The sequence below is a fragment of the Longivirga aurantiaca genome, from assembly GCF_042660085.1.
In the GTDB taxonomy this organism is placed as follows: domain Bacteria; phylum Actinomycetota; class Actinomycetes; order S36-B12; family CAIYMF01; genus Longivirga; species Longivirga aurantiaca.
Genome location: NZ_JBHSTI010000008.1, coordinates 895677 through 1008206 on the forward strand (window position 1 = coordinate 895677; position 112530 = coordinate 1008206).

Sequence of the window (112530 nt, forward strand, 5' to 3'; positions counted from 1 at the left end):
CGGGCGTTGCTGTCGCGGGTGGCCGAGCCGGGCGACCCGAAGGTGTGCCGGCTCGTCGCAGCCCACGGTGCGCCCGAGGCACTGGAGATCCTGCGGTCCGGTGACGACGCCGACCGTTACCGCGCGCGGCTCGAGGCGGCCGACCCGGAGGCCGACCTCGCGCGCGCGGCCGAGGTGGGCGGGCGGCTGCTCGTGCCGGGCGACCTGGAGTGGCCGAGCCAGCTCGGCGACCTCGGCGACCTCGTGCCCTGGGCGCTCTGGGTCCGGGGCACCGTCGACCTCCGGATGTCGGCCCTGCGCTCGGTGGCGGTGGTCGGAGCCCGCGCCGCGACGAACTACGGCACCCACGTCGCATCGACCCTCGGCAGCGATCTCGCCGCCACGGGGTGGACCGTCGTGTCCGGCGGCGCGTTCGGTGTCGACGCCGCGGCCCATGCCGGCGCCCTCGCCGTCCACGGCGTCACGGTCGCCGTGCTCGCGTGCGGTGTCGACGTCGCCTACCCGCCGCGGCACGACGCGCTCTTCGCCCGCATCGCCGCCGACGGCCTGCTGGTCTCGGAGGTGCCGCCGGGCGCCGCCCCGCACCGCACCCGGTTCCTCGTCCGCAACCGCCTCATCGCCGCGCTGACCCGCGGCACCGTCGTGGTCGAGGCGGCGGTGCGGTCCGGGTCGCTCTCGACGGCGCGCGAGGCGGAGCGGCTGGGCCGCCCGGTTCTCGGTGTGCCGGGGCCCGTCACGTCCGAGATGTCGGCCGGCGTCCACCGCGAGCTGCGCCGCGGTGCGGTCCTCGTCCAGAACGCCGCGGAGGTGGTGGAGGCAGTCGGCGAGCTGGGCACCGACCTCGCGCCGGAGCCGACCGGTGCGACCGATCCGCGCGACCGGCTCGATCCGCTCGCCCGTCGCGTGCTCGACGCCGTGCCCGTACGGCGCCCGGCCACGCTCGACTCCGTGGCGCGCACGGCGGGCGTGGCCCCGGCGGAGGCGCAGGCCTCGCTCGGCCTGCTCGAGCTCGACGGGTGGGTCGAGTCGGGCCCTGGCGGCTGGAGGCTGCGTCCCGCCCGGCGGGCTCCGGACGGGTGAGGACCGCGGCAGGCGGACGGCGCGCCGCATTGACTCCGGGCCGGTGCCCGCAGACGGTGGTGACGTGGGTGCAGCGGCGGTGGAGCGTGCGGCGGGGCAGGAGCCCCTGCCCGCCTCGTTCCAGGACGTGCTCGACGCGTTCGCCGTCCACCTGTCCGACGGTCTCGGGCGCAGCCCCCACACCGTGCGCGCCTACCTCGGCGACATCGAGCGCCTGCTGCGACACGCCCGGGCGCAGGGTGCGACCGACGTCGCCGACCTCGACCTCACCGACCTGCGCGGCTGGCTGGCGGCCGAGGCCGCGGGCGGCCACGCGCGGGCCACCCTCGCGCGCCGTGCGGCCGCCGCCCGCACCTTCACCTCCTGGGCCTCGCGGCGGGGCTGGCTGGCCTCCGACCCGGGCGACAGGCTCGCCACACCGGCGGCGCACCGGCCCCTCCCGGGGGTGCTCAAGCAGTCCGAGGCGGCGGCTCTGCTGGAGGTCGTCACGACCCGCGCCGACGACGGCGACCCCGTGCACCTGCGCGACCGCCTGATCCTCGAGCTCCTGTACGCCACAGGGATGCGCGTGGGCGAGCTGGTCGGCCTCGACCTCGACGACGTCGACCCCCGTCGCCGCACGCTGCGGGTGCTCGGCAAGGGCGCCAAGGAGCGGGTCGTGCCGTACGGCGCTCCCGCGCAGGACTCCCTCGACACCTGGCTCGCCGACGGCCGCCCGGCCCTGCTCACCGCGGCCTCCGGGCCGGCGCTGCTGCTCGGTGCACGGGGCGGCCGCCTCGACCCGCGGACCGCGCGCGACGTCGTCCACCGCATGCTCCGGCACGTGCCGGACGCCCCGGATCTCGGTCCGCACGGCCTGCGGCACTCGGCCGCCACGCACCTTCTCGAGGGTGGCGCGGACCTGCGCTCCGTCCAGGAGATCCTGGGGCACGCTACGCTCGCGACGACACAGATCTACACGCACGTCAGCGTCGAACGGTTGAGGTCAACGTATGAGCAGGCGCACCCCCGGGCCTGAGGGAGTCGGCGACTCCCTCGAGGTCGAGGACGACGCTGTCGACGCCCTCGACACCGTCGACGACTCCGCCCCGGTCGACCCCGACCTCGAGGCCGAGGTGCTGGAGATCGGCAGCGACGACATCGTCGACATCGCGGTGCTCGACGCCATCGACCTCACGCCGACCGAGGACGAGAAGGTCGCGGCGAAGGCAGACGGCGACGCGCGGCTGCGCGAGCTCTGGGAGGACTTCAAGGCCTCGGGCGAGCAGGCTCTGCGCGAGCGGCTGATCATCCACTACTCGCCGCTGGTGAAGTACGTCGCCGGCCGCGTCGGCGTGGGCCTTCCGCCCAACATCGAGCAGTCGGACCTCGTGTCGTACGGCATCTTCGGCCTGATCGACGCGATCGAGAAGTTCGACCTCGACCGTGCGATCAAGTTCGAGACGTACGCCATCAACCGCATCCGCGGCGCGATCATCGACGAGCTGCGCTCGATCGACTGGATCCCGCGCTCGGTCCGCTACAAGGCCCGCGAGGTCGAGAAGGCGTACCAGGCCCTCGAGGCCAAGCTCCAGCGCACGCCCACCGAGACCGAGGTCGCGGACCAGATGGGCATCCGCCTCGAGGACCTGCACGCGATCTTCAGCCAGGTCTCCTACGTCAACGTCGTGGCGCTCGACGAGCTGCTGCACGCGGGCGGCGGCGAGCGCGGCGACAAGATGACGCTCGGCGACACCCTCGAGGACCCGAAGGCCCCGGACCCGATCAACCTGTTCGAGGGCGAGGAGACGAAGTACATCCTCGCGAAGGCGATCAACCTCCTGCCCGAGCGGGAGAAGGTCGTCGTCACCCTCTACTACTACGAGGGGCTCACCCTCGCCGAGATCGGCCAGGTGCTCGGGGTCACCGAGTCGCGCATCTGCCAGATGCACACCAAGGCGGTCCTGCAGCTGCGGTCGCGCCTGTCGGAGTCGCACGACCTCGATTAGCCGCCGACGGTCACCGAGACGACCCGGTCGTCGCCTGCGCGGACGTCGCCTCGCCCGTCCCGGTTGGACGTCGTGAGCCACAGGGTGCCGTCGGGTGCGGCCGCCACGGTGCGGATGCGTCCGAGGGATCCTTCGAGCGCGGCCACGGGCTCGCCGGCGCTCGACCCGTCCAGAGGCACCTGCCAGACGCGCTGGCCGCGCAGGCCCCCGACGTAGGCGACGTCGGCCAGGATCGCGAGGCCGCTGGGAGAGGCGTTCTCGGTGCGCCAGGTGACCACCGGGTCGACGTAGTCGGCGCCGCCTCCGCGCCCCTCCACGACCGGCCAGCCGTGGTTGCCGCCGCGCTCGATCCGGTTGAGCTCGTCGTACGAGTTCTGCCCGAACTCGGTCGCCCACAGCTGCCCGGACGAGTCGAACGCGAGGCCCTGAACGTTGCGGTGGCCGTACGACCACACCGGCGAGCCGGGGAAGGGGTTGTCGGCGGGGATCGAGCCGTCGGGAGCGATCCGCAGGATCTTGCCCGCCCGCGTGCCGAGGTCCTGCGCGCGCTCGCGGTCGCCGGCATCGCCGGTGCCGATCCAGAGCATGCCGTCCGGCCCGACGGCGAGCCGGCCGCCGTTGTGGGTGGCGCCGGACGGGATGCCGTCGAGGAGCACCGTGGGCTCGCCCAGTGCGGTGCCGTCGAACGGGAACGACACGACGCGGTTGTCGCCCGCGGTCGAGGTCAGGTAGGCGACGAGCCGCGCACCGTCGTCGAGCAGCGCGAGGCCGAGCAGCCCGCCCTCGCCCTGGTCGGCCACACCGGGTACGACGCCGACGGCGGTCGTGCCGCCGGACGCATCGACCCGCACCACCCGTCCGCTGCGCCGCTCGGCCACGAGCGCCGCGCCGTCGGGGAGGAAGGCCACGCCCCACGGCACCTCGAGCCCGCGGGCGAGGTCGGCCGGGGCGGAGAGCCCGGTGACTGACCCAGACACCACGGGGGCGGGCGCGGCCGACGACGAGGTCGGCGAGGCCGAGATCGTGGTGGCGGGCGTCGGGGACGGGGCAGCCGGCGAGCCCGTCGGTGCGCTCGGTGCGCTGCTGCAGCCGGCGAGCACCGCGGCGCTGGCGCCGAGCGCCACGAGGCGGGGGAGGGTGCGCGGGCGACGGGGCTCCATCCGACGACGCTACGTCGTCCGCGCGGATCCGGCAGCACGTCGCCGGGCCGATGGCCGGGAGCGGCCGTCACGGGTTCCAGGGCAGGAGCGAGGGTCGGCCGCGACGCAGCAGCGACATGGGGTCGAGGTAGTCCTCGCCGTCGCGCAGGCCCCAGTGCAGGCAGGACGGGACCTCTCCGCAGTGGCCGGCGCCCTCGTGCACGCGGCCGATGACCTGGCCGCCGGCGACGGACTCGCCGACGCCGACCTCGGGCGCGACCGGCTCGTACGTCGTGGTGCGTCCGTCCAGGTGCAGCAGCGTGACGACGTCGCGGCCGGCGACCGGGCCCGCGAAGACGACCACGCCGTCGCCCGGCGCCCGCACCGCGTCCCCGGCGAAGGCGAGCAGGTCGACGCCCCGGTGGCCGCTCATCCAGTCGGAGAGAGGCGGGTCGAACGGTGCCGTGACGAGCAGCGGGCCTCGGAGGGGCGGCTGCCAGCCGGGGGCCCCGACGGCCACGGCGGGGGTGTCCGTGGCCGTCGGGGTGTCCGGGGCCGACGGCCGGCTCTGGGCCGTGAGCGGCAGCAGCGTCGGCGGGCCGGCAGCAGGGAGCGGCCCGAGGGCGCTCGTGAGCGCCGTGAGGGCCGAGGCGAGGAGCGAGGCGAGGGGCGCGACGGCGGGTTCGAGGAGGATCACGTGCCGACCCTCGACCGGGGGCCGGACCGGTCGGTGCCGGCCGACCCCGGGCTGGGGACGACACGCCGGGCGCCCGGCCTGTGGACGGCGTGCCGGGCGGCCGCTCGGGCCTCCGACCTGCGATTTCAGGTCTCGGGGGGTCTGCCCGTAGACTTCCCGCGCAGCCTGCTCCGGTGGGCTGACATCGCACGCCCGCATCCCGGCCCCAGGGTCGGCGGGGCACCCGCGGTCCGGATCCGTCCGGTGGGGTGCGCCCGGCGGGAGTCAGGCGCCCCGGCGACCGTCGGGGCGGACAACCGAGTGGCGCTGCCGCGTCGCGGGCCTGCCCGCGCGCCTCGGCGCCAAAGAAGGAGCGACCCGGCCATGGCCGTCGTCACCATGAAGCAGCTGCTCGAGAGCGGCGTGCACTTCGGGCACCAGACCCGCCGTTGGAACCCGAAGATGAAGCGGTTCATCTTCAACGAGCGCAACGGCATCTACATCATCGACCTGCAGCAGTCGCTGACGTACATCGACCGCGCCTACGAGTTCGTGCGCGAGACCGTGTCGCACGGCGGCTCGATCATGTTCATCGGCACCAAGCGCCAGGCGCAGGAGCCGGTAGCCCAGCAGGCGACCCGCGTGGGCATGCCCTACGTCAACCAGCGCTGGCTCGGCGGCATGCTCACCAACTTCTCGACCGTCTTCAAGCGCATCCAGCGCCTGAAGGAGCTCGAGCTCATCGACTACGACGACGTCGCCGGCTCCGGTCTCACCAAGAAGGAGCTCCTCGTCCTGCGTCGCGAGAAGGACAAGCTGGAGAAGACCCTCGGCGGCATCCGCGACATGACGAAGGTCCCCTCCGCGGTGTGGATCGTCGACACCAACAAGGAGCACATCGCCGTCGCCGAGGCCAAGAAGCTCGGCATCCCGGTCGTGGCGATCCTCGACTCGAACTGCGACCCCGACGTCGTCGACTTCCCGATCCCCGGCAACGACGACGCCATCCGCGCCGTCGCGCTGCTCACCCGCGTGATCGCCGACGCCGTCGCCGACGGCCTCATGGCCCGCGCCGGCCGTGGCGGTGCCGTGGCTGAGGCTGCGGCCGCCGAGGGCGTCGTCGCCGTCGACGAGCCGCTGGCCGACTGGGAGACCGCGCTGCTCACGGGCGCCGACGCCGAGGCTGCCGCCCCGGCTGAGGCTGCTGCCGAGGCTCCCGCCGAGGTCGTCGCCGAGGTCGTCGCCGAGGCTCCGGCCGAGGTTGCCGCCGAGGCTCCCGCCGAGGTTGCTGCCGAGGTCGTGGCCGAGACCACCGAGGCCCCGGCCGAGCAGGCCTGACGAGCGCGCGGCCGACGCCGCGCGCCCCGCACGATCCGGCCTGCGGCCTGGGTCCGCCTCACCGGCGGACCCGGGCCGCAGCCGTGAGACTCACCGATTCGACTTCTCCAGGAAGAGAGAGCCAGTCATGGCTGACGTCACTGCTGCCGACGTGAAGAAGCTCCGCGACCTCACCGGCGCGGGCATGATGGAGTGCAAGAAGGCGCTCGTCGAGAACGACGGCGACTTCGAGAAGGCCGCCGAGGCCCTGCGCGTGAAGGGTGCGGCCAAGGCCGCCGCCCGCGGCGCCGAGCGCGACGCGAGCAACGGCCTCGTCGTGACCAAGGACGGCGCCCTCGTCGAGCTCCGTGCCGAGACCGACTTCGTCGCCAAGAACGCCGACTTCCAGGCCCTCGCCGAGAAGGTCGTCGCCAAGGCCGCCGAGGTCAAGGCCGACAGCACCGAGGTCCTCGCGGCCGCCGAGCTCGACGGCAGGACCGTGGCCGAGGCCATCACCGAGCTCGCCGCCACGATCGGCGAGAAGCTCGAGCTCGGCCGCGTCGCGTTCCTGGACGGCACCGTCGCGACCTACATGCACAAGCGTGCCGCCGACCTGCCCGCGCAGGTGGGCGTCCTCGTGGCCTACGAGGGCTCGGAGGAGGCCGCCCGCTCCGCCGCGATGCAGATCGCCGCGATGCGCGCGTCGTACCTCACCCGCGACGAGGTCCCGGCCGACGTGGTCGAGACCGAGCGCCGCGTGGCCGAGGCCAAGGCCAAGGAGGAGGGCAAGCCCGAGGCTGCGCTCCCGAGGATCATCGAGGGCCGCGTCAACTCGTACTTCAAGGACAACGTCCTGCTCGAGCAGGAGTCGGTCGTCGAGGCCAAGAAGAGCGTCCAGCAGGTCCTCGACGCCGCCGGCACCTCGATCAGCCGCTTCGTGCGGTTCGAGATCGGCGCCTGACCCTCCTTCACGGTCTGCACTTGGCAGACTGACGCCGGAGAAACCGTAGAGCCGTTGGAGGCCGCTGTCGTGGACGGAACCACTGCCGAAGCAGGATCCACCCCGATGGCGGGCTCCAGCGTCTCCGGAGCCGTGCAGCCGTCGCTCGACGGCACGCTCGACACCTGGCCCGGCGTGCCCGAGGGCGGCTACAGCCGCGTGCTGCTCAAGCTCTCGGGCGAGGCGTTCGCCGGCGGTGGCGCGCTCGGCGTCGACCCCGACGTCGTCCAGGCGATCGCCCGGCAGATCGCGGCCGTGGTACGCAGCGGCACCCAGGTGGCCGTGGTCATCGGCGGCGGCAACTTCTTCCGCGGCGCCCAGCTGAACGAGCGCGGCATGGACCGCTCCCGCGCCGACTACATGGGCATGCTCGGCACGGTCATGAACTGCCTCGCGCTGCAGGACTTCTGCGACCGCCAGGGCGTCGAGACCCGCGTGCAGACCTCCATCTCGATGGGCCAGGTCGCCGAGCCGTACGTGCCGCGCCGCGCCATCCGCCACCTCGAGAAGGGCCGCGTCGTCATCTTCGGCGCGGGCCTCGGGGCGCCCTACTTCTCCACCGACACCGCTGCCGCGCAGCGGGCGCTCGAGATCGGGTGCGAGGTCGTGCTCATGGCCAAGGGCGTCGACGGCGTGTACGACGACGACCCGCGCACCAACCCCGACGCGAAGCGCTTCGAGACGCTCACCCATGCGGAGGTGCTCGCCCGCGGACTGAAGGTCGCCGACGCCACCGCCATCAGCCTGACCCAGGACAACGACCTGCCGATCATCGTGTTCAACCTGCTCGTCGAGGGCAACATCGCCCGCGCCGTGCGGGGTGAGAGGATCGGCACGCTCGTCGCCAGCTGACCCCAGCGCCCGCGACGACCGCCCAGGAACGAAGACGACGAGGAGCCACCCGTGATCGACGAGACCATGCTCGAGGCCGAGGAGAAGCTGGAGAAGGCCGTCGGGGTCGCGAAGGAGGACTTCGCGGGGATCCGCACGGGCCGTGCCACGGCCAAGATGTTCGACAAGATCACCGCCGAGTACTACGGCTCGCAGACGCCGGTCACGCAGATGGCCGGCTTCGCCGTCCCGGAGGCGCGCCTCGTCGTCATCACGCCCTACGACAAGGGCTCGATGACCGCGATCGAGAAGGCCATCCGCGACTCCGACCTCGGCGTCAACCCCACCAACGACGGCATCGTCATCCGCGTGGCCTTCCCGCAGCTCACCGAGGAGCGCCGCCGCGACTACATCAAGGTGGCGCGCACCAAGGCAGAGGACGCCCGCATCTCGATGCGCAACATCCGTCGCCACGCCAAGGACACCCTCGACAAGCTCATGAAGGACGGCGAGGTCGGCGAGGACGAGGTCCGTCGCGCGGAGAAGTCCCTCGACGAGATCACCCACAAGTACGTCGCCCAGATCGACGAGCTCCTGAAGCACAAGGAGGCCGAGCTGCTCGAGGTCTGAGACCTCGACCACCTCGACCACCCATGACCGACGCGACCACGTCACCGCAGCCGGCCCCGCACGGGCGCGCCGGCCGCAACCTGGTCTCCGCGATCGGCATGGGGCTCGTGCTCGGCATCGGCCTGGTGCTGCTGCCGGTGCTCTACCTGCCGTGGCTGTTCGTCGTCATCGTCTCGGTCGCGATGGCCGTCGCGTCGTGGGAGCTCGCGGGTGCGCTGGAGCAGCGCGGAATCCGGGTCGAGCGAGCTGTGCTGTACGCCGGTGCGCTCGCGATGCCACTGGTCGCCTACCTGTGGGGCGTGCAGCCCCTCGTCGGCGTCTTCGGGGCCACCGTGCTCCTCGCGATGGGCGCCCGGCTGCTGCGAGGCCCGGAGGGCTACGTGGCGGACGTCGCCGGGACGGCCCTCGTCGCGGCCTACACCGGCCTCATGGGCGGTCTCGCCGGGCTCGTGCTGGCCTCCACGCAGGGCGGCGACCGCGTCATCGTGATCGTCGTGCTGACGATCTGCAGCGACATCGGCGGCTACATCTTCGGGGTGCTGATGGGCCGGCACCCGATGGCGCCGAAGATCTCCCCGAAGAAGTCCTGGGAGGGCTTCGCGGGGTCGCTCATCTTCCAGGCCGTCGCGGGCGTCCTGCTGTTCGTGTACCTGCTCGAGGCGCCGTGGTGGCAGGGCCTGGTCACGGGTCTCGTGCTCACGTTCACCGCGACCGCGGGCGACTTCGTCGAGTCGGCCATCAAGCGCGACCTCGGCGTCAAGGACATGAGCAACCTGATCCCGGGCCACGGCGGCCTCATGGACCGCCTCGACTCGCTCCTGCCCAACATCTTCGTGGGCTGGCTCCTGCTGCTCGTCTTCCTCGGCGCCTGATCGTCCCGCCGTTTCCCCGCACGCCACGCCGCGTGCGACCATGGACGTCGTCATGACCCAGGACCTCGAGACCCCGCGCACGCCGAAGCCGGGCGAGCTGACGTTCGAGGCGCCGCGCCGAGGCAAGCCGCCGCGCCACCTCGCCGACATGACTGCGGCCGAGCGGCGCGAGGCCGTCACCGCGCTCGGCCTCCCGGCGTTCCGCGCCGACCAGGTGAGCCGTCACTACTTCTCCCGCCTCTCGGCCGACGCCGAGGGCTGGACCGACATCCCGGCCGCCCAGCGCGCCGACATCGCGAAGGTGCTGACACCCACGCTCATGACGCCGGTGCGCGAGATGACCGCGGACGCCGGCACCACGCGCAAGACGCTGTGGCGCCTGCACGACGGCGCGCTCGTCGAGAGCGTCCTCATGCGCTACACCGACCGCGTCACCATGTGCGTCTCGAGCCAGGCCGGCTGCGGCATGAACTGCCCGTTCTGCGCCACGGGGCAGGCCGGGCTCACCCGCAACATGAGCACCGCCGAGATCGTCGAGCAGGTCGTCTCGGGCGCCCGCCAGCTCGCTGCCGGCGAGGTGCCCGGCGGCGAGGGCCGCGTGAGCAACGTCGTCTTCATGGGCATGGGCGAGCCGCTGGCGAACTACAACGCCGTCGTCGGCGCGCTGCACCGGCTCACCGACGACGCCCCCGCGGGCCTCGGCATGTCGGCGCGCGGCATCACCGTGTCGACCGTAGGACTGGTGCCGCGCATCCAGCAGCTCGCGCAGGAAGGCCTGCCCGTCACGTTGGCGCTCTCGCTGCACGCACCCGACGATGAGCTGCGCGACACCCTCGTGCCGGTCAACACGCGCTGGAAGGTCGACGAGGTGCTCGCGGCCGCGTGGGACTACGCGCGCATCACCAAGCGCCGTGTCTCCATCGAGTACGCGCTCATCAAGGACGTGAACGACCAGGCCTGGCGGGCGGAGCTGCTCGCCAAGCGCCTGCGCAACAAGCTGGTCCACGTCAACCTGATCCCGCTCAACCCCACGCCGGGGTCGAAGTGGACGGCATCGCGCCCGGAGGACGAGCGCGAGTTCGTCCGGCGGCTCGAGGCCGGCGGCGTGGCGGTCACCGTGCGCGACACCCGCGGCCGCGAGATCGACGGCGCCTGCGGCCAGCTCGCCGCCGCCGAGTAGCGCGCCTCCGACCGCTCGGCGCAGGCGTCCTCGCCCTCGGCGCACGGCCCGGGACACCTCCTGACACGCTGCAGGCACGTCCGCGATGCTGGCCGTGTCTGCCCTGGGCTCCGGCTGCCCGCGGCGTACGAGGAGGTAGGTCGAGGATGAGCCAGGCTGTCGACACGGGTGCGTACCAGCGCGAGCGCGACCGCAGCATCGAGGACCCGGAGGGCTTCTGGCGCGACGCCGCCGCTGCGATCGACTGGGACGTCGAGCCGCCGATCGTGCTCGACAGGTCCGATGCGCCGTACTACCGCTGGTTCACCGGCGGTCGCCTCAACACCTGCTTCAACGCGCTCGACCGGCACGTCCTCGCCGGTCATGGCGAGCGCCTCGCGCTCGTCTACGACAGCCCCGTCACCGGCACGGCCGACACGTACTCGTACTCGCGCCTGCTCGACGAGGTCGCCACCTTCGCCGGGGTGCTGCGCGGGCTCGGCGTGGAGAAGGGCGACCGCGTCCTGCTCTACATGCCGATGGTGCCGGAGGCCGTGATCGCGATGCTCGCGACCGCGCGCCTGGGCGCCGTCCACTCGGTGGTCTTCGGCGGTTTCGCGCCGCACGAGCTCGCGATCCGCATCGACGACGCGACGCCCAAGGTGGTCGTGTCGGCATCGTGCGGGATCGAGCCGGGTCGTGTCGTCGAGTACAAGCCGATGCTCGACCGCGCGCTCGAGGCCGCCGACCACACGGTCGACGCCACCGTGATCCTCCAGCGGCCGCAGGCCGTGGCCGAGATGGGGGAGCGCGACCACGACTGGCGCGCGCTCGCGGCTGCGGCCGAGCCCGCCGGCTGCGTGAGCGTCGAGGCCACCGACCCGCTCTACGTGCTCTACACGTCGGGCACGACCGGCAAGCCCAAGGGCATCGTGCGCGACAACGGCGGCCACGCCGTCGCGCTCGCCTGGAGCATGCGCAACGTCTACGACATCGGCGCTGGCGACGTGTTCTGGGCCGCCAGCGATGTCGGCTGGGTCGTCGGCCACTCGTACATCGTCTACGCGCCGCTCATCGCCGGCGCCACGACCGTGGTCTACGAGGGCAAGCCCGTGGGGACACCGGATGCCAGCGCCTTCTGGCGCGTGATCGCGACGTACGGCGTGAAGGCGCTCTTCACCGCGCCGACGGCGTTCCGCGCGATCAAGAAGGAGGACCCCGACGCGTCGCTGCGCGCGGGTCACGACCTGTCGTCGCTGCAGACGCTGTTCCTCGCCGGCGAGCGGCTCGACCCGGACACCTACCACTGGGCCAGCGACATCCTCGGCATCCCGGTGGTCGACAACTGGTGGCAGACCGAGACGGGCTGGCCGATCGCGGCCAACCCGCGCGGCCTCGAGCCGCTGCCGATCAAGCCCGGCTCGCCGAGCGTGATCATGCCGGGGTACGACGTGCGCGTGCTCGACGAGCGCGGGCTCCCGGTCGAGCCCGGCCAGGAGGGCAACATCTCCATCCGCCTACCGCTGCCGCCCGGCACGCTGCCGACGCTGTGGAACGACGACAAGCGGTACGTCGACTCCTACCTCGCGGTGTTCAGCGGCTACTACGCGACCGGCGACGGCGGCTACATCGACGAGGACGGCTACATCTTCGTGATGGGCCGCACCGACGACGTCATCAACGTCGCAGGGCACCGCCTCTCGACCGGCTCGATGGAGGCGGTCGTCGCCACCCACCCGATGGTGGCGGAGTGCGCGGTCATCGGCGTCCACGACCAGCTCAAGGGCCAGATCCCGCGCGCGTTCGTGGTGCTGAAGGCTGGCGCAGACATCGACCCGAAGCAGCTCGAGAAGGAGATCGTCGCGTCGGTGCGCGACGAGATCGGGCCGGTCGCCGCGTTCAAGAGCGTCGTGATCGTGCCGGGCCTGCCCAAGACCCGCTCGGGCAAGATCCTGCGCCGCACGATGCGCGGCATCGCCGACGGCCGGCCCGAGGCGCCGCCGTCGACGATCGACGACATCAGCGTGCTCGACGTCCTGCGCCCCCTGCTCCAGGGCGACTGACCCGAGCAGGATCGGAGAAGCGCCGCTGCCATACGCCCTGTGAGACTCGGGCGCGTCGGATCGGTAGGTTCTGCCCGTCATCTCGCCCCGGAGGTCTCCGTGCCGTACGTCGTCGACTTCGTCACCGTCTCGACCGAGGGGCTCGAGTCCTCACCCGTCGCGGAGGCGCTCGCCGGCCTCCGGGCGAACGAGGCCCGCTACTTCCGGAACAAGTACGACGTCGTGTTCGCGACCGAGAAGGCGACGTCGGCCACGGGCAAGAAGCTCGTCGCGTACGTCGCGAAGGTGCTGAAGGACGAGCGCGACATCGTGCTCGCGTCCACGCCTCTCGAGGCCACCGAGATGCTCATCGACGGCGTGCGCTGGACCTATGTGTTCTACGAATCGGGCCTGTCGGTCAACGTGCTCTACACGCTCGAGGACGGCGGCAAGCGCGCCGTGGGCTTCAAGCTCTCCGACGGCATGGAGGTGCCCGAGGAGCTCGAGACGACGTTCAAGTTCGTGCGCCAGAAGTCCAAGCTCGCCGGCACGATCCGCGGCAGCTACTTCGTCATCAGGGGCGAGTACTGAGGCATGGCCCCGCCGACTTGGTAGTGGTAAGTCGCTGTCGGCTGCGACTTTCCACTACCAAGTCGGGGTGCGGCCGGAATCGCATGTGGTTGCTGTGGATATCGCCTGTCGGTGATCGGCGCGCTGTCGGAGGTGGTGGCCATGATGGGGTCATGTCCCAGGCCACCTCCGTCGATCCGGCGGTGGAGCTCGCGCGCCTGGTCGCGGGTGCGCGGGGTCTGCTGACGGAGGCGTCGGTGCTGGCCGGTTCGGGTGCGGTCGCGGGTGTCGGTCTGGCGGGTCTGCCGGAGCTGACGGCGGAGCTGTTCGCGGTCCGCGACGCCGCCCACGCCCTGGGCGTGGTCGCGGTGGACCGTCTGGACGCGTCGGGGGTGCTGGCGTCGGCGGGGTTCGGGTCGACGACGGCGTTCCTGACCCAGCGCACCGGCATGGCCCCGGGCAGGGCCGGCTCGGTGGTCTCCGGCGCCCGCACGCTGCGGTCGTACGCCGCGACCCGGGTCGCGCTGGTCGCCGGCCGGGTCACCCCGGACCTGGCCGCTGCCCTGGTGCGCGGGTCGGAGGCGGCGATCGCGGACAGGACCGCCGACGACCGGGTGGCGTGGCGGGCGTTCTGCGAGGACTACCTCCTCCCGATCGCCGAGCAGGGCTCGGTGGAGGAGGTCGCGGGCGCTGCCGCGATCTTGAAGGAGATCCTGGACCCGGAGGCGGCGGCCCGCCGCAAGGAAGAAGCCATGGCCGGCCAGTTCCTGACCGTGACCCGGGTGGGGGACCAGTTCGTCCTCAAGGGTGCCCTGACCCTGGAGGACGGCGCCGCGCTCAAGGTGCTGCTGGACCGGATGCGCGACGCGAAGTACCGGTCGGGATCCCTGACCCCGGACGAGCAGCCCACCGGCGACGCGGCCACAGATGAGCGGCGGCGCCGGATCGCGGCCGCGCATCAGGACGCCCTGTCGTTGAAGCACCTCGTGCAGCTGTGGCTGGCCAACGGCATGGTCGGGCGCGCCCACGGGGTCCGACCGCACGTCACCATCAGCACCAGCGTCGACGACCTCGACGCCGGGTTCCCCGGCGAGATCACCGTCCCCGGGATGTCGTCCCCGGTGCTGGTCAACGCCGACACCGTGCGCCGGATGCTCTGCGACGCCTCAGTCACCGAGATCGCCACCGCCGGATCCGTCCCGGACCGCCACGCCCACCACCACGACGGCATCCCCTGCCACGGACCCGCCCACCGGGGACGACACGGGCACGTCCACGGCGTCGCCGGCTGCGAGCTCGACGCCGAGTCGGCGCGGCTCCTGCGGCGTCGCCACCACGTCTGGGACGAGGGACGCCGCTACCGCACCGTGCCGCCTCGCCTGCGTCGGGCGCTGGACCTGCGGGACCGGCACTGCGCGTTCCCCGGCTGCCGGATCGCGGTCGGGTGGTGCGAGGCCCACCACATCACCGAGTGGGAGCACGGCGGCGCCACCGACCTCGACAACCTCACGCTCCTGTGCGCGAAGCACCACCACGCGGTGCACGAGGGCGGATGGACCATCACGAGGGTTCCCGGGATCGACCCGGGATGCCCGACCTGGCTCGCCGTCGAACCGCCCGACCCCGCCCCCGTCCGAACCCGGCCCTGAAGAGGGGCCGGCCGCACTCGGGACCGATCAGCACCACCGGCAGACCGCACCACCCGACAGGGAGCGGTCCCATCGCCATGCCCGGACACTCGCGGCACTGAGCGAGGTGTCCGGCGATATCGCTTGCGGGTCCGAGCCCAACGTCGGCAGGTCACGCTTCGGACCTGGAAGGGTGGCCCCCGTGAGCATCGAGGACGGGCCTGCCGGTCGGGCTCTGACCCCGGAGGCGGAAGGGCTGACCCGGCGTGGTCTACGGCTGGCTCAGTTCACCGTCACGTACAACGTGATTGAAGGGATCCTGGCCGTTGCCGCCGGCGTCGCGGCGGGTCTGGTGTCGCTGGTCGGGTTCGGCCTGGACTCCGGCATCGAGTCCATCTCGGCAGTGATCGTCACGGTGCGGCTCAGCGCCCGGCTGCGTAACGGTTCGACCGACGAGGCAATGGAGCGTCGAGCCCTCCGGGGTGTGGCGCTCACGTTCTTCGTGCTTGCTGCATATGTAGTCATCGTCGGGACCCGTGATCTGTTGACCGGAGAACTGCCGGATCAGTCGCCGGTCGGTATCGCGATCCTGGTTCTCTCGCTGATCGTCATGCCGTGGCTGGCCTGGGCGAAGACTCGGGTCGGCAAGGCACTGGACGATGATCGGCTGATCCTGGCTGACGCTGCCGAGACCAGGGTGTGTGTGTTGCTGAGCGCCTCGACCCTGATCGGGATCGGTCTGTTCACCGTGACGGGGCAAGCCTGGCTGGACCCCGTCGCGGGCTACGTCATCGCAGCGTTCGCCGTGCGTGAAGGCATGGAGGCTTGGGAAGGCGAACTCGTCGAGGACGACTGAGGCCGGTCTCGGAGCCGTGCCGCGAGCGCTCGGCAGGGGTCGTCGAGCAGGTGCGGCGGCTGAGCGGCGGCCGCTGGGACCCGGGCGTCAGCGGGCGGTGATGGCGGCGGTGACGGCCGCGACGCTGTGGTCGCGGTGCTCGGCCTGGACGGCGACGGCTGCCTCGGCGTCGCGGCGGGCCACGGCGTCGATGAGGGCGTCGTGCTCGTGGTGCACGCGCTCGCGGTTGGCCTCGCCGGCGAAGTACACCGAGCGGTAGACGTCGGTCGCGTCCCACAGCTGGCGCAGCGTGCGCACGAGGCGCGGCATGCCGGATGCGTCGAACAGCAGGAAGTGCAGGCGCCGGTTGGCGGTGGTGATCTCCGCGACGTCGTCCGCGCGGCCGGCGGCGTCGACGTCGGCGGCCGCGGCACGCATGGCCGCGACGAGGCCGTCGGTCACGTGCAGCGCCGCCGCCCGGATCGCCTCGGCCTCGAGCAGCTCGCGCATGCGGTAGACCTCGACGAGGTCGTCGACCGAGAGCTCGGCGACGACGTAGCCGCGGTGGGCGGCGTACCCGACCTGGCCCTCGCCCTCGAGCACCTTGAGCGCCTCGCGCAGCGGCACCCGCGACACCCCGAGCCGCTCGGCGAGCGCCTCCTGCCGGATCGGTGTGCCGGGTGCGAGCTCGCCGGTCACCATCATGCGGCGCAGCTCGGCGAGCACCGCCTCCTGCGCGGTCGGCGGCTTCTCGAACGTCGCGGCGCTCACGGCGTCGCCCCCGGCATCGACGGCGGGGCGGTGCGGTACGTCGGGGGAGTCGCCGACAGCCGCAGCGGGTTCGCGACCTGCAGCACCGGGCTGCCCGGTACGGCGACGACCGGGTCGAGGCCGAGCGAGGTCGCGAGGCTGAACGCCCCCTCGATGTCGTTGATGGGCCCGCACGGCACGCCGGCAGCGGTGAGGCCGGCGTACCAGTGGTCGGCCCCGTGCGTCCCGAGCGCGACCTCGAGCGCCACGCGGAGCTCGCTGCGGTGGGCGACTCGCGCGGGGTTGGTCGCGAAGCGCTGGTCGGCGGCGAGGTCGACGTCGAGCACCGAGCAGAGCGCGCGGAACTGGCCGTCGTTGCCCACGGCCAGCACGAGCGGACGGTCGGCCGTCGCGTAGACGCCGTACGGCGTGATGGACGGGTGGTCGTTTCCGAGGATGCCGGGCACGACGCCGCCGGCGACGTACGCCGACGCCTGGTTGACCAGGGCCGACAGCAGCGACGACAGCAGGTTGACCTCGACGTGCTGGCCCTGGCCGGTGGCGTCGCGGTGACGCAGCGCGGCGAGGATGCCGTAGACGGCGTGCAGCCCGGTGATCACGTCGACGAGCGCGACACCCACCTTGGTGGGATGGCCGGCCTCGGGCCCGGTCACCGACATCAGGCCGCCCATGGCCTGCACGAGCAGGTCGTAGCCGGGCAGCGACGCGCCCTCGCCCGAGCCGAATCCGCTGATCGAGCAGACGATGACGCCGGGGTTCTCGGACGCGAGCGCGGAGTAGCCGAGCCCCAGCTTGTCCATCGTGCCGGGCTTGAAGTTCTCGACGACGACGTCCGCGCGCAGCGCGAGCTCGCGCGCCTCGGCCATGCCCTCGGGGGAGGACAGGTCGAGGAACAGCGACTGCTTGTTGCGGTTCACCCCGGCGAAGTACGTCGCCGTGCCGTCCACCGCGTAGGGCGGACCCCAGTGGCGGGTGTCGTCACCCGCTCCCGGGCGCTCCACCTTCACCACGTCGGCGCCGAGATCGGCGAGCAGCATGGTGGCGTACGGCCCGGCGAGCACCCGCGAGAAGTCCGCGACGACGACGCCGTCGAGCGCGCCGGTCATCCGCGGTACGCGGCGAGACCGGTGAGCGCCTCGCCGACGACCAGGGTGTGCATCTCGTTGGTGCCCTCGTAGGTGAAGACCGACTCGAGGTTGTTCATGTGCCGGATGATCGGGTACTCGAGCGTGATGCCGTTGCCGCCGAGGATCGAGCGGCATTCGCGGGCGATGGCGAGGGCCTCGCGTGCGTTGTTGAGCTTGCCGACGCTGATCTGCTCGGGGCGGATCACGTGCTTGTCCTTGAGCCGGCCGAGGTGCAGAGCGAGCAGGTAGCCCTTGTCGAGCTCGAGGGCCATGTCGGCGAGCTTCTTCTGGGTGAGCTGGAAGCCGGCGATCGGGCGGTCGAACTGCTCGCGGTCGATCGAGTACGAGATGGCCGTCTCGAGGCAGTCACGGGCGGCGCCGATCGTGCCGAAGGCGATCCCGAAGCGCGCCTCGTTCAGGCACGAGAGCGGGCCGCGCAGGCCCTTCACATCGGGCAGCACCGCGCTGGCCGGAAGGCGGACGTCCTCGAGGATGAGCTCGGCCGTCACCGAGGCGCGCAGCGAGAGCTTCTTGTGGATCTCGCGCGCGGTGAAGCCGGGAGTGGACGTCGGGACGACGAAGCCACGGATGCCGCCGTCGGTCTGCGCCCACACGACCGCGACGTCGGCCACGGTGCCGTTGGTAATCCACATCTTCGTGCCGTTGAGCACCCAGTCGTCGCCGTCGCGCTTGGCGGCGGTGCGCATGCCGCTCGGGTTGGAGCCGAAGTCCGGCTCGGTGAGGCCGAAGCAGCCGATCGCCTCGCCGGCGGCCATGCGGGGGAGCCACTCGGTCTTCTGCTCCTCCGAGCCGAACGCGTGGATCGCGTACATCGCGAGCGACCCCTGCACGCTGACCAGCGAGCGGATGCCGGAGTCGCCGGCCTCGAGCTCGAGGCAGGCGAGGCCGTACGCCGTGGCGCTCGTGCCGGCGCAGCCGTAGCCCTCGAGGTGCATGCCCAGCAGGCCGAGCGCACCCATCTCCTGCGCGAGCTCCTTCGCCGGGATCGACCCGGTCTCGAACCAGTCGCCGACCTCGGGCTTGATCCGGTCGTCCACGTACTGGCGGACGACATCGCGGATCGCCTTCTCCTCGTCGTCGATCAGCGTGTCGAGGTCGAGCAGGGCGAAGGGGTGCTGCGGTGCGGGGGACACGGGTGCTCCTGGGGACGGCGACGGCGTTTCGGAGAACCGTAGCAGATTGGATCCAATATCCAGAAGACCCCCCCCTGTCTTCTTACCGGCCGGTGACGACGAGCCCCGGGCCCTGGCCGCGCGCGGCCGCACAGGGTGTGCTGGACCCGTGACCGAGCCCAGCGACACCACGCCCATGACCGCTCCGCGCCGCGGGTGGTGGCGGCGGCCCGCCGTCGTCCTCCCCGTGGCGGCGGCCCTGCTCGCCGTGGCCGGCGTGGCGCTCGTGGTGTTCCAGCCGTGGAAGCTGTTCGTCGACGACGTCGTCGACGAGGCCCTGCCGACCGCCGTGGCGACCGCACCGGCGAGCCCTGCCGCTCCGACACCGTCCGAGTCGGCACCGCAGGCGTCGCCTTCACCGAGCGCCACCGTTCCCGCAGGCCCGATCGAGACCGCGCGCGGCACGTTCGTGACCCATGAGCACGCGACCACCGGCTCGGTGCGGCTGCTCACCCTCGCGGACGGCACCCAGGTGCTGCGGATCGAGGACCTCGACACCTCGAACGGCCCCGACCTGCGCGTGTGGCTGTCCGACCAGCCTGTGCTCGACGGTCCCGACGGGTGGTTCGTGTTCGACGACGGCGACTATCTCGAGCTCGGGCGGCTCAAGGGCAACGTGGGCGACCAGAACTACGTCGTGCCGCCGGGGACGGACCTCGACTCGCTCACGAGCGTGAGCATCTGGTGCGCCCGGTTCGCCGTCTCCTTCGGCGCGGCAGCTCTCGAGCCGGCCTGACGCCATCGCCGCGCAACGTGCCGATCGCGGGCGTAGCGTCAGCAGGGCAGGGAGGCTGCGACGTCCCCAGCCGAGCGGGCCGCGCCCGGTGCGAGGGGATGCCCCGAACCGCGGTGAGGAGTGCGTCATGAAGGCATCGGTGGGAGACCGCATCATCATCGTCCCGCGCACGGTCGGCGGACCTGTGAGGGACGCCCGCGTGGTCGAGGTCAGGAACCCTGACGGCTCGCCGCCCTACCTCGTCGAGTGGAGCGACTCGGGCCAGCAGGCGCTGTACTTCCCGGGCTCGGACGGGCGGATCGAGCACCTCGAGGACCAGCCCGAGCAGCGCGACACCGGCGGCTACCACGTGAAGACGTGGCGGGTCACGGTGCACGTGTTCGAGCACGACCCCTCGACGGCGGCGCACGCCGTGCTGATCGCGGACTCGGGCATCCCGTTGGAGGCCAAGGGATCCGCACGCCGGGCACCGTCGGACCCCGACGTCCCCGAGATCGGCGACGAGGTGGCCGTGGCCCGGGCGCTGCGCGAGCTCGCGGACTCGCTCATGGCGACGGCGACCAAGGACATGGCCGGCGCCGCGGGCGGCGACCGCGCCTGGTGAGCGACGGCGTCCCGGTCAGCCGCGCGTCGTGGGGGAGAACCGGTCGCGCAGGCCCTCGACCATGCGCTTGCTCCGGTTCTCGGCGAAGCGGGCCTCGGCCCGGGCCATCTTCTTCGGGCCGTACCAGCGCCTGGCCCAGAAGGAGGTCGGCTTGGCGAGCCGGATCGCGCCGACGTACGCGAAGAAGGGCACGGGGAGCCCGATGAGCCCGGTGATGGGTTTCCCCTTGAGCATGCACAGGATGCACAGCCCGATGTGGGTGACGAGGAAGACCATGGTGAAGATGAAGCCCTGCTCCTGCGCCGCCGTGAGGTCGCCGACGGGGGAGACCCCCACGAGCAGCGCCGCGCCCACGACAATCGCGATGAGCACGGCGTCGATGGACTTCTGACCCTGCTCGGACCAGTAGACGTCCTCGAGGTGCAGCCATAGCGCGAACTCGTCGAGCGCGAGGGCCGCGCCGATGCCGAACAGCGCACCCAGCACCTCGGCCCACGGCGACTCGGGCCGGTAGCGGAACTCGATCAGCCCGACGAGGAGCACGAGCAGGATGCCCCACACCTGGTGGTGCACGTGCACCCCGCCGATGTGGATGTCGTTGATGAGCCCCTTCTTCGCCGGCTCGGCGGTCTCGACGACCGGCGTCGGGTTGGCCGCCTCGGCCGCGTTGCGCGCCCGGATCTTCAGCGTGACGCTGGGCGTGAAACGGGGATGCGCCGAGGGTGACCGGGCGTCAGCGGTCCGTGACCGCTGTCAGCCGCCGAGCTCGGTCAGCACCTTGGCGATCCTGCGTTCGCGCGTCTCGGCGGTCTTCGCGCCCTCGACCGAGAGCACATGGCGCTTCTTGTTCGAGTTCGACAGCGCATCGAAGGCCGTCCGGGCAGCGGGGGCCTTCACCAGCGCCGCTGCCAGGTCGTCGGGTACGGCGACCTCGCGCGTCGAGGTGTCGAGCACCACCTCGACGTCCACGACGTCGCCGGCTGAGACACCTGCGCCCGCGCGGATGGCGGCGCTGACGGGCAGCAGGAAGCGGCCGCCCATCGACGCGATCGTGCTGGGGTACGAGAAGCCGTTGATGGTGACGGTCACAGCAGGCTTCTTGCCGGAGCCGAGACCCTCGACGACCTCGGGCGGCACGACGATGCCTGTCGCCGACCTGCCATGCAGGTCGACGGTCGCCTGGAACCTCATGACGGCATCCCATCACGGCCGCGCGCGCACGGTTCGGCGATCACGCGAGCCAGCCGTGCACCGTCCAGGCGATGCCGGCCACCGCGGCGGCGGCGATGACGGCGAGGTAGGCCAGGACGAGGCGGACGTCGCGGAGATAGCACCGGCTGCGGGTCAGCCCCGCGCGGTGCGCCCGCCAGTAGCCGGCGAGCCCGATGCTCGCGAAGACCAGCACGGCCAGGGGTCCGAAGACCCAGGCGAGCAGGGCGACCGTCGTGAAGATGCACAGCCGCAGGGGATCGAACGGGGTCGAGGGTCCGGAGGCAGCGAGGCCGGGGTCCCCGGGCAGCGGGCGTCCCGGGACGCCCGCAGGACTGGTGGTCATGTCGTCCTCCGTCCGGCCGACAGCGACAGCCGCTGGGCCGAGAGCGCCGGCCACGCCTGGACGGCGCAGAACGGGGCGCACTGGTCCCCCTCGTCGCCCCGCGTGCCGACGTGCACGCAGCACTGGGTCAGTCGCTCCTCGATCATCGTGTGGCGGTCCATGAACGGCTTCACGGTGATGCGCACGACCCGCTCGCCGAGCATCCGGCGCAGATCCTGCCGTCGCCCGGGGAGACCGGCGGCGGCCGCCATCCTGAGCAGCGAGGAGATCCCGAGGTCGCACGCCTCGCACACGTCGCGCCAGAGCGCGCCGACGTCGGGGTGGGAGAGGCTGCTCTGCTCGCTGAGCAGGCCGAGCAGCGACTCCTTGACGGCCGCCTGGAGCTCCTGGGGGAGCTCGCGGTCGGCGATGCGGTTGGCCACGAGGCCGAGGTGCTCCTTGAGCCGCTCCTCGCCCACCATCGCGACGAGCGACTTCCACTCGCCACCGTCGGTGCGCAGCAGGTACCCGACGCTGCAGCAGTGCGGGTGCGAGCACGGCAGCGCCGTGAGGTCGTGCCAGGTGACGACGCCACCCGTCTGGGGCCCGAGCCGGGCGAGGACCCCGGTGTGGGTGAGGCGCTCGGTCGGGTCGACGTCGTGCGACCTGCCCGACCCGAACACCGGCTGGATCGAGACGCCGCCGACGAACGGCGTCGCGAGCGCGAGCATCACGACGTCGCCGATCTCGTCGTCGTTCACCCCGAGCGTCGCGGTCATGGTCAGCGTCGTGAACACCTCGGCCGAGGACAGCCGCTGCAGCGCGAGCCTCTTGATCTGGCGCAGGTCGCCACCCCGGTGGTGGCGCGACGACTCCTCGCGCAGCCCGTCGAACTGGAGGTAGACCTCGACGCGCTCCCGGTGCCGCCGGAGCAGCCCGAGCAGGGCGTCGTCGCGGGAGACCTCGACGCCGTTGGTGTTGAGGAGGATGCGCACGACGTTGCGCGACACGAGCTCGTCGAGCAGGCGCGGCAGCTCCGGGTGCAGCGTGGGCTCGCCCCCGCTGATCATCACGACGTCGAGCCGTCCGTTCTCACGCGCCAGCCGCTGGTCGACGTTGGCGAGGACGTCCTCGACGGGGACGACGCCGGAGAGCAGGGGCGAGGCGTCGGTGAAGCAGGTCGGGCAGCGGAGGTTGCAGCCCTCGATGACGTCCTCGAGGAGGATGCACGTGTGCTGCGTCTGCATCTCGCCGAGGCCGCGCAGGTAGGCGCCGGGCACCGCGTCGTAGTTGCCCGGCGAGTCGGGGACGTGCCACTTCGTGGGCGCCGTCCACTGCTCGAGGTAGGTGAGGATCCCGGGATCCTCGTCGTACAGCGTGCGGACGAACCCGTGCACGGGGCAGCCGCGCTCGAGCCACACCCGCCCGTCGCGCTCGGCCAGCCAGCCGGAGAGGCGTCGTACCTCCGCCAGCGGCTGGCCGTCCTGCTCGACGTGGCAGTGCGGGCAGAACGCGACGACGTAGCGGCGCACGCGGTCGCCGCGCAGCGGCATGCCCTCGCCCCACGTCAGCTGCACGCTCGTGGACGTGCTGGTGTCGAGAGCCATCACGCAGTCCCGGCGCTGTTGATGAGCGCGACGCAGACTCCGGCGAACACGATCAGCCCGATGCCGCACCCGATCACGATGCCCATCCAGATGCTGCGCGTGCGCACCTCCGTGGCCCGGGCGGTCATGATCCCGGCGATGATCAGCATGGCCGGCACGGCCACGACGGTAAGGCTCGCGAGAGCTGCGAGCACGGTGGTGATGACCGCGCTCCACGCGACCGTGGCTGTGTCGTAGCGCCGCTCGCCAGGCCCGGCCGAGGGCGCTGGAGGCAGCGGAGGTGCAGGCGGCGGCGGGGACGCCGCTGCCTCGTCGCCCGCCTCGGACGGCGGCGGCACGGCGGCCTCCTCCGGCGGCCGGTCGTCGTCGGGGCTCGTCGGGATCGTGGGGTCGCTCATGTCGTCTCCCTCGTCGGCACGGTCAGGGTGGGCAGGATCCGGTCGTAGGCGCCCGCCCGCCAGCCGCGGTGAAGGCGGAGGGCGAGCAGCGGTGAGAGCACCAGGATGAAGACCTGGGATCGGGTGAGGCCGAGGAGGTCCGGCGGGTTGGCCCGCGTGAACTCGACGCCGAAGCGGAACAGGGCGTACGCCGCGATGAACAGCACGAAGGTCTCGCCGGGCGCCTCGATGCGGTCGCGGACCGCCCGCAGCGCGAGGAAGGCGAGGACCAGGAAGGCGATCTCGTACAGGAACGACGGGTGCATCGGCACCCCGGCGAGGCAGCCCGGGCACTCCGGGATGCTCGCCGCGACGGCCGGGTCGACGGTGATCCCCCAGGGGAGCGACGTCGGTCGGCCCGGAGCCTCGGCGAGCAGGCAGCCGATGCGGCCCACGGCCAGGCCGACCGCCACGGCCGGTGCGAAGAGGTCGCCGGTGCGACCGGAGTAGCCGCCCACCCGTTTGCCGACCAGTGCCCCGACGTAGGCGCCGGTGAGGCCGCCGAGGATGCTGCGCCCGCCCTCGCTCCACGCCCACGCGAGCACGCCGCCGCCGTCCTGCGTCGCGGCGTCGAGGATGCCGGCGAGGCGCGCTCCGAGCGCGCCTCCGACGACGATGCCGGCCACGACCGGGATGAGCCGCTCGTCCCACATGCGGCGACGGCGTGTCTCGAGCAGGAAGACGGCCAGGCCCGCGAGGAAGCCGAGGCCGACGAAGAACTCGTGGCTGGGCACGGACAGCCCGCCGAGAGTGAAGAGCGTAGGGTGCACGTCCTCCCCCTCCCGCGGGCGTCCCCGGTGCACTACGTCGTACGGTAGCCAAAGGGGCGGCCCGAAGAGCGCCCTCCGGGTAGGTCGCCATGGTCGTCGTCGGCATCGTCGTCATGATCTGGTGCGCCCTGCGCATCGCCGAGCACGTCCTGTCCGTCCTCGACACGGTCGTCCTGCGCGAGGAGGGCGCGGTCGAGGCGTGCTCCCGCCAGCACGTGCCCCTGCTGCTGGCCAACCTCGCCGTGCCCGCCCTGGTGCTCGCCGCCTGCTGGCTGGCCGTGCGCAGGGGGGAGCCGGTCACGGTCGGTCCCGCAACCTGGGCCTGGCTCGCCGTGCTCGTCGTTGCCGAGTGCGTGCACTGGTGGGCCATCGCCACGCTCGGCCGCCGGTGGACCACGGGGGTGCTGGTGCTGCCCGGAGAGGCGCCGGTGGTCCGAGGGCCCTACCGGTGGCTGCGGCACCCCGGCTACGCCGCCGGCGTGACGTCAGCCGTGGCGCTGCCCCTCGTGGCAGGAGCCTGGGTCGTGGCGGCACCGGTCGCGGTGATGTTCGCGGTCGTCGTCGTACTGCGCGTGCGGTGCGAGGACCGCGCCTGGCTCGACGTGGGCGCCGCGGCCTGACGCTCGGCCTGCGCCGTCCCCGGTCCGTCCCCGCGAGCCCATGCGTCCGTGGGGGTCGGTGGGGCTCAGTGGCCGCCGAGCAGCGGCGCGAGGATCTCGGCGCGGCGTGCGGGCTTCCCGGTGCGTGCCTCGACCCCGTCGGCCGATCCCATCACGCGCAGGCCGAGGTTGACCCCGAGCCAGCGGAACGGCTCGGGCTCCCAGCGCCGCTGGCGCCGGTTGACCCACGGAAGCCCGGTGCGGTCGGTGGCCTCGCCGCGCAGCAGGTCGGCGAGCGTGCGACCTGCGAGGTTGCTCGACGCGACGCCGTCCCCGACGTAGCCGCCCGCCGAGCCGAGCCCCGTCGCGGCGTCGAACGCCACGGTCGGGAACCAGTCGCGCGGGATGCCGAGAGGGCCGCCCCAGCGGTGGGTGACGGCGTGCCCGTGCAGCGACGGGAACAGGTCCCTCAGCACCCGCCATAGCTCGTCGTACACGCCGGGGTCGCGATCGAACTCCGGCCGGATCGTCGAGCCGAAGTGGTACGGCGCCCCGCGCCCGCCGAAGGCGAAGCGGTCGTCGGCAGTCCGCTGGCCGTAGATGATCAGATGGCGGTGGTCGTTGAAGGTCTCCCCGCGGCGCAGGCCGATCTCCGACCACAGCTCTGCCGGCAGCGGCTCGGTGGCCAGCATGAGCGAGTACACGGGTGCGATGTCGCGCTGGTGCCCGGGCAGCTGCGAGGTCCACGCCTCCGTGGCGCGCACGATCCGGCGGGCGGCGACGTCGCCGCGCTCCGTGCGCACCAGGCCCGGCTCGATCGCGGTTACGCGCGTGTCCTCGTGGATCGTGACACCGAGCCGCTCGACCGCGAGCGCGAGACCGCGCACGAGGCGTGCGGGGTGGATCGAGGCGCAGTGAGGGGTGCGCGTGGCGCCGAGCACGTCGGTGGCCGAGAGCAGCTGGTACGTCTCGTCGGGCGAGAGCAGGCTGAAGTCGTCGGGGCCGAATCCCCACGCCCGCGCGTCCTCGATCTCTGCCTTCGCACGCTCGAGCTGGAGCGGCGTTCGGGCGAGCGTGATGACGCCGCCCTTGCGGTAGTGGCAGTCGATGCCCTCGGCAGCCGCGACCCTGCCGACCTCGTCGACCGTGTCGAACATCGCCCGCTGCAGGGCGACTGCGTCCTCGCGCGACGACTCCGCGGCGACCTTCGACCACGAGGTGGGGAACAGCGCCGAGGCCCAGCCTCCGTTGCGGCCGCTGGCACCGAAGCCGGCCACCTGGGCCTCGAGCACCACGATGCGCAGGGTCGGATCGGCCTTGGCCAGGTAGTAGGCCGTCCAGAGCCCGGTGTAGCCGCCGCCGACGATCGCGACGTCGGCCTCGGTGGAGCTGGCGAGGGGTGCGCGCTGCGGGCCGACGAGGTCGTCGGGCAGCGTGTCCCACCAGAGCGAGAGGTCGCGCAGCGCGGCCTGGTCGACGCTCACCGGGTCCACGCCTTCACATACTCGGGCACGGGGTACGCCGCGCCGCGCTCGTCCGGACGTGGCTCGCCGAACACTTCGCGGATCGGCACGACGCCGCCCCACACCGGCCGGTCGACATCCTGCGGGTCGTCGTCCGGGTCGCTTGCGCTGATCTTCACGCTGACCTCGTCGAGGGGCAGCGCAAGCATCAGCGTGGCGGCGAGCTCCTTCTTCGACGGCTCGCGGATGTCGTCCCACCGGCCGGGCAGCAGGTGGTCGGAGATGATCCGCAGCGCGTCGTCCTTGTCGTCGCCCTCGAGCACGGTGCACGTGCCCAGCACCATCGCGCCGCGGTAGTGCATCGAGCTCTCGAACGCCGAGCGCGCGAGCACCAGCCCGTCCAGCAGGGTCACGGTGAAGCAGGTGGGGGAGCCCTCGGCGAGCGCCCGGAACAGGCGCGAGCCGGTCGAGCCGTGGAAGAGCACCCGCTCGCCGTCGCGTGCGTACGCGACGGGCACGACGTACGGCTGACCGTCGTCCACGACGGCGACGTGGGCGACCAGGCCCGCGTCGAGCACCGTGTGCAGCACGGAGCGGTCGGTGACGGCCTTCTCCGGGATGCGGCGCACACGCGTGCGCTCGGTCGAACCGGGTGCCGGCAGGTCGGGCGTGCTCACGATGGGTCCTCGTTGGCTCGGGCTGGGTGCGCCGAAGGGCCCCGGACCGTGCCGTGATGCACGTCAGGGACCCTTCGGCGGCAACGGTTCTAGAGGATGTTCATGCCCTCGGTGAGGACCTTGCGCAGGATCTGCTCGATCTCGTCGAACTCGGGCTGGCCGATGGTCAGCGGCGGCGCGAGCTGGACGACGGGGTCGCCACGGTCGTCGGCACGGCAGTAGAGGCCGGCGTCGAAGAGCGCCTTGGACAGGAAGCCGCGCAGCAGACGCTCGGCCTCGTCGTCGTTGAACGTCTCCTTGGTGGCCTTGTCCTTGACGAGCTCGATCCCGTAGAAGTACCCGGCACCGCGGACGTCGCCGACGATCGGCAGGTCGAGCAGCTTGGACAGCGTGGCCTTGAACGCGGCCTCGTTGTCGCGCACGTGCTGGTTGAGGCCCTCGCGCTCGAAGACGTCGAGGTTGGCCAGCGCCACCGCGGCCGAGACCGGGTGACCGCCGAAGGTGTAGCCGTGGGCGAAGTACGTCGAGCCGTGCTTGAAGGGCTCGAACAGGCGGTCGCTCGCGATCATGGCGCCGATGGGCGCGTAGCCGGAGGTCATGCCCTTGGCGCACGTGATGATGTCGGGCGTCACGCCGAAGCGCGACATCGCGAACATCTCGCCGATGCGGCCGAAGGCGCAGATGGTCTCGTCGGCGACCATCAGCACGTCGTACCGGTCGCAGATCTCGCGCACGCGCTCGAGGTAGCCGGGGGGCGGCGGGAAGCAGCCGCCCGAGTTCTGCACCGGCTCGAGGAAGACGGCGGCCACGGTGTCGGGGCCCTCGAACTCGATCGCCTCGGCGATGCGGTCGGCGGCCCAGCGGCCGAACGCCTCGATGTCGTCGCCGTGCTGCTGCGCCCGGTAGAAGTTCGTGTTCGGCACCTTGTGCGTGCCCGGCACCAGCGGCTCGAAGTACTTCTTGGCATCCGGGATGCCGGTGATCGACAGCGCACCCTGCGGCGTGCCGTGGTACGCCACGTTGCGGCTGATCACCTTGTGCTTCATGGGCTTTCCGGTGAGCTTGAAGTACTGCTTCGCGAGCTTCCACGCAGTCTCGACGGCCTCGCCGCCGCCGGTCGTGAAGAACACCCGGTTGAGGTCGCCGGGGGTGTACTGCACGAGGCGCTCGGCCAGCTCGATCGCGGCCGGGTGGGCGTACGACCACAGCGGGAAGAAGGCGAGCTCGGACATCTGCTTCTGCGCGGCGGCCGCGAGCTCGGTGCGTCCGTGGCCGGCCTGCACGGTGAAGAGGCCGGCGAGCCCGTCGATGTAGCGGTTGCCCTGGTCGTCCCAGATGTGGTGGCCCTCGCCGCGGACGATGATCGGGACGTGGCCGCCCTGCTCGTAGACGGAGTGGCGCGTGAAGTGCATCCATAGGTGGTCGCGGGCCTTGTCGGCCAGCTTGTCGTCGCCAGGCTCGCTCACGTACTGCGGTGACGTGGTCATCGGGTACCCCAGGTGTAGATCTGCTTGCGGAGCTTCAGGTAGACGAAGGTCTCCGTGTTTCGCACGCCCGGGATGGCCCGGACGCGGCGGTTGACCACCTCGAGGAGGTGGTCGTCGTCCTCGCACACGACTTCGGCGAGGATGTCGTAGCCGCCGGCGGTGATGACGAGGTAGTCGACCTCGGTCATCGCGGCCATCGCCTCGGCCACGGCTTCGACGTCCCCGTCGCAGCGGACGCCGAGCATGGCCGCGCGCGGGAACCCGACCTGCATCGGGTCGGTCACGGCGACGATCTGCATGACACCGGACTCGATGAGCCGCTGGACGCGCTGGCGCACGGCCGCCTCGGAGAGGCCGACGGCCTTCCCGATGGAGGCGTACGGCCGACGGCCGTCCTCCTGCAACTGCTCGATGATGGCCTTGCTCACGTCGTCCAGGTGGGCGTAGGCCATCCGCTCCCGTGTCACCACGTCAGGCATCGTCCGGGATGCGAGGGGGGCTTGGCAAGCGAATCCGTGGTGAGTTCGGTGTTTTGTTGCGGATTCGGTGGCAAATCGGGTTCAGACCTGTCGAGAATCGAACCTGACGACTAAGGTGTGCGCAGCCGGGCATGCGACCAGCGACCCCCGGTGACCCCGTACGCACCCGCTCCGCCAGCATGGCCGGGCAGACCCATCGTCGCCACCGAACCCGAGAGGAAGACCCATGACCGACTACGCCGTCGTGAACCCTGCGACCGGCTCCGTCCTCAAGGAGTACCCGACGATCGGCGACGCCGATCTCGACAGCGCCGTGGCGCGCGCGCACGCCGCCCGCGGGCCCTGGGGCCGGGACACCACCGTCGCCGAGCGCGCGGCGGTCATCCGCCGCGTGGCCGAGCTGCACGAGGAGCGCAAGCAGGAGCTCGGCGAGATCATCTCCCGCGAGATGGGCAAGCCCGTGGCCCAGGGCGTGGGCGAGGTCGAGTTCAGCGCGGCCATCTACGAGTACTACGCCGACAACGCCGAGAAGTTCCTGGCCGACGAGCCGATCGACCTGCTCGCGGGCGAGGGCACCGCGGTCATCCGCCGCAGCCCCGTGGGCGTGCTGCTCGGGATCATGCCGTGGAACTTCCCCTACTACCAGGTCGCTCGTTTCGCGGGCCCGAACCTCATCATCGGCAACACCGTGCTGCTCAAGCACGCGCCGCAGTGCCCCGAGTCGGCCGCCGCGATGGAGCAGATCTTCCGCGACGCCGGCGTGCCCGCCGACGCGTACATCAACATCTACGCCACCAACGACCAGGTCTCGAAGCTCATCGCCGACCCGCGCGTGCAGGGCATCTCCCTCACCGGCTCGGGCCGCGCCGGTGCCGCCGTCGCCGAGCAGGCCGGACGTCACTTGAAGAAGGTCGTCCTCGAGCTCGGTGGCAGCGACCCGTTCATCGTGCTCGGCACCGACGACATGGACGCCACCGTCGAGGCCGCGACCACCGCGCGCATGGACAACGCCGGCCAGGCCTGCAACGCGGGCAAGCGCTTCATCGTCGTCGAGAACCTCTACGACGAGTTCGTCGAGAAGTTCACCGCCGCCGTGACCGGCATGCAGTACGGCGACCCGTCCGCCGAGGGCACGGCGTATGGCCCGCTGTCCTCCGCGCTCGCGGCGGACCGTCTCGAGGAGCAGGTGAAGCAGGCGACCGCCGACGGCGCGGTGCTCACCGGCGGTGCGCGCAACGGCAACTTCGTGCAGGGCGGTGTGCTCACCAACGTGCTGCCGGGCAACTCGGCGTACGGCCAGGAGCTCTTCGGCCCCATCGCGCAGGTCTACAAGGCCGCCGACGAGGCCGAGGCCGTCCGCCTCGCCAACGACACCGAGTACGGCCTCGGCAGCTACGTCTTCACGAACGACTTGGAGCAGGCGCTGCGCGTCGCCGACCAGATCGAGGCCGGCATGGTGTTCGTCAACTGCGTCGGCGCCGACGGCGTCGAGCTGCCCTTCGGCGGCATCAAGGCCTCGGGCTTCGGTCGCGAGCTCGGCCGGTACGGCATGGAGGAGTTCGTCAACAAGAAGCTCATCCGCGTCAACGCCTGACCCGCATCACGTACGACGGCCCGCACCCCACGGGGGTGCGGGCCGTCGTTCTCGACCGCGCAGGCTCTACTGCTCGGCAGACGGGGAGTGGGCGATGTAGGCGAGCTGGCGCCAGACCAGGGCGAGCGTGATGCCGGCGCCGACGAAGGCGAACCAGAAGGGCGCGGTGAGCCCCCAGGTCTGGGCGATCGCGCCCCCGAGCAGCTGGCCGAGCACGATGCCGCCGAAGACGCACACGCTGTAGACGCTGCCGACCCGGCCCTGCAGCTCCGTGGGGGTCGCGCGCTGGCGCACCGTCGTGGAGACCGCCCCCCAGACGAAGGCGTACGCCCCGAACACCACCATGATCGCGATCGCCACTGCGCCGGACGGCGCCAGCGCGAGGGACAGGTGCGTGACCACCTCGAGCAGCAGGCAGGTGCGCATCACGGTGGCGAGGTCGAACCGCCGTTCGATCCAGTCGTACGAGCCCGTGCTCACGAGCCCGCCGACGGCAGCGGCCGAGGTCAGGAGGCCGTAGCCCACGGGGCCCATGCCCAGGTGGTCGAGGGCGTAGAGGACGAGCACCGACCAGGCGGCACCCCAGGTGATGTTGAACGCCACGATGACGATCGCGAGGGTGCGGACGGCATCGTGGTGCCAGACCCAGCGCAGGCCCTCGCGGATGTCGCGCAGCACGTGCGTCTGCTCGTCGCCCCGTACTCCGCCCTTCGGCAGGGCGATGCGCGCGACGAGGACGACGGAGAACGCCACGAGCACGCCCTGCGTCACGAACGGCCACGCGATGCCCGCGGCGAACAGGAACGCGCCGACGGGCGGCCCGACGATCTGGTTGGCGACGAGGAAGCTGCCCTGGAAGCGGGCGTTGCCGACGCCGAGGTCCTCGGGCGCCACGAGCATCGGCAGCAGCGTCTGGGACGACGTGTCGGCGAATACCTCCGCGACGCCCAGGAGCAGCATCGCCCCGAGGACGACTCCGACGCTCACGTGCCCCGTGACGATGAACGTCGCGAGCACGGCGAGCACCACCGCGCGGGCGGCGTCCGACACCATCACGAGGCGCTTGCGGTCGACGCGGTCCGCGATCGCCCCGGCGTACAGGCCGAGGACGAGCCACGGGAACCGCTGCAGCAGGGCGGCGAGCGCGACGAGGAATGCGTTGCTGGTCAGCGAGGCCACGAGCAGCGGGCCTGCGGCGAGGGCGACACCGTCGCCGATGTTGCTCGTCCAGGACGAGCCGAGCAGCCAGCGGAACCCCGTGCCCATGCGCGGGGGTGCGACACGGTCGAGGAGGCGGCTCACGAGAACGGGAGCCTACGGTCGGGCACGTCCGCGAGTCGCATGCGTTCCGGGCGCCTGCCTGACGCGGCGCGCCACCGTCGTCAAGGTCGTGCGGGTCCGGCGTACCTCTCCTAGCGTTCGCTCATGACCTCGGACGAGCAGCGCACGGTCCACCGCGGATGCAACCTGTGCGAGGCGAGCTGCGGCCTCACGATCGAGGTGCGGGGGAGCGAGGTGCTCTCGATCCGCGGTGACGCCGACGACCCGATGTCCCAGGGCTACGTCTGCCCCAAGGGCATCGCCCTGCAGGACCTGCAGACCGATCCCGACCGGCTGCGGACGCCGGTGCGCCGCCGGGACGACGGGACCTTCGAGCCGATCGGCTGGGACGAGGCGCTCGACCTCGTGGCTGACGGGCTGACGCGGATCCGCGACCGCGACGGCGGCGAGGCGATCTCGTTCTACCTGGGCAACCCGATCACGCACGGCTGGGCGCCCGTGACGCTCGTGCCCCTGCTCATGGATGCGCTGGACGTGAAGGCCCGCTACTCGGCCGCCAGCGTCGATCAGCAGCCGCAGCACCTGCTGTCGTACCTGCTGTACGGGTCACCGCTCCTGCTGCCGGTGCCCGACATCGACCGCACCGACCTGCTGCTCGTCGTCGGCGGCAATCCCGTGGTGTCGAACGGCTCGATCATGACCGCGCCCGACATGCGCCGCCGCATCTCCGACCTGCAGGGCCGCGGCGGTCGCGTGGTCGTCGTCGACCCGCGCCGTTCCGAGACGGCCGACGTCGCCGACGAGCACATCGCCATCCGACCGGGCACCGACGTGTGGCTGCTCGCGGCGATGCTGACGACGCTGCAGGAGGAGGGCCTCGTGCGCCCCGGCCGCGCGTCCGGCTGGGTGGACGGGCTGCAGCAGGTGCTCGACGCCGTACGCCCCGTGACGGCCGAGCGCGCCGCAGCGGTCACCGGTGTGCCCGCCGAGACGATCCGGCGGCTGGCGGTCGAGCTCGGCACGGCTCGACGGGCTGCGGTGTACGGCCGCCTCGGTGTCACGCAGTCGGTCTTCGGCACGCCGGCGTACTGGCTCGTGCACGCCCTCAACATCGCCACCGGCCGCCTCGACGAGGTCGGCGGTGTGATGTTCTCGACGCCGGCGTTCGACCTGCCCGTCATCGGCGCGCGCACGACCGACCTCATCGGCTACGACCGCTGGCGCTCGCGGGTGCGCGGCATCCCGGAGTTCTCGGCCGAGCTGCCGGTGGCCACCCTCGCCGACGAGATCCTCACGCCCGGCACGGGGCAGCTGCGTGCGCTCGTGCTGTACGCCGGCAACCCCGTGCTGTCCGCGCCCGACGGCACGCGGCTCGAGCAGGCGCTGCAGGACCTCGAGCTCTGCGTCGCCGTCGACTACTACGTGACGGAGTCGACGCGCCACGCCCACGTGATCCTCCCGCCGACCTCGCCGCTCGAGCGCGACGAGTTCGACGTCGTCTTCCCCGCCGTGAGCGTGCACAACTGGGTGCGCTGGAGCCCGGCGGCCGTCCCCGCGCCGGAGGGGTCGATGTCCGACGCCGACATCCTGCTCGCCCTGCTCGCGCGCGTCTGGCGTCGTACGCCGAAGACGCGGCGCACTGCCGCGGTGCGCGAGAAGGCGTTCCGCGGGCTCTTCCCGAAGCGGTTCGTCGACCTCGGGCTGCGCGCCGGTCCGCACGGCGCACGGAAGGGACGCTCGGGCCTCACGCTCGCGAAGGTGATGCGCGCCGAGCACGGCCTCGACCTCGGCCCGCTCGTGCGGCAGCTGCCCCAGCGGCTCATGACCGAACGGCACCGCATCCCGCTCGCGCACCCCGCCGTGCTGGCGGACTGGCCGCGCGTGCTCGCCGCCCTCGAGGAGCTCGAGGCCGGGCGTTCGGACGGCCGGGATCTGCTGCTCATCGGTCGACGGCATCTGCGCAGCAACAACTCGTGGATGCACAACAGCGCCCGTCTCACCAAGGGCCGCAACCGATTCACGGTGCAGATGCACCCGGACGACGCCGCTGCGCGCGGCCTGGCGGACGGCGACACAGCCGTCATCAGCACCGATGTCGGCAGCATCGAGGTGCCGGTCGAGGTGACCGACCGCCTGATGCCCGGGGTGGTGAGCGTGCCGCACGGCTACGGCCACGACCGGGCCGGCACCCCGACGGGCTGGCGGCATGCGTCGTCGCTCGGCGGCGCGAGCGTGAACGACATCACGGACACGCAGCGGATCGACCCGCTGTCGGGCAACGCCGCGGTGCAGGCAGTGCCCGTGACCGTCTCGCGCGCCTGATCAGACCGCGACGGCGAGGACCGGGGTCGTGGTCGGCGCGGCCGACCCGCCCTCGGGCTCGACCGTGACGCCGACGCCGGTGGCGCCGGCCAGCTCGCCCTGCAGGACGACGGCGCTGCGCTCGCCCGCCGGTACGAAGCCGGCCGACGTGGCGGCGCCGGAGTCCGAGAGGTACCAGATCTGGTACGTGCTGCCCGCGGGCGCGGGCGCCATGCCGTCGGTGACCAGCACCGACTTCCCGAGCGAGGCCGACGACACGACGGCCGCGCGACCGCCGGTCGTGACGCTCGCCGTGGTCGTCGTGGCGTCCGCCGCCGTCAGCACGGCGGTGACCTCGGCAGCCTGAGCCGACACGGAGTCGAGCTGGTTGTCGAGCTGCACCGCGCGGACGACCGCGCCACCGGCGACGAGCGCGAGAGCGGCGGCGACGCCGACGAGCCACGGCGAGGTACGGCGGGTGCGGCGCTCCCGGGCTGCGGCCAGGTCGTCGACCGGCGCATCGGTGCGAGCAGCCGGCTCGACCACCGGTGCCTCGCCGACCGGCGGCAGGGGCCGCACCTGCGAGATGCCGGCGAGCACGGACGACCGCAGCGACGGCGGGGGAGTCTCGGCGACGTCGAGCGCGAGCGCACCAGCGGCCTCGCGCAGCGAGCGGACCTCGTCGCGGCACGAGGCGCACGACTCGAGGTGCTCCTCGAAGGCAGCCGACTCGGCGGGCTCGAGGGCGTCGAGGGCGTACGCGCCGGACAGCGCGTGGACATCTGCGTTCGTCATGCCTGCACCCCCAACGTGTCGCGGAGCCGGATCAGCCCGTCCCGCATCCTGGTCTTCACTGTCCCGAGCGGCACCCCGAGGAGGTCCGAGACCTCCCGGTGGGTGTAGCCGCCGTAGTAGGCCAGCGTGACAGCCTCTCGCTGCACGTCGGTCAGTGTCTCGAGGGCTCGCCGTACGCGGGCCTGCTCGAGCTTCGCCGTGACCGCCTCGTCGACGACGTCGTACTCCGGGCCGTCGCCGACGGCGGCGTACCGGCGGTCGCGCTCGTGGGCGCTCTCGGCCGACCGCACCCGGTCGACCGAACGGCGGTGCACGATCGTGAGCATCCAGGCCAGCGCCGACCCCCGTGCGGCGTCGAACCGGGCCGACTGCCTCCAGATCTCGAGGTACGCCTCCTGGGCGACCTCCTCGGCCTGCGCCGGGTCGCGGACGACCCTGCGCGCGAGCCCGAAGACCTTGCTGCCGGTGAGGTCGTAGAGCTCGGCGAACGCGGCCTCGTCGCCGCGGCTCGATCTCGTCAGGAGCGAGGCCAGCACGCTGGCGAGCGGGGACGGGTCATCGCCGCCCGACGCATCGGGCGGGTCCGGCACCTCGATCTCCACACGCACAACACTCCCAGACCTCACCTCGTCGCACCTCCGTCCGCCTGCCCGGCTCCGCTCCGTCGCCGGGCGTCGTCGCTCTGTGTTCGGAGCCGGGGGGCGCGCGGATGGGTCAGCGGCGGATCGCGTCGAGCCCGAGCAGGGCGACGTGCAGCGAGAGGCACGACTCCACGGAGTCGAGGTCGACCGCGAGCACCTTCTCGATCTTGTGCAACCTCTCGTAGAAGCTGGGGCGCGACAGGTGCGCGGCATCCGCTGCCGCGGACTTGTTGCGGCCCGCGTTGAGGTATCCCCGGAGCACGCCGACGAGGTCGGTGCCGTGCTGGGCGTCGTGCGCCAGCAGGGGGCCCAGCTCGCGCTCGACGAAGGTCTGCAGCCGGTCGTCGTCGCGCAGCAGGTGCAGGAGTCCGCGCAGCCGCACGTCGGGGAGGCGGTAGTAGGGCCGCGGGGAGGCGTCGTCGTCGGACGGCGCGGCATCGGCCACCTGCGCGGCCTCGAGGAACGCGCGGCGCAGGTCGCGCACGTTCGCCACCACCGAGCCGACCGCGACGACCCACCCCGATGCGGGGAGGACGGCCCGCCCGGCCGTGGCTCGCTTGGCGAGGGACGTCGAGAGGCGCCCGAGCACAGGATCGACGTCCTCCCGGGGCGGGAGCGAGAGCAGCACGCCCACGGTGGCGTCGTCGACGCCGCCCACCAGGCCCGCGGCCCGGCTGTCGCGCAGCGCGTCGGCCACCGTCTCCGCGAGGTCGCGCAGCCGTTCCTGGACCTCGAGCGCAGGCCCGACCGGGCCGCGGGTGAGGCGCACCAGGACGGCGACGAGGGCGTGCCCCTCGAGCGGCACCCCGAGCGCGGAGGCTCGCGCGACGAGCTCGGGGAGCGGCACGGAGCCCGCGATCACGCCGGTGAGGAGCGTGCGGTGGGTCTGGCGCTCGAGCGACTCCCGGTCTCGTTCGACGAGCCGAGCCAGGGCGACCGTGGCCGCGCCCCGCTCGACGAGCATGGTGTCGCGCGGTGTCGGGGGAGCGTCGGTGCGCAGCAGCAGCCGGCCCCAGTCCTGCCCGCGGGCGCCGACCGTGGTCACGAGCCAGCCCGAGGAGTCGTCGTACCCGGTGCGCGCCGCCGTGCGCACCGCGCGGCTGCGGCCCTCCCAGTCGCCGAGCACGGCCGCGAGGTCCTGGCCTGCCGGGTCCACGGCGAGCACCTGGTGGGCGAGGTTCTCCAGCACCACCGGCCGGCCCGCCATCCGCGACACCTGCCGGACCACCTCGGTGGGGGAGGCGCCCTCCACCGTGAGCTCGGTGAAGGTGGCGTGGACGGCGTCCGACGCGCGGAGCTCGGCGATCTGCGCGTCGACGATGCGCGCGTGCACCTGCTCGGTGATCGTGGCGAACCTCGCCTCGCGGGTGAGCTCGACCAGGACCAGCCCGACCTCCTCGGCCGCCTGCACCATCGCGTCGGGCAGCCGGTCGAAGCGCCGTCCGGTCTCCACCATCACGCCGGTGACGCCCACGGCCGCGAGGCCCTGGACGTACGCCGCGAGGCCGGCGTCGTCGGTCGGCAGCAGCACGCCCGTCGTGAGCAGCAGCTCGCCGCCGCGCAGCAGGCGGGCGACGTCCGCGATCTCGGCCGCGTGGGTCCAGCGGACGGGACGGTCGAGGTGGCCGGCCCCGGCGCGCACGGCCGGCAGGCCGTCGCGCACCGCGGGGAGCTCCAGCACCTCGGACACGGCGGGGTACATGCCGGCGAGGGGGTCGACGGGGTCCACGGGCGGCGAGGCTAGTCCGCCGCACCCCCTCGGTGCCATCACTGCGTCAGGCGAGCACGCCTCCGGCTTGCCAGGCTGTCGGTCACGGTTCGGCGGCAGTTGCCCGCCGGCAGGTAACGAACGCGTCATCCCGGTCGTCCGACACGCGGTGGACCGACGCGTGTGATCTGCGGGAAACAGCAGTTCTCGGTCACGATCACGATGCAATTCGTCGCTGGGACGGGATTCGGCCACGGAATCCCTTGTCTCCCCTGGAGTGCCGTGCGAGGATCGCGGCGCCGGTGGCGGGCGTAGCCTCACGCTGCACGCACCCGGTCCGTCAGGGCGCCGTACGCATCCCTGACAGCTCGGCCCGATGGCACGCACGTCTCGATGAGGAGGACGCCGGTGATGGCTGACGGACACCTGTTCGTGGACGGCGCCTACCGCACGGGCGGCTCGGGCGCCTCGCACGACGTCGTGAACCCCGCCGACGGCGCGGTCGTCGCCACCGCGACGCTGGCCTCGCCGCAGGACGTCGACGACGCCGTCGTCGCTGCGGCCCGCGCGCAGCGCGGCTGGGGCGCGGCCACTCCGGGGGAGCGCTCGTCCGCCCTCGCCGCTCTCGCCTCCGTGATGGCCGACCGCGCCGAGGAGTACGCGCAGGTCGAGACGAGCCAGACCGGCAAGCCGATCAAGCTGACGCGTGAGTTCGACGTTCCCGGCTCGATCGACAACGTGTCCTTCTACTCCGGTGCCGCGCGCAACCTCGAGGGCCGCGCGTCGGCCGAGTACGACGGGGCGCACACCTCGGTCGTCCGTCGCGAGCCCGTGGGCGTCATCGGCTCGATCGCGCCGTGGAACTACCCGCTGCAGATGGCGATCTGGAAGGTCATGCCGGCGATCGCTGCGGGCAACGCCATCGTCCTCAAGCCCGCGGAGCTCACGCCGCTGACCGCGCTGATGCTCGCCGAGGACTGCCGCACCGCGGGCATCCCCGACGGCGTCGTCAACGTCGTGACCGGCGCGGGCCGCGTCGCGGGCGAGGCCCTGCTCGCGCACCCCACCGTGCGGATGGTGTCGTTCACCGGCTCCACCCCCGTCGGCCAGCGCGTGATGCAGGTCGCCGCGGGCACGGTGAAGCGGGTGCACCTCGAGCTCGGCGGCAAGGCGCCGTTCGTGGTGTTCGACGACGCCGACCTCGACGCAGCGGTGCAGGGAGCCGTCGCCGGCTCGCTCATCAACAGCGGCCAGGACTGCACCGCGGCCACCCGTGCCTACGTGCAGCGCCCGCTCTACGACGCGTTCGTCCAGGGTGTCGCGGACGTCATGCGCACGGTCCGGCTCGGCCTGCCCACCGACCCGAGCACCGATCTCGGGCCGCTCGTCTCGTTCGCCCAGCGCGACCGCGTCGCCGGCTTCGTCGAGCGCGCCCGCGGGTACGGCGCCAAGGTCGTCACCGGAGGCCAGGTCCCGGGCGGTGCGCTCGCCGCCGGTGCCTACTACGAGCCCACCCTCGTGGTGGATGCCGCACAGGATTCGGAGATCGTGCAGGACGAGATCTTCGGGCCCGTGCTCGTCGTGCTCCCGTTCGACACGGACGAGGAGGGCATCGCGCTCGCCAACGACACGCCCTTCGGCCTCGCCGCCTCGGCGTGGACCCGCGACGTCGTGCGCTCGATGCGCGCGAGCCGCGAGATCCAGGCGGGGTGCGTGTGGATCAACGACCACATCCCGATCGTCTCCGAGATGCCGCACGGCGGGTACAAGTCCTCCGGCTTCGGCAAGGACATGAGCCAGTACTCCTTCGACGAGTACACGCAGGTCAAGCACGTCTCGTTCGACATCACCGGCGACGTCCGCAAGGACTGGCACCGCACGATCTTCGGGGACCGCTGACCGGCACCCGACAGACGGATCACCGCGCAGATCCGTAGCCCAGACCCTCACCGCAGACAGCACGACACCACTGGAGGATCCGCACAGATGGCAGACCAGCCGCTCGACCCCATGACCTCGGCCATCGTGTCGTCGATGTCCCGCCGCCGCTTCCTCCGTGCCGCGGGCATCGGTGGCGCGGCGATGGCCGCTGCCGCGTGCGGTGCGAAGGGCACCGGCGGTGGCTCCACGGCGAGCGCCTCCGGCGCGCCGTCGCCCTCCACCCAGCCCGACAAGTCCGACAGCGAGAAGCTCGTTAACTGGTCGAACTGGGTGTCCTACATCGACACCGACGACGAGAGCGGCGACCGTCCGTCCCTCGCCGAGTTCGAGAAGCAGACCGGCATCAAGGTCACGTACACCGAGGACGTCAACGGCAACCAGGACTTCTACGCGAAGGTCCGCGCCCAGCTCGAGCAGGGTCGCGACATCGGCCGCGACATCGTCGTGCTGACCGACTGGATGGCCGGGCTCTGGGTGAGCAAGGGCTTCGCCCTGCCCCTCGACGACGCCAACATCCCCAACAAGGGCAACATCCTGCCCGCGCTCGCCGACCCGGCCTTCGACCCGAAGCGCGCGCACACGATGCCGTGGCAGAGCGGCTTCGCGGGCCTCGGCTACAACAAGGCGCTCCTCAAGGAGGCCACCGGCAAGGACTCGATGAAGTCCGTGGCCGACCTCTGGGACCCGGCCCTCAAGGGCAAGGTGACCGTCCTCGACGAGATGCGCGACACCATCGGCATCATCATGCTGGCGCAGGGCAAGGACCCGTCGAACTTCACCGACGACGACTTCAACGCCGCCGCCGACGAGCTCCAGAAGCAGCTCGACTCCGGCCAGATCCGCCAGGTCACCGGCAACGACTACCTGACGGCGCTCGAGAACAAGGACGTCGTGGCCGTCATCGGCTGGTCCGGCGACGTCGCCGCCCTCGGTGGCGACTACGAGTTCTCGCTGCCCGAGTCGGGCGGCACCCTGTGGACCGACAACATGCTGATCCCGGCGATGGCGGCGCACCAGAAGAACGCCGAGGCCGTCATGAACTACTACTACGACCCGAAGGTCGCGGCGCAGGTGGCGGCGTACGTCCAGTACATCACCCCGGTCGCCGGCGTCCAGGAGGAGATCGCGAAGATCGACCCGGGCCTCACCGAGAACCAGCTGATCTTCCCGACGGAGGAGACGCTCTCGAAGGTCAAGATCTTCATGCCGCTCACCCCGGCGCAGCAGACCAAGTACGAGCAGCAGTTCCAGCAGCTCATCGGCAACTGATCGTCCTGGCCGCGGGACGGGGCAAACCCCCGTCCCGCGGCCGATCCGTGCGGCATGCTCGTAGGCACTGCCCGTGCCCCTCCCCGACGTCCAGCCCCTCCAGCCCCTCCAGCACCTCCAGCCTCATGAAAGGGCGGTCCCGGTGGCCCGTACCCCCGTCGTGACCGGACAGGTCGAAGACCTGCACCTGGTCGGCCTGACCAAGCGATTCGCGACCATGACGGCGGTCGACGCGCTCGACCTGACCATCCCCGCGGGCTCCTTCTTCGCCCTGCTCGGCCCGTCGGGCTGCGGCAAGACGACGACGCTGCGGATGGTGGCCGGCCTCGAGGACCCGACCGCCGGGGCGATCCTCATCGGCGACCGGGACGTCACCCAGCTGCGCCCCTACCAGCGGCCGGTCAACACCGTCTTCCAGAGCTACGCGCTCTTCCCGCACCTCGACATCTTCGAGAACGTGGCCTTTGGCCTGCGCCGGCGCGGGATCAAGGACGTCAAGAAGCAGGTCGAGGACATGCTCGAGCTGGTCGAGCTCTCCCCGATGGCCCGCCGCAAGCCCGGGCAGCTGTCCGGCGGCCAGCAGCAGCGAGTCGCCGTGGCCCGTGCGCTCATCAACCAGCCCGACGTCCTGCTGCTCGACGAGCCGCTCGGCGCCCTCGACCTCAAGCTGCGCCGCCAGATGCAGATCGAGCTCAAGCGCATCCAGACCGAGGTCGGCATCACCTTCGTGCACGTGACGCACGACCAGGAGGAGGCCATGACCATGGCCGACACGGTCGCCGTCATGAACCAGGGCCGCATCGAGCAGATGGGGTCGCCCGCAGACATCTACGAGAACCCGCGGACCGCCTTCGTCGCGAACTTCCTCGGGCAGTCCAACCTGTTCCCGGGCTCGGTCGTCGGCCGCGAGAGCGACTCGATCCTCGTGAGCTCGCACGGCACGACCTTCCGCATCCCGACCTCGCGCGTGGCCACGAGCGGCGACTCGGTCGTCGTCGGCGTCCGGCCCGAGAAGGTCACCATCCGAGCCACCGAGCGCGCAGGTTCCCCCGACGCCGCGCGCAACATGCTCACCGGTGTCGTCACGGATGCGTCGTTCACGGGTCTGTCCACCCAGTACCTCGTGCGGACGGCGTGGGGCCAGGAGCTGCAGGTGTTCTCGCAGAACCTCTCGGCCGACGACGTCGTCCGCCTCGGCGAGGACGTCGTCGTGTCGTGGGACCCGAGCCACACCTTCGGTCTCGACGGCGCGGAGGACCTCAACGCCGGCGTCGACAAGGAGCTGCTCGAGCTCGGCCACATCGCCGGGTCGGACGGCACCACGGCCTCGGTCGGGGGCTGATCCGTGCCCGCCATCGTCCCCACGACGACCGCCACAGGCAGCGACGAGGCCACGGTCCGTCGCAGCAAGCGGTCGACGCCCTACCTGCTGCTGCTGCCGGGCCTCGGCTGGCTCGCGATCTTCTTCGTCGTCCCGCTGTTCGCCTCGCTCGCCACCTCGCTGCAGGTGCCGGCGGAGCCTGGCAATCCCGATGCCGGCTTCGTCCAGGCCTTCGAGATCTCGAACTACACGAACGCGATCACGGAGTACTACCCGCAGTTCATCCGGTCGTACGTCTTCGCCGGCCTCGCCACGCTGCTCGCGCTCGCCATCGCCTACCCGCTGGCCTACTTCATCGCCTTCAAGGCGGGGAAGTGGCGCAACATCATGCTCGTGCTGGTCGTCGCGCCGTTCTTCTGCAGCTTCCTGATCCGCACCTACGCCTGGAAGACGATCCTCGCCGACCAGAGCCCGGTCACGCAGTTCCTCAACTTCCTGGGCCTGCTTCCTGACGACCGCATCCTCAACACACCTCTTGCGGTCATCACGGGCATCGCCTACAACTTCCTCCCGTTCATGACCCTCCCGCTGTACGCGGCCCTCGAGAAGATCGACTTCCGGCTCATCGAGGCGGGCAACGACCTCTACGGCTCGCCGTGGACGACGTTCCGCAAGGTCACGTTCCCGCTGTCGCTGCCGGGCGTCGTGGCGGGCACGCTGCTCACCTTCATCCCCGCGGTCGGCGACTTCATCAACGCGCAACTGCTCGGATCCATCAAGGACAAGATGATCGGCAACGTCATCGACAGCCAGTTCCGCATCGTGCGCGACTACCCGACCGCGTCGGCGCTGTCCTTCCTGCTGATGACCTCGGTGCTGATCATCGTGTTCCTCTACATCCGCCGAGCCGGGACGGAGGACCTCGTCTGATGTCCACGCCGACCATCGACCGCCGCGGAGCCTCGCAGGAGCCGCGCGACTACGTGAAGAAGCGCCCCGGCGCCCTCTCCCGCGGCCTGCGCTGGGTGCGCGACCACGTCATCGCCATCGCGGCGTTCCTCGCCCTGTTCTATCTGTTCCTTCCGATCGCGATCGTCGTGATCTTCTCGTTCAACAAGCCCGAGGGCCGCCAGAACGTCCAGTGGAACGAGTTCTCGCTCGACGCCTGGACCAACATCTGCCGCGACCCCACGATCTGCGACTCGGTCGGGGTGAGCCTGCAGATCGCGTTCGTGTCGACGATCATCGCCACGCTGCTCGGCACGCTGATCTCGTTCGCGCTCGTCCGTCACCGGTTCCGGGGACGTTCGGCGACGAACCTGCTGATCTTCCTGCCGATGGCCACGCCGGAGGTCGTCCTCGGCGCCTCGCTGCTCGCCCTGTTCCTCAACCTGGGCGCGCCGCTCGGCACGGGCACGATCATCATCGCCCACATCATGTTCTGCATCAGCTTCGTCGTGGTGTCGGTGAAGGCCCGCCTCGCGGGCCTCGACCCACGGCTCGAGCAGGCGGCGTCAGACCTCTACGCCGACGAGCGCGCGACGTTCCGCTACGTCACGCTCCCGCTCGTGATGCCGGGCATCGTGTCGGCGGCGCTGCTCGCGTTCTCGCTGTCGTTCGACGACTTCATCATCACGAACTTCAACAACGGCACCACCGTCACGTTCCCGCTGTACGTGTGGGGCGCCGCCCAGCGCGGCATCCCGCCGCAGGTCAACGTGATCGGGTCGATCATGTTCTTCGCCGCGCTGTTCATCGTGGTGATCGCACAGGTCGTGGGTGCGGCGCGCCGCAAGAAGTAGCCGAGACACCGAACGAGGCCGCGTCCACCCGCACGGGGGGCGCGGCCTCGTCCTCGGAGGAGGCACCTTCCCTCGCGCCGGTTCCGCGGGTCCCAGGAGGCTGCCGCACTTCTGAACGGTCGTTCAGGATGTGCGCTATCCTGGCGGCGCCACGGGAGGACGCTGGCGGAACCCTCCGCCCGCCCGTGACGGCCGCAGCCTCCGGAGGACCCGGGGCGGTCCACCCCGAGGACTCACCGTGCCCTTCGCACGCAGCCCCCGCCCTTCGTCGTACGACGCCGTCCGTGACGCCTCGCCGCTCTCGTTCTGGCTCGACGACGCGCGGCGCCCCGACGCCCTCCCCGCGCACGCCGGAACGACCGACGCCGACCTGCTCGTGGTCGGCGGCGGCTACAGCGGGCTCTGGACCGCGCTGCTCGCCAAGGAGGCCGAGCCCGCCCGGGACGTGCTCCTGCTCGAGGGCTCGCGCATCGGATGGGCGGCGTCCGGCCGCAACGGCGGCTTCTGCTCGCCCTCGATCACCCACGGCCTCGACAACGGCCTCGCCCGCTGGCCCGCCGAGATGACCACGCTGGTGCACCTGGGCAACCAGAACCTCGACGAGCTCGAGGCCACCCTCGTCCGCTACGGCATCGACTGCTCGTTCGAGCGCAACGGCGAGCTCGGGGTCGCCACCGAGCACTACCAGTCCGAGGGGTTCGCCGAGGCCGTCGAGGCGGCGGCCTCCGTCGGCATGAGCGTCGAGGCGCTCGACCGCGACCAGGTCCGCGCGCTCGTCGACTCCCCGCTCTACGTGGGTGCGATCCATGACCCGAACGGCAGCGCTCTCGTCAACCCCGCGCGCCTCGCGTGGGGCCTGCGCGACGCGTGCCTCTCCCTCGGAGTCCGCATCCACGAGGGCACGCGCGCGACCGGCTTCGGCGACACCGCCGGCCCAGCGGTCGAGGTCACGACCGAGTCCGAGGACGGGCCCGGGCTCGTGCGGGCCCGCCGGGTCGCCCTCGGCACCAACGCCTTCCCGCCGCTGCTGCGCCGGCTGAAGCACCTGCTCGTCCCCGTCTACGACTACGTCCTCATGACCGAGCCGCTCACGGCCGACCAGTGGGCGAGCATCGGCTGGGCGGGGCGCCAGGGCATCGGCGACTCGGGCAACCAGTTCCACTACTACCGCCCCACCGACGACGGCCGGATCCTGTTCGGCGGCTACGACGCCATCTACAACCGGGGCAACGGCATGGGCTCCGCGTACGACCAGCGGCCGGAGTCGTTCGCGCTGCTGGCCGAGCACCTCGTCGAGGTGTTCCCCCAGCTCGAAGGGGTCCGCGCGACGCACGCGTGGGGCGGTGCCATCGACACCTGCTCGCGGTTCTCGGCCTTCTACGGCACCGCCCGGGACGGCAGGGTGGCGTACGCCGCGGGGTACACCGGCCTGGGCGTCGGCGCGACCCGCTTCGGCGCTGCCGTGATGCTGGATCTCCTCGACGGGAGGGACACCGAGCGCACGCGTACCGAGATGGTGCGCACGACCCCGCTGCCCTTCCCGCCGGAGCCCCTTCGCCAGGCCGCTATCGAGCTCACCCGGTGGTCGCTCGACCGCGCCGACCGCACCGAGGGCCGCCGCAACCTGTGGCTGCGCACCCTGGACCGGCTCGGGCTCGGCTTCGACTCCTGAGCCGCCGCAGGCGCCTCTCTCGGCATGACTGCGCACCGCGCCCAGGCCTACCGTGGGAGTGGAAGCGAGGCGAGTGCCATGTCCACGACGCCGGGTCGCGCCACCCACACCACCCTCCAGCCCACCACGGCCCCCGACCGGGGCCTCGAGGCGGCGCTCGACCGCCTGCGGACGCGCGGAGTGCTCTCCGCGGAGCAGGCCGGGGCCGTGCTCGAGGAGGTGGGTGCGGCCGGACCCCCGGCCGAGGCCGCGGCCGCCCGCCCCGCCGTCCGTGCCCGCATCGTCGAGGCCGTGGCCTACCTCGGCGCCGTGCTCGTCGCGGCGTCCGCGGTCGCGTTCATCGCCCAGTCGTGGGAGGACCTCGGGGACGGCGCGCGCCTGCTGCTGCTCGGCGCCTCCGCCCTCGCCGCGTACGGCGCGGGCGCGCTCGTCGGCTTGACGGTGGCGGGCGGCCGGGCCGCGCTGCGCGAGCACGTCCACGCGGCTCGGCGCCGGGTGTCGGGCTCGCTCATGGCCCTCGGCTCCGTGCTGGGCGCCCTGCTGGTCACGCAGGTGCTCGACCTCCAGGACCTGCAGGCCATCGTCGCGGGCGGGGCCAGCGCGCTCGTGCTGCTCGTCGGCGCCCAGGTGCTCGCGCCCAGCGCCGTCACCGAGACGGGCCTGCTCGCCGCGACCCTCGCGGTGGTGGGCGCCGGCACGAGCCTGGTGATCCCCGACCGGGTCTCGGAGGAGCAGTACTACTCGTGGGACGAGTACGTGCGCTCGACCGAGGAGGTCGTCATCCCCGTCGTGCTGGCCGTGACCGGGGTCGTGTGGGGTTGGCTGGTGGCACGTGCGCTCACCCTGCCGGTGCTGGCCGCCGCGTTCGGAGCAGCCGTGTCGTTGTTCGCCGGCATGATCCTCATCACGAGCGCCGGGCCGCTGTGGCCGGGGGCGCTGCTGCTGGGCTGCCTCGCGGTGATCGGCTTCGTGCTCAACCTGGCCACCCGCGCCTCTCCCTGGGTGGCCCTGGCCGTGCTCGCGCTGACGCTCGTGGTCTTTGTGGTAGTCGGGCAGCAGTCGGCGCCCGCGCTGGCCTTCCTGCTCGCCGGGCTCGTGCTGCTGGGCGGAGCCCTGGGTGCCTGGTGGCTGGGTCGGCACCGCGCCCGCCTGACACAGTGACAAGGTGATGGGCGCCAAGCCGTCAGGCTGGCGCTGGTGCCGCGGTCCCCCAGCGGCCAGGATGAGCGCATGACCGAGCCCACGCGTATCTCCCACTGGATCGACGGCAAGCCCTTCGGAGGTGTCGCCGAGCGCACCGGAGAGGTGCGCGACCCCGCCACCGGCGCCCTGTCCGGCCGCGTCGACTTCGCCACCAGCGAGGTCATGGACGAGGCCGTCGCCGCGGCCAAGGCCGCCTTCGCGGAGTGGGGCAAGACCTCGCTCACCAAGCGCGCGACCGTGCTCTTCGCCTTCCGCCACCTCCTGAACGAGCGCAAGGAGGAGCTCGCCGCGATCATCACGGCCGAGCACGGCAAGGTCCTGTCCGACGCCCTGGGCGAGGTCACCCGCGGCCTCGAGGTCGTCGAGTTCGCCTGCGGCATCCCGCACCTGCTCAAGGGCGGCTACTCCGAGGGAGTCTCGACCGGCGTCGACGTCTACTCGATCCGGCAGCCGCTCGGCGTCGTCGGCATCATCTCGCCGTTCAACTTCCCGGCCATGGTCCCGATGTGGTTCTTCCCCATCGCGATCGCGGCGGGCAACACCGTCATCGTGAAGCCGTCCGAGAAGGACCCGTCGGCCGCGAACTTCATCGCGCAGCTGTGGGCCGAGGCCGGCCTTCCCGCGGGCGTGTTCAACGTCGTCCACGGCGACAAGGTCGCCGTCGACTCCCTGCTCACGCACAAGGACGTCAAGAGCGTCTCGTTCGTCGGCTCGACCGCGATCGCGAAGTACGTCTACGAGACCGGCACCGCGCACGGCAAGCGGGTGCAGGCCCTCGGCGGCGCCAAGAACCACATGGTCGTCCTCCCCGACGCCGACCTCGACCTCGCTGCGGACGCCGCGGTCAACGCCGGCTTCGGCTCCGCCGGCGAGCGGTGCATGGCCATCTCGGCCCTGGTCTGCGTGGGCGACGTCGCCGACCCGCTGGTCGCCAAGATCAGCGAGCGCATGGCCACGCTGCGCACCGGCGACGGCCGTCGCGGCTCCGACATGGGCCCGCTCGTCACCGAGGTGCACCGCGACAAGGTGAAGTCGTACATCGACGCCGGCGAGGCCGACGGCGCCACGATCGTGGTCGACGGCCGCAACCCCGAGGTCGACGGCGAGCCCGGCGGCTACTGGCTCGGCCCCACGCTCATCGACAACGTCACCACCGACATGTCGGTCTACACCGACGAGATCTTCGGCCCGGTGCTGTCGGTCGTCCGCGTCGACTCGTACGACGTGGCCCTGCAGATGGTCAACGACCACCCGTACGGCAACGGCACCGCGATCTTCACCAACGACGGCGGCGCCGCGCGCCGCTACCAGAACGAGGTCGAGGTCGGCATGGTCGGCATCAACGTGCCGATCCCCGTGCCGATGGCGTACTACTCGTTCGGCGGCTGGAAGAGCTCGCTCTTCGGCGACAGCCACGCGCACGGCACCGAGGGTGTGCACTTCTTCACCCGCGGCAAGGTCGTCACCTCGCGCTGGCTCGACCCCAGCCACGGCGGCATCAACCTGGGCTTCCCGACCCACGGCTGATCCGCGCAGCTCTCGACAGGGCCTCGCCTCCGGGCGGGGCCCTGTCGGCGTCCCGGCACGCCCCCACGCGTCGGCGCGCGACGCCTGACCGTGCTCAGGCCGTGCTGCCCTCGCTGCTGAGCGAGTCCTCGGCAGTGCCCTCGGTGCTCGGCTCCGGGTCCGGGACCGCCCGCCGGCGCGCAGCCTCCTCGTCGGTCGGCAGCACGAGCAGGGTGAGGGGGACGACGAACCCGAACGGCGCGAGGGCGAACAGCTGCCACCAGCCGCTGCGCCCGGTGTCGTGCAGCCGCCGGGCGCCCACCGCAGCCAGCGGGAGGGCGAGAAGCACGGCAAGGGCTGCGCCCACCGCCTCGGACAGCGAGGCCGCCGCGCCGGTGACGAGCGCGAAGGCGAGGAAGAACCACCAGTAGTCGGGGCGGCTCGCCCTGCCCTCGAAGTCGGCGAACCGGCGGAGACCCTCGCGGACGGCGACCACGGCGGGGGTGTCGTCCCATCGCGGCTCGGGCTGCTCGGCTCCTGGGTCGGACGCCGTGATCTCGGCGACGTCCAGCCCGAGCGCCTCGGCCAGCAGCCGGGCCGACGACAGGCCGGGCCGGCCACCGGTCTCGATGCGCTGGATCGTCCGCACGCTGAGCCCCGTCCGCTCGGCGAGCTCCTCCTGGGACCAGCCCCGTGCCTGTCGCGCTTCTCGTACGTCCATGGGGTCGATCCTGCCCGGTCGTTCGGCCGGGGGACACGACGCCAACCCGTCGTCTCCCCGACACGGTGCGGGCGTCGTCGCGCGCAGTGACGGCGTCGGGCGCCGAACGGCCCGGAATGACCGCTTCGTCACCGTCTGTGGCCCTGTTCCGCAGCGCGCACGGCGTGTCGCATAACGGTTCCCGGGACTTCCCCCGCGACCGCGGGGCAGCGCCTACCGTCGAGCCATGAGGCTCACCGTCGTTCTGGACTGCCTCGACCCGGACTCGGCCGTCGAGTTCTGGTCGCTCGCCCTCGGGTACACGCTCTCCGACAAGCTGGACGAGTACCGCGTGCTCGTCCCCTCACCCGGTCGCGACGCGTCGCCGGCCGAGATCCACGGTCCGGTCCTGATCCTCGCCCAGAGCGAGGACCCCAAGGCCGGCAAGAACCGCATGCACATCGACGTCCACCCCGACGACGCCGAGGCGCACATCATGCGGCTGCAGCGCCTCGGCGCGACGATCGTCGGCGAACGGGTCGAGCGCTTCGGGATCTGGTGGCAGGTGATGGCCGACCCCGAGGGCAACGAGCTGTGCGTGGTGTCCGGAGCGCAGGGCCACGACGAGGGCGACGCCAGCTCCGGCTGACCCGCCGGGCGCTCAGGCGCCGCCGCGTCGCTCGAGCTCCTCCTCGAGCACGTCGAGCACGTTCTCGACACTGTCCACGTCGACGTCGGCACCCGCGGGAACGTCATGCGACACGACCACCGCGTGCTCGCCCTCGGGCACGAAGACGAACGTGAGCGCGACCGCGCCGAGCAACGGCAGCAGGCCCGTGAGCACGAACTCGCGCGCCGAGGTCGTGAGGTCGCGGCGGAAGTACCACACGCTCGTGTAGCCGGTGAGCGCGTAGTAGAAGGTGATCGCGAGACCGACGAGAAGATGACGAGCACGCCGCACTGGAAGTAGACGAGGAGGTTCTGCACCCGCGCGCTGATCTCGATGCCTCGGTAGCTGACGTACGTCATGAGCGCGATCGACAGGGCGCCGAGGCTGGTGACCGCTGCAGGATTGTTCGGCAGGTCTGCCGCCTGCTCGATGCCCAGCGAGTACAGCGCGCTGTAGAAGTAGTAGGCGGCCACCTCGGCCGCGTTGGCCAGGAAGATCGTGCCGGCGAGCGCGACGGCCCATCCGCCGATCCAGCCGACCCACGGTCCGAAGGCCTTGGCACCCCAGGTGAAGGTCGTGCCGCAGTCGGGCACGGCGCGGTTGAGCTCGCAGTATGCGAACGCCGTGAACAGCATGGGGATGAACGCCACGAGGACCGCTGCGGCGGTGTACTCGCCCACCTCGAGGACGACGTAGCCGATCGTCGCGGCCAGCGAGTACGCCGGCGCCGTGGACGCGAGCCCGATGATGACGCTGCCCTTGAGCGTCAGTGCGTGGGACGCAAGTCCCTTGTCGCGCAGGTCTCCGGACCTGTCGACCGCGACGAGGTGGCCGTGCTCGCTCCCCGTGGACATGACGTCTCCTCCCCACGGACCGCGGGCCGGCGTGCCGTGATGGCGGGCAGCAGCCTGGGCGTGGGTCCGACGTCCGGGGGAGGGGTCATGCCGTTCCTCTAGGAGGATTCCGTGACTCCGTAGCCCTTCCCGCGCCTGTGCGGGGGCGCGGGCTCGGCGCGCTCGACCGGGCAGCGCGCATCCGGGCAGGCCAGCTCGTCGCACAGCCTGCACATGTGCTCGCTCGTGAGCAGGTCGTCGGTGATCGCCTCGAGCATCGCGCCCGCAGCGTCGGCGAAGGCGAGCACCTGCTCGTCGTCGAGCGCACCGACGGCGCGCTCGAGGACGTCGCGCCGTGCAGCGAGGACGTCGAGGGCGGCTCCTTCGCCGGCGTCGGTCAGCGCGAGCAGCTTCGTGCGTCCGTCCTCCCCGGGGATGCGCTCCACGAGGCCGTCGCGCTCGAGCCTGTCGACCAGCTGCACCGCACCGGGGTGGGTGATGCGCAGGCGCGCGGCCAGGAAGGCGATCGGCCGGTCGGGGTACCAGAGCAGGGTGACGAGGGCTGCGGGCGCGTTGGCGCCGTGCCGAGTCGCCCGCGCCGCGCCGATGTCCACCCGGTCGACGACGGTGAGGGCCAGCGTCCCGAGCACGTTGGCGGCGAACGCGCGGTCGGCGCCGGTACCTCGGCGGGGCGGGCGGGGTGCGTCGGCGGGGACGGCGATGCCGCCCTCGCCCCACGCGCGAGCGGGCGGTTTCGTCGGACGGTGCCTCATATAAGCACCTTATGCCTTACCGTGCGCAGAAGCAGGTCGCGACAGGATGGTCGTGGCCGAACCAGTGAAGGAATCTCCCATGCGGGTCCTCTGCGTCGGCGCCGGCGGCGTCGGCTCGTCCGCCGCCCTGATCGCCGCACGTCGCGACTTCTTCGAGTCGTGGGTCGTGGCCGACTACGACCTCGACCGGGCCGAGGCCCTCGTCGCCCGGCTGGGCGACCCCCGCTTCGTGGCTGCACAGGTGGATGCCTCGGACGCGCACGCGGTGGCCGCGCTCGCGCGCGAGCACGGTGCCACGCACGTGCTCAACGCCGTCGACCCGCGCTTCGTGCTGTCGATCTTCGAGGGTGCCTTCCTCTCCGGCGCCGACTACCTCGACACGGCGATGAGCCTGTCGAGCCCGCACCCGGACAAGCCCTTCGAGCTGCCCGGCGTCAAGCTCGGCGACGGGCAGTTCGCCCACGACGAATCGTGGCGCGCCAGCGGCCGCCTCGCTCTCGTGGGCATCGGCGTGGAGCCCGGCCTCGCCGACGTGTTCGCGCGCTACGCCGAGGACCACCTGTTCTCGGAGATCGACGAGCTCGGAGTCCGCGACGCAGGGAATCTCGTGATCGAGGGCTACGACTTCGCGCCGTCGTTCTCGATCTGGACGACGATCGAGGAGTGCCTCAACCCGCCGGTGATCTGGGAGAAGGACCGCGGGTGGTTCACCACCGCACCGTTCTCCGAGCCCGAGGTCTTCGACTTCCCGGGCGGGATCGGCCCGGTCGAGTGCGTGAACGTCGAGCACGAGGAGGTGCTCCTCATGCCGCGCTGGGTGAAGGCCCGCCGCGTGACGTTCAAGTTCGGCCTGGGCGACGAGTTCATCGACGTCCTCAAGACGCTGCACAAGCTCGGCCTCGACAGGACCGAGCCGGTGACCGTGCGCGGAGTACAGGTCTCGCCGCGCGACGTCGTCGCCGCTGCGCTGCCCGACCCGCTCACCCTGGGCGACAAGATGACCGGCTCCACGTGTGCCGGCCTCTGGGTCACCGGCACCGGCACGGACGGCCAGCCCCGCGAGGTGTACCTGTACCACGTGGCCGACAACGCCTGGACGATGAAGGAGTACGGCGCCCAGGCGGTCGTGTGGCAGACCGCGATGAACCCGGTCGTGGCGCTCGAGCTGCTCGCGGCCGGAGTCTGGTCGGGGGCGGGTGTCCTCGGCCCGGAGGCGTTCGACTCCGTGCCGTTCCTCGACCTGCTGCGCGACGGCTACGGCCAGGCGTGGGGCATCCAGGAGCGCGACCCGCGCACGCACGCCGTGCTGACGGACTCCCTCGCCTGATCCCTGCTCCCGAACGGGCCCCGCACCTGCCGGTGCGGGGCCCGTTCGCACATCCGCCTGACAACCGCTGCCGAGGCGAGCCACTGTTCCTGCCATGGAGGTGGCGCGATGAAGGTCCTTGTCACGGGCGGCACGGGGTTCCTGGGCTCCCACACGGTGGCGGCGCTGAAGGCGGCAGGCCATGACGTGCGCGTGCTGGCGCGCTCGCACGACCGCGTGGGGCCGGCGCTGAGGCTGCACGGGCTCGACGACGGGGCGGTGGAGGTCGCCCTCGGCGGCATGGGCGACGCAGGGCCCGTGCGCGAGGCGGTGCAGGGCTGCGACGCAGTGATCCATGCCGCAGCCGTGTACTCCTACGACCCGCGCGATGCCGAGACGATGCGCCGGGGAAACGCGTCCGGCGCCCGCACGGTGCTCGAGTCGGCCCTCGACGCCGGGGTGCAGAGGGCTGTGCACGTCTCGAGCACGGTTGCGCTCGCCCGGATGACCAAGGATGCCCGCATCACGATCCGTGACGACGTCGGCGATCTCGAGGGTGTCTACGCGCGTAGCAAGCAGGAGAGCGACCGGGTCGTCCGCGCCCTGCAGGCCGCGGGTGCACCGGTCGTGCGCCTGCATCCGCCGGGGATCCTGGGTCCGCTCGACCCGCACCTCAACGAGACCAACAAGTCGCTGCGCAACCTGCTCCGCCGCACGCCGCCGGTGTTCGGCAGGGAGCGCTTCACGTACGCGGACGTGCGCGACTGCGCAGCCACCCTGGTGGCGCTCGCGGAGGGGAGGGGCGATGGCGAACCGGCGTGGTTCCCGCCCCTGAACGACGTCGATCCCGTGGCCGAGGCCGAGGCCGCGACGGGGCGGCAGCTGCGGGTGCTCCGTGTGGGCTCCGGCTTCCTCTACCGGGCCACGGTGCCGGCCAACGCCGTCATCGCCAGGCTGCCGCGCGGCGTCGAGGCGATCCAGGCCGACGGCGTCCTCATGTTCTCGCTGCGCAGCCGCTTCGAGGACGAGGGGGCCTACGAGCGGCTCGGGGTGACGCGGACGCCCGCTCGCACGATGTTCGCCGACACCGTCCGATGGCTGGTGGTGCAGGGCCAGATCACCCCGAAGCAGGCCGGCAGCGCGGCCGTCTGACACGGCGACGGCTCCCCTCCCGATCGGGAGCGGAGCCGTCGAACGTGAGCGGAGCGGTCGTGCGGGCTACAGGGCGGAGACGTCCACGTCGGCGGGCACGAGGACCGCGTCGATCACGTGGATGACGCCGTTGGAGGCGGGGACGTCCGGCGTGACGACGGTGGCGCCGCCGACCTTGATGCCGCCGTCGGTGGTGATGGTGAGCTTGGAGCCCTCGACCGTGTCGACGTCGCCGGCGACGACGTCGCTCGACGGCACGTTCGCCGCGACGACGTGGAACGTCAGGATCTTGGCGAGCACGTCCTTGTTCTCGGGGAGGAGGAGCTTGTCGAGCAGGCCCGCGGGCAGTGCCGCGAAGGCCTCGTTGGTGGGTGCGAACACCGTGAACGGGCCGGTGCCGCTCAGCGTCTCGGCGAGGCCGGCGGCCTGGACCGCGGCGACCAGCGTGGAGAAGTCGGGGTTGCCGGCAGCGACCTCGACGATGGTGCCCGCAGCGGCCGGAGCCGACGCCTCGGCGGACGACGAGGTGGGCGCGGGGGCGCTGGACGTGGTCGCGCTGTCCGAGCTGCTGCCGCAGGCGGCGAGCGTCAGAGCGGCGATGCCGGCGACGGCAATGGTGGCGATCCGGGTGGTGCGCATGATGGTCCTCCGTGGTCGGCGGTGCCCTGAAGGGCTCGTCTACCTGCCCTTCTCGCCACGGGTGCGGCGTGGATGCCGGATCGGCTGAGGCCCATGTCACGTGCCGCGGCGCATCCGGACGGGCGCCGTCCGCGCAGCGGTCGCGGGCGTACGACGAAGGCCCCCGGCCAGCAGAGCGGTCGGGGGCCTTCGCCGTGCGCGGTGGATCAGTGACCGGTGAGGGCCAGGAACTGCTCCTCGAGGACGGTGAGGGCCTCGTCGAGCAGGTGCGCCGGGATGGTGAGCGGCGGCAGGAAGCGCAGGACGTTGCCGTACGTGCCGGCGGTGAGGACCACGACGCCCTGGGCGTGGCAGGCCTTCGCGACGGCGGCGGTGAGCGCGGCGTCGGGCTCGTCGGTGCCCGGCTTCACGATCTCCACGGCGATCATGGCGCCGCGACCGCGGATCTCGCCGATGACGCCGGTCTTGTCGGCGATCGTCGACAGGCGCGGCCTCATGACGGCCTCGATCTCGCGCGCGGCCGCGTTGAGGTCGAGCTCCTCCATCGTCGCGATGGAGCCGAGTGCCGCGGCGCAGGCGACGGGGTTGCCGCCGTACGTGCCGCCGAGGCCGCCGACGTGCACGGAGTCCATGATCTCGGCGCGGCCGGTGACGCCCGCGAGCGGAAGGCCGCCCGCGATGCCCTTCGCCGTCGTGATGATGTCGGGGACGATGCCCTCGTGCTCGCTGGCGAACCACGCGCCGGTGCGGCAGAAGCCGCTCTGCACCTCGTCCGCCACGAACACGATGCCGTTGGCGTTGGAGTACTCGACCAGCGCGGGCAGGAAGCCCTCGGCGGGCACGATGAAGCCGCCCTCGCCCGCGATGGGCTCGATCACGATCGCTGCGACGTTGTCGGCGCCGATCTCCTTGTCGATGCGGCTGATCGCGTCGGCCGCGGCCTTCGCGCCGTCACGGCCGTCGTGGAAGGGGTACGACAGCGGCACGCGGTAGACCTCGGGGGCGAACGGCCCGAACGAGTTCTTGTACGGCATGTTCTTGGCCGTCATCGCCATCGTGAGGTTGGTACGGCCGTGGTAGCCGTGCTCGAACACGACCACGGCGTCGCGCTTGGTGTAGGCGCGCGCGATCTTGACGGCGTTCTCCACGGCCTCGGCACCCGTGTTGAACAGCGCGGAGCGCTTCTCGTGGTCGCCGGGCGTGAGGCGGTTGAGCGCCTCGCACACCTCGACGTAGCCCTCGTAGCTCGTGACCATGAAGCAGGTGTGCGTGAACTTCGCGACCTGCTCCTGGACGGCGGCGACGACCTTCGGCGCGGCGTTGCCGACGCTGGTGACGGCGATGCCTGAGCCGAGGTCGATGAGCGAGTTGCCGTCGATGTCGAGCAGCACGCCGCCGCCGGCGGCCTCGATGTAGATGGGCAGGGTGGCGCCGACGCCGGCGCTGACGGCCGAGACGCGACGGGCCTGGAGCTCGGCCGACTTCGGGCCGGGGATGGCGGTGACCAGGCGGCGCTCCTGGGGGAGGTCCGCGGCAAGAGGGGAGGTGGGGGTCGTCATGGCGGACAGGCTACGGCTCCAGGGCCGGGGAGGGAGGTGGACTTGTTGTCCACTGCTCGCTCTATCCTTGTCCAGCCCGGACAGCGTCGTACGGGCGCCCTGGAGGAACCGTGCCGCCCCGTCTGCGTGACGTCGTCGCCCTGCCCGACCTCGGGCTCACCGTGTTCGCAGGTGCCTCCGCGCTCGACCACTCCGTGCGCTGGGTCGCCGTGAGCGAGCTCGAGGACCCGGGCCCGTTCCTCGAGGGTGGCGAGCTCGTCCTCACGACCGGCATGCGTCTGCCCACCCAGGCCGCCGACTGCTCGGCGTACGTGGCCCGCCTGGTGGCTGCCGACGCCGCGGCGCTCGGGCTCGGGGTCGGGCTCTCGCACGCCGAGGTGCCGGCCGCTCTCGTCGCCGCCGCCGAGGCGCAGGGGCTCCCGCTCGTGCGGGTGCCCGAGCAGACGCCGTTCATCGCGGTCACCAAGGCCATCTCGCGGCTGCTCGCCGCTGAGGAGTACGACGAGGCGGCGCGCGGGTTCACCGCCCAGCGCGAGCTCATCCGGTCCGCGCTCACGGCCGACGACGGCGGGCCCGCCGCCGTGGTGACGCGGCTCGCCAAGCACGTGGGCGGGTTCGCGCTGGTGCTCGACCCCGCGGGCAGCGTGGTCCATGCGAGCCCGGCATCCGCCGTCGCCCGAGCCACCGAGCTCGCCGGCGAGGTGGCCCGGCTGCGGCCGAAGGGCCTGCTCGCGTCGGCCGTGGTGTCGGGCGCGGACGAGTACGTGGTGCTTCAGCCGCTGGGCGTGCGCGGCAGGGCGCGCGGCTTCCTGGCCGTCGGCGCGCCTCGGCCGCTGTCGGCGAACGACCAGGCCGTGGTCAACCTGGCGGTGTCCCTGCTGTCGCTCGCGCTCGCGCGGTCGGAGGGGCGGACGGCGTCCGAGCGCGGTGTTCGTGCGGCCGCCGTACGCCTGCTGCTCGACGGGCACGCGCAGTCGCTGCCCCTCGACCAGCTGGGGTGGACGTCGCTGCGCGCCCGGCCGGTGCGCGTCGTCGTGGTGCGGGCGGCGGATGCGGATCCGGCCGCGCTCGCCGCCGCCGAGGAGCGGCTCGTCGAGGTGCTGCCCGGCAGCGCGGTCGCGGCGGGGCTCCTGCCGGACGACCCTGCGGTGGTGCTCGCGGTCGCGCCCGCCGCGGCGCTCGACGCCGCCGGAGCCGGCGGGCTCGCGGCGCCGGACGACGACCTGGTGCGCGCGGCCGGAGTCGGGGACGCGGCCGACGTCGACGATCCGGCGTCCCTCGGTCGCTCGCTGGCGCGGGCGCGCCGGGCGCTGGCTGCCGGCGCGGACGGCCTGCGCCGGTACGACGACCTCGGTGGCGGGCTCGAGGCGCTGCTCGACCCGGCGGCCGCCGACGCGTGGGCTGCGGCGCTGCTCGCCCCGCTCGACGAGCCGGGGGAGCGCGCCGACCTCGCCGCCACGCTGCACGCCTGGCTCGGCCGGCACGGCCAGGTCGACGCGGCCGCCGCCGACCTCGGCGTCCACCGCCACACCGTCCGGCACCGCCTGCGCCGCGCCGAGGCGCTTCTCGACCGCAGCCTCGACGACCCCGGCGTCCGCGCCGAGCTCTGGCTCGCCCTCACCCGTACGCCCACCTGACCCGCTGTCCGGGACGGCGTGGCGGAGAGCCCTGGCTGTACGCAGTGGAGACCGGCAGCGTGCCGGGGCGCCGTACCGTCGTGACCATGAGCGACGTCCTCTACCCCGCCTGGATCGCCGGCCGCCCCGTCACGACGGGCTCGACCGCCGAGGTGCTCCACCCCTACGACGGCAGCGTCGTCGGCGCCCACGTGGTGCCGACCGCCGAGCAGGTGGAGGAGGCGCTCGCGGCCGCGTGGGCGGTGCGGCACGAGTTCGCCGCGACATCGGCGGCTGTGCGCGCCGACGCCCTGATGCACGTCTCCGCCCGCATCACCGAGCGGGCCGAGGAGATCGCGCGGCTCATCACCGCCGAGAACGGCAAGCCGATCATGTGGGCGCGCGCCGAGGCCGCGCGTGCCGCCTCGACCTTCCGCTTCGCCGCCGAGGAGGCGCGCCGCTGGGGCGGCGAGATGCAGCGCCTCGACACCGACGCCGCCAGCGGCGGCCGGGCCGCGATCATCCGCCGGTTCCCGATCGGGCCGGTGCTCGGCATCTCGCCGTTCAACTTCCCGCTGAACCTCGTCGCGCACAAGGTGGCCCCGGCCCTGGCCGTCGGCGCCCCGATCGTGCTGAAGCCCGCGCCCGCGACGCCGCTCTCGGCGCTGCTGCTCGGTGAGCTGCTGGCCGAGACCGACCTGCCCGCGGGCTCGTGGTCGGTGCTGGCGGTCGGCAACGACATCGCCCCGCTGCTCACCAACGACGAGCGGCTCCCGGTCGTCAGCTTCACCGGCTCGGAGACCGTCGGCTTCGCGATCCAGAAGGCCGTGCCGCACAAGCACGTCACGCTCGAGCTCGGTGGCAACGCCGCAGCCGTCGTATGCCCCGACTGGTCGAGCGACACCGACCTCGACTGGGCCGCCACCCGCGTCGCGACCTTCGCCAACTACCAGGGCGGGCAGGCGTGCGTCTCGGTGCAGCGCGTGCTGGTCGACACCTCGGTGTGGGACCGCTTCGTCCCGCAGCTCGTCGCCAAGGTCGAGGCGCTCCCGACCGGCTCGCCGTGGGACGACACGACCGTCGTCGGCCCGCTCGTCAACGAGGCCGCGGCGATCCGCGTGCAGGCATGGGTCGACGAGGCCGTCACGGCCGGGGCGACGCTGCTCGCCGGCGGCGTGCGCGATGGTGCGTCATACAGCCCGACAGTGCTCACCGACGTCCCGGCCGATGCCAAGGTGTCGTGCGAGGAGGTCTTCGGGCCCGTGCTCGTGGTGCAGCGGGTGGACGGCGTCGACGACGCGTTCGCCGTCGTGAACGACTCGCGCTTCGGCCTGCAGACCGGTGTCTTCACCCACGACCTGCAGGTGGCGTTCCGCGCGCACCGCGATCTCGAGGTGGGCGGCGTGATCGTCGGCGACGTGCCGTCGTACCGCGCCGACCAGATGCCGTACGGCGGGGTCAAGGCCTCGGGCGTCGGTCGCGAGGGCCTGCGCTCCGCCATGGACGACTACACGTACGAGCGCACCCTCGTCCTCACCGACATCGCGCTCTAGTTCTTCCTCTCAGGACAGGACGCGCCCGTCACGGGCGCGTTCTGTCCTCTCCTCCGCCTGCTGTCAGAGGTCGAACGCGTAGCAGAGCGTGCGCTCGTCGTGGGCGAACTGGCCGTAGCGCTCGATCTGGCGCCACCCCAGCCGCTCGTACAGCGCGATCGCCTCGTGCTGCGGCGTGCCCGTGTCGAGCCACAGCGCTCGGTAGCCGGCCGACCGCGCCACCTGCACGAGGTGCGCCATCAGCAGCCGCGAGTGCCCGTGCCCGCGTGCTTCGGGGATCACGTACACGCGCTTGACCTCGCCGATGTGCGGCGGCGCGTCCTTCACGGTGGACGCGAGCGGCTGCACCGCACCGCACCCGACGACCGAGCCCGCGTCGTCCTGCACGATCAGCCATCGCGTGTGCTCGTGCAGCGCGAGGAGCGGTGTCTCGCCCTCGGTCTCGCCGTAGCGCTGCGCCATCTCGGCCCAGTACGCCGACATCAGCGGTGGGATCCGTGGGTCGTCGGCGTCGACGGGCAGGGTGCTCGGCACGGCCCCGATTCTCCCATCGGTCGCACGTCCCGCGCTGCAGGGCGCGCCTCGTGCCGACCGCGACAACGGTCACGCGAAGTGCAGCCGGGCGGACCAGACGGCGGCGACGAGCGCGACGGTGGTGACAACCAGGATGACGGTCGTCAGCGCGACCACGCCGGCCGGGATCCGTGCGTCGAAGCAGAGGAAGGCGCACACGGGGTAGGCCACGGCGATGACGAGCGAGCAGACGAGCAGACCCAGAGTGCCGGCGGCCGAGTCATGCCTGCCGAACAGCAGGACGGTGGCCAGCCAGACGAGCGGCGTCAGAAGGACGACAGCAGAGCCGAGGAGGTAGCGGCCGAGCCCGATGCGTGCTGTGCCGGTGCTGATGGTCCGCGTGCCTGGCGACATACGTCCACCGCCTTACCCCGGCTTCCCGACGGTGTCATTGTCGGACGATCCGGGCTTCGATGCGCGCCCGCCGCCCCCACCGGCCGGCTGCACGTGCAGGCCGAAGCAGACCGAGCGCTCGTCGGCGTAGGGGCCGTAGGCCGCGATCCGGTGCCAGCCGAGGCGTTCGTACAGCGAGACCGCGATCGGCTGCAGGTCGCCTGTCTCGAGCCACAGCTCGGTGTAGCCGAGGGACGGCGCGAGCGCGGTGACCGCGGCCATGAGACGCCGGGAGTGGCCGGCGCCACGGGCCGAGGGCACGACGTACACGCGCTTCACCTCGCCCTGGGCGGTCGGAGCGTCGGGCACGGCGACCGACAGCGGGATCACACCCGCGCAGCCGACCGGCTCGCCGTCGTCGGACCGCAGCACCAGCCAGGCACCGCCCGGGGGCACGAGCTTCCAGGTGCCGACGTCGCCGCCGTACAGGCCGATCATCTCCTCGACCATCGCGGTGACGAGGCCGACGAAGGCGGGGTCGTCCTCGGTGACGCGGTCGATGCGGGGCACCGCGCGACTCTGCCAGACGCGGCTGCGCGCGCCACCTGGCCCCAGGTGCGCGAGAAGGGGGAAGAGCACGCCCCTCACGGGACGGTTCTGGCCTGAGCGGAGGAATGGAACCGGGGGTGAGGCGTGGCGGCGACCCGCGGGCGGATCGGTCACACTGGGGGGATGCGCGACGTCGTGATCCTCGGGAGCACCGGGTCCATCGGGACCCAGGCGCTCGACGTCGTGACGCGCAACCCCGAGGCCTTCCGCGTCGTCGCGATCGCCGCCGGCGGCGCCGACGTCGGGTCGCTCGCCGCCCAGGCAGCTGAGTTCGCCGTGCCGGTGGTCGCCGTCGCCGACGAGAGCCGGCTGCCCGCGCTGCGGGAGGCCCTTGCCGCGCACGGCATCACGCCCACCGTCCTCGCCGGCCCCGACGCGGCCACCGAGGCCGCGGCGCTCTCCGCCGACGTCGTGCTCAACGGCATGACCGGCTCGATCGGCCTGCGCCCCACTCTGGCCGCCCTCGAGGCGGGCACGGTCCTCGCCCTCGCCAACAAGGAGTCGCTCGTCGCGGGCGGCCCGCTGGTGAAGGCCGCGGCCAAGCCGGGTCAGATCGTCCCCGTCGACTCCGAGCACTCCGCCCTCGCGCAGTGCCTGCGCGGCGGCACGGCCGACGAGGTGCGCCGGCTCGTCCTCACCGCGAGCGGCGGACCGTTCCGCGGCAGGCGGCGCAGCGAGCTCACCGCCGTCACGCCCGAGCAGGCGCTCGCGCACCCCACGTGGAGCATGGGCCCGGTCGTCACCACCAACTCCGCCACGATGGTCAACAAGGCCCTCGAGGTGATCGAGGCGCACCTCCTGTTCGACGTCCCCCTCGAGCGCATCGACGTCGTCGTGCACCCGCAGTCGATGGTCCACTCGATGGTCGAGTTCGTCGACGGCTCGACCGTGGCGCAGGTCAGCCCGCCCGACATGCGCCTGCCGATCGCCCTCGGCCTGTCCTGGCCCGACCGCGTCCCGCACCCCGGCTACGGCTGCGACTGGACCACTGCGTCCACCTGGACCTTCGAGCCGCTCGACGACGAGGCCTTCCCGGCGGTCGCCCTCGCCCGGCACGCGGCCACCGAGGGGGGCACCGCGCCCGCAGTGCTCAACGCCGCCAACGAGGAGCTGGTCGCGGCGTTCTTCGACCGGCGCCTGCCGTTCCTCGGCATCGTCGACACCCTCACCACCGTGGTCGCCGAGCACCTCGCCCAGCACCAGGGGAACCCCCGTGACGTCGACGACGTCCTAGCGGCGGAGGACTGGGCCCGTGCGCGCGCCCGCGAGCTGACGGGACGGGCGACGTGATCCTGCTGGAGATGCTGGGCTGGCTCATCTTCCTGATCGGCGTGGGGGTGTCCATCGGCCTGCACGAGGTAGGTCACCTGCTGCCCGCGAAGGCCTTCGGCGTCAAGGTCACGCAGTACATGGTGGGCTTCGGCCCCACCGCCTGGGCCAGGCGCCGGGGCGAGACCGAGTACGGCGTGAAGTGGATCCCGCTCGGCGGCTACATCCGCATGATCGGCATGTACCCGCCCGAGAAGGGCGCCGACCCGACCATGCTCCGCGCGTCGAGCACCGGCCGCTGGTCGACCCTGATCAACGACGCGCGGCAGGCCTCGCTCGAGGAGGTCAAGCCGGAGGACGCCGACCGCGTCTTCTACAAGCTCCCCGTCCGCAAGCGCATCGTCGTGATGCTCGGCGGACCGGTGATGAACCTGCTCCTCGCACTCGTGATGTTCACCATCGTGATCTCGGCGATCGGGCTCCAGGTCGACCTGCAGGGCAACCCCAACCTCACGAACCGCGTGGGCGCCGTCGTCCAGTGCCTGCCGACGAAGGACGACCCGCAGGGCGATGCGGCTGCCAACGGCGAGTGCTCCGGCTCCACCCCGACCCCGGCGTACGCCGGCGGCCTCAAGGTGGCCGACACGATCCTCTCGGTGGCGGGAACCCCCACGGCCACCTGGGAGGAGGTGCAGGCAGCGATCAAGGCCGCGCCGACCGGTGACGTCGTGGTGGTGGTCGACCGCGAGGGCGAGCAGGTCGTGCTCACGGTGCCGCTCGAGGCGATCGACCGGCCTGTCCTCGATGAGGAGGGCAACCCCACGGGTGAGACCGAGGAGCGCAACTTCCTCGGCATCGCGCCCGCCACCGAGCGCGTCACCCAGCCCGTCACGGCCGTCCCCGGCTACGTGTGGGACCTCTCGGTCCGCTCGGTCGCGACCATCGTCACCCTGCCCGTGCGGCTCTGGGAGCTCGCGGTGTCGACGTTCACCGACGCGCCGCGCGACGACCAGGGCATCGTCGGCCCGGTCGGAGTCGGGCGCATCACCGGCGAGATCGTCGCGCTCGACGACACCCCGGTGATCGACAAGACGGCGTACATCCTCAGCCTGCTCGCGGGTCTCAACCTCTTCCTCTTCCTGTTCAACCTCATCCCGCTGCTGCCGCTCGACGGCGGCCACGTCGCGGGAGCGGTCTGGGAGTCGATCAAGCGCGGCTGGGCGAGGCTCCGGCACAAGCCCGACCCGGGCCCTGTCGACATCGCCAAGGCGCTGCCGGTCACCTATGTGATCTCGATCTTCCTGGTCGGGATGGGCGCCCTGGTGCTGCTCGCCGACCTCATCGAGCCGATCTCCCTGCGCGGCTGACGCCGCGTCGGGTGTCGGCCCGGCGCGCTCGGGGTGAGAATGGGGTCATGACGATCGGTCTCGGCATGCCGTCCCTTCCCGCACCCGTGCTCGCGCCGCGCCGCGTGAGCCGCAAGATCACGCTGCGGCACCACTCGCACCCGGTCGAGGTCGGCGGTGACGCCCCCATCTCGGTGCAGTCGATGACGACGACCCGCACCGACGACGTCAACGCCACGCTGCAGCAGATCGCCGAGCTCACCGCCGCGGGCTGCCAGGTCGTGCGCGTCGCCGTCCCGAGCCAGGACGACGCCGACGCGCTGCCGCAGATCGCGAGGAAGTCGGGCATCCCCGTCATCGCCGACATCCACTTCCAGCCGAAGTACGTCTTCGCGGCGATCGACGCCGGCTGCGCGGGTGTGCGCGTGAACCCCGGCAACATCAAGCAGTTCGACGACAAGGTCGGCGAGATCGCCCGCGCCGCCAAGGACGCCGGCATCCCGATCCGCATCGGCGTCAACGCCGGCTCGCTCGACAAGCGCCTCCTCGAGAAGTACGGCAAGGCGACGCCGGAGGCGCTCGTCGAGTCCGCGCTCTGGGAGTGCTCGCTGTTCGAGGAGCACGACTTCCGCGACATCAAGATCTCGGTGAAGCACAACGACCCGGTCGTGATGGTGACGGCGTACCGCCTGCTCGCGGCCCAGTGCGACTACCCGCTGCACCTCGGCGTCACCGAGGCCGGCCCGGCGTTCCAGGGCACGATCAAGTCCTCGGTCGCCTTCGGCGCACTGCTCTCCCAGGGCATCGGCGACACCATCCGCGTCTCCCTCTCGGCCCCGCCGGTCGAGGAGGTCAAGGTGGGCAACCAGATCCTGGAGTCGCTCAACCTGCGCAAGCGCGGCCTCGAGATCGTGTCGTGCCCGTCGTGCGGCCGCGCGCAGGTCGACGTCTACACGCTCGCCGAGCAGGTCACCGCCGGGCTCGAGGGCCTCACGGTGCCGCTGCGCGTCGCCGTCATGGGCTGCGTCGTCAACGGCCCGGGCGAGGCGCGCGAGGCCGACCTCGGGGTCGCGTCGGGCAACGGCAAGGGGCAGATCTTCAAGCGCGGCGAGGTCGTGATGACCGTGCCCGAGTCCCAGATCGTCGAGACCCTCGTGGAGATGGCGCTCGAGATGGCCGAGGAGATGGGCGTCGACCCCGAGAGCGGCGAGGCCACCGGCCCGGTCGTCGTCCCGGTCGGCTGACTCAGCCGCGCAGCAGGTCGGCGAGCGCGCGCAGGCCGGATCCGTCCTCGCGCTCCCATCCGGCCATCAGCTCCGGCAGGGGCGCGGGCAGCCGGCAGACGAGCCGGCGGTGCACGGGCCGGATCCGCAGCAGCCAGTCGCGGAGGTCGCGCAGGTCGGCACCCCTCTCCGGCTCGACGTAGAGGCGTACGCCGTCGACGATCGACGACTCGTCCTCGATCCGCCGCATCGGGCAGGTCTCATGGGCCGCGAGCAGCGCAGCGCGCGCGTCGCGGACCGTGTCGTGCAGCTGCTCCGGGCCCACGCCGTACGGGATCGCGGTGATCACGAGGTGCCCGCCCTCGGCGCGGATCGTGCTGTCGACCGTGAGCGTCACCTCTCGCCCGGCGCGAAGCCCCGCGAGGTCGCCACTGATCTCGCACCCGGTCGGCAGCGCGGGCGGGCCGAGGTCGGCGCGACCTGCCAGCAGCGCACCCACCACCGACGCCGGGTCGTACGGCGGATGCGCTCCTCCGCGGAAGAGCGTGCCCTCCACCAGGCCGAGCGGGACGGGTCCGACCTCCTGCCGCTCGGACGCGAGGGCGAGCGCCCCGACGGGGGAGAGCCGCACGTCGACCTGCTCCGGGTCGGCGGGCCCGGCGTCGCGCGAGCCGGCGTTGCCGAGCAGCTCGACCAGCGGCAGGTGCACCGACCAGGGGACGCCTCGTCGCACGAGGCGGGCGTAGGCGTCGCGCGGGTCGGCCCCGCTCCGCTGCGCCACCACCTGGAGCACGCGCGCGCAGACCACCGGCTCGCCGGCGTCGTCCGCACCGAGCAGGTCGACGGCGTCGAGCAGGGCGGCCTCGACCGAGTCGAGACCGGTGCGCGTGCTGACCACGACGTCCGTCACGGGGAGACGGTACGGCGAGGTGCCCTTCGTCACAGCCGTCGATCGCCCTGCCCGGTCGCCGCGCGCGAGATATTACTAGCGGGTAACATAGGGATCGATCAAGGAGGTCGCCATGACCAGCACCCTGCACCTTCCGCCCGCCGTCGAGCACGCCGCGCACGAGGTCGTCCACCAGGCAGGGGCCGTGACCCACCAGGTTGCCGTCGCCGCGCACGGGATGACCGATGCTGCGCACCACCTCGGCGATGCCGTCGTCGACGTGCTGCTGTCGCCGCTCACCCCCGACCTCGCCGACTTCCACGTCGAGTTCACCGAGGACGACATCCTCTGACCCGTCCGCCCTCCGGCGATTCGCCCCCGATCTGGTTGCCTCTCGCCGCGATTGGTCGTGAAGTAGCGACCAATCCGGGGCCAGATTCATCGGGTTCTCGCGTCCCTGAGCGCCTCGGTCACGCGTGCCACGACGCGTTGTGGCGCGCCCCACGTCTCGTCGGAGGTCCAGCGCACGAAGCGGTAGCCCATGCGTCGGAGCGAGTCCTCGCGCACCTTCTCCGCGCGGAGCGACTCGCGGTCGCGCAGTTTGCCCCATCCGTCTGCCTCGCCGATGACGCGCAGCGTGCGCCACAGGAAGTCCAGGGGGTAGCGTCGGCCGTCGTCGTCGACCACCCACGCCTGCAGCTCGGGACGGGGCAGATCGGCCTCGATGAACAGCCCCCTCGACGCCGACTCGAGCGGTGTCTCGGCAAGGCGGTCGGCCGCCTCGATCGCGCGCCGCAACCCCGCCCGGCCGTAGACGAACCGTGTCCGGTCGAGGGCCCCGTACAGGTCGCGCCGCGGCACGCTCCGGAGTGCCGCGTCGAGCACGACCAACGCCTCGGGGAGGGGCCGGAACCGAGCCAGGTCGATCGCGGTCCTCGCGACCGACGTCACCGGGAGTCCGTACGCCGCATGTCGGTCCTCCTCGGCGACGTCGGCGATCCACAGATGCGCTCCACGCATGATCCGGCCGTGCCGCGCACTGGTGATCTGCACCTCCTCCGGCACCCGCGGACCCGGCCTCATCGTCGGCTGATGCAGCAGCAGCCCGGCGGACTCGCGCGACACCCAGGCTTCGGCGTCCATGGCCGCGAGAATCCGCACCGCGAGGGCGACGTGGAGTTCGCGCTCGGCGAGAGGATCTCCACCGCTCCCGAGGCCCCTGTCGATCGGTACGCCGACCACGCCGTGCCGGAAGCGCACGAGGGTGCCGGCCTCGACCGCGGCGCGGACCTGGCCGCGCGTAAGTCCGGAGGCGAGGACGGCGGCCACGGGGTGCGGGCCCTCACCGAGCAGGGACAGGACCGCGGCGGCGGTCTCCTGGGTGCGATGGATGGGCGGCACGGCGTCATGGTGGGTGGGTCCGTCGTACCCCCGCTGCCGCCGTCCACAGGGCACCGGCCACCGGATCACTGGGGGGCGTGAATCTGCCCCCGGTTGGGTCGTGACTTCACAACACAACGCGCCGAGACACGACGAAATCGGGGGCAAGAGCCCGAGACGGCGCGGGTCCGGCAGGATGTGCGGCGTGACGACGGCGACCGCGGGCGTGCTCCGCGTGCTCGGGCCGCGCGACCTCGCCGAGGTCCGCGCCCTGCTCGCCCGCGACCCGGTCTCGCACTGCTTCGTCGCCTCGCGCGTGCTCACCAGCGGCCTCGACACGTGGCGCATGGGCGGCGAGCTCTGGGGCTGGACCGAGGACGGCGAGCTCACCTCGCTGCTGTACCTCGGCGCCAACCTCGTCCCGGTGGAGACCACTCCCGAGGCCCGCCGCGCCTTCGCCGACCGGTGCCGCCGGATCGGACGCCGCTGCTCCTCGATCGTCGGCCCGTACGACGACGTCGCCGTCCTCTGGTCGATGCTCGCCGACTCCTGGGGCCCGGCCCGCGACATCCGAGCGTCCCAGCCGGTCATGGTGATCGAGCGCGACGCACCCGTCCGCGTGCCTGCCGACCCGCTCGTGCGCCGCGTGCGCGAGGACGAGATCGACATCCTCATGCCCGCGTGCGTGGCGATGTTCACCGAGGAGGTCGGCGTCTCGCCCCTCGCCGGCGGCGGGGCCGACCCCTACCGCGCCCGTATCGCCGAGCTCGTCCGCTCGGGCCGCGCCTTCGCGCGGATCGAGGACGGCCGCGTCATCACCAAGGCCGAGGTCGGGGCGGTCGGCGACGGCGTCTGCCAGGTGCAGGGCGTGTGGACCGCGCCCGAGCTGCGCGGCCGCGGGCTCGGGCTGGCCGCGATGGGCCAGGTGGTGTCGCTGGCTCGCGAGATCACGCCCACGGTGAGCCTCTACGTCAACGACTTCAACGTCGTCGCGCGGCACGTCTACGAGCGCGTCGGCTTCCACCAGACGGCCACCTTCTCGACCGTCCTGTTCTGACCTCCGCGCGGCGGGATCACCGCCGGGCATGGGGGAGGATGGTCGGATGCTGCACCGTCCCGCCTCCGACTCCCTGTGGGCGGACCGGGACTTCCGGCTCTACTGGGTCAGCCGCGTCATCTCGTACGCCGGCGGCACGATCACGTACGTCGCCGCGCCCATCCTGGTGTACGCGCTCACCGGTTCCGCGCTGCTCACCGGCGTCACCGCGGCGACGGAGGGGCTGCCGTACCTCCTGTTCGGCCTGTTCGCCGGCGCCCTGGCCGACCGCGTCGACCGCCGCCGGGTCATGGTCGGCTCCGACCTCATCAACGCGGTCGTCCTCGCGACCGTGCCGATCGCGGCCGCCCTCGGGCGGCTGACCGCGGCGCACGTCATCGTCGTCGGCCTCGTCACGATGACGGTCTTCGTCTTCTGGGACGCCGCCAACTTCGGCGCGGTGCCCACCCTCGTGGGCAGGGACCGCATCCGCGAGGCGAACAACGCCGTCTGGGGCGCGACCCAGGTGTTCGACGTCGTGCTCCCCGGCCTGGTCGGACTGGTCGTCGCCTGGCTGGCGCCGTCGACCCTCTACTGGGTCAACGCGTTCACGTTCCTCGCGAGCGCTTTCCTCGTCCGCGGGATCGTGCGCAACCTGTCGGGCGAGCGCGACCCCGACGCGGGCCGGCTGCGCGAGGACGTGCTCACCGGCCTGCGCTGGCTGTGGGGCCACACCACGCTGCGCACGATGACGTTCATCGGCACGACCGTGTCGTTCAGCATGGGCGCGGTCATGGGTCAGCTGGTGCCGTTCGCCGACCAGGTGCTCGGCATCCGGCAGGGCGACGTACGGCTCGGGGCGGTGTTCGCCGTCTTCAGCCTCGGCGGACTCGTGGGCACGCTCGCGAGCCGGTGGCTGCGGCCCTTCACCGCTGCCCGGGTGAGCCTCGTGAGCACGTCGTTCATGGCGGTGCTGATCGTGCTCATCCCGTGGCCGAGGGACTACCGCGTGACCTTCGTGCTCGTCTTCCTGTTCGGAGTCGCGAACCTCATCAGCGTCGTCAACAACATCACCTTCCGCCAGGAGGAGACGCCCGAGGACATGCAGAGCCGGGTCAACACCACCGGCCGGATGCTCAGCTGGGGCCTGGGCGCCCCGGCGGGCGCCCTCGTCGGCGGCATCGTCGCGCACGCCTACGGCCCGGCGCTCGGGATGGCGTCCGGGAGCATCGTCGTCATCGTCGGCGTCGCGCTCGGATGGACCTCCTCGCTCGCCCGGATCCCCGCCCGGCGAGATCTCGTACGCGACACCGCCTGAGCGGCCGATATCCTCGGGGTCCGCTCGCCCGCCCGTCCTGTCACCTGGAGACCCCTGTGCTGCTCCGCATGTCGTCGCTGTTCCTGCGCACCCTGCGCGAGGACCCCGCGGACGCCGAGGTGCCGAGCCACAAGCTCCTCGTGCGTGCCGGCTACGTGCGCCGTGTCGCGCCGGGCATCTTCACCTGGCTGCCGCTCGGCTACACGGTCTACCGCAACGTCGAGCGCATCATCCGCGCCGAGATGGATGCGGCGGGCTTCCAGGAGGTGCACTTCCCGGCGCTGCTGCCCCGTGAGCCCTACGAGGCCACGAACCGCTGGACCGAGTACGGCGCCGGCCTGTTCCGTCTGCAGGACCGCCGCGGCAACGACTTCCTGCTCGGCCCCACGCACGAGGAGATGTTCACGCTCCTCGTGAAGGGCGAGTACTCGTCGTACAAGGACCTGCCGCTGTCGATCTACCAGATCCAGACGAAGTACCGCGACGAGGCGCGTCCCCGCGCCGGCATCCTGCGCGGCCGCGAGTTCGTGATGAAGGACTCCTACTCCTTCGACGTCGACGACGCCGGCCTGCAGGTGTCGTACGACAAGCACCGCGCTGCCTACCAGTCGACGTTCGAGCGGCTCGGCCTCGACTACGTGATCGTGTCGGCGCAGTCCGGTGCGATGGGCGGCTCGGCGTCGGAGGAGTTCCTCGCGCCCTGCGAGAGCGGCGAGGACACCTATGTGCGCTGCACGTCGTGCGACTACGCGGCCAACGTCGAGGCCGTCGTCACGCCCGTGCCCGACGCGGTCCCGTACGCCGATGCGCCCGCGGCCCACGTGGAGGACACGCCCGACACCCCCACGATCGACACGCTCGTGGCGGCCGCGAACGCCGACCACGCACGCCCCGACCGCGCCTGGACGGCGGCCGACACGCTGAAGAACGTCGCGTTCCTGGTGGCGCTGCCCGACGGCACGTCGTACCCCCTCGTCGTCGGCCTGCCCGGCGACCGCGAGGTCGACATGAAGCGCCTCGAGGCCGTGCTGCAGCCCGGCGAGCCCACGCCGATGGACGACGTCGAGCTGAAGAAGCACCCGCTCATCGTGAAGGGCTACCTCGGCCCCGAGGTGCTCGGCGAGGAGTCCGCGAGCGGCATCCGCTACGTCGTCGACCCGCGCGTGGTCGAGGGCACCCGGTGGATCACCGGCGCCAACGTGCACGGCAAGCACGTGTTCGACCTGGTCGCCGGTCGCGACTTCACGCCCGACGGCACGATCGAGGCCGCCGAGGTGCTGCCCGGCGACGTCTGCCCGCGGTGCGCGTCGGCGCTCGAGCTGGCCCGCGGCATCGAGATCGGCCACATCTTCCAGCTCGGTCGCAAGTACGCCGAGGCGCTCGACCTCAAGGTGCTCGACGAGAACGGCAAGCAGCAGGTCGTCACGATGGGCTCGTACGGCATCGGTGTCTCGCGCGCGGTCGCCGCGATCGCCGAGCAGAGCTTCGACGAGCTCGGCCTGTGCTGGCCGCGCGAGGTCGCGCCCGCCGACGTCCACCTGGTGGCCACCGGCAAGGACCAGGCCGTCTACGAGTATGCCGAGACCCTCGCCGCGGGCCTCGTGGCCCAGGGGCTGCGCGTGATCCTCGACGACCGCAAGCAGGCCTCGCCCGGGGTGAAGTTCAAGGACTCCGAGCTCGTCGGCGTCCCGACCATCGTCGTGGTCGGCAAGGGCCTCGTGGACGGTGTCGTCGAGCTCAAGGACCGCAAGTCCGGCCAGCGTGCCGAGCTCGCCGCCGACGGTGCGCTCGACGCGATCGTCGCGGCCTGCCGCGCATGACCACGGTCGAGGCCGTCGTCTTCGACTGGGGCGGCACCCTCACGCCCTGGCACGAGATCGACCTGGTCGCCCAGTGGTATGCGTACGCCCAGGTCTACGACCCCGTGCACGGTGCTGAGCTCGCGCGTCGGCTGTTCGACGCCGAGGAGTCGTTCTGGCAGCGCCAGCGCGCGTCCTTCGGCGCGGAGGGCACGGGGCACCTCGCGGGCGTGTTCGAGCGGGCCGGCATCGACACCTCGACCTGGCAGCACCGCGACGCGCTCGACGCCTACCTCGACGCGTGGGACCCGCACACCCACACGAGCCCCGAGGTGGTGCCGCTGCTCGAGGGGCTGCGCGCCGACGGTCTGAAGGTCGGCGTGCTGTCGAACACCATGTGGCCCAGGTCCTTCCACGAGCAGGTGTTCACGCGCGACGGCGTCCTGCCCCTGATCGACGGCGCGGTCTACACGAGCGAGACCCCGGTCGGGAAGCCGCATGCCGACGCGTTCGCCCTCGCGCTGGCGGCCGTCGGTGTCGCTGACGCGAGCCGGGTCGTGTTCGTCGGCGACCGCCCGTGGGACGACGTCCACGGCGCGCAGCAGGTCGGCATGCGCGCGATCCTCGTTCCGCACTCGGACATCCCCGACCACCAGCAGGTGCCGGTCGACGTCACGCCCGACGCCGTGGTGCAGAGCATCGGCGACGTGCTCGACGTCGTCCGCGCCTGGAACGCCGAGGCCGTGCGCGCCACCGGCGCCTGACCGCCTCGATGGACACCGTCCTCGGCGTCACGCCGCTCGTGCTGGTGGCGCTGCTGGGCGCGGCCATGCTCGCGGGCTGGGTCGACGCGGTGTCCGGCGGCGGCGGTCTCGTGCAGCTGCCCGCGCTGCTCGTGGCGCTCCCCGGTGCCGAGCCCGCCACGGTGCTCGGCACCAACAAGGCGTCGTCGATCATCGGCACCTCCGCGGCCGCGCTCACCTACCGCCGGGCCGCCGTCACCGATGTCGGCACGGCCGTGCGCATGGCGGCAGCGGCCTTCGTCGGGTCGGCCTGCGGCGCGGCGCTCGCCACGCGGGTGCCCGGCTCGCTGTTCCGCCCGCTCGCGCTGGTGCTGCTCGTCGTCGTCGGGCTGTGGACGTTGCTCCGCCCGAACCTGGGGGACACGCAGGATCTGCGCTGGCACGGCACCGAGTCGCATGCGCGGCACGGCATCGCGGCGCTCGCGCTCGGCGCCGGCATCGGCCTGTACGACGGCGTGTTCGGCCCCGGCACCGGCACGTTCCTGGTGTTCGCGCTGGTCTCGCTGCTCGGCTACTCGTTCCTCAACGCCTCGGCCATCGCCAAGGTCGTCAACGTCTCGACCAACCTCGCCGCGCTCATCGTGTTCGGCCTCGGCGGGCACGTGCTCTGGGCGCTGGGCCTCGCGATGGGCGCGGCCAACCTCGTCGGGGGAGTGGTCGGCGCGCGGACCGCGGTGAAGCGCGGATCGGGCTTCGTGCGGATCGTGTTCCTCGTGGTCGTCGGCGTACTCCTCGTGAAGCTCGGCAGCGACGTCCTGCGCGGCGAGTAGCCCGCCTCACGCACCGAAGCTCCAGAAACCGCAGCCGGTTTGTGGCACCTACGTGCGTGAGGCGCGGGCGGCGACCGCTGCGGCGACCACGTCGGCGTCCGCCGGCGGTGCGGCAGCGAGGAAGACCTCGTGCACCTGCACGGCGAGCACAGCGAGGGCCGTCGGGTGCGGCGGCCGCACGTCCTCGGGCAGCAGCCCGGCGTGCGCGGCCAGCCAGCGCCCCGCGGCGCGCACGGCGTCGTGCGCCGCCACGTCGGCGGCGGACGGATGGTCGAACTCCCACCGTCCGGCGCGCTCGGCCACCGCCGGCTTGTCGGCAGGCACACCCGCGGCGGGGAAGACCCGGCAGTCGTACGTGCGGCACGTCATCGGCCGCTCGGCGTAGATCGTGCAGCCGCGCTCGCCCAGCATCGGGCAGCGTCCGCGCTCGTCGTACGGCAGCAGGTGCGAGCCCGGGAGGAACGGCGCGGGGAACAGCAGCTCGGCCGGGATGACCGAGCGCGCAGCGGTGTCGGAGGGCGTCACGAGCACGAACTGGGACGACGTGCAGCAGCCGGTGCAGGTGCCGCACGGCACGTCCGACTCGCCCTCGCCCCGGAGCGCAGGGCCGATCGTGCCGAGCCACACGGTGAAGGAGCCCGCGGCGACGGCACCGTCGGTCATGTCGCGCCGTTCCAGACCGGCGCCTTCCCCGACCAGTCCACGCAGCGCACGGCGCACTCCTGCGCCACCAGCGCCGCATCGAGCCGGCGCTGGGTGTCGGCCGCGGCGGCGAGCCCGGCCCACTGGCCGGCCAGCCGGTCCTCGACGAGAGCGGCGAGCCTGCGGGCGCTCAGGGCATCGTCGACCTCAAAAGGCGGGGTGTACGCCGGGGCCGCGGCGCGCGGTGTGCCGCCGAGCAGCGTGATGCGCGCACGGAGCCTGTCGCGGTGCGCGCGGTGCCGCGCCATGTCGTCGAGCGCCTCGGCAGCGCCGTCGGCGTCGAGCCGGGCGGCCACGAGGCCGTAGGCGTAGACGGCGGAGTCGGTGCCGTCGAGCACGTCGTCGAGGCGCTCGATCTCTGCCTCGTTGGAGGGGGACGCGGTCACGATGCCATCGCCTCCAGCATCGCGGCGGCGCCGGCGCACCCGGCGCCCGCGAGCGCCACCACCCGGGCGAGCTCGGGGTCGACGGCGCTCACGCACTGTGTCGCGCGGCTCGCCGCCGCGGCCTGCTCGGCGTCGAGCAGGGTCGCGACGATCCCGGCCCTGCTGCTGGGCAGGGTGGGGGTGCTCGACGGCGACGCTGTGGGCGGGGGCGACGTCGACGCCGAGCCCTCGGCCGTGGCGAGCGCGCTCGGCGGCAGCGAGGCCAGGTCGTCGGGGTCGATCGCCTGGCGGTACGCCTTGTGCCGCTCGCCGACCAGGGCGACGGCTGCGCCGTCGGAGGCGCCGAGGGCGGCCGCGGCCGCCGCGTAGAGGTCGACGAGGCCCGACTCCGAGCGGCCGATCTCCGCGCGCAGTCTGCGGTCCGGGTCCTCGGGGCCACCTGGGTCGGTCGGGGCGGGCTGGCCCGGATCGGTCGTGCAGGCCGTGAGCGCGGGCGCGAGAAGCGCGGCCCCCGCGGCGGCGGCGGACCAGCGCAGCGCGTCGCGGCGGGTCGGGTTCGGCACGTCCGCGACTCTCTCACGACCTGCGCGCAGACCTGGAGCGGGATGCGTCCGGTTCGGGGCGCGCGTCGGCGCGGGTACCCTGGTCGTCCGCACCACCTGCACGTACAACCAGCACGCACAACAGGACCCGACAACAGCACAGCCCGACCGCGCTCGCCGCGACCGTCGGGCGCCAGGAGGCCACCGTGGCTGCACAGCCGCCTCGTCCCGCGAAGGGCCGTCCCCAGGGCGGATCCCGCCGCCCGGACCCTGCCCGCCGCGATGCCCAGGTCCAGCAGGTGGTCGCACTCCTCGAGCCCGCCGTGCAGGCGACCGGCGTCGATCTCGAGGACGTCGAGATCCGCACGGTCGGCCGTCGCATCGTCGTCCGTGTGCTGGTCGACTCCGAGACCGGCGTGAGCCTCGACCAGGTGGCAGCGGCCTCCACCGCCGTCTCCGAGGCCCTCGACACCGACGACCCGTTCGGCGACGAGCCCTACACCCTCGAGGTGTCCTCGCCGGGCGTCGAGCGGCCCCTCACCCTGCCGCGCCACTGGCGCCGCAGCATCGGCCGCCTCGTCGCCGTCACCACCACCCAGCACGAGCAGGTCACGGGCCGCATCACCTCGGTGTCCGACACCGAGGTCGAGCTCGAGATCGACGTGAAGGGCCGCACCAGCCGCCGGACCGTGGCGCTCGCCGACATCACCAAGGCGGTCGTGCAGGTCGAGTTCAGCCGCAAGGGCGAGCCCGAGCCCGACGACACGACCGACGACGCCGACGGCGACGACGACGCAGACGAGCTCGACGACCAGGACGAGGAGGACTGACGTGGACATCGACGTCAGCGCACTGAAGGCGCTCGTCCGTGAGAAGGAGCTGTCGTACGACCTCATCGTCGAGACGCTCGAGCAGGCGATGCTCCTCGCGTACCACAAGACCGAGGGCTCGGCGCAGCGCGCACGGGTCGAGGTCGACCGCAAGACGGGTCACGTCATCGTGTGGGCCCGCGAGGACGACGTCGACGGCGTCCCGGGTCGCGAGTACGACGACACGCCGGACGGCTTCGGCCGTGTCGCCGCCACGACCGCCCGCCAGGTGATCCTGCAGCGCCTGCGCGAGGCCGAGGACGACGTCACCTTCGGGGAGTTCGCCGGCACCGAGGGGGACCTCGTGTCGGGCATCGTGCAGCAGGGCAGCGACCCGCGGCTCGTGTTCGTCGACCTCGGCAAGATCGAGGCCGTCCTTCCGCCGCAGGAGCAGGTGCCGGGCGAGAAGTACGTCCACGGAACGCGCCTCAAGTGCCACGTGGTGCAGGTGTCCAAGACGCCCAAGGGTCCGCGCGTCACCGTCTCGCGCACGCACCCCAACCTCGTGAAGGCGCTGTTCGCCCTCGAGGTGCCCGAGATCGCCGACGGCTCGGTGCAGATCGCGGCGATCGCCCGCGAGGCCGGCCACCGCACGAAGATGGCCGTCTACTCGAACGTGCCCGGGCTCAACGCCAAGGGCGCGTGCATCGGCCCGATGGGTGCCCGGGTGCGCGCGGTCATGGCCGAGCTGCACGGCGAGAAGATCGACATCGTCGACTGGTCGGACGACCCGGCCGAGATGGTCGGCAACGCTCTGTCACCGGCGCGGGTCACCTCGGTGACCGTCGTCGACCTCGCCGCCCGCTCCGCCCGCGTCGTCGTGCCGGACTACCAGCTGAGCCTCGCGATCGGCCGCGAGGGCCAGAACGCCCGGCTCGCCGCCCGCCTCACCGGCTGGCGGATCGACATCCGGCCCGACACCGCGACGACGGGGCCGGACGACACCGGACGCGAGGCGTGATCGGCGGGGGCGCCGGAGGGGTAGACTTCCCCACGACCGGTAGCCCGGTTCCCCCTGACGCCGCCCCGCGCGGTGCAGGCGCGCCCTCCCGCGGGCGTCGCACCCCGGTGCGTACGTGCGTGGGGTGCAGGGAGCAGGGCGGCCGATCCGACCTGGTGCGCGTGGTCGTGGTCGACGGACTCCTCGTCCCCGACCCCCGGGCGCGCGCCGCCGGACGAGGTGCCTGGCTGCATCCCGACCCGGTATGTCTCGACCTCGCCGAGCGACGGCGGGCGCTGCCGCGGGCCCTCCGGGTCCCCGGCCCGCTCGACACCCGCGCGGTGCGGGACGAGATCGAACGGCGAGCAGCACGACCAGCACCATCAGAACTGACCACCGTCCACCCACGATCGGGAGCAGAACAGGACATGAGCACCCGATGAACGCCCAGCGATGAGCGTGTCCGTGCACGTCTGAGTGGTCCGGTACGAACCCGTCCCGGACCAAAGAGCAGGAGAACTGTGTCGAAGGTCCGGGTCTACGAGCTCGCCAAGGAGCTCGGAGTCGAGAGCAAGGCCGTCGTGGCCAAGCTCCAGGAGATGGGTGAGTTCGTCCGATCGGCGAGCTCCACCATCGAGGCGCCGGTGGTCCGGCGTCTTCGGGAGGCGTTCCCCGCCGCCCCGGCGGCCGCCCCCAGCAAGGCACCCGCCAAACCCAAGCCCGCCCCCGCGGCACCGGCTGCCCCCGCGGCGCCCGAGGCCCCGGCGGCTCCCGCTGCTGCCGCACCCGAGGCGCCCGCCGCCCCGGCTGCTCCGGCTGCGCCCGTGCCCGGTCCGGCGGCCCCCGCCGCCCCGGCAGCGCCCGAGGTCTCGGCCCCGGCCGCGTCGGCGGCACCCGCGCCGGCCGCCCCCAAGGCGCCGCGTCCCGGCAACAACCCGTTCATGGACCGCAGCGCCGAGGCGCCGCCGCGTCCGGCCGCCCCCGCGGCGCCCGGTGCCGCGCCCGGCGCCCCGCGTCCGGCGCGTCCGGGCAACAACCCCTTCACCGACCGCACCGGCGGCGTCGAGGGCGCACCGCGCCCCGTCCCGCGTCCCGGCGGCGTCCCCGGTGCCCCGCGTCCCAACCCGGGCATGATGCCGGGCCAGCGCCCGGGACGTCCCGCAGGTCCCGGCCGTCCGGCCGGCCCCGGCGGTCCCGGTGCCGGTCGTCCGGCCCCCGGCGGCGCAGGCCGTCCCGGTGGCGGCGCAGGCCGTCCCGGTGGCGGCGGCTTCGGCGCACGTCCCGGCGGTGCTCCCGGCGGTGGCGGCGGCGGATTCGCCGGTCGTCCCGGCGGTGCTCCCGGCGGCGGCGGCTTCGGCGGTCGGCCCGGTGCCGGTGGTCGTGGCACCACCGCGGGTGCGTTCGGCCGTCCCGGCGGCAAGCCGGCGCGCGGTCGCAAGTCCAAGCGTGCGAAGCGCCAGGAGTTCGACAACATGTCGGCTCCGTCCATGGGCGGCGAGATCCGTCCCATGGGCCAGGGCCAGACCATCCGTCTGGCGCGCGGCTCGTCCCTGACGGACTTCAGCGAGAAGGTGGGCGTGCCCGCGGGCGTGCTCGTCACCGTGATGTTCAAGCTCGGCGAGATGGTGACCGCGACCCAGTCGCTGTCCGACGACACGCTGATGCTGCTCGGCACCGAGCTGAACTTCGACGTCCAGGTGATCAGCCCGGAGGACGAGGACCGCGAGCTGCTCGAGCGCTACGACCTCGAGTTCGGTGAGGACGAGGGTGACGAGTCCGACCTCGTCGCGCGTCCGCCGGTCGTCACGGTCATGGGTCACGTCGACCACGGAAAGACCCGCCTGCTCGACGCGATCCGCAACACGAACGTGATGGGCAAGGAGGCCGGTGGCATCACCCAGCACATCGGCGCCTACCAGGTCGTGGCCCGTGCCGACAGCGACGCGCCCCGCGCCATCACCTTCATCGACACCCCGGGTCACGAGGCGTTCACCGCCATGCGTGCTCGTGGTGCCCAGGTCACCGACATCGCCATCCTCGTGGTGGCGGCCGACGACGGCGTGAAGCCGCAGACGATCGAGGCGCTCAACCACGCCAAGGCCGCCGACGTGCCGATCGTGGTCGCGGTCAACAAGATCGACAAGGAGGGCGCGGACCCGGCCAAGGTGCGCGGCCAGCTCACCGAGTACGGCCTCGTCCCCGAGGAGTACGGCGGCGACACGATGTTCGTCGACGTCTCCGCCAAGGGCGGGATCGGCATCGACGAGCTGCTCGAGGCCCTCCTGCTCACGGCCGACGCCGCCCTGGACCTGCGGGCCAACCCGCACCAGGACGCGCAGGGCGTGTCGATCGAGGCCCACCTCGACCGTGGCCGTGGCCCGGTCGCGACGGTGCTCGTCCAGCGCGGCACGCTGCGCCCGGGCGACTCGATCGTGGTCGGCGACGCCTACGGCCGCGTGCGCGCCATGCTCGACGAGCACGGCAACACGCTCGAGGAGGCGCTGCCCGCGCGTCCGGTGCAGGTGCTCGGCCTCACGGCCGTGCCCGGCGCCGGCGACAACATGCTCGTGGTCGAGGACGACCGCACCGCCCGTCAGATCGCCCAGACCCGTGCGGCGCGCGAGCGCAACGCGGCGCTGGCGCAGGCGCGCGGCCGCCGTACCCTCGAGGACTTCCTCAAGTCCCTCGAGCGCGGCGAGGTCGAGGAGCTCAAGCTCATCCTCAAGGGCGACGTGTCCGGCTCGGTCGAGGCGCTCGAGAGCGCGCTCGTCGCGCTCGACATCAGCGAAGAGGTCAGCCTGCGCGTCATCGACCGCGGTGTCGGTGCGATCACGCAGAACGACGTCAACCTGGCCGTCGCGTCCGACGCCGTCATCATCGGCTTCAACGTCCGGCCGGCCGAGCGGGTGCAGGAGATCATCGACCGCGAGCGCGTCGACGTCCGCTACTACTCGGTCATCTACCAGGCGATCGACGACGTCGAGGCGGCCCTCAAGGGTCTGCTCAAGCCGGTCTACGAGGAGGTGGCTCTCGGCACCGCCGAGATCCGCGAGGTCTACCGCTCGAGCAAGTTCGGCAACATCGCCGGCTCGCTCGTGCGCACGGGCCTCATCCGCCGCAACGCCAAGGCGCGCCTCCTGCGCGACGGTGCGGTCGTGGCGGACAACCTCACCATCGAGTCGCTGAAGCGGTTCAAGGACGATGCCACCGAGGTCCGCGAGGGCTTCGAGTGCGGTATCGGCCTCGGCTCGTTCAACGACGTCAAGGTCGACGACGTGATCGAGACCTTCGAGATGCGCGAGAAGCCGCGCGTCTGACGCTGACCGTCATCTCTGGGAGGACGTCGTGTTCGTGGGTTCCCTCGAGCTCGACGTCCTCCTGGGGGACGTCAGGTCCCTCAAGCAGAAGCGGAGCCTCGTCCGTCCGGTCGTGGCCGAGCTGAGGCGACGGCTCGACGTCAGCGCGGCGGAGGTGGGTCACCAGGACCTGCACCGCCGTGCGGTCATCGGGGTCGCTGTCGTCGCGGCCGACCCCGCGCACTGCACCGAGGTGCTCGACGACGCCGAGAGGCTCGTCGCGGGGCACCCCGAGCTCGAGCTGCTCTCCGCCCGACGGGCGCTGCGCGGCTCGGACGACTGACCGCACGACCGGCACCACCCGCACCAGGCTCAGGTCCCACGGACCGCACGAGAGGATCCACCCATGGCCGACCCCGCCCGCGCCCGCAAGCTCGCCGACCGCATCAAGGTGATCGTCGCGGAGACGCTCGAGCAGCGCATCAAGGACCCGCGCGTCGGCTTCCTCACCATCACCGACTCGCGGGTCACCGGCGACCTCCATGACGCGACGGTCTACTACACCGTCTACGGGTCCGACGAGGAGAAGGCCGGCACCGCCGCCGCGCTCGAGAGCGCCAAGGGCGTGCTGCGCAGCGAGATCGGCAAGCAGACCGGCGTGCGGTTCACCCCCACGCTCACCTTCGTCGCCGACGCCGTGCCCGAGAACGCCGCCGCGATCGAGGACCTCCTCGCCGTCGCGGCCGCAGCCGACGCCGAGGTGCACGAGAAGGCCGCCGCCGCGCAGTACGCGGGCGAGGCCGACCCCTACAAGAAGCCGCGCGACCTCGAGGACGACGACGCAGGGGACGCAGAGGACGCAGAGGTCGACGAGGACGACGACGAGGACGACGAGGCCGGTGACGAGCTCGAGGACGACCTCGACGACCTCGACGGGCTCGAGGACGACCTCGACGACCTCGAGGAGCTCATCGAGGACGAGGAGCGCCAGGCGTGAGCTGGAGCGCGGCACCGACGGAGACCGACTGGCAGCGCGCGATCGACGCGCTCACCTCGGGCGGCCCCGTCCTGCTGCTCGCGCACGTCTCGCCCGACGCGGACGCGCTCGGATCGGCGCTCGCGGCCGGCCTCGCCCTCGACTCGCGCGGCGTCGACGTCGTCGTGTCGTTCGGCGACGACCCGTTCGTGGTGCCGCGCGTCCTGCGCACCCTGCCCGGCCAGCACCTGCTCAGAGCGCCCGCCGAGGTGGGGGAGCGGCCGGTCGTGGCGTCGTTCGACGTCTCCTCGATCGAGCGCCTCGGCGTGCTGCAGGCGGCGGCCGAGGCGGCCGAGACCCTCGTGGTGGTCGACCACCACGCGTCGTACACCGGTTTCGGCGGCATCCACCTCGTGGACGTGAAGGCGCCCGCCACCGCGGTGCTCGCGCTCGAGATGGTCGACCGGCTCGGCGTCGAGGTCGGCATCGACATCGCCACCGACGTCTACTCCGGCATCGTCACCGACACCGGGTCGTTCAAGTACTCCGCCACCACCGCCGACACCCACCGCACCGCGGCGCGGCTGCTCGAGACCGGTCTGCCGCACGACGTCGTGGCCCGCCACATCTACGACGACGAGCCGTTCGGCGTGCTCAAGGTGCTCGGCGGCGCGCTGGACCGCGCGACCCTCGAGCCCGGCGCCATCGGCGGCCTCGGCCTCGTGCACACCTGCGTGAGCAAGGCCGTGCGCGACGAGCACGGGCTGCCCCTCGACGCCGTCGAGCGCGTGATCGACGTCCTGCGGATCGCGACCGAGGCCGAGGTCGCCCTCGTCCTCAAGCAGGACGACACCGGCGCGTGGCGCGCGTCGATGCGCAGCAAGGGCAAGGTCGACGTCTCGCAGGTGGCGCTCGGGCTCGGCGGCGGCGGCCACCGGTTCGCGGCGGGCTTCACGGGCGGCGCCGACCACCAGCAGGTGCTCGACGACGTCCGCGCAGCTCTCGACGCGGTCGCCCGCCAGGAGCTGTGAGATGGGGCGTGGCGACACACCGCGCACGCGCACGGCTCCGGACGGCATCGTCGTGGTGGACAAGCCCGCCGGGATGACCAGCCACGACGTCGTCGCCCGGGTCCGCCGCCTCGCCGGCACCCGCAAGGTCGGCCACGCGGGCACCCTCGACCCCATGGCCACGGGCGTGCTGATCCTCGGGATCGAGCGCGCCACGAGGCTTCTCGGGCACCTCGCGCTCACCGACAAGGCGTACGACGCCACGATCCGCCTCGGTGTCTCGACCGTCACCGACGACGCCGAGGGCGAGGAGACCGCCCGCACCGACGCCTCAGCCATCCGCGACGACGCGATCGCCGCAGGTGTCGCCGCCCTCACGGGGCCGATCGAGCAGCGGCCGTCCGCGGTCAGCGCGATCAAGGTCGACGGAGTGCGCAGCTATGCGCGGGTGCGCTCGGGCGAGGACGTCGAGCTGGCGGCCCGCCCGGTGACGGTGTCCCGCTTCGTCGTCCTGGAGACGCGCCGCGGCGACGGCGTGGTGGACCTCGACGTCACGGTGGTCTGCACGAGCGGCACCTACGTCCGCGCGCTCGCACGCGACCTCGGCGCATCGCTGGGCGTCGGCGGCCACCTCACGATGCTGCGGCGCACGCGCGTCGGTCCGTTCGGCCTCGACGCCGCCCGCACGCTCGAGCAGCTCGAGGAGTCGTTCGACCTCGTGCCGCTCGGCGACGCGGTCGGTGCGTCGTTCCCGCGCGCCGACGTCGACGAGGCAACCGCTGCGACGGTGCTGCACGGCGGGCGCATCGCCTGTGCCGACGGCCTCGCGGGCCCGGTCGGCGTCTTCGGCCCGGACGGCGCCGTGCTGTCGGTCGCCGAGCCCGTCGACGGGCTGCTCAAGCCGCTCGTCGTCTTCAGCTGAGCGATCCGGCCGTTCTGGCCCCGCGCTGGCCTCGCCAGGCTGATCCTGGGCTCACCAGCGAGGAGGTCACCATGGACCGAGAGGGCGCGAGCGCGGTCGTCCACCTGCCCGGCGCCGGCCGCCGCATCGACATGGGCGCGTTCGGCATGACGGTGAAGGCGGACGCCGAGCTCACGGGCGGCGCATTCAGCCTCCTGGAGGCGACCGAGCCCGCGGGCTTCGGTCCGCCGATGCACGTTCACGAGGACGCCGGCGAGGCCTTCTACGTGCTCGAGGGGGAGTACCACGTCCTCATCGAGGACGAGGAGCACACGTGCCCTGCAGGCTCGTTCGTCTACGTGCCCGCGGGCATGGTGCACGGCTTCCGCGTGGGGCCCGTGCCGAGCCGCAAGCTGAACATCTACAGCCCGTCGGCGATGGTCGGGTACTTCGACGAACTCGCGGGCGCCGTTGCCGGAGGCATCGTGCTCGACGACGACGGGCTGGGCGCGATGGCGCTGCGGTACGGCATGCATGTGCTCGGGCCCGTACCCGAGGGCTACGCGTGAGAGGTGCCGCCGGTCATCCGACGCCGAGCGGTCCAGCCGTCGGTCGCGCCCGGTGTCGGTCGCGCCGCGGCTCCGGTTCATGAGGCGTGCGGCCGTGCTGGCAAGGTAGCCCCGTGCAGATCTGGCGCTCGCTCGACGAGGTCCCGGCCGACCAGCCGCCCTCGGTCGTCGCCATAGGGGTGTTCGACGGCGTGCACTACGGCCACCGCGTCGTGGTCGGCAAGGCCGTCGCGCACGGCCGCGCCCTCGGTGCGCCGGTGGTCGTCATCACCTTCGATCCGCACCCCGACGAGGTGCTGCGCCCCGGCACGCACCCGGGCCTGCTCTCCACCATCGAGCAGCGCTGCGAGCTGCTCGGCCTGATCGGTGCCGACGCCGTGTGCGTGGTGCCGTTCACCCGCGACCTCGCGTCGATGACGCCGGAGGAGTTCGTCGACCACGTCTTGGTCGAGCGCTTCCACGCCAGCGCGGTCACGGTGGGGGAGAACTTCCGCTTCGGACGTCGCGCCTCGGGCGACACCGAGACGCTGTCCGAGCTCGGCGTCGACCGCGGCTTCGTCGTCGATGCGGAGCCCCTGGTCTCCGGCGAGGGCGGTGTCTGGTCCTCGACGTACATCCGCGGCCTCATCCGCGCGGGCGACGTCGCGTCGGCGGCGTACTCCCTGGGCCGCCCGCACCGGCTCGAGGGCGCCGTGGTGCACGGCGACAAGCGCGGGCGCGAGCTCGGCTATCCCACGGCCAACGTCGCGACCACCCCGCACGCGGCCGTCCCCGCGGACGGCGTCTACGCGGCCTGGCTGGTGCTCGACCCGTACGGCGACGCCCCGCGCTACCCCGCGGCGGTCAGCGTCGGCACCAATCCGACCTTCGACGGCGTCGAGCGGCGGGTGGAGGCGTACGTGCTCGACGTCGACGACTTCGACGTCTACGGCCGGCACGTGGCCCTCGACTTCGTCGAGCGCATCCGCGGCCAGGTGAAGTTCGACGGCATCGAGCCCCTCATGGCCCAGATGGCCGCGGACGTCGACGCCACGCGCCTCGTGCTGGGCGACGGCAACGGTGGCTGAGAGCCCCGAGGTCCGTGCCACCGAGAGGTGGTTCATCCGGCAGGGCCTCCCGCTGTTCGTCGAGGAGTACTCCGCCGGCCGCGACGTCTGGACGCGCGCGGTCCCGGCGCTGGTGGCGCTGTTCGTGCTCAGCGTCGTCACGACCATCGGAGGCGCCCGCACCCTCGGCGGGGGCCTGGCCCTGGCCGGCGGGGTGGCTGTCGCGCTGGGCGGCTACGTCCTGCTCAACCGGCGGGCGGGCCGCCCGGCGCTCGCGCTGCCCCAGCACCTGGGCCTGGGCTGGGTCGGCGCGTTCGTCCTCGTCCCCTCCCTGCTCACCCTCCTCGCCGAGCGCGACCTCGCGCTGTTCCTCAGCAGCCTCGTCGGCGGCGTCCTCCTCCTCGGCCTCGTGTACGTCGTGACGCGGTACGCCCTCGTCGCACAGGTGTCGTGGGCGCTGCGCTGGACCTTCCGCCGGCTCTCGAGCGTGACGCGGCTCATCACCCGCGTGCTCCCGCTGATGCTGCTGTTCATCACGTTCCTGTTCATCAACACCGAGGTGTGGCAGGTCGCGGGCACGATGAACGCGGCGGTGCTGTGGGGGAGCCTCGCCGTCTTCGCCGCCGTCGGGGTGCTGTTCATCGTCGGCCGCAGCCGCGAGGAGTTCGGCGGCATCGAGGTGAGCACCGACCGCGACGAGGTGCTCGTGCTCACCCAGGGCACGCCGATCGCCGACGTGGCCCCCGGGCTGGACGACCTCGAGGTGCCGGTGGCCATCCGGCGGAGCCAGCGGGCCAACCTCGTCGCCGTGATGGTCACGGCCCAAGCCGTCCAGGTGGCCCTCGTCGGCATCGTGGTCTGGGCGTTCTTCGTGCTCTTCGGCTCGGTCGCGATCAGCATCCCCGTGCAGGAGGCGTGGCTCGGGTCCCTGGCCCCGATCGAGAATCTCGTGCCGCTGTGGGACGGTCACGGCGTCACCCGCCAGCTGCTGCGCGTCGCGACGTTCCTGGGGGGCTTCGCCGCCTTCTACGCCACGGTCTACGCCGCCAACGACGGCGTCTACCGGGAGAACTTCGTGGCCCGGATCAGCTCGACCGTGGAGCGGGCGGTGGCGGTCCGCCGGGCCTACGTCGCCCTCCGCCGTCGCGAGGGACTGCCTGTCGACGTCCCGGTCGAGCGGCACACGCACCCCGTGGGCCACCACGACGAGCTCGACGACTGAGGTGGCACCGGCCCTGACCTGCGGTTTCGCCGTCCAGGGCCGTTTTGGGCCCTCAGCCCGGCGCTGGTAGCCTGACCTCTGACGACCGCGGGGTGGGCGCCCTGCGGATCGCGACTCTCCAGTGTCTGCGCGCCCGCGCGGACCGTGACGCGCCCACGAGGAAATCTGCATGTCGCTCGACACCGCGACCAAGAACGCCATCATCGCCGAGTACGCAACCACTCCTGGTGACACCGGCTCCCCCGAGGTCCAGATCGCGCTGCTCACGCGTCGCATCAACGACCTCACCGAGCACCTGAAGATGCACAAGCACGACCACCACAGCCGCCGCGGTCTGCTGCTGCTCGTGGGTCAGCGTCGTCGCCTTCTCCAGTACCTCACCAAGAAGGACATCAACCGCTACCGCGCGATCATCGAGCGCCTCGGCATCCGCCGCTAGCACCCACGAAGGGCAGCGACTCCACCCGCGAGTCGCTGCCCTTCGGCTCACCCGCACTCCGGTAGAACCGTGAGTGCACGCACGACCCACAACTGAACACGCGCCGCTGAAGACCAGCGCGCGACACCAGGGAAGATCGTGGGGCGACCGCCCCGGAGAAGCCCACAGTCGTCGGTCCTCGGTAGTGGCATCCGGGCACGTCGCCCCCCGCGCAGGAGCGGGAGCGGCTGGCAGCCCGGGCGCTTCGATCGAAGACCGGCCTCCTGCCGACTGCAGGCCTGCTCCAAGCGCTCGCCCCTCGACGTCCCACGACGTACGAGGAGGGCACCCGTGGAGGGTCCCGAGATCCACACGTCCGAAGCTGTCATCGACAACGGCAGCTTCGGCACCCGCACCATCCGCTTCGAGGTGGGCCGTCTGGCCCAGCAGGCCGCCGGCTCCGCCGTCGCCTACCTCGACGACGACACGATGCTCCTGTCGGCGACGACCGCCGGCAAGCACCCCAAGGAGCAGTTCGACTTCTTCCCGCTCACGATCGACGTCGAGGAGCGGATGTACGCAGCGGGTCGCATCCCCGGCTCGTTCTTCCGCCGCGAGGGCCGGCCGTCCGAGGACGCGATCCTCACCTGCCGCCTGATCGACCGCCCGCTGCGCCCCTCGTTCGTCAAGGGCCTGCGCAACGAGATCCAGGTCGTCATCACGGTGATGTCGCTCAACCCCGACCACCTGTACGACGTCGTCGCGATCAACGCCGCGTCCATGTCCACCCAGATCGCCGGCCTGCCCTTCAGCGGCCCGATCGGCGCCACCCGCGTCGCCCTCATCAAGGGCCAGTGGGTCGCCTTCCCGTCGCACAGCCAGCTCGAGGAGGCCGTGTTCGACATGGTCGTCGCGGGCCGCATCGTCGGCGACGACGTCGCGATCATGATGGTCGAGGCCGAGGCCACGTCCAACACGATCGAGCTCGTCAAGGGCGGCGCCGCCGCGCCGACCGAGGAGGTCGTGGCCGAGGGCCTCGAGGCCGCCAAGAAGTTCATCAGGATCCTGTGCGACGCGCAGAGCGAGCTCGCGGCCAAGTCCACCAAGGAGACCCGCGAGTTCAACCTCTACCCGGAGTACCAGGACGACGCCTTCGCGGCCGTCGAGGGTGCTGTCTCCACCGAGCTCGCCGCCGCTCTCACGATCGCCGGCAAGCAGGAGCGCGAGTCCGAGCTCGACCGCGTGAAGGAGCTCGCGTCCGAGCGCCTCGCCGGCCAGTTCGAGGGTCGCGAGAAGGAGATCGGCGCCGCGCTGCGCTCGCTCACCAAGAAGCTCGTGCGCAAGCGGGTGCTCACCGAGAAGGTGCGCATCGACGGCCGTGGCCTCACGGACATCCGCACGCTGTCGGCCGAGGTCGACATCATCCCGCGCGCGCACGGCTCGGCGCTGTTCGAGCGCGGCGAGACCCAGATCCTGGGTGTCACCACGCTGAACATGCTCCGCATGGAGCAGCAGCTCGACACGCTCTCGCCCGAGACGCGCAAGCGCTACATGCACAACTACAACTTCCCGCCCTACTCGACCGGTGAGACCGGCCGCGTGGGCTCGCCCAAGCGTCGCGAGATCGGCCACGGTGCTCTTGCCGAGCGCGCCCTCGTCCCGGTGCTGCCGACCAAGGACGAGTTCCCCTACGCGATCCGTCAGGTGTCCGAGGCCCTCGGCTCCAACGGCTCGACCTCGATGGGCTCGGTCTGCGCCTCGACCATGTCGCTGCTCAACGCCGGTGTGCCCCTCAAGGCCCCCGTCGCCGGCATCGCCATGGGCCTCATCTCCGACGAGGTCGACGGCAAGACCGAGTACGTCACCCTCACCGACATCCTCGGTGCGGAGGACGCCTTCGGCGACATGGACTTCAAGGTCGCCGGCACCAAGGAGTTCGTGACGGCCCTGCAGCTCGACACCAAGCTCGACGGCATCCCCGCCTCGGTGCTCGGTGGCGCGCTCACCCAGGCCCGCGACGCCCGTCTGGCGATCCTCGAGGTCATGCTCGAGGCGATCGACGTGCCGGACGAGATGTCGCCGTTCGCGCCGCGGATCATCTCGATCCAGATCCCGGTCGACAAGATCGGCGAGGTCATCGGGCCGAAGGGCAAGATGATCAACCAGATCCAGGACGAGACCGGCGCCGAGATCACGATCCAGGACGACGGCACGATCTACATCGGTGCGACCGACGGCCCCAAGGCCGAGGCCGCGCGGGCGCTGATCAACGCCATCGCCAACCCGCACATGCCCGAGATCGGCGAGCGCTACCTGGGCACCGTGGTCAAGACCACGACGTTCGGCGCGTTCATCTCGCTCATGCCGGGCAAGGACGGCCTGCTGCACATCTCCAAGCTCCGCGGGCTCGCCGGCGGCAAGCGCGTGGACAACGTCGACGACGTCGTCTCGATCGGGCAGAAGGTGCTCGTCGAGATCTCCGAGATCGACGCCCGCGGCAAGCTGTCGCTGTCGCCGGTCGAGGATGGCTCGGACGCTGCTCCGACCGCCGAGGCCGACACCGAAGACGTCGTCAGCACTGAGGCCTGATCGTCTCGATGGCACCGTCTCGCACGAACGCAGAGGGCACGCGGCACAGCCGCGTGCCCTCTGCGCGTGACCAGCGCCCGGGCTCCACCCGCCAGCTGCTGCTCGAGGACGGCGCCCGCGTGCGCCGCACCGTGCTGCCGGGCGGGCTCCGCGTGGTCACCGAGCACGTCCCGGGCGTCCGCTCCGCGGCGTTCGGCATCTGGGTCGGCGTCGGCTCGCGCGACGAGACCCCGGCCCAGGCAGGGGCCGCGCACTACCTCGAGCACCTGCTGTTCAAGGGCACCCGGCGCCGGTCGGCGCTGGACATCTCCGCCGCGATCGACGCGGTCGGTGGCGAGATGAACGCCTTCACCAGCAAGGAGTACACCTGCTTCTACGCGCGGGTGCTCGACCAGGACCTCCCGCTCGCGGTCGACGTCATCTCCGACATCGTCACCTCGGCGCTCCTGCGAGCGCACGATGTCGACTCCGAGCGCGACGTGATCCTCGAAGAGATCGCGATGCGCGACGACGACCCCGGCGACCTCGTGCACGAGGAGTTCGCGGACGCGATGTACGGCAAGACCCCGCTCGGCCGGCCGATCCTCGGCACCGTCGAGACGATCGAGTCGATCACCCCGCGCGCCATCCGCGCCTTCTACTCCGGCAAGTACCGCCCCGAGAACATGGTCGTGGCGGCCGCCGGCAAGGTCGACCACACCACCGTCGTCCGCCTGGTGCGCAAGGCCTTCGGCGACGCCGGGCTCCTCGACGGCGACGCGCTGCCGGTGCTCCCGCGCACGGGCTCGTTCCGCACTCGCGGCGCCGGCGACGTCCGCGTGCTCACCAAGGCGACCGAGCAGGCCAACGTCGTGCTCGGCGTCCCCGGCTTCGCGCGCGACGACGACCGCCGCTTCGCGGTGGGCGTCCTCAACTCCGCGCTCGGCGGCGGCATGAGCAGCCGGCTGTTCCAGGAGATCCGCGAGAAGCGGGGCCTGGCCTACTCGGTGTTCTCGTTCGCCTCCCACTACGCCGACACCGGCATGTTCGGCGTGTACGCCGGGTGCATGCCGAAGAAGATCGACGACGTCCTGGCCATCTGCCGCGACGAGCTCGTGAAGGTGGCGGCCACCGGCCTCACCGCCGAGGAGCTCGAGCGCGGCAAGGGCCAGGTCCGCGGGGGCCTCGTGCTCGGTCTCGAGGACACCGGCTCGCGGATGTCGCGCATCGGCAAGGCCGAGCTGCTCGCCGGCGACCTGTGGTCGACCGCCGAGGTGCTCGCGGCCGTCGAGGCGGTCACGGTGGAGGACGTCCAGGCCGTCGCCGCCACGCTGCTCGAGGTGAGCCCCACGCTCGCCGTCATCGGTCCGTTCGACCCCGACCGCGACTTCACGTCCGCGGTCGCCTGAGAGGAGCGGTCATGACGACGCGCGTCGGTGTCATCGGTTCCCTCGGCCGGGTGGGCTCGACCATCTGCGCAGCCGTCCAGGCCGCACCCGACCTCGAGCTCGTCGCGACGGTCGACAAGGACGACAGCCTCGAGTCCCTGGTCGAGGCGGGCTGCGAGGTCGTCGTCGACTTCACCCACCCCGACGTCGTCATGCGCGACGTCGAGTTCCTCGTGCGCAACGGCATCCACGCCGTGGTCGGCACCACCGGCTGGTCGGACGACCGTCTCGCGCAGGTGCGCTCCTGGCTGGAGGCCTCGCCGTCCACCGGCGTGCTCGTGGCCCCCAACTTCGCGCTCGGTGCTGTGCTGATGATGCGCTTCGCCGCCCAGGCCGCCCGCTTCTACGAGTCGGTCGAGATCGTCGAGCTCCACCACCCGCGCAAGGTCGACGCCCCCTCGGGCACCGCGGCGGCCACCGCGCGCCTCATCGCGGAGTCGCGTGCCGCCGCCGGGCTCGGCCCGATGCCCGACGCCACCGAGCAGAGCCTCGACGGCGCCCGCGGCAGCACGGTCGACGGGATCCCGGTGCACTCGGTGCGGCTGCGCGGCCTGGTGTCGAGCCAGGAGGTGCTCCTCGGCGACACGGGGGAGACCCTCACCATCCGGCACGACAGCACCGACGTCTCGTCGTTCGCGCCCGGCGTGCTCCTCGCAGTCCGCGGCATCGCCGCGCGCCCCGGCCTCACGGTCGGCCTCGACCCGTTCCTCGGCCTCTCCTGACCCGCGATCAGGCCCTCGGCCTTCCCCGGTGATCGGGGCGCCCGCCCCGTCCGTGCGTCAGGATGGCGCCATGACCGCGACGACGACGGACCCTGCGGCGGCTGCGGCCGACGAGCCCTACGTGACGCGCACCGACTCCGGCGGCGTGGCCACCCTCACGCTCAACCGCGGGGCTCGGTTCAACCCGCTCTCGCGCGCCATGCTCGAGGCCCTCGACGCCGCCCTCGCCACGATCGGCGACGAGCCGTCCGTCCGCGCCGTCGTCCTCGAGGGCTCCGGCCGCGGCTTCAGCGCCGGGCACGACCTGGGCGAGATGCGCAGCCACGTGGGCGACGACGACTGGCAGCAGGAGCTCTTCGATGCGTGCAGCGTCGTCATGCTGCGCCTCACGCAGATCCCGCAGCCCGTCATCGCCAAGGTCGACGGCATCGCGACCGCGGCCGGCTGCCAGCTCGTCTCGATGTGCGACCTCGCGGTGGCGAGCGAGGGCTCGCGCTTCGGCCTGCCCGGCGTCAACATCGGCGTCTTCTGCTCCACCCCGGCCGTCGGCGTCGCCCGCAACGTCGGACGCAAGCGCGCGATGGAGCTGCTGCTCACGGGCGAGATGGTCGACGCCGCAACGGCTCTCGACTGGGGCCTGCTGAACGCCGTGGTCCCCGCCGACCAGCTCGACGCCGCGGTCGCGCGGTTCACCGACGTCATCACCAGCCGCAGCGCAGCCGTGATCGCCAACGGCAAGCGCACCTTCTGGGCGCAGATCGACCAGCCGCTCGCCTCGGCGTACGAGACCGCCGGCCGCGCGATGGTCGCCGACCTCGCCGGTGAGGATGCGGCGGAGGGCATCGACGCCTTCCTGCAGAAGCGCCGCCCCGTCTGGCGCGGCTGAGGCTCAGGCCGCGCGGCCCTGCTGCCACCAGCGCTCGACGGCGAGCGCGGCCTGGTCGAACGCCTCCGAGCGCAGGAAGAAGTCGGGGGAGTGGGTCGTGATGGTCGTCGCGATCTCGTCGCCGTCGCGCATCACCACCACCATGCGCTCGCCGTCCGCGCGCGGCCCGAGCCCGAGCACGCGCACGCGCTCGACCACGCGGCGCACGTCGACGACGTCCACCCAGTCGCACTCGTACGCCGACCGCACCCGGTTCTGCTTGAGCGATCGGTCGTTGGCGTACACGCCCACCGACAGGATCCGAGCCGTGAGCAGGTAGAGCACCATCAGCGGCAGCGCCGCCACCGCGAGCACGGTGAGCTTGGCCGGGAACGTGCGGGCGACCGTCACGGCCAGGACCACGGCGAGCGACGCCCAGGCGGTCGTGAAGGCCAGCACCACCACCAGCGCCGTACGCCACGGCCCGGGCCGGTGCAGCCGGATGTACGCCGACTGCACGTAGTCGCCGTCGACCGGGCGGTGGCGGTCGGGGTCGCGGTCGAAGACCCGGAAGAGGGGCTTCGGCCTGCGCGGGTCGTCGGTCACGGCTCCATCATCACCCGAGGTCGGCCGTGCGGCCTACGCCGCGAGGCCGAGCGCCCGGAGCGCTGCGGCCGTTCCAGCGGCGACGAGCACGACGACGAGGAACGGGGCCCGAAGGAGAAGGGCCACGGCTGCGGCGGCGAGCCCCGCGAAGCGGGCGTCGAGCACGAGCGTCTGCCCGGCGGCGAAGGTCTGCACCGCGACGAGCGCCGTGAGCAGCGCGATCGGCAGGTAGTCGGACACCGACAGCACCAGGGGCTTGTCGAGGAAGCTGTGCGGCACCGAGTGCCCGGCGAGCTTCAGCGCGTACGCGAGCAGCGACCCCAGGATCACCGCCCACCAGATGGGGGTCATGCCGCCTCCGCCTGACGCTCGAGCTTCTCGCGCACGGCCGACACGCCGGCCACCACCGCGACGACGGCGGTGAGCAGCACGGGCACGCCCGGCTGCAGGAACGGCGTGAGCGCGAGCGCGACTGCCGCGGACACCACCGCGACCCCGATCGAGCGCCGGTCGACCAGCCGCGGCCAGACGAGGGCGAGCAGCCCGGCCCCGATTGCGGCGTCGAGGCCGTACGTGCGCGGGTCGCCGATGAACCCGGCGCCGAACGAGCCGGCCAGCGTGGCGAGGTTCCAGAGCACGAACACCGACAGCCCGGTCGCCCAGAACGCCAGGCGTTCGGCGCGCAGCGTCTCGCCCGGCCCGGACCGGCCGATCGCCATCGCGGTCGACTCGTCGATCGTGAGCTGGGCCGCGACGAGGCGACGCCGGCCGCGCACGTCGAGCACGGGCGCCATCGACAGCCCGTAGAACGCGTTGCGCACACCGAGCAGCGTGCTCGTGGCCACCGCCGACGACACGCCGCCGCCGGCGGCGAGCACGCCGACGAGCGCGAACTGCGACCCGCCCGTGAACATCACCACCGACAGGATCTGCGCCTGCAGCACCGAGAGCCCGCCGCCCACCGCGAAGGCTCCGAACGAGATGCCGTACGCCGCCGTCGCGAACCCCACGCCGATCGCGTTGACCACGATCGCGCGCCGCTCGCGCGGCCACTCGGGAACGAGTGCGGCCCTCACGGCCGGACCTGGTCCACCGGGGTCACTGCGGCTCCGGCGGGATGCCGTCGTCCACCGGGCCGACGTGGTCCACGAGCCACTCGACCAGGGGCGTCATCGCGCGCCACAGCCCTCGCACCTTGGTGAGCGCGGTGCGCGTGCCCGCCCAGGCCGGGATGCCGAGCTGCTTCTCGACCGTGACCGAGCGGTGCCGCAGCAGGTCGAGGTGCGGGTGGTCCTCGGGGACTCCTCGGGGCCGCGTCTTCATGACGTCGCCGCCGAGCTCGAGGCCGCCCCTCTTCGCCGCCGCGAGCGCCTGCTGGAGGCTGGCGACGTTGGGGGAGTCGACCGCATCGCGCCAACGCTGGAGCTGCTTGCCCTCGCCGCTGTACCAGCCGCCCGCCACGAACAGGCCGTTGCGGGAGACCTGGACGTACCAGCCCATGCCGTCCTCGGCGCCCACGAAGCCGCCCTGGTGGTCCTTGAACGGCGTCTTGTCCTTGCTGAACCTCACGTCGCGGTACGGCCGGAAGAGCGACGCCGTGCCGAACTCGTCCTCGAGCTCGGCGAGCAGCGCGGCCAGCGGCTCCTTCACGAACGCGTCGTACTCGTGCTTGTGCGCCGTCCACCACGTCTTGGTGTTGTCGGCCGACAGGCCCTCGTAGAACTCGAACGCCTCGGCCGGGATGCCGGTGAATCGGTTCGTCACGTGAGGGACCCTAGTCAGCGAGCGTCGCGCCGAGACGCACCTGGCGCAGAGAGGCAGTGCCGGGGCCGGAGTCCATCGTGCGGCTGCCGCCGTCGTCGGCGAAGCCCGCCGACTCCAGGAACCGCAGGCGGACGCGGTCCTTGTCGCCGGACCACGTGATCGCCTCGGTGTACCCGTGGCGACGCAGGTGGTCGATCGATGCCGCCAGCAGGCGCGACCCGTGCCCGGCACGCGTGTGGTCGGGGTCGACGACGAGGTCGACGATCTCGCCGACCGTCCCGGCCGTGGCACCCGAGCCGCCGGCCGGGGCGGCCACGGCGTACCCGACGATCGCCGCGCCCTCGGTAGCGACGAGCACCGCGTGCCGAGGCGTGGGCGGAGCGGTGATCGAGCGCTTCCAGTCGTCGGCGACCGCGAGGGGCGAGAGCTGGTCCAGTGCCTGCTTGGGGAGCACGTCGGCGTACTGCCGGCGCCAGGCCGCGAGCATGACCGCGCCGACCGAGAGCGCGTCCTCGGCGCGGGCGGGGCGTACCGAGACGTCGGCTGCTGGGGTCTGATCCGTCATGGGGACATCCTCGTGGGTACGGTGCAGGTGTGCGTGTGGTGGTGGTCGGAGCCGGTGCCTGGGGCCTCCCTGCCGCCGCCGAGCTCGCGCGCCGCGGCCACCAGGTCGTGCTCCTCGACCGCCACGGCGCCGCCGGTCAGCTGGGGTCGTCGTCCGGGCCGACCCGGCTGTGGCGGCTCTCGCACCCCGACCGGCTGCGCGTGCGGCTGGCGCAGCGCTCGGTGCAGGCCTGGGAGCGGCTCGAGCAGGACAGCGGCATCACCGCCATCCTGCGGCGCGGCCTGCTCTGGCGCGACGACGTCAGCGTGCCGCTGGTCGCGGACGCGCTCGCCGCCGAGGGCGTGCCGCACACCGTCGTGGAGCCCGGCGACGTCGCCTCGTTCTTCCCCGGCCTGCGCGCCGACGGACGGCACGCCGTGTGGCAGGAGACCGCCGGGCCCGTGCTGGCCCGTGCCGCGCTCGACGCCCAGGCAGGCCTGTTCGCGATGGCGGGCGGCCGCATCGTCGTGGGCCCGGTGGTCCGCGAGGTCGACACCTCGGGCGACGACGTCGTGCTGCGGTACGCCGACCACCGCGAGATCCGCGCCGACCGCGTCGTGCTGGCGCCGGGCGCTGGCGCCGGACGCCTCCTGGAGGCGCTCGGCATCGACGTCGCGATGAGCCCCGTCCTCGAGCAGGTGTGCCACGTCGGTCACCCCGGGGCCACCGACGACCTCCCGTGCCTGTACGACGGCCCGCTCGGGGACGAGCCGGGCATGTACGCCATGCCGACGCCCGGACGCGGCTACAAGCTCGGCATCGACCAGCCGCTGCGCGCCTGGCGCGAGGACGACATCGACCGGGTGCCGAGCCCCGAGGTGTCGGCGCACATCTCCGAGCGCGTGCGCCGCAACTTCGCCGTCCTCGACCCCACGGTGCTCGACGCCCAGGTGTGCACCTGGACCGACTCGCCGGACGGCCGCTTCGTGATCGACGTCGTCCGCGACGGCCGCGTCGTGATCGCGTGCGGCGACTCGGGCGAGGGGTTCAAGTTCTCCGCGCTCATGGGCCTCGTGCTCGCCGACCTCGCCGAGGGCAGCGACGCCGATCAAGACGTCGCCGCGTTCTCGCTCGCCCGGTTCGCCGACGGGTCCGGCGCCGCGTCCCCCGACGGGCACGTGCTCGGCCGCTAGGCCGCGGGGCGCTCGACCGACTCGGCGATGCGCTCGGCCTGGACGAGCCGCAGGTCCGGGTCGAGGTCCCGCGCGTCGAGGTGCGGCGCCCCGGCGGACCCCGGCACGGCCGGGTCGTCGAGATGGCGCAGCACCGGCAGGAACGCCGTCGCCACGGACACGACGAGCAGCAGCGACGTCATGAGCAGGAAGACCGGCTGCGGCCCCCAGGCCTCGATCAGCGGCCCGGCCACCAGGTAGCCGAGCGGCCCGGCCGCGTACGCCGCTGAGCCCATGACGCCGACGACCCGGCCGCGCATGGCCTCTGGCGTGCGGTTCTGCATCGCGAGGTTGGTGATCGGGTTGATGGCGCCGAAGAAGATGCCTGTGAGCACGCTGAGGGCGAGCATCACGCCGTACGACGGCAGGAACGCCATGCCCAGCACGGGGATCGAGGTGAGGATCAGGCTCGCGACGAACGCGGGGCGACGGCGGAAGCGGTGCCCGAGCGCCGCATAGCCGAGCGCGCCGATCACGCCGCCGGTGCTCATCGCCGTGATGAGGAGGCCGAGCTTGGCGGGCTGGTCCATCTCGTTGAAGATGACCGGCAGGACGACACCCTCGATCGGGAGCCAGACGCCGACGAGCAGCGAGGTCAGGATCGCCATGCTGCGCAGCACGCGGTCGCGCCAGAGGAACCGCAGCCCCTCGCGGGTCGAGGTCCAGAGGCCCTGCGGCCGGTGCGCCATCGCGGGTCGACCGCCGCCGGGCATGCGCGTGGTCGCCATCGCGAGGGCGCTGACGGCGAAGACGCCTGCGGTGACCCAGAAGGTCGTCGTGGTGCCGATGAGGCCGATGAGGACGCCGCCGATGCCGGGGCCGAGGAGGTAGGCGAAGCCGTACGCGCTCTCGTGGATCCCGTTGGCCCGGGCCAGAGGGACGCGGGCCCGTCGGGCGGCCTCGGGCAGCATCGTCTCGCGCGCCGTGAGGCCGGCCGGGTCGAAGACGGCGCCGAGGGCCGCGACCGCGAGCAGGACGCCGAAGTCGAGGCCCACCGTGACGGCGAGGATCGGGACGAGGGCGACGCTCGTGAGCGAGAGGAGGTCGGCCACCACCGAGACCGCTCGGCGGCCGACCATGTCGACGATCGTGCCGGCGAACAGCATCGACACGAGCAGCGGCAGCGCGGTGACGGCCGCGACGACGGCCGTGAGGCTCGCGTCGCCGGTGGTCTCGAGGACCAGCCACGGGAACGCGACCATCGAGATGCCGTTGGCGGTGCCGGACAGCACCGTGGTCGTCTCGAGGACGACGAACGGCCGCCACGAGCGTCGCAGGGTGGCGGGACGGAGCAGGTCGGGAGCGGACGGGGTGGAGGGGTGCATGGGTATCAGGGCTGTGTCGGGGGCGTGATGCCCGAGAGGGTGAGGGTGAGGACGTGACGGGTCGCCGTGGCAGGGGCCACGCGGCCGTCCCGGACGCCGTTCCAGACGCCGAGCAGGATCCCCGTGAACGCCTCGACGACGACCTCCGCCGGAACGTCGCCGCGGATGTCGCCCTCGCGCTGGCCGCGCTCGACGAGCGAGTCGAGCGCGGACGACACCGAGAGCCAGGCGTCCTGGAGCTGGGGCAGGTCCCACACCTCGGGGCCGGTGTCGAGGAACGACAGCTCGTCGGCGAGGGGGAGCACCTCCTGCACCACGCGGGCGAGCACCTCGGTCGCGGGTCCGTCGTCGAGCCGGGCGGTGTCGAGGCCCGTCTGCAGCCGCGCGACGGCCTGCAGGGCGAGGGCGGTGAGCAGGTCGGCCCGGGTCGGGAAGATCCGGTGCACCGTGGTGCGCCCGACACCGGCGGCCGCGGCGATCTCGGCGAGCGAGGCCCCGGAGTCCGTGGCCAGGAGTGCGGCCGCGGCGCGCAGCACGACGTCCCGCACCGGCTCCGGGGCAGGGGAGGTCGCGGACGGTACGGAGCGCAGCGGACCAGACATGCGTCCAGTGGAACACAGATGTTCCACCAGAGCAACTTTGTTCCACCTGGAGGGTGCGCGATCCGCGGACGTGCCGGTCGTCGCTCCGCACCTCCGTCGGGCCGGCAGGCGGGCGCGGACGGTCGGGCGTGCCGGGGGGAGTCAGGTCGGGGGTGTTCGTTAGGTTCACCCCGTGAGCGACGCGACCCCAGAGATCACCTTCCGCAGCGACGTCACCGTCGAGCTGGTGAAGTCCTCGGCCTCGGACGCCGACGTGCTGTTCGCCGCCCGCGTCTCGACCAAGGGCGAGCAGTCCCTCGACGACGTCGACGCCGACGCGAGCCGCAGCCAGGGCCTCATCAACTACCTGATGAGAGATCGCCACGGAAGTCCTTTTGAACACACGTCGTTCACGTTCTTCGTCCGCGCACCGATCTTCATGTGGCGCGAGCACATGCGGCACCGCATCGCGTCGTACAACGAGGAGAGCGGGCGCTACCGCGAGCTCGAGCCCGTGTTCTACGTGCCCGCCCGCGAGCGCAACCTGGTGCAGGAGGGCAAGCCCGGCGCCTACGTCTTCGTGCCCGGCACCGAGGAGCAGTCGATCCTCGTCGAGGAGCAGGTCAAGGCCTCGTGCACCCAGGCCTACGCCGCCTACCAGGCGATGCTCGACGCCGGCGTCGCCCGCGAGGTTGCGCGGATCGTCCTGCCGGTGACCATCTACTCCAGCGCTTACGTCACGATGAACGCCCGCGCGCTGATGAACTTCCTGTCGCTGCGCACCAAGCGCGAGGGGTCGCACTTCCCGTCCTTCCCCCAGCGCGAGATCGAGATGGTCGCGGAGAAGTACGAGGCGGAGTTCGAGCGGCTCATGCCGCTGACCTACGCGGCCTTCCAGGCCAACGGGCGCGTGGCTCCGTAGGGCCCGGATCGCGATAGCCTCAGGGCCATGGCTTCCACGCCCTCCTCCACCCCGCAGCGCCCGTTCGGGCGGATGCTCACCGCGATGGTGACGCCGTTCACCCGCGACGGCGCCCTCGACACCGCGGCCGCAGCGCGCCTCGCGACCGAGCTCGTCGACGACCTCGGCAACGACGGCCTCGTCATCAGCGGCACCACCGGCGAGTCGCCCACCACCAGCGACGAGGAGAAGGACCGCCTCCTCCGCGCGGTGATCGAGGCCGTGGGCGACCGTGCCCACGTCATCGCGGGCGTCGGCACCAACGACACGCACCACACGATCGAGCTCGCGCGTGCGGCCGAGAAGGCCGGCGCCGCCGGTCTGCTCGTCGTCACGCCGTACTACAACAAGCCGCCGCAGGACTCGCTCTACGCGCACTTCACCGCCGTCGCCGACTCCACCGGGCTGCCGGTGATGCTCTACGACATCCCGGGCCGCACGGGCGTGGCGATCGCCACCGAGACGCTGCTGCGTCTCGCCGAGCACCCGCAGATCGTGGCCAACAAGGACGCCAAGGGCGACCTCTTCGGCGCGCAGCGGGTGATGTCGCGCTGCGAGCTCGTCTACTACTCCGGCGACGACGCGCTCAACCTGCCGCTGCTTTCCGTCGGCGCGGTGGGCGCGGTCAGCGTCACCGGCCACCTCGTCGCCGACCGCATCCTGGCGACGATCCTCGCGTACGAGTCCGGCGACGTCGCCCTCTCGCGCGAGCTGAACGACGAGCTCGTCCCGGTCACCGAGGCGATCATGACGCGAACCCAGGGAGTCATCGCCGTGAAGGCAGCACTTGAGCACCAGGCCCGTCCGGGCGGTGGCGCGCTCCGGCTGCCGCTGCTGCCGATGAGCACCAAGGACAGGGAGCGCCTCGTGCGCGAGCTGGCCGAGGGCGGCGTCGCCGGCTTCGAGTCGATCGCATGACCCACGCGCACCCCGAGCTCGGCACCCCGCCGCCGCTGCCGCCCAACGGGCTCCGCGTCGTCCCGCTCGGAGGGCTCGGCGATGTCGGCCGCAACATGACGGCCTTCGAGTACGCCGGTCGTCTGCTCATCATCGACTGCGGCGTGCTGTTCCCCGAGGACAGCCAGCCCGGCGTCGACCTGATCCTCCCGGACTTTGACTTCATCCGTGACCGGCTCGACGCCGTCGAGGCGATCGTGCTGACGCACGCGCACGAGGACCACATCGGCGCGGTGCCCTACCTGCTGCGCGAGCGCCAGGACATCCCGGTGTTCGGCTCGCGGCTCACGCTCGCCCTGCTCGAGGCCAAGCTGCGCGAGCACCGGATCAACGGCGTCACGATGGTGGTCGTCGAGGGCGAGACCCGGAAGGTCGGCCCGTTCGACCTCGAGTTCGTCGCCGTCAACCACTCCATCCCGGACGCGCTGGCGATCTTCGTCTCGACGCCGGCCGGCACGGTGCTGCACACCGGCGACTTCAAGATGGACCAGCTGCCCCTCGACGGCCGCATCACCGACCTCCGCGCGTTCGCGCGGCTGGGGGAGCGCGGCGTCGACCTGTTCCTCGTCGACTCCACCAACGCCGAGGTGCCCGGCTTCGTGGCGAGCGAGCGCGACATCGAGCCCGCGCTCGAGCGCACGTTCAACGCCGCCAAGGGGCGCATCGTGGTCGCGTCGTTCGCGAGCCACATCCACCGCATCCAGCAGATCATCGACATCGCGCTGCGGCACAACAGGAAGTTCGCGTTCTTCGGCAGGTCGATGGTGCGCAACATGGGGGTCGCGCGCGAGCTCGGCTACCTCACGTTCCCTGACGGCGCGCTGCTCACGCCCGAGCAGCTGTCGGAGCTGCCCGACGAGCAGGTCGTGCTGATCTGCACCGGGTCGCAGGGCGAGCCGATGGCGGCGCTCTCGCGCATCGCCAACAACAGCCACCAGATCAAGGTCGGCCCCGGCGACACCGTGGTGCTCGCCTCGTCGCTCATCCCCGGCAACGAGAACGCCGTCAGCCGCGTCATCAACGGCCTCACCCGCCTCGGCGCGAAGGTCGTGCACAAGGCCAACGCGATGGTGCACGTGAGCGGTCACGCCGCCGCCGGCGAGCTCCTCTACTGCTACAACATCGTGAAGCCGAAGAACGTCATGCCCGTGCACGGCGAGCCCCGGCACCTCAAGGCCAACGCCGAGCTCGCGCTGGCGACCGGCGTCCCCGCCGAGCGGATCATGCTCACCCTCGACGGCGGCGTGATCGACCTCGTCGACGGCCGCGCCACCGTCGTCGGCGCGGTGCCCTGCGGCTACGTGTACGTCGACGGCGCCAGCGTCGGCGACCTCACCGAGTCCTCGCTCAAGGACCGCCGCGTGCTGGGCGCCGAGGGCTTCATCACCTGCTTCGTCGTCGTCGACTCCGTCGAGGGCAAGGTCACGGCCGGCCCGGAGATCCACGCGCGCGGCTTCATCGAGGACGACGCGGCGTTCGACCCGGTCCTGCCCAAGATCAAGCAGGCGGTCGAGGATGCCCTCCGCGACGGCCTCGCCGACGAGTACGCCCTCGCCCAGGTCGTCCGGCGCACCCTCGGCCGCTGGGTCAACGACCAGCACCGCCGCAAGCCCATGATCCTGCCGGTCGTCGTCGAGGCCTGACCGAGCCGTTCGCGAAGGGGTGGGCCCGCCGGGCCCACCCCTTCCGCGTGCCGGGCGCTACGCACGGTGACTGTGAGGTCAAGGTTGACGGTGTGGCGTCCGGGACTCCTGTGACAGATGTGGGTAGCCTCGCTGCATGGCGACCCGTACGCCGGTGCCGCCGCGGACCTCGTCCGCGCGCGCTGGCTCTTCCCCCACGAGCCGCTCGAGCAAGGCCGCGCCCGCCTCGGGCAAGGCCTCCTCGACGCGTCAGCCCGCTGCCAAGGCGCGCCCTGCCGCGCGCCCGGCGGCCCGACCCGCGCCCGTCGGCCCCTCGCCGGTGTCCCGGTTCTTCACCGGGCTGACGCGGGCGTTCGCCCTGGTCTGGCTGGGCCTCGGGCACGTGGTCGGCGGCGCCGTGCGCGCGCTCGGCCGCGGCGCCAAGGACCTCGACCCGGCCCACCGGCGGGACGGCCTCGGCCTGCTGTTCATCGGCCTCGCGATCCTGGTCGCCTTCTCGGTCTGGTGGAACGTCACCACCGGCCTCGGCGGCATCGTGGGCACCCTGGTCTCCGGCGCCCTCGGCAGCCTCGACGTCGTGCTGCCGTTCCTGCTGCTCGGCCTCGCCTGGCGCGTGCTGCGCAAGCCAGACGAGAGCGCCGCCACCGGCCGGATCACCATCGGCTGGGGCGCGCTGGTCCTGGCCGCCTGCGGCCTCATGCACGTGATCAAGGGCACGCCCGTGCCTGCCGACGGTGCTGCGGCGATGCAGTCGGGCGGCGGCTGGATCGGCTGGCTCGCGAGCGCCCCCGTCGTCGCGGCCACGCACCCGGTCGTGGCCGGACTGCTCCTCATCCTGCTCGCCGCCTTCGGCGTCCTCGTCGTCACCGCCACCCCCATCGCCGCGGTCCCCGCTCGGGTCCTCGCCTTGCGCGACAGGCTCACGGGCACGGGCAAGGACGACGCGGAGGCTGCGGACGCCGAGCCCACGGCAAAGAAGAAGCGCCACCCCAAGGCGGACGACGCCGGGCTCGGCCTGCTCGCCGGCGATGTCGCGTTCGAGACGCCGCTGGTCGAGGACGCGCCCGCCAAGCGCCGCTTCCGCAAGTCCAAGGACGTGCTCGACGTTCTCGCCGCGCCCGAGGCCGAGGAGCACCACGTCGACCTCACGGCGCCGTTCGAGCACCAGGAGCCCGACGACGTCTCCACCGTCATCGTCGACCTCACCACCGGCGAGGTGCCGCCGGTCACCAAGAAGCCGGCGAAGCCCCTGCCGACGAACCCGTCGTCGATCGAGCAGATGCCGCTCTCGGGCGACGTCACCTACCACCTGCCGAGCGTCGACTCGCTCAAGCCGGGTGCGGTGCACAAGTCCACGAGCAAGGCCAGCGACGCCGTCGTGGGCTCGCTCTCGGAGGTGCTCGACCAGTTCGGCATCGACGCCACCGTCACGGGCTACTCGCGCGGCCCGACAGTCACCCGCTACGAGGTCGAGCTCGGGCCGGCGGTCAAGGTCGAGCGCGTCACCGCGCTCTCCAAGAACATCGCGTACGCCGTGGCCAGCGCCGACGTCCGCATCCTGTCGCCGATCCCCGGCAAGTCCGCGATCGGCATCGAGATCCCGAACACCGATCGCGAGATCGTCAGCCTGGGCGACGTGCTGCGCAGCAAGACCGCCACGGGCGACCACCACCCGATGGTCGTCGGCCTCGGCAAGGATGTCGAGGGCGGCTTCGTCTGCGCGAACCTCGCGAAGATGCCGCACATCCTCGTCGCCGGCGCCACCGGCGCCGGGAAGTCCGGCTGCATGAACACCTTGATCACCAGTGTGCTCATGCGATCCACGCCGGACGAGGTGCGGATGATCCTCGTCGACCCCAAGCGCGTCGAGCTGACGGCGTACGAGGGCGTGCCGCACCTCATCACGCCGATCATCACGAGCCCGAAGAAGGCCGCCGAGGCCCTGCAGTGGGTCGTGCGCGAGATGGACCTGCGCTACGACGACCTCGCGCAGTTCGGCTTCCGCCACGTCGACGACTTCAACAAGGCGGTCCGCGCCGGCCAGGTGAAGCCGCTGCCCGGCAGCGAGCGCGTCATCGAGCCGTACCCGTACCTGCTCGTGATCGTCGACGAGCTCGCCGACCTCATGATGGTCGCCCCGCGCGACGTCGAGGACTCGATCGTCCGTATCACCCAGCTCGCGCGCGCGGCCGGCATCCACCTGGTGCTGGCCACCCAGCGCCCGAGCGTCGACGTCGTCACCGGCCTCATCAAGGCCAACGTGCCGAGCCGCCTGGCGTTCGCCACCTCGAGCCTCGCCGACAGCCGCGTCATCCTCGACCAGCCCGGCGCGGAGAAGCTCGTCGGCCAGGGCGACGCGCTGTTCCTGCCGATGGGCGCGAGCAAGCCCATCCGCCTGCAGGGCTCGTGGGTCACCGAGAACGAGATCCGCGCCGTCGTCGCGCACTGCAAGGCCCAGATGGCACCGGCGTACCGCGAGGTCACCATCACCGCTGCGGCCAAGAAGGAGGTCGACGAGGAGATCGGCGACGACCTCGAGCTGCTCCGTGCCGCCGTCGAGCTCGTGGTGACCACGCAGTTCGGATCGACGTCGATGCTGCAGCGCAAGCTGCGCGTCGGCTTCGCCAAGGCAGGCCGCCTCATGGACCTCATGGAGACCCGCGGCATCGTCGGCCCGAGCGAGGGCAGCAAGGCGCGCGACGTGCTCGTCGTGGCCGACGAGCTCGAGGACGTGCTCGCGACGCTGGGGGAGTGACCCGACTCACCTGAGCCCGTAGATGCCGGGTTTCCGGCATGTTTCGGGCCTCGTGAGCGGCGCGCAGGCCGTGCCCGCAGTCACCCGCTCGGCGAGTCACGCGTTTCCCAGGGGGCGGGGGTGCGGCCTATCCTCGTCAGTGACCGGGGGATGACCGATGCGTACGGACGCGTCCGTCCGAGGTGCGGGAGGTGGAGCGATGACCGACGAACTCACGTCCGTGGGCCAGATGGTCGCGCGCGCCCGTGCAGCGGCCGGCCTCACCGTGGCGCAGGTCGCCGCCACCACCCGCATCCGCGCCACGCTCGTGTCCGCGATCGAGCAGGACGACTTCCGCCTCTGCGGCGGCGACGTCTACGCCCGCGGCCACCTCAAGAGCATCGCGACAGCCGTGGGGCTCGACCCTGCCGACGTCGTGGCCCAGTTCGACGCCGACCGCGGCGCCCAGCGTCCGGTCAGCGCCCCGGTGCAGCCGGTGTCGACGCCCGTCAGCTCGTCCTCGTCGTCGGGCCGCTCGCTCGGTGCCCTCGCCGGCCCGCTCGGCGTCTCGGTCGAGTCCGGCCGTCGCGGCGGCGGCGCCAACTGGACCGCAGTCATGGCTCTGGCCCTCGTGGTGGTGATCGGCGTCGCCGTCATCTCGGCGCTGGGCAACCGCAACGGCAGCACCCCCACGGCGCAGCCCACGCCGTCCGCCTCCAGCACGCCGAGCGTGAGCCCGACCCCGACCGACTCCGCGACCGAGGAGCCGACGCCCGACCCGACCACCAGCCCGACCGACGTCGTGGCCGAGGCCGAGGGCGTCACGGTCGACCTGTCGATCACGGGCAAGGCCTCGTGGGTGCTCGTGACGAGCTCCTCGGGCAAGGAGCTCTACCAGGGCACGCTCACGACGGGCGACACCAAGACCTTCAAGGACGACAAGCTCATCAAGCTGGTGCTCGGCAACGCGGGCGCGGTCGCCCTCACGGTCAACGGCCGCGACCTCGGCGCCCCCGGCGGCAACGGCGCGGTCGTGAAGACCGAGTTCGGCCCCGGCGACCCCAACGGCCAGGCGGGCTGACCGTCCCGGTCCGCCGCCGCGTCGGAGTCGACGCGCCCAGCCCGTAGGCTCTGCCCCATGACGACGCCGTCCGCCACCCCTCTGCGCCGCGTCGCCCTCGTCACCCTCGGCTGCGCGCGCAACGAGGTCGACTCCGAGGAGCTCGCCGGCCGCCTCGAGGCGGACGGCTGGGAGCTCGTCGAGGACGCCGCCGACGCGGACGCCGTGGTGGTCAACACCTGCGGGTTCGTCGAGCAGGCCAAGAAGGACAGCGTCGACGCCCTGCTCGAGGCCGCCGACCTCAAGGAGACCGGGCGCCCGCAGGCGGTCGTCGCGGTGGGCTGCCTCGCCGAGCGGTACGGCGACCAGCTCGCCGACTCGCTGTCCGAGGCCGACGCCGTGCTCGGCTTCGACGACTACGCCGACATCGGCGAGCGCCTGCGCCGCATCGTCGCCGGTGAGCAGCACGTGCCGCACGCTCCGCGCGACCGCCGTCTGCTCCTGCCGATCTCCCCGGTCGAGCGCTCGGAGTCAGGCGTCGCCCTGCCGGGTCACGCGCAGGTCGACGAGCCCGACCTCCCCGAGGGCGTCGCGCCCGCCTCCGGTCCCCGTGTCGTACGCCGTCGCCTCGGGTCGGGCCCGAGCGCCCCGCTCAAGCTCGCGAGCGGCTGCGACCGCCGGTGCGCGTTCTGCGCGATCCCGTCGTTCCGAGGATCGTTCGTGTCGCGGCGTCCGTCCGACGTGATCGACGAGGCGCGCTGGCTCGCGACCCAGGGCGTGCGCGAGCTCGTGCTCGTGAGCGAGAACTCCACGTCGTACGGCAAGGACCTCGGCGACCTGCGCCTGCTCGAGACGCTCCTTCCCGAGCTCGCCGCGATCGAAGGCATCGACTGGGTGCGCGTCTCCTACCTCCAGCCGGCCGAGACGCGGCCCACGCTGCTGCAGGCCATCGCGAAGACCCCGGGCGTCGTGCCCTACTTCGACCTCTCGTTCCAGCACTCATCACCCACGGTGCTGCGTCGCATGCGCCGCTTCGGCGGCACCGAGTCGTTCCTCGAGCTGCTGTCGTCGGCGCGGGCGCTGCTGCCCGAGGCCGGCGCGCGCAGCAACGTGATCGTGGGCTTCCCGGGCGAGACCGAGGAGGACGTCGAGGAGCTCGAGCGGTTCCTGGTCGCCGCGCGGCTCGACGCCGTCGGCGTCTTCGGCTACTCCGACGAGGACGGCACCGAGGCAGCGACGTACGACGGCAAGCTCGACGACGAGGTCGTGCGCGCCCGCGTCGAGCGCATGACGGCCCTGGTCGAGGAGCTCACCTCGCAGCGCGCGGAGGACCGCATCGGCCAGACCGTGCAGGTGCTCGTCGAGGCGATCGGCGACGACGGCGTCGAGGGCCGCAGCGCCCACCAGGCGCCGGAGGTCGACGGCCTCACCTTCCTCGTCGACGGCGTCGTGCCGGCGTCCTCGCTCTCGGTGGGCGACCTGGTCACCGCCACCGTGACGGCGTCGGAGGGCGTCGACCTCGTGGCCGCCGTGACCGCGGTGGTCCCGCGGTGAAGCCGCCGCCGCTGGACCACGTCGCCGACCCGGTCCAGTCGCCGTCCGCGTTGAACCTGCCCAACGCGCTCACCATGCTGCGCCTGCTGCTCGTGCCGGTGTTCGCGTGGCTGCTGCTGCGCGAGGGCGGCGACGACTCTACGTCGCGCGTGTGGGCGGCCGTGGTCTTCGTGTTCGCCGCCGGAACAGACTTCGTCGACGGCGAGCTCGCGCGTCGCATGAACCTCGTGACCACGTTCGGCAAGGTGGTCGACCCGATCGCCGACAAGGCGCTCACCGGCACCGCGCTCGTCGGCCTCAGCTACCTCGGCGACCTCCCGTGGTGGGTCACCGTCGTGATCCTCGTGCGCGAGATCGGCGTGACGCTGCTGCGCTTCGCCGTCATCAAGTACGGCGTCATCGCGGCCAGCCGGGGCGGCAAGGCCAAGACCCTCGCGCAGATGCTCGCGATCCTCATGTACCTCCTGCCGCTGTCGGGCTGGCTGGTCACCGCGCGCACCGGCGTGATGCTCGTCGCCGTCGTCCTCACGGTCGTGACAGGAGTCGACTACCTGCTGCGCGCCCTGCGTCTGCGCCGCGAGTCGCGCGCACAGGCTGCAGCGTGAGCCAGCCGACGTCGCTCGAGACTGCCGCGCAGCTCGTGCGCGTGCTCGAGCAGCAGGGCCGCACGCTCGCCGTCGCCGAGTCGCTCACGGGCGGCCTCGTCGCCGCGACGATCGTCGGGGTGCCCGGCGCCTCGAAGGTCTTCCGCGGGGGAGTCGTGGCGTACGCGACCGAGATCAAGGCGAGCGTCCTCGGCGTCGACGCCGGGCTCATCGAGCGGGTCGGCGCGGTCGACCCCGACGTCGCCGACGAGATGGCGTACGGCGTCGCGCGCCTGCTCGGTGCCGACTACGGCCTCGCCACCACCGGGGTCGCCGGGCCGGACCCTCAGGACGGCCAGCCGGTCGGCACGGTGTGGATCTCCGTGGTGGGCCCCGAGGGCGCCCAGGCGGCCACGATCGGCCTCGAGCTCGACCCGGCGCTCGGCCGCCAGGGCATCCGCGAGGCGGCCCTGGACGAGGCCCTCTCCGCAGCCCTCGACCACATCGCGCTCTGACCGACCCGGTTTCACCCGCACAGGACGGAAACCGCCCTTCACGGGCGTGTTCCGTCCTTTCTCGCTGCGCGTCACCAGGCGGCGTCGACGGCCCGCCTCGTCCTAGGGTCGGCCGCATGGTGAGGATCCGGCCCGAGACCGACGACGACCTCGACGCCGTCCACCGCGTCCATGCCGAGGCCTTCGGCCACGAGCCGGTCGTGGCCGACCTCCTCGCACCGCTGCGCGCCCGGATCGCGCCCCTGCCGGCGATCGGCTTCGTGGCGGAGGACGAGGGCGACGTCGTCGGCCACGTGCTCGTCACCCACGCGTGGCTCGACGCCCCCCGCAGGCTGGTCGACGTGCACGTGCTCTCCCCGCTCGGCGTCCTGCCCTCGGAGCAGGGCCGGGGGATCGGGTCGGCGCTGGTCCGGGCCGCCGTTGCCGAGAGCGACCGGCTCGGGGTGCCGGCGCTGTTCCTCGAGGGCGACCCGGCGTACTACTCCCGCCTCGGGTTCCGGGCGGGCGGCCCGCTGGGGTTCCGCGAGCCGTCGCTGCGCATCCCTCCGGCGGCGTTCCAGGTGGTGCTGGGGTCGGCGTACGAGCCCTGGATGACCGGCACGCTCGTCTACCCGGACGTCTTCTGGGCGTACGACGCGGTCGGGCTCCGCGACCCGGACGCCTGACGTCAGGGGACCCGGCCGGATTCCAGGTGGCGGGATGCGGGAACAGGGGCGCAGGATCAGAGCGTTGCACCCTGCACGAACGCTCGCCGAACACCGCGACGGCCACCTCGACCGCCGCACCCGAACCCCCGGATCGGATGCCCTCAGTGATCACTGCCCCGCCCGCCGTCGGCCCCGCGCGACGCGCCGACGTACGCCGTCCGGGTGCCCTCGGTGCGTCGGAGGGTGACGCCCGGTACCGTGGTGCCCGTCACACCGGTGCTCCCGTGCCTGCGGGCGCCCGGCCGATCGAGCCCTCGAGGGGAGGTGCGCCCGTGATCGTGCTCCGCCGCGTCATCGGTGACGAGCTCCGTCGCCGCCGTCAGGACCAGGGCCGCACCCTGCGCGAGGTCTCCTCGGCAGCCCGTGTCTCGCTCGGCTACCTCTCCGAGGTCGAGCGCGGCCAGAAGGAGGCCAGCAGCGAGCTGCTCGCCTCGATCTGCACCGCCCTGGACGTCCCCCTCGCCATCGTGCTCCGCTCGGTGAGCGACGAGGTCGCGATCCTCGAGGGCGTCGCCCCGGTCACCGAGCTGCCCGTCGCCGCCGACTCCGTCGTCGCGGCCGCCTGATCCTCCCCGTGCCCGATCGTTCCCCGCGCTCGCGCGCGGGCAACGCCATGGGCCGCACCCGCACCGCCGCGCTCGAGGGCGCCCGTCGCGTCCTCGCCGAGCACGGCCTGCGCAAGGCCACCATGAGCGACGTCGCCGTGCGCGGCGGCCTGGCCAAGGCCACGCTCTACAACCACTTCCGCACCAAGGACGACCTCGTCGCGGGCCTCCTCCACGACGACGTCGCCGAGCTCGCCGCCGACTGCCGCGACCTCGCGGCGTCCGACCTCGGCGTCGCCCTCACCCGCGCCGCCGACGGCGTCGCCACCCACCCCGTGATCGTCGGCCTCCGCTCGGTCGAGCCCACCGCACTGCTTGCGCTCGCCGCGCCCGGCGCGGGTGAGGCGTGGGACGCCGTCCGCGCCGAGGTGGCCGCGCTGCTCGACGCCGGCGAGCGCGTGTCGGGCCCGTCGCACGTCGACCTCGTCTGCCGCTGGCTCGCGGGCCACGTGCTCGAGCCCGGCTCGCAGGCCTCGCGCGAGGCCGGTGCGGCCCTGCTCGCCGCGGGCCTGCCCGCCGCCGTCCGCACCACCACCTTCGCCACCCCCTAGCTCGCACTGATCGATCCGTCGCTTCCTGCACCGGGAGGCGACGGATCGACCAGTGTCAGCGACGGCGGGTTCGGCGCAGGGGCTCGGGATGCGGGCCGGGCTGGCAGCGCGGGCACCAGGCCGTGGCCCGGTCGTACGGCGGACCACCCTGCTGCGCCGTCTCGATCGTCGTGCCGCAGCGCAGGCACGGCCTTCCCGCACGGCCGTAGACCCAGTGCTCGGTCCGCGGGTCGCCCGTCGTCGACTGCGACGCGTGCACCTTGTTGCGCTCGAGCCAGCGCCGCGCGATGTCGACCAGCGCGCCGACGTCGCCGACATCGCCTACTGGCGTCCACGGCGAGACCCTGCCGGCGAAGAGCGTCTCTGCCTTGTAGATGTTGCCGATGCCGGCGAGGTTCGACTGGTCGAGCAGCGCCTGCCCGATCTCGCGCGCCGGGTCGGCGAGCAGCCGTCGTACGGCCTCGTCGCGGTCGAACGACGGGTCGAGCAGGTCGGGCCCGAGATGGCCGACCACGTCGGCCTCGTGTCCGGTCTCGACGAGCTCGAGCACGGGCATGCGGTAGCCGATCGCGTCCCACGACGCGGTGGAGAGCACCACGCGGACCTGCCAGTCGGGCCCGCCGGTCCACCGGGCTCCGGGCCGGTGCAGGTGCCACATGCCGTCCATGCGCAGGTGCGTGTGCAGCGTGAGGCCGCCCTCGACGCGCGTGAGGATGTGCTTGCCGCGCGGCCGGGTCTCGAGCACGCGGCGTCCGACCAGGTCGGCGGTCGCCAGCTGCGGCACGCGGAAGTCGCTGCGGGTCAGCAGGTCGCCCGACAGTGCGTCGTCGAGCCGCGTGGCCACCAGCCACACGGTGTCGCCCTCCGGCATGCCACCTCCTCCTGTCCGCGCCCAGCCTTCCGGGGAACACGGCTGCGCGCGACCCGCGTTAGGGACACCATCAGGGGATGGACTGGGAGGTCGCATGAGGATCGCAGTTCTCGGCACGGGAGTGGTCGGTGCAGCGCTCGGCACCCGTCTGGTGCAGACCGGGCACGAGGTGCGGATGGGCTCGCGCACCGCGGGCAACGAGAAGGCCCAGGCCTGGGTCGCCGCCACCGGTGCCGGCGCGAGCGAGGGAACGTTCGCCGATGCCGCGGCGTACGGCGAGGTCGTGGTCAACGCCACCGGCGGGCTCGTGTCGCTCGACGCGCTGACCGCTGCCGGCGCCGACAACCTCGCGGGCAAGGTGCTGCTCGACATCGCCAACCCGCTCGACTTCTCGGGCGGCTTCCCGCCGAAGGTCCTGCAGCCCGACGGCCGCAGCCTCGGCGAGCAGATCCAGGCGGCGTTCCCGGACACCCGGGTGGTCAAGACGCTCAACACGATGAACGCCGATGTCATGGTGCATCCCCGCGCGCTCGCGGGGCCGCACTCGGTCTTCGTGGCCGGGGACGACGCCGACGCCAAGGCCGTCGCGCGCGACCTGCTGCTGGGCTTCGGCTGGACCGACGACGAGGTCGTCGACGCCGGAGGCATCGCCGCCTCGCGCGGCCTCGAGCTCTACCTGCCGCTGTGGCTCTCGCTCATGGGCTCGTTCGGCACGCCGTCGTTCAACATCGCCGTCGTCCGCGCGCAGGTCGTCGCCTAGCCGCGCAGGCGCAGGCCCTGGGGGGTCGCGACGAAGCCTGCGGCCTCCAGCGCGTTGCCCAGGGTGGACGCCGGGGCCAGCACCGAGCCGCCGTCCGCGGTCGTCACGGTGAGCCGGCCCAGCGCACCTGTCCTCACCGCACGGGTCAGCTCGGCCGCGGCGGCCGCGAGCACAGCCTCGTCGTCGGTCCACGACAGCAGGGTGCGGCCACCGCGCTCGACGTAGAGCGCGAGCGCGCCGTCGACGAGCACGACCAGCGCACCGGCCTTCCGGCCCGGCTTGTGGCCGCTCGCGACGTCCTCGGGCCGCGGGGGCCAGCCGAGCGCCGCGCCGTAGGGGTTGGCGGGGTCGGTGGCGGCGAGCACGAGGGCGCGCGGCGGTGCGTCGAGGTCGCGGCCGGTCGGCACCGACGCGCGCACGCGGTCGATCGCGCCCGGCAGCGAGAACTGCGCGGCGCCGAGACCCTCGACGACGTACCCGCGTCGGCAGCGCCCGGCGTCCTCGAACGCCGACAGCACGCGGTAGACGCCGGCGAACCCGCCGGAGACGCGCTCGGCCGCGACCGCTCCGCGGGTGACGACGCCATGGCGGTCGAGCAGCCCCTCGGCGAGAGCGGCCGCACGCAGGGTGGCATCGGCGGACCGGGGCGGGACGAGCGACCAGCGCCCGCTGACCGATGGCGGCCCGCTGCGCGTGGGCATCCCGGGACGGGCGGGCCTCGCGTAGCGCCCTCGTGGTCCGATCCGGGGGGCGGCCGCAGCGGTGCGGGGCTTGCGCGAGGAGCCCGACAGGTGCGAGCGCAGCGGCGCCCACGTGTCGCCGGCGACGTGCCCGGTCCACACGAGGTCCCACAGCGCCTCGACCAGGGAGGCGTCGTCGACACCCCCGCCACCGGGGTTCACCACCGGCCCGACTCGGTCGGACAGCGCGCGGAAGAACCAGCCGCCTCCGGACGACAGCGTGTCGAGCACCGCGCCATGCACAGGAGACTGCTCGAGGTCGAGCACGTCGGGCAGCACGAGATCGGCGGTATCCGCGGGGGCGAGCGCGATCCAGCCGTCGCCGCCGGGCAGCGATCCGGCACCGGTCCACACCACCTCGCCGGCCGCGGTCAGCTCGTCGAGCATCCCCGGCTGGTAGCCCTCGACGCGCGACGGCAGCACCAGCGACTCCCACGCCGAGGCCGGCACGATCACGCCGGCAAGCTGCTCGACCACGCGCAGGACGCCGTCGGCGCCGCGCAGGCGTCGTCCGCTGCCCGGCCCGACGTTCTGCCACGCGGGCAGGAACACGCCGAGCGCCTCGGGCGGCACCGGCTCGGCCTCGCGCCTCAGCGCGGCCACCGACCGCCGGCGGATCAGGCGGAGCACGTCGGCGTCGCACCACTCCGAGCCCGAGCCCCCGGGGCGGAACTCGCCGCTCACCACGCGGCCGGACGCCGCGAGCCGCGCGAGCGCCGCCGTCACGACCGCGGTGCCGAGCCCGAAGGCCGCCGCGGCCTCTGAGGCGTGGAACGGCCCGTGCGTGCGCGCCCAGCGCGAGACGAGGTCGCCCACCGGATCGGTGACCGGCTCGAGGAACGCGTCGGGCAGCCCGACCGGCAGCGCCGTGCCGAGCGCGTCGCGCAGCCGGGCGGCGTCCTCCACCGAGGCCACCGCGGTCTCGCCGCCGACGCGCACCTCGATCGCACGGCGTGCGGCGAGGAGCGAGTCGATCCACTCGGCCTGCGCCCCACGGGCGTGCAGCGCCGCGCGCGTGAGCGGGCCGAGCATGCGCAGCAGGTCGGCCACGCCCTCGGCGTCACGCGCATGCCGCTCGGGCACGAGCCTCTGGAGCTCGGCCTCGACCTGCGCGAGGGCGTCGGCGTCGAGCAGGTCGCGCAGCTCGGCCTGGCCGAGCAGCTCGGCGAGGAGCGTGGAGTCGAGCGTGAGTGCGGCGGCGCGCCGTTCGGCGAGGGGCGAGTCGCCCTCGTAGAGGTACTGCGCGACGTAGCCGAACAGCAGCGACCGCGCGAACGGCGACGGCGTCTGCGTCTCGACCTCGACCACGCGCACCTCGCGCG

General features: G+C 72.5%; 110 protein-coding genes and 1 pseudogene (2 of these 111 running past the window's edge). 69 read left to right on the forward strand and 42 right to left on the reverse strand.

The window, feature by feature from the left end; all coding sequences use genetic code 11:
• The 3 genes from dprA to whiG form a co-directional block, all read left to right on the forward strand.
• On the forward strand, positions 1–1080 hold the 3' portion of the coding sequence (gene dprA, locus ACFQGU_RS08215) for a DNA-processing protein DprA (RefSeq protein ID WP_386765541.1). It extends 30 nt beyond the left edge of the window; only the last 1080 of its 1110 coding nucleotides appear in the window; its start codon lies off the left edge, out of view; the stop codon is at positions 1078–1080.
• Between the two features lie 106 nt (positions 1081–1186).
• Complete coding sequence (locus ACFQGU_RS08220) at positions 1187–2098, forward strand: tyrosine recombinase XerC (protein WP_386768205.1); 912 nt, start codon at positions 1187–1189, stop codon at positions 2096–2098.
• Entirely contained in the window at positions 2073–3068 is a 996-nt protein-coding gene (gene whiG / locus ACFQGU_RS08225; protein WP_386765543.1) for an RNA polymerase sigma factor WhiG, read from the forward strand. The genes ACFQGU_RS08220 and whiG overlap by 26 nt, the downstream gene beginning before the upstream one ends.
• Here the strand turns inward: whiG and ACFQGU_RS08230 are convergent.
• On the reverse strand, positions 3065–4228 hold the full coding sequence (locus tag ACFQGU_RS08230; protein ID WP_386765545.1) for a PQQ-dependent sugar dehydrogenase: 1164 nt from the start codon (positions 4226–4228) through the stop codon (positions 3065–3067). The two genes, whiG and ACFQGU_RS08230, sit on opposite strands and share 4 nt — an antisense overlap.
• Positions 4229–4295: 67 nt before the next feature.
• Positions 4296–4904 (reverse strand): M23 family metallopeptidase, encoded by a 609-nt coding sequence (locus ACFQGU_RS08235; RefSeq protein WP_386765547.1) that lies wholly within the window; start codon positions 4902–4904, stop codon positions 4296–4298.
• Positions 4905–5267: 363 nt separating this feature from the next.
• Here ACFQGU_RS08235 and rpsB point away from each other — a divergent pair, with 363 nt between their 5' ends.
• The 10 genes from rpsB to ACFQGU_RS08285 all read left to right on the forward strand — a co-directional run bounded on the left by rpsB (position 5268) and on the right by ACFQGU_RS08285 (position 15788).
• Positions 5268–6221, forward strand: coding sequence for a 30S ribosomal protein S2 (gene rpsB, locus ACFQGU_RS08240; protein ID WP_386765549.1), 954 nt, complete (start codon positions 5268–5270; stop codon positions 6219–6221).
• 127 nt (positions 6222–6348) lie between these two features.
• The gene (gene tsf / locus ACFQGU_RS08245; RefSeq protein ID WP_386765551.1) at positions 6349–7161 is read left to right on the forward strand and encodes a translation elongation factor Ts; all 813 of its coding nucleotides are present in this window, start codon (positions 6349–6351) and stop codon (positions 7159–7161) included.
• Between the two features lie 105 nt (positions 7162–7266).
• Positions 7267–8052: a UMP kinase gene (gene pyrH / locus ACFQGU_RS08250; RefSeq protein ID WP_386765553.1), complete on the forward strand. Its 786-nt coding sequence runs from the start codon at positions 7267–7269 to the stop codon at positions 8050–8052.
• Positions 8053–8103: 51 nt separating this feature from the next.
• A complete protein-coding gene (gene frr, locus ACFQGU_RS08255; protein WP_386765556.1) occupies positions 8104–8661 on the forward strand; it encodes a ribosome recycling factor in 558 nt (185 codons plus the stop codon).
• Positions 8662–8684: 23 nt separating this feature from the next.
• Positions 8685–9533 carry a phosphatidate cytidylyltransferase gene (locus tag ACFQGU_RS08260; protein WP_386765558.1) on the forward strand — a complete coding sequence of 283 codons (849 nt, stop codon included), beginning with the start codon at positions 8685–8687 and terminating at the stop codon, positions 9531–9533.
• A gap of 52 nt (positions 9534–9585) precedes the next feature.
• Entirely contained in the window at positions 9586–10713 is a 1128-nt protein-coding gene (gene rlmN / locus ACFQGU_RS08265; protein ID WP_386765560.1) for a 23S rRNA (adenine(2503)-C(2))-methyltransferase RlmN, read from the forward strand.
• A gap of 146 nt (positions 10714–10859) precedes the next feature.
• The gene (locus tag ACFQGU_RS08270) at positions 10860–12755 is read left to right on the forward strand and encodes a propionyl-CoA synthetase (RefSeq protein ID WP_386765562.1); all 1896 of its coding nucleotides are present in this window, start codon (positions 10860–10862) and stop codon (positions 12753–12755) included.
• A 99-nt stretch (positions 12756–12854) separates the two neighbouring features.
• Positions 12855–13325, forward strand: coding sequence for a phage tail protein (locus ACFQGU_RS08275; protein ID WP_386765564.1), 471 nt, complete (start codon positions 12855–12857; stop codon positions 13323–13325).
• A 152-nt stretch (positions 13326–13477) separates the two neighbouring features.
• Positions 13478–14953, forward strand: coding sequence for an HNH endonuclease signature motif containing protein (locus ACFQGU_RS08280; protein ID WP_386765566.1), 1476 nt, complete (start codon positions 13478–13480; stop codon positions 14951–14953).
• Between the two features lie 181 nt (positions 14954–15134).
• Complete coding sequence (locus ACFQGU_RS08285) at positions 15135–15788, forward strand: cation transporter (protein WP_386765568.1); 654 nt, start codon at positions 15135–15137, stop codon at positions 15786–15788.
• 87 nt (positions 15789–15875) lie between these two features.
• On the opposite strand, the gene ACFQGU_RS08290 is transcribed toward ACFQGU_RS08285, so the two are convergent.
• The 3 genes from ACFQGU_RS08290 to ACFQGU_RS08300 are packed head-to-tail and all read right to left on the reverse strand — an operon-like array spanning position 15876 to position 18819.
• Positions 15876–16538, reverse strand: a complete 663-nt coding sequence (locus tag ACFQGU_RS08290; RefSeq protein ID WP_386765570.1) for a GntR family transcriptional regulator — start codon at positions 16536–16538, stop codon at positions 15876–15878.
• On the reverse strand, positions 16535–17644 hold the full coding sequence (locus tag ACFQGU_RS08295; RefSeq protein ID WP_386765572.1) for a CaiB/BaiF CoA transferase family protein: 1110 nt from the start codon (positions 17642–17644) through the stop codon (positions 16535–16537). The genes ACFQGU_RS08290 and ACFQGU_RS08295 overlap by 4 nt, the downstream gene beginning before the upstream one ends.
• Positions 17641–18819, reverse strand: a complete 1179-nt coding sequence (locus ACFQGU_RS08300; RefSeq protein WP_386765574.1) for an acyl-CoA dehydrogenase family protein — start codon at positions 18817–18819, stop codon at positions 17641–17643. Before ACFQGU_RS08300 ends, ACFQGU_RS08295 begins: the two co-directional genes overlap by 4 nt.
• Positions 18820–18994: 175 nt before the next feature.
• Here ACFQGU_RS08300 and ACFQGU_RS08305 point away from each other — a divergent pair, with 175 nt between their 5' ends.
• The gene (locus tag ACFQGU_RS08305; RefSeq protein ID WP_386768207.1) at positions 18995–19594 is read left to right on the forward strand and encodes a DM13 domain-containing protein; all 600 of its coding nucleotides are present in this window, start codon (positions 18995–18997) and stop codon (positions 19592–19594) included.
• Positions 19595–19721: 127 nt separating this feature from the next.
• On the forward strand, positions 19722–20198 hold the full coding sequence (locus tag ACFQGU_RS08310) for a dsRBD fold-containing protein (protein ID WP_386765576.1): 477 nt from the start codon (positions 19722–19724) through the stop codon (positions 20196–20198).
• A gap of 15 nt (positions 20199–20213) precedes the next feature.
• Here ACFQGU_RS08310 and ACFQGU_RS08315 read toward each other — a convergent pair whose 3' ends face one another.
• The 6 genes from ACFQGU_RS08315 to ACFQGU_RS08340 form a co-directional block, all read right to left on the reverse strand.
• Entirely contained in the window at positions 20214–20771 is a 558-nt protein-coding gene (locus tag ACFQGU_RS08315; protein ID WP_386765578.1) for a hypothetical protein, read from the reverse strand.
• A gap of 180 nt (positions 20772–20951) precedes the next feature.
• Entirely contained in the window at positions 20952–21389 is a 438-nt protein-coding gene (locus ACFQGU_RS08320) for a YdeI/OmpD-associated family protein (RefSeq protein ID WP_386765580.1), read from the reverse strand.
• 40 nt (positions 21390–21429) lie between these two features.
• Positions 21430–21753 (reverse strand): hypothetical protein, encoded by a 324-nt coding sequence (locus ACFQGU_RS08325; RefSeq protein ID WP_386765582.1) that lies wholly within the window; start codon positions 21751–21753, stop codon positions 21430–21432.
• Positions 21750–23285, reverse strand: coding sequence for a radical SAM protein (locus ACFQGU_RS08330; protein ID WP_386768209.1), 1536 nt, complete (start codon positions 23283–23285; stop codon positions 21750–21752). The genes ACFQGU_RS08325 and ACFQGU_RS08330 overlap by 4 nt, the downstream gene beginning before the upstream one ends.
• A 53-nt stretch (positions 23286–23338) precedes the next feature.
• Positions 23339–23737 carry a hypothetical protein gene (locus tag ACFQGU_RS08335; RefSeq protein WP_386765584.1) on the reverse strand — a complete coding sequence of 133 codons (399 nt, stop codon included), beginning with the start codon at positions 23735–23737 and terminating at the stop codon, positions 23339–23341.
• Positions 23734–24546, reverse strand: coding sequence for a prolipoprotein diacylglyceryl transferase (locus tag ACFQGU_RS08340; protein ID WP_386765585.1), 813 nt, complete (start codon positions 24544–24546; stop codon positions 23734–23736). Before ACFQGU_RS08340 ends, ACFQGU_RS08335 begins: the two co-directional genes overlap by 4 nt.
• An 89-nt stretch (positions 24547–24635) precedes the next feature.
• Here ACFQGU_RS08340 and ACFQGU_RS08345 point away from each other — a divergent pair, with 89 nt between their 5' ends.
• A complete protein-coding gene (locus ACFQGU_RS08345; protein WP_386765587.1) occupies positions 24636–25166 on the forward strand; it encodes an isoprenylcysteine carboxylmethyltransferase family protein in 531 nt (176 codons plus the stop codon).
• Positions 25167–25231: 65 nt separating this feature from the next.
• Here the strand turns inward: ACFQGU_RS08345 and ACFQGU_RS08350 are convergent, their stop codons facing one another.
• The 4 genes from ACFQGU_RS08350 to ACFQGU_RS08365 form a co-directional block, all read right to left on the reverse strand.
• On the reverse strand, positions 25232–26629 hold the full coding sequence (locus ACFQGU_RS08350) for an NAD(P)/FAD-dependent oxidoreductase (protein WP_386765589.1): 1398 nt from the start codon (positions 26627–26629) through the stop codon (positions 25232–25234).
• Entirely contained in the window at positions 26626–27285 is a 660-nt protein-coding gene (locus ACFQGU_RS08355; RefSeq protein ID WP_386765591.1) for a pyridoxamine 5'-phosphate oxidase family protein, read from the reverse strand. Before ACFQGU_RS08355 ends, ACFQGU_RS08350 begins: the two co-directional genes overlap by 4 nt.
• A gap of 89 nt (positions 27286–27374) precedes the next feature.
• Positions 27375–28772, reverse strand: a complete 1398-nt coding sequence (locus ACFQGU_RS08360; RefSeq protein WP_386765593.1) for an aspartate aminotransferase family protein — start codon at positions 28770–28772, stop codon at positions 27375–27377.
• Positions 28769–29251: an Lrp/AsnC family transcriptional regulator gene (locus tag ACFQGU_RS08365; protein ID WP_386765595.1), complete on the reverse strand. Its 483-nt coding sequence runs from the start codon at positions 29249–29251 to the stop codon at positions 28769–28771. Before ACFQGU_RS08365 ends, ACFQGU_RS08360 begins: the two co-directional genes overlap by 4 nt.
• A 226-nt stretch (positions 29252–29477) precedes the next feature.
• Here ACFQGU_RS08365 and ACFQGU_RS08370 point away from each other — a divergent pair, with 226 nt between their 5' ends.
• On the forward strand, positions 29478–30845 hold the full coding sequence (locus tag ACFQGU_RS08370) for an NAD-dependent succinate-semialdehyde dehydrogenase (RefSeq protein WP_386765597.1): 1368 nt from the start codon (positions 29478–29480) through the stop codon (positions 30843–30845).
• A 66-nt stretch (positions 30846–30911) separates the two neighbouring features.
• Here the strand turns inward: ACFQGU_RS08370 and ACFQGU_RS08375 are convergent, their stop codons facing one another.
• Complete coding sequence (locus ACFQGU_RS08375) at positions 30912–32147, reverse strand: MFS transporter (protein WP_386765599.1); 1236 nt, start codon at positions 32145–32147, stop codon at positions 30912–30914.
• Positions 32148–32270: 123 nt separating this feature from the next.
• Between ACFQGU_RS08375 and ACFQGU_RS08380 the strand changes: the two genes are divergently transcribed.
• The gene (locus ACFQGU_RS08380; RefSeq protein WP_386765601.1) at positions 32271–34448 is read left to right on the forward strand and encodes a molybdopterin oxidoreductase family protein; all 2178 of its coding nucleotides are present in this window, start codon (positions 32271–32273) and stop codon (positions 34446–34448) included.
• Here ACFQGU_RS08380 and ACFQGU_RS08385 read toward each other — a convergent pair whose 3' ends face one another.
• The 3 genes from ACFQGU_RS08385 to ACFQGU_RS08395 form a co-directional block, all read right to left on the reverse strand.
• A complete protein-coding gene (locus ACFQGU_RS08385) occupies positions 34449–35222 on the reverse strand; it encodes an anti-sigma factor (RefSeq protein WP_386765603.1) in 774 nt (257 codons plus the stop codon). It abuts the gene before it with no gap.
• Positions 35219–35824 (reverse strand): ECF RNA polymerase sigma factor SigK, encoded by a 606-nt coding sequence (gene sigK / locus ACFQGU_RS08390; RefSeq protein ID WP_386765605.1) that lies wholly within the window; start codon positions 35822–35824, stop codon positions 35219–35221. Before sigK ends, ACFQGU_RS08385 begins: the two co-directional genes overlap by 4 nt.
• A gap of 112 nt (positions 35825–35936) precedes the next feature.
• Positions 35937–37565, reverse strand: a complete 1629-nt coding sequence (locus ACFQGU_RS08395; RefSeq protein ID WP_449280326.1) for a PucR family transcriptional regulator — start codon at positions 37563–37565, stop codon at positions 35937–35939.
• Between the two features lie 417 nt (positions 37566–37982).
• Here ACFQGU_RS08395 and ACFQGU_RS08400 point away from each other — a divergent pair, with 417 nt between their 5' ends.
• The 8 genes from ACFQGU_RS08400 (at position 37983) to ACFQGU_RS08435 (ending at position 48306) form a co-directional block, all read left to right on the forward strand.
• Positions 37983–39470, forward strand: a complete 1488-nt coding sequence (locus tag ACFQGU_RS08400) for a gamma-aminobutyraldehyde dehydrogenase (RefSeq protein WP_386765609.1) — start codon at positions 37983–37985, stop codon at positions 39468–39470.
• Between the two features lie 87 nt (positions 39471–39557).
• Positions 39558–40781, forward strand: a complete 1224-nt coding sequence (locus tag ACFQGU_RS08405; protein ID WP_386765611.1) for an ABC transporter substrate-binding protein — start codon at positions 39558–39560, stop codon at positions 40779–40781.
• A 217-nt stretch (positions 40782–40998) separates the two neighbouring features.
• Complete coding sequence (locus ACFQGU_RS08410; RefSeq protein ID WP_386768211.1) at positions 40999–42123, forward strand: ABC transporter ATP-binding protein; 1125 nt, start codon at positions 40999–41001, stop codon at positions 42121–42123.
• 12 nt (positions 42124–42135) lie between these two features.
• Positions 42136–43032 carry an ABC transporter permease gene (locus ACFQGU_RS08415; protein ID WP_386768213.1) on the forward strand — a complete coding sequence of 299 codons (897 nt, stop codon included), beginning with the start codon at positions 42136–42138 and terminating at the stop codon, positions 43030–43032.
• Positions 43032–43904, forward strand: coding sequence for an ABC transporter permease (locus ACFQGU_RS08420; protein WP_386765613.1), 873 nt, complete (start codon positions 43032–43034; stop codon positions 43902–43904). Before ACFQGU_RS08415 ends, ACFQGU_RS08420 begins: the two co-directional genes overlap by 1 nt.
• Positions 43905–44142: 238 nt before the next feature.
• The gene (locus ACFQGU_RS08425; protein WP_386765615.1) at positions 44143–45576 is read left to right on the forward strand and encodes an NAD(P)/FAD-dependent oxidoreductase; all 1434 of its coding nucleotides are present in this window, start codon (positions 44143–44145) and stop codon (positions 45574–45576) included.
• A gap of 78 nt (positions 45577–45654) precedes the next feature.
• Positions 45655–46737 carry a DUF2157 domain-containing protein gene (locus ACFQGU_RS08430; RefSeq protein WP_386765618.1) on the forward strand — a complete coding sequence of 361 codons (1083 nt, stop codon included), beginning with the start codon at positions 45655–45657 and terminating at the stop codon, positions 46735–46737.
• Positions 46738–46806: 69 nt separating this feature from the next.
• On the forward strand, positions 46807–48306 hold the full coding sequence (locus tag ACFQGU_RS08435) for a CoA-acylating methylmalonate-semialdehyde dehydrogenase (RefSeq protein WP_386765620.1): 1500 nt from the start codon (positions 46807–46809) through the stop codon (positions 48304–48306).
• A 94-nt stretch (positions 48307–48400) separates the two neighbouring features.
• On the opposite strand, the gene ACFQGU_RS08440 is transcribed toward ACFQGU_RS08435, so the two are convergent.
• Positions 48401–49006 carry a DUF805 domain-containing protein gene (locus ACFQGU_RS08440; protein WP_386765622.1) on the reverse strand — a complete coding sequence of 202 codons (606 nt, stop codon included), beginning with the start codon at positions 49004–49006 and terminating at the stop codon, positions 48401–48403.
• Positions 49007–49232: 226 nt separating this feature from the next.
• Between ACFQGU_RS08440 and ACFQGU_RS08445 the strand changes: the two genes are divergently transcribed.
• Positions 49233–49634, forward strand: coding sequence for a VOC family protein (locus ACFQGU_RS08445; protein ID WP_386765624.1), 402 nt, complete (start codon positions 49233–49235; stop codon positions 49632–49634).
• A gap of 12 nt (positions 49635–49646) precedes the next feature.
• Here the strand turns inward: ACFQGU_RS08445 and ACFQGU_RS08450 are convergent, their stop codons facing one another.
• From ACFQGU_RS08450 to ACFQGU_RS08460, 3 genes and pseudogenes are all read right to left on the reverse strand, one after another.
• Complete coding sequence (locus ACFQGU_RS08450) at positions 49647–49946, reverse strand: hypothetical protein (protein WP_386765626.1); 300 nt, start codon at positions 49944–49946, stop codon at positions 49647–49649.
• Positions 49943–50509: pseudogene (locus ACFQGU_RS08455) on the reverse strand (amino acid permease); the annotation flags it as partial. The pseudogene ACFQGU_RS08455 and the gene ACFQGU_RS08450, both read right to left, overlap by 4 nt.
• A gap of 98 nt (positions 50510–50607) precedes the next feature.
• Positions 50608–51261 carry a MarR family winged helix-turn-helix transcriptional regulator gene (locus tag ACFQGU_RS08460; RefSeq protein WP_386765628.1) on the reverse strand — a complete coding sequence of 218 codons (654 nt, stop codon included), beginning with the start codon at positions 51259–51261 and terminating at the stop codon, positions 50608–50610.
• Between the two features lie 79 nt (positions 51262–51340).
• On the opposite strand from ACFQGU_RS08460, the gene ACFQGU_RS08465 reads away from it, so the two are divergent.
• Positions 51341–52588 (forward strand): saccharopine dehydrogenase family protein, encoded by a 1248-nt coding sequence (locus ACFQGU_RS08465; protein ID WP_386765630.1) that lies wholly within the window; start codon positions 51341–51343, stop codon positions 52586–52588.
• 108 nt (positions 52589–52696) lie between these two features.
• On the forward strand, positions 52697–53719 hold the full coding sequence (locus ACFQGU_RS08470) for an NAD-dependent epimerase/dehydratase family protein (RefSeq protein WP_386765632.1): 1023 nt from the start codon (positions 52697–52699) through the stop codon (positions 53717–53719).
• 66 nt (positions 53720–53785) lie between these two features.
• On the opposite strand, the gene ACFQGU_RS08475 is transcribed toward ACFQGU_RS08470, so the two are convergent.
• Positions 53786–54358 (reverse strand): fasciclin domain-containing protein, encoded by a 573-nt coding sequence (locus ACFQGU_RS08475; RefSeq protein ID WP_386765634.1) that lies wholly within the window; start codon positions 54356–54358, stop codon positions 53786–53788.
• Between the two features lie 206 nt (positions 54359–54564).
• A complete protein-coding gene (gene gabT, locus ACFQGU_RS08480) occupies positions 54565–55917 on the reverse strand; it encodes a 4-aminobutyrate--2-oxoglutarate transaminase (protein WP_386765636.1) in 1353 nt (450 codons plus the stop codon).
• Positions 55918–56027: 110 nt separating this feature from the next.
• Between gabT and ACFQGU_RS08485 the strand changes: the two genes are divergently transcribed.
• Complete coding sequence (locus ACFQGU_RS08485) at positions 56028–57554, forward strand: PucR family transcriptional regulator ligand-binding domain-containing protein (RefSeq protein WP_386765638.1); 1527 nt, start codon at positions 56028–56030, stop codon at positions 57552–57554.
• A gap of 86 nt (positions 57555–57640) precedes the next feature.
• Entirely contained in the window at positions 57641–59086 is a 1446-nt protein-coding gene (locus tag ACFQGU_RS08490) for an aldehyde dehydrogenase family protein (protein WP_386765640.1), read from the forward strand.
• Between the two features lie 63 nt (positions 59087–59149).
• Here the strand turns inward: ACFQGU_RS08490 and ACFQGU_RS08495 are convergent, their stop codons facing one another.
• The 3 genes from ACFQGU_RS08495 to ACFQGU_RS08505 all read right to left on the reverse strand — a co-directional run bounded on the left by ACFQGU_RS08495 (position 59150) and on the right by ACFQGU_RS08505 (position 60562).
• Positions 59150–59620 carry a GNAT family N-acetyltransferase gene (locus ACFQGU_RS08495; protein ID WP_386765642.1) on the reverse strand — a complete coding sequence of 157 codons (471 nt, stop codon included), beginning with the start codon at positions 59618–59620 and terminating at the stop codon, positions 59150–59152.
• A 69-nt stretch (positions 59621–59689) separates the two neighbouring features.
• On the reverse strand, positions 59690–60013 hold the full coding sequence (locus tag ACFQGU_RS08500; RefSeq protein WP_386765644.1) for a hypothetical protein: 324 nt from the start codon (positions 60011–60013) through the stop codon (positions 59690–59692).
• Positions 60014–60025: 12 nt separating this feature from the next.
• Positions 60026–60562 (reverse strand): GNAT family N-acetyltransferase, encoded by a 537-nt coding sequence (locus tag ACFQGU_RS08505; protein WP_386765646.1) that lies wholly within the window; start codon positions 60560–60562, stop codon positions 60026–60028.
• A 162-nt stretch (positions 60563–60724) separates the two neighbouring features.
• On the opposite strand from ACFQGU_RS08505, the gene dxr reads away from it, so the two are divergent.
• Genes dxr through ispG form a run of 3 tightly spaced genes read left to right on the forward strand, consistent with a single transcriptional unit; the run spans position 60725 to position 64460 of the window.
• Complete coding sequence (dxr, locus tag ACFQGU_RS08510; RefSeq protein ID WP_386765648.1) at positions 60725–61891, forward strand: 1-deoxy-D-xylulose-5-phosphate reductoisomerase; 1167 nt, start codon at positions 60725–60727, stop codon at positions 61889–61891.
• The gene (locus ACFQGU_RS08515) at positions 61888–63237 is read left to right on the forward strand and encodes a M50 family metallopeptidase (protein ID WP_386765650.1); all 1350 of its coding nucleotides are present in this window, start codon (positions 61888–61890) and stop codon (positions 63235–63237) included. The genes dxr and ACFQGU_RS08515 overlap by 4 nt, the downstream gene beginning before the upstream one ends.
• 47 nt (positions 63238–63284) lie before the next feature.
• Positions 63285–64460: a flavodoxin-dependent (E)-4-hydroxy-3-methylbut-2-enyl-diphosphate synthase gene (ispG, locus tag ACFQGU_RS08520; protein ID WP_386765652.1), complete on the forward strand. Its 1176-nt coding sequence runs from the start codon at positions 63285–63287 to the stop codon at positions 64458–64460.
• 1 nt (position 64461) lies between these two features.
• Here ispG and ACFQGU_RS08525 read toward each other — a convergent pair whose 3' ends face one another.
• Positions 64462–65349, reverse strand: coding sequence for a hypothetical protein (locus ACFQGU_RS08525; RefSeq protein ID WP_386765654.1), 888 nt, complete (start codon positions 65347–65349; stop codon positions 64462–64464).
• 112 nt (positions 65350–65461) lie between these two features.
• On the opposite strand from ACFQGU_RS08525, the gene ACFQGU_RS08530 reads away from it, so the two are divergent.
• Positions 65462–65680, forward strand: a complete 219-nt coding sequence (locus tag ACFQGU_RS08530) for a hypothetical protein (RefSeq protein ID WP_386765656.1) — start codon at positions 65462–65464, stop codon at positions 65678–65680.
• An 86-nt stretch (positions 65681–65766) separates the two neighbouring features.
• Here ACFQGU_RS08530 and ACFQGU_RS08535 read toward each other — a convergent pair whose 3' ends face one another.
• Complete coding sequence (locus ACFQGU_RS08535; RefSeq protein WP_386765658.1) at positions 65767–66729, reverse strand: DUF559 domain-containing protein; 963 nt, start codon at positions 66727–66729, stop codon at positions 65767–65769.
• Positions 66730–66904: 175 nt separating this feature from the next.
• On the opposite strand from ACFQGU_RS08535, the gene ACFQGU_RS08540 reads away from it, so the two are divergent.
• From ACFQGU_RS08540 to ACFQGU_RS08560, 5 genes are read left to right on the forward strand one after another with little or no spacing between them, the layout of a single operon-like run.
• Positions 66905–67765 (forward strand): GNAT family N-acetyltransferase, encoded by an 861-nt coding sequence (locus tag ACFQGU_RS08540; protein ID WP_386765660.1) that lies wholly within the window; start codon positions 66905–66907, stop codon positions 67763–67765.
• Positions 67766–67811: 46 nt separating this feature from the next.
• Positions 67812–69062: an MFS transporter gene (locus tag ACFQGU_RS08545; RefSeq protein ID WP_386765662.1), complete on the forward strand. Its 1251-nt coding sequence runs from the start codon at positions 67812–67814 to the stop codon at positions 69060–69062.
• 56 nt (positions 69063–69118) lie between these two features.
• Positions 69119–70882: a proline--tRNA ligase gene (locus ACFQGU_RS08550; RefSeq protein ID WP_386765664.1), complete on the forward strand. Its 1764-nt coding sequence runs from the start codon at positions 69119–69121 to the stop codon at positions 70880–70882.
• The gene (locus ACFQGU_RS08555) at positions 70879–71625 is read left to right on the forward strand and encodes an HAD family hydrolase (protein WP_386765666.1); all 747 of its coding nucleotides are present in this window, start codon (positions 70879–70881) and stop codon (positions 71623–71625) included. The genes ACFQGU_RS08550 and ACFQGU_RS08555 overlap by 4 nt, the downstream gene beginning before the upstream one ends.
• An 8-nt stretch (positions 71626–71633) precedes the next feature.
• Positions 71634–72434 (forward strand): TSUP family transporter, encoded by an 801-nt coding sequence (locus ACFQGU_RS08560; RefSeq protein WP_386765668.1) that lies wholly within the window; start codon positions 71634–71636, stop codon positions 72432–72434.
• Positions 72435–72482: 48 nt separating this feature from the next.
• On the opposite strand, the gene ACFQGU_RS08565 is transcribed toward ACFQGU_RS08560, so the two are convergent.
• The 3 genes from ACFQGU_RS08565 to ACFQGU_RS08575 are packed head-to-tail and all read right to left on the reverse strand — an operon-like array spanning position 72483 to position 74085.
• The gene (locus ACFQGU_RS08565) at positions 72483–73097 is read right to left on the reverse strand and encodes a YkgJ family cysteine cluster protein (protein ID WP_386765670.1); all 615 of its coding nucleotides are present in this window, start codon (positions 73095–73097) and stop codon (positions 72483–72485) included.
• The gene (locus tag ACFQGU_RS08570; protein WP_386765672.1) at positions 73094–73522 is read right to left on the reverse strand and encodes a ferritin-like domain-containing protein; all 429 of its coding nucleotides are present in this window, start codon (positions 73520–73522) and stop codon (positions 73094–73096) included. Before ACFQGU_RS08570 ends, ACFQGU_RS08565 begins: the two co-directional genes overlap by 4 nt.
• Complete coding sequence (locus tag ACFQGU_RS08575) at positions 73519–74085, reverse strand: hypothetical protein (protein ID WP_386765674.1); 567 nt, start codon at positions 74083–74085, stop codon at positions 73519–73521. The genes ACFQGU_RS08570 and ACFQGU_RS08575 overlap by 4 nt, the downstream gene beginning before the upstream one ends.
• 185 nt (positions 74086–74270) lie before the next feature.
• Between ACFQGU_RS08575 and rimP the strand changes: the two genes are divergently transcribed.
• From rimP to ACFQGU_RS08655, 16 genes are all read left to right on the forward strand, one after another.
• Entirely contained in the window at positions 74271–74894 is a 624-nt protein-coding gene (gene rimP, locus ACFQGU_RS08580) for a ribosome maturation factor RimP (RefSeq protein ID WP_386765675.1), read from the forward strand.
• A 1-nt stretch (position 74895) separates the two neighbouring features.
• Complete coding sequence (nusA, locus tag ACFQGU_RS08585; RefSeq protein WP_386765677.1) at positions 74896–75894, forward strand: transcription termination factor NusA; 999 nt, start codon at positions 74896–74898, stop codon at positions 75892–75894.
• A gap of 119 nt (positions 75895–76013) precedes the next feature.
• Positions 76014–76316, forward strand: coding sequence for a YlxR family protein (locus ACFQGU_RS08590; RefSeq protein ID WP_386765679.1), 303 nt, complete (start codon positions 76014–76016; stop codon positions 76314–76316).
• A gap of 78 nt (positions 76317–76394) precedes the next feature.
• Complete coding sequence (gene infB / locus ACFQGU_RS08595) at positions 76395–79190, forward strand: translation initiation factor IF-2 (RefSeq protein WP_386765681.1); 2796 nt, start codon at positions 76395–76397, stop codon at positions 79188–79190.
• Between the two features lie 28 nt (positions 79191–79218).
• A complete protein-coding gene (locus tag ACFQGU_RS08600) occupies positions 79219–79512 on the forward strand; it encodes a DUF503 domain-containing protein (protein ID WP_386765683.1) in 294 nt (97 codons plus the stop codon).
• A gap of 63 nt (positions 79513–79575) precedes the next feature.
• Positions 79576–80166: a 30S ribosome-binding factor RbfA gene (gene rbfA, locus ACFQGU_RS08605; RefSeq protein WP_386765685.1), complete on the forward strand. Its 591-nt coding sequence runs from the start codon at positions 79576–79578 to the stop codon at positions 80164–80166.
• Positions 80163–81176 (forward strand): DHH family phosphoesterase, encoded by a 1014-nt coding sequence (locus ACFQGU_RS08610; RefSeq protein ID WP_386765687.1) that lies wholly within the window; start codon positions 80163–80165, stop codon positions 81174–81176. The genes rbfA and ACFQGU_RS08610 overlap by 4 nt, the downstream gene beginning before the upstream one ends.
• A 1-nt stretch (position 81177) precedes the next feature.
• On the forward strand, positions 81178–82077 hold the full coding sequence (truB, locus tag ACFQGU_RS08615; RefSeq protein WP_386765689.1) for a tRNA pseudouridine(55) synthase TruB: 900 nt from the start codon (positions 81178–81180) through the stop codon (positions 82075–82077).
• Positions 82078–82148: 71 nt separating this feature from the next.
• A complete protein-coding gene (locus tag ACFQGU_RS08620) occupies positions 82149–82625 on the forward strand; it encodes a cupin domain-containing protein (RefSeq protein ID WP_386765691.1) in 477 nt (158 codons plus the stop codon).
• Between the two features lie 113 nt (positions 82626–82738).
• Positions 82739–83692 carry a bifunctional riboflavin kinase/FAD synthetase gene (locus ACFQGU_RS08625; protein WP_386765693.1) on the forward strand — a complete coding sequence of 318 codons (954 nt, stop codon included), beginning with the start codon at positions 82739–82741 and terminating at the stop codon, positions 83690–83692.
• Positions 83685–84893 carry a hypothetical protein gene (locus ACFQGU_RS08630; RefSeq protein WP_386765695.1) on the forward strand — a complete coding sequence of 403 codons (1209 nt, stop codon included), beginning with the start codon at positions 83685–83687 and terminating at the stop codon, positions 84891–84893. Before ACFQGU_RS08625 ends, ACFQGU_RS08630 begins: the two co-directional genes overlap by 8 nt.
• A 169-nt stretch (positions 84894–85062) precedes the next feature.
• The gene (gene rpsO / locus ACFQGU_RS08635) at positions 85063–85332 is read left to right on the forward strand and encodes a 30S ribosomal protein S15 (RefSeq protein ID WP_386765697.1); all 270 of its coding nucleotides are present in this window, start codon (positions 85063–85065) and stop codon (positions 85330–85332) included.
• Positions 85333–85662: 330 nt separating this feature from the next.
• Positions 85663–87900, forward strand: coding sequence for a polyribonucleotide nucleotidyltransferase (locus ACFQGU_RS08640; protein WP_386765699.1), 2238 nt, complete (start codon positions 85663–85665; stop codon positions 87898–87900).
• 8 nt (positions 87901–87908) lie between these two features.
• Positions 87909–89288: a M16 family metallopeptidase gene (locus ACFQGU_RS08645; RefSeq protein ID WP_386765701.1), complete on the forward strand. Its 1380-nt coding sequence runs from the start codon at positions 87909–87911 to the stop codon at positions 89286–89288.
• Between the two features lie 11 nt (positions 89289–89299).
• Positions 89300–90049 carry a 4-hydroxy-tetrahydrodipicolinate reductase gene (gene dapB / locus ACFQGU_RS08650; RefSeq protein WP_386765703.1) on the forward strand — a complete coding sequence of 250 codons (750 nt, stop codon included), beginning with the start codon at positions 89300–89302 and terminating at the stop codon, positions 90047–90049.
• 70 nt (positions 90050–90119) lie between these two features.
• Positions 90120–90935, forward strand: a complete 816-nt coding sequence (locus ACFQGU_RS08655) for an enoyl-CoA hydratase (RefSeq protein ID WP_386765705.1) — start codon at positions 90120–90122, stop codon at positions 90933–90935.
• A gap of 3 nt (positions 90936–90938) precedes the next feature.
• Here ACFQGU_RS08655 and ACFQGU_RS08660 read toward each other — a convergent pair whose 3' ends face one another.
• Genes ACFQGU_RS08660 through ACFQGU_RS08680 form a run of 5 tightly spaced genes read right to left on the reverse strand, consistent with a single transcriptional unit; the run spans position 90939 to position 93849 of the window.
• A complete protein-coding gene (locus ACFQGU_RS08660) occupies positions 90939–91520 on the reverse strand; it encodes a hypothetical protein (protein ID WP_386765707.1) in 582 nt (193 codons plus the stop codon).
• Positions 91521–91553: 33 nt separating this feature from the next.
• On the reverse strand, positions 91554–91871 hold the full coding sequence (locus tag ACFQGU_RS08665) for an AzlD domain-containing protein (protein ID WP_386765709.1): 318 nt from the start codon (positions 91869–91871) through the stop codon (positions 91554–91556).
• Positions 91868–92596 carry an AzlC family ABC transporter permease gene (locus ACFQGU_RS08670; RefSeq protein WP_386765711.1) on the reverse strand — a complete coding sequence of 243 codons (729 nt, stop codon included), beginning with the start codon at positions 92594–92596 and terminating at the stop codon, positions 91868–91870. The genes ACFQGU_RS08665 and ACFQGU_RS08670 overlap by 4 nt, the downstream gene beginning before the upstream one ends.
• Before the next feature lie 22 nt (positions 92597–92618).
• A complete protein-coding gene (locus ACFQGU_RS08675) occupies positions 92619–93284 on the reverse strand; it encodes a DUF2461 domain-containing protein (protein ID WP_386765713.1) in 666 nt (221 codons plus the stop codon).
• A 10-nt stretch (positions 93285–93294) separates the two neighbouring features.
• Positions 93295–93849 (reverse strand): GNAT family N-acetyltransferase, encoded by a 555-nt coding sequence (locus ACFQGU_RS08680; protein ID WP_386765715.1) that lies wholly within the window; start codon positions 93847–93849, stop codon positions 93295–93297.
• A 29-nt stretch (positions 93850–93878) separates the two neighbouring features.
• Here ACFQGU_RS08680 and ACFQGU_RS08685 point away from each other — a divergent pair, with 29 nt between their 5' ends.
• The gene (locus ACFQGU_RS08685; RefSeq protein ID WP_386765717.1) at positions 93879–95021 is read left to right on the forward strand and encodes an NAD(P)/FAD-dependent oxidoreductase; all 1143 of its coding nucleotides are present in this window, start codon (positions 93879–93881) and stop codon (positions 95019–95021) included.
• Here ACFQGU_RS08685 and ACFQGU_RS08690 read toward each other — a convergent pair.
• Together ACFQGU_RS08690 and ACFQGU_RS08695 are read right to left on the reverse strand one after the other, a co-directional pair.
• On the reverse strand, positions 95018–96385 hold the full coding sequence (locus tag ACFQGU_RS08690; RefSeq protein WP_386765719.1) for an MFS transporter: 1368 nt from the start codon (positions 96383–96385) through the stop codon (positions 95018–95020). The two genes, ACFQGU_RS08685 and ACFQGU_RS08690, sit on opposite strands and share 4 nt — an antisense overlap.
• Positions 96386–96390: 5 nt before the next feature.
• Entirely contained in the window at positions 96391–96987 is a 597-nt protein-coding gene (locus ACFQGU_RS08695) for a TetR/AcrR family transcriptional regulator (RefSeq protein WP_386765721.1), read from the reverse strand.
• Positions 96988–97159: 172 nt separating this feature from the next.
• On the opposite strand from ACFQGU_RS08695, the gene thyX reads away from it, so the two are divergent.
• The 11 genes from thyX (at position 97160) to ACFQGU_RS08750 (ending at position 108837) form a co-directional block, all read left to right on the forward strand.
• Positions 97160–97888, forward strand: coding sequence for an FAD-dependent thymidylate synthase (gene thyX, locus ACFQGU_RS08700; RefSeq protein ID WP_386765723.1), 729 nt, complete (start codon positions 97160–97162; stop codon positions 97886–97888).
• 27 nt (positions 97889–97915) lie between these two features.
• Positions 97916–98845, forward strand: coding sequence for a 4-hydroxy-tetrahydrodipicolinate synthase (gene dapA, locus ACFQGU_RS08705; RefSeq protein WP_386765725.1), 930 nt, complete (start codon positions 97916–97918; stop codon positions 98843–98845).
• Positions 98842–100527 (forward strand): ribonuclease J, encoded by a 1686-nt coding sequence (locus ACFQGU_RS08710; RefSeq protein WP_386765727.1) that lies wholly within the window; start codon positions 98842–98844, stop codon positions 100525–100527. The genes dapA and ACFQGU_RS08710 overlap by 4 nt, the downstream gene beginning before the upstream one ends.
• Before the next feature lie 136 nt (positions 100528–100663).
• The gene (locus tag ACFQGU_RS08715) at positions 100664–103282 is read left to right on the forward strand and encodes an FtsK/SpoIIIE family DNA translocase (protein ID WP_386765729.1); all 2619 of its coding nucleotides are present in this window, start codon (positions 100664–100666) and stop codon (positions 103280–103282) included.
• Between the two features lie 199 nt (positions 103283–103481).
• Positions 103482–104342 carry a helix-turn-helix domain-containing protein gene (locus ACFQGU_RS08720; protein ID WP_386765731.1) on the forward strand — a complete coding sequence of 287 codons (861 nt, stop codon included), beginning with the start codon at positions 103482–103484 and terminating at the stop codon, positions 104340–104342.
• A gap of 57 nt (positions 104343–104399) precedes the next feature.
• A complete protein-coding gene (gene rimO, locus ACFQGU_RS08725; protein ID WP_386765733.1) occupies positions 104400–105875 on the forward strand; it encodes a 30S ribosomal protein S12 methylthiotransferase RimO in 1476 nt (491 codons plus the stop codon).
• Positions 105872–106480 (forward strand): CDP-diacylglycerol--glycerol-3-phosphate 3-phosphatidyltransferase, encoded by a 609-nt coding sequence (gene pgsA, locus ACFQGU_RS08730; protein WP_386765735.1) that lies wholly within the window; start codon positions 105872–105874, stop codon positions 106478–106480. Before rimO ends, pgsA begins: the two co-directional genes overlap by 4 nt.
• Complete coding sequence (locus tag ACFQGU_RS08735) at positions 106477–106974, forward strand: CinA family protein (protein WP_386765737.1); 498 nt, start codon at positions 106477–106479, stop codon at positions 106972–106974. The genes pgsA and ACFQGU_RS08735 overlap by 4 nt, the downstream gene beginning before the upstream one ends.
• A 116-nt stretch (positions 106975–107090) precedes the next feature.
• The gene (locus ACFQGU_RS08740) at positions 107091–107639 is read left to right on the forward strand and encodes a GNAT family N-acetyltransferase (RefSeq protein ID WP_386765739.1); all 549 of its coding nucleotides are present in this window, start codon (positions 107091–107093) and stop codon (positions 107637–107639) included.
• Between the two features lie 314 nt (positions 107640–107953).
• Positions 107954–108247, forward strand: a complete 294-nt coding sequence (locus ACFQGU_RS08745; RefSeq protein WP_386765741.1) for a helix-turn-helix domain-containing protein — start codon at positions 107954–107956, stop codon at positions 108245–108247.
• An 8-nt stretch (positions 108248–108255) separates the two neighbouring features.
• Positions 108256–108837 (forward strand): TetR/AcrR family transcriptional regulator, encoded by a 582-nt coding sequence (locus ACFQGU_RS08750; RefSeq protein WP_386765743.1) that lies wholly within the window; start codon positions 108256–108258, stop codon positions 108835–108837.
• Positions 108838–108892: 55 nt separating this feature from the next.
• Here the strand turns inward: ACFQGU_RS08750 and ACFQGU_RS08755 are convergent, their stop codons facing one another.
• Positions 108893–109708 carry an Fpg/Nei family DNA glycosylase gene (locus ACFQGU_RS08755; RefSeq protein ID WP_386765745.1) on the reverse strand — a complete coding sequence of 272 codons (816 nt, stop codon included), beginning with the start codon at positions 109706–109708 and terminating at the stop codon, positions 108893–108895.
• Positions 109709–109802: 94 nt separating this feature from the next.
• On the opposite strand from ACFQGU_RS08755, the gene ACFQGU_RS08760 reads away from it, so the two are divergent.
• Positions 109803–110468, forward strand: a complete 666-nt coding sequence (locus ACFQGU_RS08760; RefSeq protein WP_386765747.1) for an NADPH-dependent F420 reductase — start codon at positions 109803–109805, stop codon at positions 110466–110468.
• On the opposite strand, the gene ACFQGU_RS08765 is transcribed toward ACFQGU_RS08760, so the two are convergent.
• Positions 110465–112530 carry the final stretch of an ATP-dependent helicase gene (locus ACFQGU_RS08765; RefSeq protein ID WP_386768215.1) on the reverse strand. 2530 nt of this gene lie beyond the right edge of the window, so 2066 of the gene's 4596 nt are visible here — the last part of the coding sequence; the start codon falls outside the window, past its right edge — the gene reads right to left on this strand; the stop codon is at positions 110465–110467. The two genes, ACFQGU_RS08760 and ACFQGU_RS08765, sit on opposite strands and share 4 nt — an antisense overlap.

What these genes read in the sequence shown, in the direction of transcription:
- ACFQGU_RS08755 (WP_386765745.1), bottom strand. Translation starts at nt 109,708, where the DNA reads ATGCCGGAGGGCGACACCGTGTGGCTGGTGGCCACGCGGCTCGACGAC.
- ACFQGU_RS08385 (WP_386765603.1), bottom strand. Translation starts at nt 35,222, where the DNA reads ATGACGAACGCAGATGTCCACGCGCTGTCCGGCGCGTACGCCCTCGAC.
- gabT (WP_386765636.1), bottom strand. Translation starts at nt 55,917, where the DNA reads ATGACGACCCCCACCTCCCCTCTTGCCGCGGACCTCCCCCAGGAGCGC.
- ACFQGU_RS08230 (WP_386765545.1), bottom strand. Translation starts at nt 4,228, where the DNA reads ATGGAGCCCCGTCGCCCGCGCACCCTCCCCCGCCTCGTGGCGCTCGGC.
- ACFQGU_RS08720 (WP_386765731.1), top strand. Translation starts at nt 103,482, where the DNA reads ATGACCGACGAACTCACGTCCGTGGGCCAGATGGTCGCGCGCGCCCGT.
- dxr (WP_386765648.1), top strand. Translation starts at nt 60,725, where the DNA reads ATGCGCGACGTCGTGATCCTCGGGAGCACCGGGTCCATCGGGACCCAG.
- ACFQGU_RS08410 (WP_386768211.1), top strand. Translation starts at nt 40,999, where the DNA reads ATGACGGCGGTCGACGCGCTCGACCTGACCATCCCCGCGGGCTCCTTC.
- ACFQGU_RS08665 (WP_386765709.1), bottom strand. Translation starts at nt 91,871, where the DNA reads ATGACCCCCATCTGGTGGGCGGTGATCCTGGGGTCGCTGCTCGCGTAC.
- truB (WP_386765689.1), top strand. Translation starts at nt 81,178, where the DNA reads ATGGGGCGTGGCGACACACCGCGCACGCGCACGGCTCCGGACGGCATC.
- ACFQGU_RS08555 (WP_386765666.1), top strand. Translation starts at nt 70,879, where the DNA reads ATGACCACGGTCGAGGCCGTCGTCTTCGACTGGGGCGGCACCCTCACG.
- ACFQGU_RS08260 (WP_386765558.1), top strand. Translation starts at nt 8,685, where the DNA reads ATGACCGACGCGACCACGTCACCGCAGCCGGCCCCGCACGGGCGCGCC.
- ACFQGU_RS08690 (WP_386765719.1), bottom strand. Translation starts at nt 96,385, where the DNA reads ATGCACCCCTCCACCCCGTCCGCTCCCGACCTGCTCCGTCCCGCCACC.
- rpsB (WP_386765549.1), top strand. Translation starts at nt 5,268, where the DNA reads ATGGCCGTCGTCACCATGAAGCAGCTGCTCGAGAGCGGCGTGCACTTC.
- rimO (WP_386765733.1), top strand. Translation starts at nt 104,400, where the DNA reads ATGACGACGCCGTCCGCCACCCCTCTGCGCCGCGTCGCCCTCGTCACC.
- ACFQGU_RS08620 (WP_386765691.1), top strand. Translation starts at nt 82,149, where the DNA reads ATGGACCGAGAGGGCGCGAGCGCGGTCGTCCACCTGCCCGGCGCCGGC.
- pyrH (WP_386765553.1), top strand. Translation starts at nt 7,267, where the DNA reads ATGGCGGGCTCCAGCGTCTCCGGAGCCGTGCAGCCGTCGCTCGACGGC.
- ACFQGU_RS08270 (WP_386765562.1), top strand. Translation starts at nt 10,860, where the DNA reads ATGAGCCAGGCTGTCGACACGGGTGCGTACCAGCGCGAGCGCGACCGC.
- ACFQGU_RS08475 (WP_386765634.1), bottom strand. Translation starts at nt 54,358, where the DNA reads ATGCGCACCACCCGGATCGCCACCATTGCCGTCGCCGGCATCGCCGCT.
- ACFQGU_RS08760 (WP_386765747.1), top strand. Translation starts at nt 109,803, where the DNA reads ATGAGGATCGCAGTTCTCGGCACGGGAGTGGTCGGTGCAGCGCTCGGC.
- dapA (WP_386765725.1), top strand. Translation starts at nt 97,916, where the DNA reads ATGGCTTCCACGCCCTCCTCCACCCCGCAGCGCCCGTTCGGGCGGATG.
- ACFQGU_RS08380 (WP_386765601.1), top strand. Translation starts at nt 32,271, where the DNA reads ATGACCTCGGACGAGCAGCGCACGGTCCACCGCGGATGCAACCTGTGC.
- ACFQGU_RS08280 (WP_386765566.1), top strand. Translation starts at nt 13,478, where the DNA reads ATGTCCCAGGCCACCTCCGTCGATCCGGCGGTGGAGCTCGCGCGCCTG.
- ACFQGU_RS08310 (WP_386765576.1), top strand. Translation starts at nt 19,722, where the DNA reads ATGAAGGCATCGGTGGGAGACCGCATCATCATCGTCCCGCGCACGGTC.
- tsf (WP_386765551.1), top strand. Translation starts at nt 6,349, where the DNA reads ATGGCTGACGTCACTGCTGCCGACGTGAAGAAGCTCCGCGACCTCACC.
- ACFQGU_RS08715 (WP_386765729.1), top strand. Translation starts at nt 100,664, where the DNA reads ATGGCGACCCGTACGCCGGTGCCGCCGCGGACCTCGTCCGCGCGCGCT.
- ACFQGU_RS08545 (WP_386765662.1), top strand. Translation starts at nt 67,812, where the DNA reads ATGCTGCACCGTCCCGCCTCCGACTCCCTGTGGGCGGACCGGGACTTC.
- ACFQGU_RS08680 (WP_386765715.1), bottom strand. Translation starts at nt 93,849, where the DNA reads ATGACGGATCAGACCCCAGCAGCCGACGTCTCGGTACGCCCCGCCCGC.
- ACFQGU_RS08710 (WP_386765727.1), top strand. Translation starts at nt 98,842, where the DNA reads ATGACCCACGCGCACCCCGAGCTCGGCACCCCGCCGCCGCTGCCGCCC.
- ACFQGU_RS08540 (WP_386765660.1), top strand. Translation starts at nt 66,905, where the DNA reads ATGTGCGGCGTGACGACGGCGACCGCGGGCGTGCTCCGCGTGCTCGGG.
- ACFQGU_RS08295 (WP_386765572.1), bottom strand. Translation starts at nt 17,644, where the DNA reads ATGACCGGCGCGCTCGACGGCGTCGTCGTCGCGGACTTCTCGCGGGTG.
- rbfA (WP_386765685.1), top strand. Translation starts at nt 79,576, where the DNA reads ATGGCCGACCCCGCCCGCGCCCGCAAGCTCGCCGACCGCATCAAGGTG.
- ACFQGU_RS08405 (WP_386765611.1), top strand. Translation starts at nt 39,558, where the DNA reads ATGGCAGACCAGCCGCTCGACCCCATGACCTCGGCCATCGTGTCGTCG.
- ACFQGU_RS08655 (WP_386765705.1), top strand. Translation starts at nt 90,120, where the DNA reads ATGACCGCGACGACGACGGACCCTGCGGCGGCTGCGGCCGACGAGCCC.
- ACFQGU_RS08345 (WP_386765587.1), top strand. Translation starts at nt 24,636, where the DNA reads ATGGTCGTCGTCGGCATCGTCGTCATGATCTGGTGCGCCCTGCGCATC.
- ACFQGU_RS08500 (WP_386765644.1), bottom strand. Translation starts at nt 60,013, where the DNA reads ATGTCGCCAGGCACGCGGACCATCAGCACCGGCACAGCACGCATCGGG.
- ACFQGU_RS08400 (WP_386765609.1), top strand. Translation starts at nt 37,983, where the DNA reads ATGGCTGACGGACACCTGTTCGTGGACGGCGCCTACCGCACGGGCGGC.
- ACFQGU_RS08335 (WP_386765584.1), bottom strand. Translation starts at nt 23,737, where the DNA reads ATGAGCGACCCCACGATCCCGACGAGCCCCGACGACGACCGGCCGCCG.
- ACFQGU_RS08330 (WP_386768209.1), bottom strand. Translation starts at nt 23,285, where the DNA reads ATGCCGCTGCGCGGCGACCGCGTGCGCCGCTACGTCGTCGCGTTCTGC.
- ACFQGU_RS08695 (WP_386765721.1), bottom strand. Translation starts at nt 96,987, where the DNA reads ATGTCTGGTCCGCTGCGCTCCGTACCGTCCGCGACCTCCCCTGCCCCG.
- ACFQGU_RS08325 (WP_386765582.1), bottom strand. Translation starts at nt 21,753, where the DNA reads ATGACCACCAGTCCTGCGGGCGTCCCGGGACGCCCGCTGCCCGGGGAC.
- ACFQGU_RS08305 (WP_386768207.1), top strand. Translation starts at nt 18,995, where the DNA reads ATGACCGCTCCGCGCCGCGGGTGGTGGCGGCGGCCCGCCGTCGTCCTC.
- ACFQGU_RS08395 (WP_449280326.1), bottom strand. Translation starts at nt 37,565, where the DNA reads ATGTACCCCGCCGTGTCCGAGGTGCTGGAGCTCCCCGCGGTGCGCGAC.
- ACFQGU_RS08490 (WP_386765640.1), top strand. Translation starts at nt 57,641, where the DNA reads ATGAGCGACGTCCTCTACCCCGCCTGGATCGCCGGCCGCCCCGTCACG.
- ACFQGU_RS08465 (WP_386765630.1), top strand. Translation starts at nt 51,341, where the DNA reads ATGCGGGTCCTCTGCGTCGGCGCCGGCGGCGTCGGCTCGTCCGCCGCC.
- ACFQGU_RS08560 (WP_386765668.1), top strand. Translation starts at nt 71,634, where the DNA reads ATGGACACCGTCCTCGGCGTCACGCCGCTCGTGCTGGTGGCGCTGCTG.
- ACFQGU_RS08420 (WP_386765613.1), top strand. Translation starts at nt 43,032, where the DNA reads ATGTCCACGCCGACCATCGACCGCCGCGGAGCCTCGCAGGAGCCGCGC.
- ispG (WP_386765652.1), top strand. Translation starts at nt 63,285, where the DNA reads ATGACGATCGGTCTCGGCATGCCGTCCCTTCCCGCACCCGTGCTCGCG.
- ACFQGU_RS08430 (WP_386765618.1), top strand. Translation starts at nt 45,655, where the DNA reads ATGTCCACGACGCCGGGTCGCGCCACCCACACCACCCTCCAGCCCACC.
- rlmN (WP_386765560.1), top strand. Translation starts at nt 9,586, where the DNA reads ATGACCCAGGACCTCGAGACCCCGCGCACGCCGAAGCCGGGCGAGCTG.
- ACFQGU_RS08360 (WP_386765593.1), bottom strand. Translation starts at nt 28,772, where the DNA reads ATGACCACGTCACCGCAGTACGTGAGCGAGCCTGGCGACGACAAGCTG.
- ACFQGU_RS08470 (WP_386765632.1), top strand. Translation starts at nt 52,697, where the DNA reads ATGAAGGTCCTTGTCACGGGCGGCACGGGGTTCCTGGGCTCCCACACG.
- ACFQGU_RS08530 (WP_386765656.1), top strand. Translation starts at nt 65,462, where the DNA reads ATGACCAGCACCCTGCACCTTCCGCCCGCCGTCGAGCACGCCGCGCAC.
- rpsO (WP_386765697.1), top strand. Translation starts at nt 85,063, where the DNA reads ATGTCGCTCGACACCGCGACCAAGAACGCCATCATCGCCGAGTACGCA.
- dapB (WP_386765703.1), top strand. Translation starts at nt 89,300, where the DNA reads ATGACGACGCGCGTCGGTGTCATCGGTTCCCTCGGCCGGGTGGGCTCG.
- ACFQGU_RS08365 (WP_386765595.1), bottom strand. Translation starts at nt 29,251, where the DNA reads ATGCCTGACGTGGTGACACGGGAGCGGATGGCCTACGCCCACCTGGAC.
- ACFQGU_RS08370 (WP_386765597.1), top strand. Translation starts at nt 29,478, where the DNA reads ATGACCGACTACGCCGTCGTGAACCCTGCGACCGGCTCCGTCCTCAAG.
- ACFQGU_RS08740 (WP_386765739.1), top strand. Translation starts at nt 107,091, where the DNA reads ATGGTGAGGATCCGGCCCGAGACCGACGACGACCTCGACGCCGTCCAC.
- ACFQGU_RS08460 (WP_386765628.1), bottom strand. Translation starts at nt 51,261, where the DNA reads ATGAGGCACCGTCCGACGAAACCGCCCGCTCGCGCGTGGGGCGAGGGC.
- ACFQGU_RS08440 (WP_386765622.1), bottom strand. Translation starts at nt 49,006, where the DNA reads ATGGACGTACGAGAAGCGCGACAGGCACGGGGCTGGTCCCAGGAGGAG.
- ACFQGU_RS08320 (WP_386765580.1), bottom strand. Translation starts at nt 21,389, where the DNA reads ATGAGGTTCCAGGCGACCGTCGACCTGCATGGCAGGTCGGCGACAGGC.
- ACFQGU_RS08435 (WP_386765620.1), top strand. Translation starts at nt 46,807, where the DNA reads ATGACCGAGCCCACGCGTATCTCCCACTGGATCGACGGCAAGCCCTTC.
- ACFQGU_RS08445 (WP_386765624.1), top strand. Translation starts at nt 49,233, where the DNA reads ATGAGGCTCACCGTCGTTCTGGACTGCCTCGACCCGGACTCGGCCGTC.
- ACFQGU_RS08645 (WP_386765701.1), top strand. Translation starts at nt 87,909, where the DNA reads ATGGCACCGTCTCGCACGAACGCAGAGGGCACGCGGCACAGCCGCGTG.
- whiG (WP_386765543.1), top strand. Translation starts at nt 2,073, where the DNA reads ATGAGCAGGCGCACCCCCGGGCCTGAGGGAGTCGGCGACTCCCTCGAG.
- ACFQGU_RS08565 (WP_386765670.1), bottom strand. Translation starts at nt 73,097, where the DNA reads ATGACCGACGGTGCCGTCGCCGCGGGCTCCTTCACCGTGTGGCTCGGC.